Origin of the sequence: Flavobacterium sp. LAR06, assembly GCF_041946075.1 — a bacterium.
Taxonomy (GTDB): Bacteria; Bacteroidota; Bacteroidia; order Flavobacteriales; family Flavobacteriaceae; genus Flavobacterium.
Genome location: NZ_JAUTYT010000011.1, coordinates 57,672 through 173,014 on the forward strand (window position 1 = coordinate 57,672; position 115,343 = coordinate 173,014).

At 33.8% G+C, this 115,343-nt stretch carries 114 protein-coding genes and 2 tRNA genes (2 of these 116 cut by a window edge); 70 read left to right on the plus strand and 46 right to left on the minus strand.

Features of this window, described 5'->3' with window-relative positions:
* On the minus strand, nt 1-187 hold the start of the coding sequence (gene carB, locus Q7C23_RS16175) for a carbamoyl-phosphate synthase large subunit (RefSeq protein WP_072974444.1). The gene continues 2,669 nt to the left of window position 1, outside the view; 187 of the gene's 2,856 nt are visible here — the first part of the coding sequence; its start codon is at nt 185-187; its stop codon lies beyond the left edge, outside the window.
* A gap of 146 nt (nt 188-333) precedes the next feature.
* A complete protein-coding gene (rpmH, locus tag Q7C23_RS16180; RefSeq protein ID WP_008464848.1) occupies nt 334-495 on the minus strand; it encodes a 50S ribosomal protein L34 in 162 nt (53 codons plus the stop codon).
* Between the two features lie 166 nt (nt 496-661).
* On the opposite strand from rpmH, the gene Q7C23_RS16185 reads away from it, so the two are divergent.
* The gene (locus tag Q7C23_RS16185) at nt 662-1,177 is read left to right on the plus strand and encodes a hypothetical protein (protein ID WP_026984100.1); all 516 of its coding nucleotides are present in this window, start codon (nt 662-664) and stop codon (nt 1,175-1,177) included.
* A 202-nt stretch (nt 1,178-1,379) separates the two neighbouring features.
* Here the strand turns inward: Q7C23_RS16185 and Q7C23_RS16190 are convergent, their stop codons facing one another.
* Entirely contained in the window at nt 1,380-2,039 is a 660-nt protein-coding gene (locus tag Q7C23_RS16190) for an alpha/beta hydrolase (RefSeq protein WP_375033511.1), read from the minus strand.
* Between the two features lie 302 nt (nt 2,040-2,341).
* Between Q7C23_RS16190 and Q7C23_RS16195 the strand changes: the two genes are divergently transcribed.
* On the plus strand, nt 2,342-2,626 hold the full coding sequence (locus Q7C23_RS16195; RefSeq protein WP_074659696.1) for a GNAT family N-acetyltransferase: 285 nt from the start codon (nt 2,342-2,344) through the stop codon (nt 2,624-2,626).
* A 77-nt stretch (nt 2,627-2,703) separates the two neighbouring features.
* Here the strand turns inward: Q7C23_RS16195 and Q7C23_RS16200 are convergent, their stop codons facing one another.
* The 3 genes from Q7C23_RS16200 to Q7C23_RS16210 form a co-directional block, all read right to left on the minus strand.
* Entirely contained in the window at nt 2,704-4,338 is a 1,635-nt protein-coding gene (locus Q7C23_RS16200) for an ABC-F family ATP-binding cassette domain-containing protein (RefSeq protein ID WP_194658404.1), read from the minus strand.
* Between the two features lie 270 nt (nt 4,339-4,608).
* Nucleotides 4,609-5,784, minus strand: a complete 1,176-nt coding sequence (locus Q7C23_RS16205) for a GlmU family protein (protein ID WP_375033512.1) — start codon at nt 5,782-5,784, stop codon at nt 4,609-4,611.
* Nucleotides 5,785-6,043: 259 nt separating this feature from the next.
* Nucleotides 6,044-6,298, minus strand: a complete 255-nt coding sequence (locus tag Q7C23_RS16210) for a type B 50S ribosomal protein L31 (protein WP_029272307.1) — start codon at nt 6,296-6,298, stop codon at nt 6,044-6,046.
* 248 nt (nt 6,299-6,546) lie between these two features.
* Here Q7C23_RS16210 and Q7C23_RS16215 point away from each other — a divergent pair, with 248 nt between their 5' ends.
* From Q7C23_RS16215 to Q7C23_RS16235, 5 genes are all read left to right on the plus strand, one after another.
* Complete coding sequence (locus tag Q7C23_RS16215; RefSeq protein WP_375033513.1) at nt 6,547-7,077, plus strand: DUF4199 domain-containing protein; 531 nt, start codon at nt 6,547-6,549, stop codon at nt 7,075-7,077.
* A gap of 8 nt (nt 7,078-7,085) precedes the next feature.
* A complete protein-coding gene (locus Q7C23_RS16220) occupies nt 7,086-8,033 on the plus strand; it encodes a glycosyltransferase family 2 protein (protein ID WP_194658401.1) in 948 nt (315 codons plus the stop codon).
* A gap of 138 nt (nt 8,034-8,171) precedes the next feature.
* Nucleotides 8,172-9,899, plus strand: a complete 1,728-nt coding sequence (locus Q7C23_RS16225; protein WP_375033628.1) for a phospho-sugar mutase — start codon at nt 8,172-8,174, stop codon at nt 9,897-9,899.
* A gap of 302 nt (nt 9,900-10,201) precedes the next feature.
* Complete coding sequence (locus Q7C23_RS16230) at nt 10,202-12,031, plus strand: ABC transporter ATP-binding protein (RefSeq protein ID WP_375033514.1); 1,830 nt, start codon at nt 10,202-10,204, stop codon at nt 12,029-12,031.
* A gap of 119 nt (nt 12,032-12,150) precedes the next feature.
* On the plus strand, nt 12,151-12,852 hold the full coding sequence (locus Q7C23_RS16235) for a DUF2971 domain-containing protein (RefSeq protein ID WP_375033515.1): 702 nt from the start codon (nt 12,151-12,153) through the stop codon (nt 12,850-12,852).
* 189 nt (nt 12,853-13,041) lie between these two features.
* Here Q7C23_RS16235 and Q7C23_RS16240 read toward each other — a convergent pair whose 3' ends face one another.
* The 3 genes from Q7C23_RS16240 to Q7C23_RS16250 form a co-directional block, all read right to left on the minus strand.
* Nucleotides 13,042-13,764, minus strand: coding sequence for a hypothetical protein (locus Q7C23_RS16240; RefSeq protein ID WP_375033516.1), 723 nt, complete (start codon nt 13,762-13,764; stop codon nt 13,042-13,044).
* A gap of 154 nt (nt 13,765-13,918) precedes the next feature.
* A complete protein-coding gene (locus Q7C23_RS16245) occupies nt 13,919-16,378 on the minus strand; it encodes a TonB-dependent receptor (RefSeq protein ID WP_375033517.1) in 2,460 nt (819 codons plus the stop codon).
* An 11-nt stretch (nt 16,379-16,389) separates the two neighbouring features.
* Entirely contained in the window at nt 16,390-18,069 is a 1,680-nt protein-coding gene (locus Q7C23_RS16250; RefSeq protein WP_375033518.1) for a M23 family metallopeptidase, read from the minus strand.
* 180 nt (nt 18,070-18,249) lie between these two features.
* Between Q7C23_RS16250 and Q7C23_RS16255 the strand changes: the two genes are divergently transcribed.
* The 3 genes from Q7C23_RS16255 (at nt 18,250) to rny (ending at nt 20,611) form a co-directional block, all read left to right on the plus strand.
* Nucleotides 18,250-18,540 carry a hypothetical protein gene (locus Q7C23_RS16255; protein ID WP_072974471.1) on the plus strand — a complete coding sequence of 97 codons (291 nt, stop codon included), beginning with the start codon at nt 18,250-18,252 and terminating at the stop codon, nt 18,538-18,540.
* 5 nt (nt 18,541-18,545) lie between these two features.
* Complete coding sequence (locus tag Q7C23_RS16260) at nt 18,546-18,839, plus strand: cell division protein ZapA (protein ID WP_012022231.1); 294 nt, start codon at nt 18,546-18,548, stop codon at nt 18,837-18,839.
* Nucleotides 18,840-19,048: 209 nt separating this feature from the next.
* The gene (gene rny / locus Q7C23_RS16265; protein ID WP_375033519.1) at nt 19,049-20,611 is read left to right on the plus strand and encodes a ribonuclease Y; all 1,563 of its coding nucleotides are present in this window, start codon (nt 19,049-19,051) and stop codon (nt 20,609-20,611) included.
* Between the two features lie 76 nt (nt 20,612-20,687).
* Here rny and Q7C23_RS16270 read toward each other — a convergent pair whose 3' ends face one another.
* From Q7C23_RS16270 to Q7C23_RS16290, 5 genes are all read right to left on the minus strand, one after another.
* Nucleotides 20,688-22,208, minus strand: coding sequence for a PAS domain-containing sensor histidine kinase (locus Q7C23_RS16270; protein WP_375033520.1), 1,521 nt, complete (start codon nt 22,206-22,208; stop codon nt 20,688-20,690).
* A gap of 133 nt (nt 22,209-22,341) precedes the next feature.
* Nucleotides 22,342-23,238: a site-specific tyrosine recombinase XerD gene (xerD, locus tag Q7C23_RS16275; RefSeq protein WP_375033521.1), complete on the minus strand. Its 897-nt coding sequence runs from the start codon at nt 23,236-23,238 to the stop codon at nt 22,342-22,344.
* Between the two features lie 102 nt (nt 23,239-23,340).
* Nucleotides 23,341-23,925 carry a porin family protein gene (locus Q7C23_RS16280; RefSeq protein ID WP_375033522.1) on the minus strand — a complete coding sequence of 195 codons (585 nt, stop codon included), beginning with the start codon at nt 23,923-23,925 and terminating at the stop codon, nt 23,341-23,343.
* A gap of 170 nt (nt 23,926-24,095) precedes the next feature.
* Nucleotides 24,096-24,677 (minus strand): porin family protein, encoded by a 582-nt coding sequence (locus tag Q7C23_RS16285; protein WP_375033523.1) that lies wholly within the window; start codon nt 24,675-24,677, stop codon nt 24,096-24,098.
* A 191-nt stretch (nt 24,678-24,868) separates the two neighbouring features.
* Nucleotides 24,869-25,477 (minus strand): porin family protein, encoded by a 609-nt coding sequence (locus Q7C23_RS16290; RefSeq protein ID WP_375033524.1) that lies wholly within the window; start codon nt 25,475-25,477, stop codon nt 24,869-24,871.
* 509 nt (nt 25,478-25,986) lie between these two features.
* On the opposite strand from Q7C23_RS16290, the gene Q7C23_RS16295 reads away from it, so the two are divergent.
* The 3 genes from Q7C23_RS16295 to Q7C23_RS16305 all read left to right on the plus strand — a co-directional run bounded on the left by Q7C23_RS16295 (nt 25,987) and on the right by Q7C23_RS16305 (nt 29,736).
* Nucleotides 25,987-26,544 carry a porin family protein gene (locus tag Q7C23_RS16295; RefSeq protein WP_375033525.1) on the plus strand — a complete coding sequence of 186 codons (558 nt, stop codon included), beginning with the start codon at nt 25,987-25,989 and terminating at the stop codon, nt 26,542-26,544.
* 131 nt (nt 26,545-26,675) lie between these two features.
* On the plus strand, nt 26,676-27,089 hold the full coding sequence (gene aroQ, locus Q7C23_RS16300) for a type II 3-dehydroquinate dehydratase (RefSeq protein WP_375033526.1): 414 nt from the start codon (nt 26,676-26,678) through the stop codon (nt 27,087-27,089).
* Nucleotides 27,090-27,246: 157 nt separating this feature from the next.
* Nucleotides 27,247-29,736 carry a DUF5686 and carboxypeptidase regulatory-like domain-containing protein gene (locus Q7C23_RS16305; protein WP_375033527.1) on the plus strand — a complete coding sequence of 830 codons (2,490 nt, stop codon included), beginning with the start codon at nt 27,247-27,249 and terminating at the stop codon, nt 29,734-29,736.
* A gap of 288 nt (nt 29,737-30,024) precedes the next feature.
* Here Q7C23_RS16305 and Q7C23_RS16310 read toward each other — a convergent pair whose 3' ends face one another.
* From Q7C23_RS16310 to Q7C23_RS16325, 4 genes are all read right to left on the minus strand, one after another.
* Complete coding sequence (locus Q7C23_RS16310) at nt 30,025-30,900, minus strand: cation diffusion facilitator family transporter (RefSeq protein WP_375033528.1); 876 nt, start codon at nt 30,898-30,900, stop codon at nt 30,025-30,027.
* A gap of 86 nt (nt 30,901-30,986) precedes the next feature.
* The gene (gene murA, locus Q7C23_RS16315; protein ID WP_194658385.1) at nt 30,987-32,300 is read right to left on the minus strand and encodes a UDP-N-acetylglucosamine 1-carboxyvinyltransferase; all 1,314 of its coding nucleotides are present in this window, start codon (nt 32,298-32,300) and stop codon (nt 30,987-30,989) included.
* A gap of 91 nt (nt 32,301-32,391) precedes the next feature.
* Nucleotides 32,392-33,114, minus strand: coding sequence for a DUF4290 domain-containing protein (locus Q7C23_RS16320; RefSeq protein ID WP_074659573.1), 723 nt, complete (start codon nt 33,112-33,114; stop codon nt 32,392-32,394).
* Nucleotides 33,115-33,117: 3 nt separating this feature from the next.
* Nucleotides 33,118-33,414 carry a DUF493 family protein gene (locus Q7C23_RS16325; protein WP_042567278.1) on the minus strand — a complete coding sequence of 99 codons (297 nt, stop codon included), beginning with the start codon at nt 33,412-33,414 and terminating at the stop codon, nt 33,118-33,120.
* 289 nt (nt 33,415-33,703) lie between these two features.
* Here Q7C23_RS16325 and Q7C23_RS16330 point away from each other — a divergent pair, with 289 nt between their 5' ends.
* From Q7C23_RS16330 to Q7C23_RS16360, 7 genes are all read left to right on the plus strand, one after another.
* Nucleotides 33,704-34,618, plus strand: coding sequence for an alpha/beta hydrolase (locus tag Q7C23_RS16330; protein ID WP_375033529.1), 915 nt, complete (start codon nt 33,704-33,706; stop codon nt 34,616-34,618).
* 21 nt (nt 34,619-34,639) lie between these two features.
* Nucleotides 34,640-35,311, plus strand: coding sequence for a hypothetical protein (locus tag Q7C23_RS16335; RefSeq protein ID WP_375033530.1), 672 nt, complete (start codon nt 34,640-34,642; stop codon nt 35,309-35,311).
* Between the two features lie 302 nt (nt 35,312-35,613).
* Nucleotides 35,614-36,147: an AAA family ATPase gene (locus Q7C23_RS16340; RefSeq protein WP_375033531.1), complete on the plus strand. Its 534-nt coding sequence runs from the start codon at nt 35,614-35,616 to the stop codon at nt 36,145-36,147.
* A gap of 65 nt (nt 36,148-36,212) precedes the next feature.
* Entirely contained in the window at nt 36,213-38,108 is a 1,896-nt protein-coding gene (locus tag Q7C23_RS16345; RefSeq protein WP_375033532.1) for an ATP-dependent DNA helicase RecQ, read from the plus strand.
* Complete coding sequence (gene fmt, locus Q7C23_RS16350) at nt 38,108-39,055, plus strand: methionyl-tRNA formyltransferase (protein WP_375033533.1); 948 nt, start codon at nt 38,108-38,110, stop codon at nt 39,053-39,055. The genes Q7C23_RS16345 and fmt overlap by 1 nt, the downstream gene beginning before the upstream one ends.
* 180 nt (nt 39,056-39,235) lie before the next feature.
* Nucleotides 39,236-39,508, plus strand: coding sequence for an HU family DNA-binding protein (locus Q7C23_RS16355; protein ID WP_017498096.1), 273 nt, complete (start codon nt 39,236-39,238; stop codon nt 39,506-39,508).
* A 127-nt stretch (nt 39,509-39,635) separates the two neighbouring features.
* Nucleotides 39,636-40,196 carry a YqgE/AlgH family protein gene (locus Q7C23_RS16360; RefSeq protein ID WP_026984133.1) on the plus strand — a complete coding sequence of 187 codons (561 nt, stop codon included), beginning with the start codon at nt 39,636-39,638 and terminating at the stop codon, nt 40,194-40,196.
* On the opposite strand, the gene Q7C23_RS16365 is transcribed toward Q7C23_RS16360, so the two are convergent.
* Nucleotides 40,193-41,032, minus strand: coding sequence for an aminotransferase class IV (locus tag Q7C23_RS16365; protein WP_375033534.1), 840 nt, complete (start codon nt 41,030-41,032; stop codon nt 40,193-40,195). The two genes, Q7C23_RS16360 and Q7C23_RS16365, sit on opposite strands and share 4 nt — an antisense overlap.
* Nucleotides 41,033-41,087: 55 nt before the next feature.
* Entirely contained in the window at nt 41,088-41,480 is a 393-nt protein-coding gene (locus Q7C23_RS16370; RefSeq protein ID WP_026984135.1) for an START-like domain-containing protein, read from the minus strand.
* Between the two features lie 153 nt (nt 41,481-41,633).
* Here Q7C23_RS16370 and Q7C23_RS16375 point away from each other — a divergent pair.
* The 11 genes from Q7C23_RS16375 (at nt 41,634) to Q7C23_RS16425 (ending at nt 47,818) form a co-directional block, all read left to right on the plus strand.
* A tRNA-Met gene (locus tag Q7C23_RS16375) sits at nt 41,634-41,707 on the plus strand.
* 203 nt (nt 41,708-41,910) lie between these two features.
* Complete coding sequence (locus tag Q7C23_RS16380) at nt 41,911-42,168, plus strand: hypothetical protein (protein WP_375033535.1); 258 nt, start codon at nt 41,911-41,913, stop codon at nt 42,166-42,168.
* Nucleotides 42,169-42,253: 85 nt separating this feature from the next.
* Nucleotides 42,254-43,474: a DUF763 domain-containing protein gene (locus Q7C23_RS16385; RefSeq protein ID WP_375033536.1), complete on the plus strand. Its 1,221-nt coding sequence runs from the start codon at nt 42,254-42,256 to the stop codon at nt 43,472-43,474.
* 33 nt (nt 43,475-43,507) lie between these two features.
* Entirely contained in the window at nt 43,508-43,864 is a 357-nt protein-coding gene (locus tag Q7C23_RS16390) for a nuclear transport factor 2 family protein (RefSeq protein ID WP_375033537.1), read from the plus strand.
* A gap of 17 nt (nt 43,865-43,881) precedes the next feature.
* Complete coding sequence (gene map / locus Q7C23_RS16395) at nt 43,882-44,646, plus strand: type I methionyl aminopeptidase (protein ID WP_375033538.1); 765 nt, start codon at nt 43,882-43,884, stop codon at nt 44,644-44,646.
* 156 nt (nt 44,647-44,802) lie between these two features.
* On the plus strand, nt 44,803-45,294 hold the full coding sequence (locus Q7C23_RS16400; RefSeq protein WP_375033539.1) for a hypothetical protein: 492 nt from the start codon (nt 44,803-44,805) through the stop codon (nt 45,292-45,294).
* A 199-nt stretch (nt 45,295-45,493) separates the two neighbouring features.
* Nucleotides 45,494-46,057 carry a DUF6642 family protein gene (locus Q7C23_RS16405; protein WP_375033540.1) on the plus strand — a complete coding sequence of 188 codons (564 nt, stop codon included), beginning with the start codon at nt 45,494-45,496 and terminating at the stop codon, nt 46,055-46,057.
* Between the two features lie 2 nt (nt 46,058-46,059).
* Nucleotides 46,060-46,980, plus strand: a complete 921-nt coding sequence (locus Q7C23_RS16410) for a helix-turn-helix domain-containing protein (RefSeq protein WP_375033541.1) — start codon at nt 46,060-46,062, stop codon at nt 46,978-46,980.
* A 71-nt stretch (nt 46,981-47,051) separates the two neighbouring features.
* Nucleotides 47,052-47,252: a hypothetical protein gene (locus Q7C23_RS16415; RefSeq protein ID WP_375033542.1), complete on the plus strand. Its 201-nt coding sequence runs from the start codon at nt 47,052-47,054 to the stop codon at nt 47,250-47,252.
* Between the two features lie 39 nt (nt 47,253-47,291).
* Nucleotides 47,292-47,474 carry a pentapeptide repeat-containing protein gene (locus Q7C23_RS16420; protein WP_375033543.1) on the plus strand — a complete coding sequence of 61 codons (183 nt, stop codon included), beginning with the start codon at nt 47,292-47,294 and terminating at the stop codon, nt 47,472-47,474.
* The gene (locus Q7C23_RS16425; protein WP_375033544.1) at nt 47,474-47,818 is read left to right on the plus strand and encodes a pentapeptide repeat-containing protein; all 345 of its coding nucleotides are present in this window, start codon (nt 47,474-47,476) and stop codon (nt 47,816-47,818) included. Before Q7C23_RS16420 ends, Q7C23_RS16425 begins: the two co-directional genes overlap by 1 nt.
* An 80-nt stretch (nt 47,819-47,898) precedes the next feature.
* Here the strand turns inward: Q7C23_RS16425 and Q7C23_RS16430 are convergent, their stop codons facing one another.
* Entirely contained in the window at nt 47,899-49,065 is a 1,167-nt protein-coding gene (locus Q7C23_RS16430) for an MFS transporter (protein ID WP_375033545.1), read from the minus strand.
* 102 nt (nt 49,066-49,167) lie between these two features.
* Between Q7C23_RS16430 and Q7C23_RS16435 the strand changes: the two genes are divergently transcribed.
* The 7 genes from Q7C23_RS16435 (at nt 49,168) to Q7C23_RS16465 (ending at nt 56,985) form a co-directional block, all read left to right on the plus strand.
* Complete coding sequence (locus Q7C23_RS16435) at nt 49,168-50,001, plus strand: AraC family transcriptional regulator (RefSeq protein WP_375033546.1); 834 nt, start codon at nt 49,168-49,170, stop codon at nt 49,999-50,001.
* A 69-nt stretch (nt 50,002-50,070) separates the two neighbouring features.
* Nucleotides 50,071-50,454, plus strand: coding sequence for a hypothetical protein (locus tag Q7C23_RS16440; RefSeq protein ID WP_375033547.1), 384 nt, complete (start codon nt 50,071-50,073; stop codon nt 50,452-50,454).
* 132 nt (nt 50,455-50,586) lie between these two features.
* Nucleotides 50,587-51,114 carry a DUF3347 domain-containing protein gene (locus Q7C23_RS16445; RefSeq protein ID WP_375033548.1) on the plus strand — a complete coding sequence of 176 codons (528 nt, stop codon included), beginning with the start codon at nt 50,587-50,589 and terminating at the stop codon, nt 51,112-51,114.
* A 44-nt stretch (nt 51,115-51,158) separates the two neighbouring features.
* Complete coding sequence (locus Q7C23_RS16450; protein ID WP_375033549.1) at nt 51,159-51,677, plus strand: helix-turn-helix domain-containing protein; 519 nt, start codon at nt 51,159-51,161, stop codon at nt 51,675-51,677.
* 228 nt (nt 51,678-51,905) lie between these two features.
* Nucleotides 51,906-54,443, plus strand: a complete 2,538-nt coding sequence (locus Q7C23_RS16455) for a heavy metal translocating P-type ATPase (RefSeq protein ID WP_375033550.1) — start codon at nt 51,906-51,908, stop codon at nt 54,441-54,443.
* A gap of 9 nt (nt 54,444-54,452) precedes the next feature.
* Nucleotides 54,453-56,690: a multicopper oxidase family protein gene (locus tag Q7C23_RS16460; protein WP_375033551.1), complete on the plus strand. Its 2,238-nt coding sequence runs from the start codon at nt 54,453-54,455 to the stop codon at nt 56,688-56,690.
* A 133-nt stretch (nt 56,691-56,823) separates the two neighbouring features.
* Nucleotides 56,824-56,985 carry a hypothetical protein gene (locus Q7C23_RS16465; protein WP_375033552.1) on the plus strand — a complete coding sequence of 54 codons (162 nt, stop codon included), beginning with the start codon at nt 56,824-56,826 and terminating at the stop codon, nt 56,983-56,985.
* Between the two features lie 69 nt (nt 56,986-57,054).
* On the opposite strand, the gene Q7C23_RS16470 is transcribed toward Q7C23_RS16465, so the two are convergent.
* A complete protein-coding gene (locus Q7C23_RS16470) occupies nt 57,055-57,507 on the minus strand; it encodes a DUF4442 domain-containing protein (RefSeq protein ID WP_375033553.1) in 453 nt (150 codons plus the stop codon).
* A gap of 255 nt (nt 57,508-57,762) precedes the next feature.
* Between Q7C23_RS16470 and Q7C23_RS16475 the strand changes: the two genes are divergently transcribed.
* From Q7C23_RS16475 to Q7C23_RS16495, 5 genes are all read left to right on the plus strand, one after another.
* On the plus strand, nt 57,763-58,218 hold the full coding sequence (locus Q7C23_RS16475; RefSeq protein ID WP_375033554.1) for a DUF4870 domain-containing protein: 456 nt from the start codon (nt 57,763-57,765) through the stop codon (nt 58,216-58,218).
* Nucleotides 58,219-58,348: 130 nt separating this feature from the next.
* The gene (locus Q7C23_RS16480; protein WP_017498072.1) at nt 58,349-58,681 is read left to right on the plus strand and encodes a PadR family transcriptional regulator; all 333 of its coding nucleotides are present in this window, start codon (nt 58,349-58,351) and stop codon (nt 58,679-58,681) included.
* 2 nt (nt 58,682-58,683) lie between these two features.
* The gene (locus Q7C23_RS16485) at nt 58,684-60,414 is read left to right on the plus strand and encodes a PspC domain-containing protein (RefSeq protein ID WP_375033555.1); all 1,731 of its coding nucleotides are present in this window, start codon (nt 58,684-58,686) and stop codon (nt 60,412-60,414) included.
* Between the two features lie 4 nt (nt 60,415-60,418).
* Nucleotides 60,419-61,156 (plus strand): head GIN domain-containing protein, encoded by a 738-nt coding sequence (locus tag Q7C23_RS16490; protein ID WP_072974548.1) that lies wholly within the window; start codon nt 60,419-60,421, stop codon nt 61,154-61,156.
* Between the two features lie 86 nt (nt 61,157-61,242).
* Nucleotides 61,243-62,076, plus strand: a complete 834-nt coding sequence (locus Q7C23_RS16495; RefSeq protein WP_375033556.1) for a GIN domain-containing protein — start codon at nt 61,243-61,245, stop codon at nt 62,074-62,076.
* 137 nt (nt 62,077-62,213) lie between these two features.
* On the opposite strand, the gene trxB is transcribed toward Q7C23_RS16495, so the two are convergent.
* Nucleotides 62,214-63,161 carry a thioredoxin-disulfide reductase gene (gene trxB, locus Q7C23_RS16500; protein WP_375033557.1) on the minus strand — a complete coding sequence of 316 codons (948 nt, stop codon included), beginning with the start codon at nt 63,159-63,161 and terminating at the stop codon, nt 62,214-62,216.
* Nucleotides 63,162-63,337: 176 nt separating this feature from the next.
* Here trxB and Q7C23_RS16505 point away from each other — a divergent pair.
* Together Q7C23_RS16505 and Q7C23_RS16510 are read left to right on the plus strand one after the other, a co-directional pair.
* Nucleotides 63,338-63,412: transfer RNA gene (locus Q7C23_RS16505), tRNA-Pro, on the plus strand.
* Nucleotides 63,413-63,837: 425 nt separating this feature from the next.
* The gene (locus Q7C23_RS16510) at nt 63,838-64,227 is read left to right on the plus strand and encodes a septal ring lytic transglycosylase RlpA family protein (protein ID WP_375033558.1); all 390 of its coding nucleotides are present in this window, start codon (nt 63,838-63,840) and stop codon (nt 64,225-64,227) included.
* Nucleotides 64,228-64,428: 201 nt separating this feature from the next.
* On the opposite strand, the gene Q7C23_RS16515 is transcribed toward Q7C23_RS16510, so the two are convergent.
* From Q7C23_RS16515 to Q7C23_RS16530, 4 genes are read right to left on the minus strand one after another with little or no spacing between them, the layout of a single operon-like run.
* Nucleotides 64,429-65,136, minus strand: coding sequence for a hypothetical protein (locus Q7C23_RS16515; protein WP_375033559.1), 708 nt, complete (start codon nt 65,134-65,136; stop codon nt 64,429-64,431).
* The gene (locus Q7C23_RS16520) at nt 65,111-65,206 is read right to left on the minus strand and encodes a hypothetical protein (RefSeq protein WP_375033560.1); all 96 of its coding nucleotides are present in this window, start codon (nt 65,204-65,206) and stop codon (nt 65,111-65,113) included. The genes Q7C23_RS16515 and Q7C23_RS16520 overlap by 26 nt, the downstream gene beginning before the upstream one ends.
* Entirely contained in the window at nt 65,203-65,325 is a 123-nt protein-coding gene (locus Q7C23_RS16525; protein WP_375033561.1) for a hypothetical protein, read from the minus strand. The genes Q7C23_RS16520 and Q7C23_RS16525 overlap by 4 nt, the downstream gene beginning before the upstream one ends.
* Nucleotides 65,313-65,630: an alcohol dehydrogenase catalytic domain-containing protein gene (locus tag Q7C23_RS16530; RefSeq protein WP_375033562.1), complete on the minus strand. Its 318-nt coding sequence runs from the start codon at nt 65,628-65,630 to the stop codon at nt 65,313-65,315. The genes Q7C23_RS16525 and Q7C23_RS16530 overlap by 13 nt, the downstream gene beginning before the upstream one ends.
* A 389-nt stretch (nt 65,631-66,019) precedes the next feature.
* Here Q7C23_RS16530 and Q7C23_RS16535 point away from each other — a divergent pair, with 389 nt between their 5' ends.
* The 6 genes from Q7C23_RS16535 to Q7C23_RS16560 all read left to right on the plus strand — a co-directional run bounded on the left by Q7C23_RS16535 (nt 66,020) and on the right by Q7C23_RS16560 (nt 71,341).
* Nucleotides 66,020-66,787: a ParA family protein gene (locus Q7C23_RS16535; protein ID WP_026982801.1), complete on the plus strand. Its 768-nt coding sequence runs from the start codon at nt 66,020-66,022 to the stop codon at nt 66,785-66,787.
* 5 nt (nt 66,788-66,792) lie between these two features.
* A complete protein-coding gene (locus Q7C23_RS16540) occupies nt 66,793-67,701 on the plus strand; it encodes a ParB/RepB/Spo0J family partition protein (protein ID WP_026982802.1) in 909 nt (302 codons plus the stop codon).
* Nucleotides 67,701-68,270 (plus strand): DUF5683 domain-containing protein, encoded by a 570-nt coding sequence (locus Q7C23_RS16545; RefSeq protein ID WP_375033563.1) that lies wholly within the window; start codon nt 67,701-67,703, stop codon nt 68,268-68,270. Before Q7C23_RS16540 ends, Q7C23_RS16545 begins: the two co-directional genes overlap by 1 nt.
* 41 nt (nt 68,271-68,311) lie before the next feature.
* Nucleotides 68,312-69,013, plus strand: a complete 702-nt coding sequence (gene dapB / locus Q7C23_RS16550) for a 4-hydroxy-tetrahydrodipicolinate reductase (RefSeq protein WP_375033564.1) — start codon at nt 68,312-68,314, stop codon at nt 69,011-69,013.
* Nucleotides 69,014-69,079: 66 nt separating this feature from the next.
* Entirely contained in the window at nt 69,080-70,636 is a 1,557-nt protein-coding gene (gene lepB, locus Q7C23_RS16555; protein ID WP_375033565.1) for a signal peptidase I, read from the plus strand.
* A 90-nt stretch (nt 70,637-70,726) separates the two neighbouring features.
* Nucleotides 70,727-71,341 (plus strand): WbqC family protein, encoded by a 615-nt coding sequence (locus tag Q7C23_RS16560; RefSeq protein ID WP_375033566.1) that lies wholly within the window; start codon nt 70,727-70,729, stop codon nt 71,339-71,341.
* 72 nt (nt 71,342-71,413) lie between these two features.
* On the opposite strand, the gene Q7C23_RS16565 is transcribed toward Q7C23_RS16560, so the two are convergent.
* Nucleotides 71,414-72,622 (minus strand): glycoside hydrolase family 27 protein, encoded by a 1,209-nt coding sequence (locus Q7C23_RS16565; protein WP_375033567.1) that lies wholly within the window; start codon nt 72,620-72,622, stop codon nt 71,414-71,416.
* Between the two features lie 28 nt (nt 72,623-72,650).
* Complete coding sequence (locus Q7C23_RS16570; protein ID WP_375033568.1) at nt 72,651-73,940, minus strand: S28 family serine protease; 1,290 nt, start codon at nt 73,938-73,940, stop codon at nt 72,651-72,653.
* Nucleotides 73,941-74,185: 245 nt separating this feature from the next.
* Here Q7C23_RS16570 and Q7C23_RS16575 point away from each other — a divergent pair, with 245 nt between their 5' ends.
* The gene (locus Q7C23_RS16575) at nt 74,186-75,406 is read left to right on the plus strand and encodes a M24 family metallopeptidase (protein ID WP_375033569.1); all 1,221 of its coding nucleotides are present in this window, start codon (nt 74,186-74,188) and stop codon (nt 75,404-75,406) included.
* Between the two features lie 78 nt (nt 75,407-75,484).
* Here Q7C23_RS16575 and Q7C23_RS16580 read toward each other — a convergent pair whose 3' ends face one another.
* From Q7C23_RS16580 to Q7C23_RS16610, 7 genes are all read right to left on the minus strand, one after another.
* Entirely contained in the window at nt 75,485-79,330 is a 3,846-nt protein-coding gene (locus Q7C23_RS16580; protein ID WP_375033570.1) for a M43 family zinc metalloprotease, read from the minus strand.
* Between the two features lie 277 nt (nt 79,331-79,607).
* Complete coding sequence (locus Q7C23_RS16585) at nt 79,608-81,770, minus strand: DPP IV N-terminal domain-containing protein (protein ID WP_375033571.1); 2,163 nt, start codon at nt 81,768-81,770, stop codon at nt 79,608-79,610.
* Between the two features lie 3 nt (nt 81,771-81,773).
* Nucleotides 81,774-83,069 (minus strand): aminopeptidase P N-terminal domain-containing protein, encoded by a 1,296-nt coding sequence (locus Q7C23_RS16590; RefSeq protein WP_375033572.1) that lies wholly within the window; start codon nt 83,067-83,069, stop codon nt 81,774-81,776.
* 3 nt (nt 83,070-83,072) lie between these two features.
* Nucleotides 83,073-84,308: an NAD(P)/FAD-dependent oxidoreductase gene (locus Q7C23_RS16595; protein ID WP_375033573.1), complete on the minus strand. Its 1,236-nt coding sequence runs from the start codon at nt 84,306-84,308 to the stop codon at nt 83,073-83,075.
* Nucleotides 84,309-84,378: 70 nt separating this feature from the next.
* On the minus strand, nt 84,379-85,389 hold the full coding sequence (locus Q7C23_RS16600) for a 4-hydroxyproline epimerase (RefSeq protein WP_375033574.1): 1,011 nt from the start codon (nt 85,387-85,389) through the stop codon (nt 84,379-84,381).
* 2 nt (nt 85,390-85,391) lie between these two features.
* Entirely contained in the window at nt 85,392-86,975 is a 1,584-nt protein-coding gene (locus Q7C23_RS16605; RefSeq protein ID WP_375033575.1) for an aldehyde dehydrogenase (NADP(+)), read from the minus strand.
* A gap of 78 nt (nt 86,976-87,053) precedes the next feature.
* On the minus strand, nt 87,054-87,968 hold the full coding sequence (locus Q7C23_RS16610) for a dihydrodipicolinate synthase family protein (RefSeq protein ID WP_375033576.1): 915 nt from the start codon (nt 87,966-87,968) through the stop codon (nt 87,054-87,056).
* A gap of 178 nt (nt 87,969-88,146) precedes the next feature.
* Between Q7C23_RS16610 and Q7C23_RS16615 the strand changes: the two genes are divergently transcribed.
* A complete protein-coding gene (locus Q7C23_RS16615) occupies nt 88,147-88,992 on the plus strand; it encodes an AraC family transcriptional regulator (RefSeq protein ID WP_375033577.1) in 846 nt (281 codons plus the stop codon).
* A 113-nt stretch (nt 88,993-89,105) separates the two neighbouring features.
* Here Q7C23_RS16615 and Q7C23_RS16620 read toward each other — a convergent pair whose 3' ends face one another.
* From Q7C23_RS16620 to Q7C23_RS16650, 7 genes are all read right to left on the minus strand, one after another.
* A complete protein-coding gene (locus Q7C23_RS16620; RefSeq protein ID WP_375033578.1) occupies nt 89,106-90,152 on the minus strand; it encodes an endonuclease/exonuclease/phosphatase family protein in 1,047 nt (348 codons plus the stop codon).
* A gap of 18 nt (nt 90,153-90,170) precedes the next feature.
* Entirely contained in the window at nt 90,171-91,034 is an 864-nt protein-coding gene (locus tag Q7C23_RS16625; protein WP_375033579.1) for a rhomboid family intramembrane serine protease, read from the minus strand.
* 43 nt (nt 91,035-91,077) lie between these two features.
* Nucleotides 91,078-91,827, minus strand: a complete 750-nt coding sequence (locus Q7C23_RS16630; protein WP_375033580.1) for a rhomboid family intramembrane serine protease — start codon at nt 91,825-91,827, stop codon at nt 91,078-91,080.
* Entirely contained in the window at nt 91,824-93,737 is a 1,914-nt protein-coding gene (mutL, locus tag Q7C23_RS16635) for a DNA mismatch repair endonuclease MutL (protein ID WP_375033581.1), read from the minus strand. The genes Q7C23_RS16630 and mutL overlap by 4 nt, the downstream gene beginning before the upstream one ends.
* Before the next feature lie 171 nt (nt 93,738-93,908).
* Nucleotides 93,909-94,592, minus strand: a complete 684-nt coding sequence (locus Q7C23_RS16640) for a DUF6624 domain-containing protein (RefSeq protein ID WP_375033582.1) — start codon at nt 94,590-94,592, stop codon at nt 93,909-93,911.
* 139 nt (nt 94,593-94,731) lie between these two features.
* Nucleotides 94,732-95,304, minus strand: coding sequence for a 6,7-dimethyl-8-ribityllumazine synthase (gene ribH / locus Q7C23_RS16645; RefSeq protein WP_375033583.1), 573 nt, complete (start codon nt 95,302-95,304; stop codon nt 94,732-94,734).
* A gap of 82 nt (nt 95,305-95,386) precedes the next feature.
* Entirely contained in the window at nt 95,387-96,166 is a 780-nt protein-coding gene (locus tag Q7C23_RS16650) for a tol-pal system YbgF family protein (protein WP_375033584.1), read from the minus strand.
* Between the two features lie 242 nt (nt 96,167-96,408).
* On the opposite strand from Q7C23_RS16650, the gene recF reads away from it, so the two are divergent.
* The 5 genes from recF to hisC all read left to right on the plus strand — a co-directional run bounded on the left by recF (nt 96,409) and on the right by hisC (nt 101,428).
* Entirely contained in the window at nt 96,409-97,488 is a 1,080-nt protein-coding gene (gene recF, locus Q7C23_RS16655) for a DNA replication/repair protein RecF (protein WP_375033585.1), read from the plus strand.
* 143 nt (nt 97,489-97,631) lie between these two features.
* Nucleotides 97,632-98,330: a thioredoxin domain-containing protein gene (locus tag Q7C23_RS16660; RefSeq protein ID WP_375033586.1), complete on the plus strand. Its 699-nt coding sequence runs from the start codon at nt 97,632-97,634 to the stop codon at nt 98,328-98,330.
* Between the two features lie 9 nt (nt 98,331-98,339).
* Nucleotides 98,340-99,017 (plus strand): DUF2461 domain-containing protein, encoded by a 678-nt coding sequence (locus Q7C23_RS16665; RefSeq protein ID WP_375033587.1) that lies wholly within the window; start codon nt 98,340-98,342, stop codon nt 99,015-99,017.
* 93 nt (nt 99,018-99,110) lie between these two features.
* Nucleotides 99,111-100,172 (plus strand): glycosyltransferase, encoded by a 1,062-nt coding sequence (locus tag Q7C23_RS16670; protein ID WP_375033588.1) that lies wholly within the window; start codon nt 99,111-99,113, stop codon nt 100,170-100,172.
* Nucleotides 100,173-100,327: 155 nt separating this feature from the next.
* On the plus strand, nt 100,328-101,428 hold the full coding sequence (gene hisC, locus Q7C23_RS16675) for a histidinol-phosphate transaminase (protein WP_375033589.1): 1,101 nt from the start codon (nt 100,328-100,330) through the stop codon (nt 101,426-101,428).
* A gap of 9 nt (nt 101,429-101,437) precedes the next feature.
* On the opposite strand, the gene Q7C23_RS16680 is transcribed toward hisC, so the two are convergent.
* Nucleotides 101,438-102,256 (minus strand): hypothetical protein, encoded by an 819-nt coding sequence (locus Q7C23_RS16680; RefSeq protein WP_375033590.1) that lies wholly within the window; start codon nt 102,254-102,256, stop codon nt 101,438-101,440.
* A 241-nt stretch (nt 102,257-102,497) separates the two neighbouring features.
* Here Q7C23_RS16680 and murB point away from each other — a divergent pair, with 241 nt between their 5' ends.
* The 9 genes from murB to Q7C23_RS16725 all read left to right on the plus strand — a co-directional run bounded on the left by murB (nt 102,498) and on the right by Q7C23_RS16725 (nt 109,116).
* The gene (murB, locus tag Q7C23_RS16685; RefSeq protein WP_375033591.1) at nt 102,498-103,511 is read left to right on the plus strand and encodes a UDP-N-acetylmuramate dehydrogenase; all 1,014 of its coding nucleotides are present in this window, start codon (nt 102,498-102,500) and stop codon (nt 103,509-103,511) included.
* Nucleotides 103,512-103,535: 24 nt separating this feature from the next.
* Nucleotides 103,536-104,024 (plus strand): hypothetical protein, encoded by a 489-nt coding sequence (locus Q7C23_RS16690; RefSeq protein ID WP_375033592.1) that lies wholly within the window; start codon nt 103,536-103,538, stop codon nt 104,022-104,024.
* Nucleotides 104,025-104,045: 21 nt separating this feature from the next.
* Nucleotides 104,046-104,504 carry a GNAT family N-acetyltransferase gene (locus Q7C23_RS16695; RefSeq protein WP_375033593.1) on the plus strand — a complete coding sequence of 153 codons (459 nt, stop codon included), beginning with the start codon at nt 104,046-104,048 and terminating at the stop codon, nt 104,502-104,504.
* A 9-nt stretch (nt 104,505-104,513) separates the two neighbouring features.
* Complete coding sequence (locus Q7C23_RS16700; protein ID WP_375033594.1) at nt 104,514-105,128, plus strand: FMN-binding negative transcriptional regulator; 615 nt, start codon at nt 104,514-104,516, stop codon at nt 105,126-105,128.
* Between the two features lie 82 nt (nt 105,129-105,210).
* Nucleotides 105,211-106,317 (plus strand): glycosyltransferase, encoded by a 1,107-nt coding sequence (locus Q7C23_RS16705; protein ID WP_375033595.1) that lies wholly within the window; start codon nt 105,211-105,213, stop codon nt 106,315-106,317.
* Nucleotides 106,308-106,859, plus strand: coding sequence for an RNA polymerase sigma factor (locus tag Q7C23_RS16710; RefSeq protein ID WP_375033596.1), 552 nt, complete (start codon nt 106,308-106,310; stop codon nt 106,857-106,859). Before Q7C23_RS16705 ends, Q7C23_RS16710 begins: the two co-directional genes overlap by 10 nt.
* A 154-nt stretch (nt 106,860-107,013) precedes the next feature.
* Nucleotides 107,014-107,841 (plus strand): energy transducer TonB, encoded by an 828-nt coding sequence (locus Q7C23_RS16715; RefSeq protein ID WP_375033597.1) that lies wholly within the window; start codon nt 107,014-107,016, stop codon nt 107,839-107,841.
* Nucleotides 107,842-107,935: 94 nt separating this feature from the next.
* The gene (locus tag Q7C23_RS16720; protein ID WP_375033598.1) at nt 107,936-108,673 is read left to right on the plus strand and encodes a DUF4184 family protein; all 738 of its coding nucleotides are present in this window, start codon (nt 107,936-107,938) and stop codon (nt 108,671-108,673) included.
* Nucleotides 108,674-108,735: 62 nt separating this feature from the next.
* On the plus strand, nt 108,736-109,116 hold the full coding sequence (locus Q7C23_RS16725) for a PH domain-containing protein (protein WP_072974609.1): 381 nt from the start codon (nt 108,736-108,738) through the stop codon (nt 109,114-109,116).
* Nucleotides 109,117-109,179: 63 nt separating this feature from the next.
* Here Q7C23_RS16725 and Q7C23_RS16730 read toward each other — a convergent pair whose 3' ends face one another.
* Complete coding sequence (locus Q7C23_RS16730) at nt 109,180-110,049, minus strand: M48 family metalloprotease (protein ID WP_375033599.1); 870 nt, start codon at nt 110,047-110,049, stop codon at nt 109,180-109,182.
* Between the two features lie 329 nt (nt 110,050-110,378).
* Between Q7C23_RS16730 and lipA the strand changes: the two genes are divergently transcribed.
* The 3 genes from lipA (at nt 110,379) to Q7C23_RS16745 (ending at nt 114,521) form a co-directional block, all read left to right on the plus strand.
* Entirely contained in the window at nt 110,379-111,245 is an 867-nt protein-coding gene (gene lipA / locus Q7C23_RS16735; RefSeq protein ID WP_047774095.1) for a lipoyl synthase, read from the plus strand.
* 76 nt (nt 111,246-111,321) lie between these two features.
* Nucleotides 111,322-112,320, plus strand: a complete 999-nt coding sequence (gap, locus tag Q7C23_RS16740) for a type I glyceraldehyde-3-phosphate dehydrogenase (protein WP_194657139.1) — start codon at nt 111,322-111,324, stop codon at nt 112,318-112,320.
* Between the two features lie 26 nt (nt 112,321-112,346).
* Nucleotides 112,347-114,521 (plus strand): ATP-binding protein, encoded by a 2,175-nt coding sequence (locus Q7C23_RS16745; protein WP_375033600.1) that lies wholly within the window; start codon nt 112,347-112,349, stop codon nt 114,519-114,521.
* Nucleotides 114,522-114,545: 24 nt separating this feature from the next.
* Here the strand turns inward: Q7C23_RS16745 and lpxK are convergent, their stop codons facing one another.
* Nucleotides 114,546-115,343: the 3' portion of a tetraacyldisaccharide 4'-kinase gene (gene lpxK, locus Q7C23_RS16750; protein ID WP_375033601.1), read on the minus strand. 225 nt of this gene lie beyond the right edge of the window; the window shows 798 of its 1,023 coding nt (coding positions 226-1,023); its start codon lies off the right edge, out of view — the gene reads right to left on this strand; its stop codon occupies nt 114,546-114,548.

Genomic DNA, 115,343 nt, shown 5'->3' on the forward strand with positions numbered 1-115,343 from the left:
GATCGGCCATGGTTGGGTCGGTCATAATAGTCGCTGGATTTGAGTTTATCAAGATAACTTCAATTCCTTCTTCACGAATAGAACGTGCAGATTGAGATCCTGCATAATCGAATTCGCAAGCTTGACCAATAACAATAGGACCTGATCCTATTATTAAAACTGATTTTATTGATGTGTCTTTAGGCATTGTATTTGTATTGTGTAGTTATATAAAGTACTTTAAAAAACATTCGTAGTATATTCTAAACTAGAACGTTGCAGCTTTTTTACCGACAAGGTATAAAAAAAGGCGATACTAAAAAAGTAATCGCCTTATGTATGTTTATACAAACATTATTTTTTGTGTCTAGGTTCGCTAGAAACAGTTAATTTATGTCTTCCTTTTGCTCTTCTACGCGCCAGAACTTTTCTTCCATTCGCAGAAGCCATTCTGTCCATAAATCCGTGCTTATTTCTTCTTTTTCTTTTCGATGGTTGAAACGTTCTTTTGCTCATTGCTTTGTATCTTTAAAATGGTATCTAATATCTCTTTTCTGTTTTTGAATATCGTTATTCTAAAACCGAGTGCAAATATACAAAGACTTTTTTTTCTGGCAAGTACTTTAATAAAAATATTTTTAATTCATTTTACTATATTTGCAAGCACAAATATACATCTATTATGTTTAACAAAAATATTAAGCTTATTTTGGCCGGACTTCTTGTAGTTGCTGGCGTTTGGCAATTTACTGAGAGTAATATCGGGAATGGTATTTTCCTTATATTATTGACAGCAATTCCTATTTTTCTTTATTTCAAAAACGAATTTATCCTTTTAGCCTTCCTAAAATTAAGAAAACAAGATTTCGAAGGAGCTAAAAACTGGCTGGCATACATCAAAAATCCGGAATCGGCATTAGTTAGAAAACAACAAGGATATTTTAATTACCTACACGGAATCATGTTATCTCAGACTAATATCAATCAGGCAGAGAAACATTTCAAGAAAGCAATCGAACTTGGTTTATCTATGGATATGGATTTAGCTGTAGCTAAATTAAACCTTGCGGGAGTTGCAATGTCACGCAGAAGAAAGCTTGAAGCTACTAATTTATTGAATGAAGCTAAAAAATTAGACAAACAAGGCATGCTAAAAGAGCAAATCACAATGATGAAAGAGCAAATGAAGAAAATCTAAACTTCTTTAAATCACAATATTTAAAATCCCAAACTCCAATTTATGGTGTTTGGGATTTTTTTTTGATACACTTTTTGTCATTTCGACCGAAGGGAGAAATCACACACGTAACTCGACAAAGATTGGCGATTATTACTACGGAGCTTATAAAGCCATTCCAAGAAATCCAAGGATTGGAATTTGGAATTTTTAAAATTAGAATTTAATCCTCCAATATAATAGAAGGCAAATTCTGATTCAGCCATTTATATTTATTAAGAATCATAACATGCGTTCCTCCTTTTACAATAATGCAGCTCTTAATATATTTTATCGGAAAAACATCATCTTTATCTCCATGAATATGAACTACATTTTCATCACGCTGATCTCTGTCCCATAAAATAACATTTTCAACAGCCCATTGCAAATAATTAAGATCACGCATCGCCAGAAACTTCTCATACAACTTAATACGTTTATTGATTTTTTCTCCAAAAGAATATTTTGCAAGGTTTTCAATATTCAAAATCAACTTCATCGGAATCAGCTTATACGCCTTTGTAGTTTTTCCGATTTTCATTCTTCTTGGAAATTCCGTATTGCTTCTAACACTGGAAATAATGATAATTTTCCGAACCTGAATATGTTTCGCCATTTCCTGAACCAGAATTCCCCCAAAGGAAACTCCTATCAAAACTGGATTTTCATGTTTGATATTTTTGGTTATGCGCAGCGCATAATCAGATAACGATTCCTTAGGCTGCGGAATTTCCCACTCCAGCAAACACATTTCAAAAACAGCTTCGTCTAATTTAATTCTTTCAAAAATGCTTGAGCTAGCTGCTAAACCAGGCATAAAATATACAGGAATTTTACTCATTTGACAGAAAAGGAATTTTAATTACAGTTTTCAATTTCAAGTTAAATTTACTTTTTTTACTAATATGCACAGCAAATCTTACACCATAAATAGACATTAAAGCAAATAAAATTACAAAAGCACGCCCGTACCTGCACTTAAAAAAATAATTTCATATTGAAAATCAAATGATTACCTTTGCATGCCAAATTATTCGTATTCATTATTCTTCCACAGAATTTTGAACGATTTAAAACCCGAATCTATATTAACATTTTTAACCTACAAAAACATGTCAAATTATGGAACCTATTGAAACAATTATGGAAATCAAAGACAACACTTTTGCAAGACAATTTGAGACCATAACCCCTGAAGGACTAATTTCTGTTGAGTATTCGTTTCAGGAAAAGAAAATTTTCTTAACCAAGATCAACACTCCCGAAGGTTTTGAAAATCAAGAATTGATTAATGCATTACTAAAAAGTATCATGGAAATTGTGATCGAAAAAAAATTCAAACTAATGCCAATTCATCCAAAAATTGTACTTTTTATCAAGAAAAATCCAAAGTACAAAGAATTGCTTCCCCCTGGAATTAGAATTTAATTTCGTGATTTCTTTCTACAAAAAAAAAAGCACAAGAATCAACTTGTGCTTTTTTTGTTTTCATATAGATTGAAAAATTATTTTTCGATCTCTCTCATAGAATCCATTTTTTTATGCGCCAAGAAACCGGCAACATCTTCAAAATGTTCTTTCACTCTTTTATTTCCAAATTCAAAAACTTTAGTCGCCAGCCCGTCAAGAAAATCACGGTCATGAGAAACCAAGATTAATGTTCCGTCAAAATCACGCAACGCATCTTTAATAATATCCTTAGTCTTCATGTCTAAGTGATTCGAAGGCTCATCCAGAATTAATAAATTCACAGGCTCCAACAATAATTTAATCATTGCCAAACGCGTTTTCTCTCCACCAGAAAGCACTTTTACTTTCTTGGTAATATCATCACCCTGAAACATAAATGCTCCTAAAATATTTTTAATCTGAGTACGAATATCTCCAACAGCAATTGCATCAATAGTTTCAAAAATCGTAGCATTTTCATCCAACAATGAAGCCTGATTTTGGGCAAAATATCCAATTTGAGAATTATGACCAATATCTACACTTCCTTCATCGATACCAATTTCTTTCATGATCGCTTTGATCATAGTCGATTTTCCTTCACCATTCTTACCCACAAAAGCTACCTTTTGCCCTCTTTCAATAACAATATTAGCATCTTTAAAAACAACGTGATCTCCGTATGATTTAGACAAATCTTTTACCACAACTGGATATTGTCCTGAACGCGCTGCCGGCGGGAATTTCAATTTTAACGCAGAGTTATCCACTTCATCAACCTGAACAATAACTAACTTCTCCAACATCTTCACACGAGACTGAACCGCATCTGTTTTAGAGAATGTCCCTTTAAAACGATCAATAAAAGCTCTGTTATCAGCAATCATCTTTTGTTGCTCATCGTACGCTTTTTGTTGGTGGATACGACGGTCTTTTCTTAATTCTAAATAATGAGAATACTTCGCTTTATAATCATAAATTCTTCCCATTGTCACTTCAATAGTACGATTTGTAATATTATCTACAAATGCTCTATCGTGCGAAATTACCACAACAGCCTTAGCCTGATTTAATAAAAATTCTTCTAACCACTGAATACTTTCAATATCCATATGATTGGTTGGCTCATCCAGCAAAATCAAATCCGGTTTTTGCAAAAGGATTTTAGCCAATTCTATACGCATTCTCCATCCTCCTGAAAATTCAGAAGTCTGACGCGTAAAATCTTCACGTTCAAAACCTAAACCAACTAAAATTTTCTCAACTTCAGCTTCGTAATTTACTTCTTCGATCGCATAATATTTCTCACTTAAGTCAGAAACTCTTTCGATCAATTTCATGTATTCATCACTTTCATAATCAGTACGAACCGTTAATTGTTCGTTGATTTCATCGATTTCAGCTTTCATTTTAAAAATCTCACCAAAAGCTTTTGATGCTTCTTCCATTACAGTCGAACCATCTTTAGTCAACAAATGCTGAGGCAAATAAGCCACAACAGCATCTTTTGGAGTCGATATACTTCCAGTAGAAGGTTTGCTTTGACCAGCAATTATTTTTAGAAGTGTCGATTTTCCCGCACCATTTTTACCCATAAGGGCAATTTTATCATTTTCATTTATAGCAAAAGAAACATCGCTAAATAATGTAGTTCCACCAAACTGAACCGAAATATCGTTAACTGTAATCATTTAGATTTTTAGATTTTAGACTGCTTAGATTTTTAGACTTCTTAGCAAGTGTTTTTTTGAAGGTGCAAAGATAGATTTTAATTAGATAATGTACCAATTCTAAATGTGGCAATTTGTCAATTAGATAATTAGATAATTTCAAGAATTAGAAAATGTGACAATGAGATAATTAGATAATTCCCCAAATCCACAGCAAACAAAACCCGACAGGTTTTAAAACCTGTCGGGTTTGCTAAAATTATCTAATTTTCTAATTGACTAATTATCTAATTAATCTTTTCTCCATTTTTTCGTTTCTTCAAAAATATGTTCCAAGATTGCAGATTCTGTTTCATCAAATTCAATATTTCTACGTCCCATAACCAATTTAGCCGTTTCGAAAGCTTTTTTAGTTACATAAGTAGTAAAACCAGCTGCTCCACCCCATGAAAAACTCGGAACAAAATTGCGAGGAAAACCACTTCCGAAAATATTAGCACTCACTCCTACTACAGTTCCGGTATTAAACATTGTGTTGATTCCGCATTTACTATGATCTCCCATCATTAAACCACAAAACTGAAGTCCTGTTTTAGCAAAACCTTCTGTTTCATAGCTCCATAATTTCACTTCCTCATAGTTGTTTTTAAGGTTCGAATTATTACTATCCGCACCAATATTACACCATTCACCTAAAACAGAATCACCTAAAAATCCGTCATGTCCTTTATTTGAATTAGCAAAAAGAACTGAATTCTTTACTTCACCACCAATTCTTGACCCCGGACCAACAGTTGTTGCTCCATAAACCTTAGCATTCAGCTTTACCTGTGCATTTTCGCACAGAGCAAAAGGACCACGAATTACGGTTCCTTCCATAATTTCAGTATTCTTACCTATATATATAGGACCCGTTGAAGCATTAAGCGTTACAAACTCTAATTTTGCTCCTTCCTCAATAAATATATTTTCCGGAGCAATAACATTTACACTTTTTGGAATTGCCTGTGATTTTCTATCTTCTGTTAAGAAAGCAAAATCAGCACGAATGGCAGCATCATTTTTAGAAAAAATATCCCAGATGTGTTCAACTGTTAAACAATCATCATTATATTGGATAATTTCATACGAATCGAAATCAACTTCTTCCTGATTTTCCGTTGTAAAAAAAGCAATAACATCCTCTCCTTTAAAGATTGCCTGATTTTCTTTTAAATCAGAAACCATTTCAGCAAGCGTATCATTTGGTAAATACGCCGCATTTATCATCACATTTTCCTCCATTTCCACCATCGGAAATTTGACAGATAAATAATCTTCAGTAATAGTTGTTATGGTTGAGCCCAAACGCGCTTCCCATTTTTGACGAATCGTCATAATTCCGATTAAAATATCAGCCACTGGTCTTGTAAAAGTAAAAGGCAATAAAGCATTCCGGACTGGACCGTCAAAAAGAATATAATTCATAAATAAAAAAATTTGGTACTTGTTAAAATCTTGATTTGGTTATCGAGGTCAAAGTTACAAATATTTTATTTGTTCGATAAAGCATGCTGCTATACAAAAAGACAAATACAATTGTTTTTTTTCGCCACGAATTCACGAATTATTTAATACCTAAACATAAAAACTAATTCGTGAATTCGTGGCGAAAATTTATGTGGAATTTAAATGTATAAAAAAAGCCTTCCAAATTGGAAGGCTTTTATATGAATAAAAACAATTATTAGTTTTTAACGTGTTTTGCATATTTAGTTTTGAACTTGTCAATACGTCCTGCAGTATCGATAAGTTTAGATTTACCAGTATAAAAAGGGTGAGATGTTCTAGAAATCTCCATTTTTACAACTGGATACTCAACTCCGTCAACTTCAATTGTTTCTTTTGTATCTGCAGTAGATTTAGTGATAAAAACTTCGTCATTTGACATGTCTTTAAACGCAACTAATCTGTAATTTTCTGGGTGAATTCCTTTTTTCATCTTTTCTTTTATTTATTGTTTAGAGCATTTTTATTTTGAAGCTTTTCCATGGTTAGAAAAAGGTGTAAACAAAGACTACTCTTTTTTGTTTAAAAATTTAATTATTTTTGAGTGTGCAAATTTACAATTCTTTTTTAATAAACAAACATTTAGCTCGTTTTTTTTAGTAAAATTCAAAAAGCTTTTTTTATCCCCGATTATATTGGGAATTGCTATATTTGTGAATTAATTTTAAAACATATAGAAATATGATTAATGAAGTTATAAAAAAGAACGGGATTACTTACGGTGCAATGATTGGAATTGCATCTGCTTTAATAACTGCGACCATATATGCGGTTGATTTAAATTTATTCACAGCATGGTGGATGGGATTATTAGGAATCGCTATTAGTTTAACTATTTCTATCATTTTACTTTCAAAAACAAAGAAAGAATTAAATGGTGTTTTTAGCTTTAAAGAAGCTTTTACCACTTATTTTATTGCTGCAGTAATCGGAATTCTGATTTCGACTTTTTTTAATATTATTTTATTTAATGTTATTGATCCGGGTGCGAAAGACACTTTAAGCGAATTAATGATTAAATATACAGTTGGAATGATGCAAAAATTTGGAACTCCGGCATCAGCCATTAATGAAACTATTGCAAAAATGAAACTAAGCAATCCATATTCGACTTTAGAATTATTGAAAGGATCTGTTTTTGCAATTGTAATCACTGCCATTTTCGGATTAATTTTCGCAGCATTTTTCAAAAGCAAAACTACACAAGAATAAAAAAATAAATGAATTTATCTATACTTATACCGCTTCTAAACGAGGAGGAATCACTTCAAGAACTCTATTCGTGGATTATTAAAGTGATGCAATCTAACAATTACTCTTATGAAATCATTTTTGTAGATGATGGAAGTACGGATGATTCTTGGAATATTATTGAAAGTTTTTCAAACGAAAACCCGAACGTAAAAGGAGTTCGTTTCATGAAGAATTTTGGAAAATCGCAGGCTTTGCATGCTGGTTTCGCCAAAGCAAAAGGTGATGTCATTATTACCATGGATGCCGATTTGCAAGATAGTCCGGACGAAATTCCAGGATTATACGAAATGATTACCAAAGAAAAATTTGATTTGGTTTCAGGCTGGAAAAAGAAACGCTACGATTCTGTTGTGGCAAAAAATCTCCCTTCTAAATTGTTTAACTGGGCGGCCAGAAAAACTTCCGGAGTTGAATTGAATGATTTTAACTGTGGATTAAAAGCATACAAAAATACGGTTGTAAAAAACATCGAAGTATCTGGTGAAATGCACCGATACATCCCGGTTTTAGCAAAAAATGCCGGCTTTAATAAAATTGGCGAAAAAGTTGTAATTCACCAGGCCCGTAAATATGGCGAAACCAAATTTGGTATGGATCGTTTTATCAACGGTTTTCTGGATTTAATTACGATTTGGTTTTTATCAAGATTTGGAAAACGACCGATGCACTTATTTGGTTTATTAGGATCCATTATGTTTATGATTGGATTTTTATTAGCTTTATATCTAGGAATCGATAAATTATTCATTCATAAAACCAGCCGTTTAATTACAGAAAGACCACATTTTTATTTATCAATTACATCCATGATAATAGGAACGCAATTGTTTTTGGCAGGTTTTCTTGGTGAAATTATTTTACGCACTAAAAGCAACGAAGCGCGTTATAAAGTTGCCCGAGAGGTTAATTTTTAACGTAAACGCCTAGCCCTAATGGGAACGGCATCCTTTTATGACGGTCCCATCAGCTATCGGGAGCCGCAAAAGATATAGTGGACAGCAGGATCAGCTCCTGAAAATTATTATTATTTAAATATAAAAAAGATACGAATGATGAATATAGCACCTAATATATTGAATGCTGTAAACGAATGGCTGACTCCAACATTTGATAAAGAAACACAAGCGGCAGTTAAAGAATTAATGACAACGTCGCCTAAGGAACTTGAAGAGAGTTTCTACAAAAATCTTGAATTTGGAACGGGTGGAATGCGTGGTGTTATGGGCGTTGGAAACAACAGAATTAACAAATATACACTTGGAAAAAACACTCAGGGTTTGTCTGATTACTTACATGAAGTTTTTCCAAATCAGCCTTTAAAAGTTGTTATCGCTTATGATTGCCGTCATAATAGCAATACCTTGGCCAAAGTTGTAGCTGATGTTTTCTCTGCAAGCGGAATCCAGGTTTATTTATTCTCAGATTTACGACCAACTCCGGAATTATCTTTTGCACTTAAATATTTAGGCTGCCAATGCGGAATTGTTCTTACAGCTTCACATAATCCACCGGAATACAATGGATACAAGGTATATTGGGAAGATGGCGGACAAATTGTACCTCCGCAAGATACTGCTATTATTAATGTAATTGAAAATTTAGGTTACGACAAAATTAAGTTTGACGCAAACGAAAGCCTAATTAAATATATCGATACTGAAATTGATAAGGCTTTTGTGAAATCTTCTATTGAAAATGCCAGTTTTAATACTCCGGCTGAAGCAAAAGATAATTTACAGATTGTTTTTACTTCATTGCACGGAACTTCAATAAAATCTGTTCCTGACACATTATCTCAGGCAGGTTACAAAAATGTACATATTGTACCGGAACAAGCTATCCCAGATGGCGATTTCCCAACGGTAAAATCTCCTAACCCGGAAGAGCCAGAAGCTTTGACGATGGCTTTAGCATTAGCTGATAAGACAAATTCAGATATTGTTGTTGGTACTGATCCTGATTGTGATCGTCTTGGTGTTGCTGTTAGAAATAATGACGGCAAAATGATTTTATTGAACGGGAATCAGACGATGGTTTTAATGACTTCTTTCTTATTGAAACAATGGAAAAAAGCCGGAAAAATTAACGGGAAACAATTTGTTGGTTCTACTATTGTTTCGACTCCAATGATAATGGAATTAGCGACAAGTTATGGCGTAGAATGTAAAGTTGGCTTGACCGGTTTTAAATGGATTGCCAAAATGATTAAAGATTTCCCTGAACTTCAGTTTATTGGAGGTGGTGAAGAAAGCTTTGGTTTTATGGTTGGTGATGCTGTTAGAGATAAAGACGCTGTTGCTGCTACCCTATTGATTTGTGAAGTTGCTGCTCAGGCAAAAGCTGCCGGAAGCAGTGTTTATAAAGAACTTTTACAACTTTATGTTGAAAATGGTTTTTACAAAGAATATTTGGTTTCATTGACCAAAAAAGGAATGGAAGGATTGGAAGAAATTAATCAGATGATGATTGATTTACGCGAAAACCCTTTGAAAGAAATCAGTGGACAAAGAGTAATTATGGTGGAAGATTACCAATCATCAGTTGCTTTGAATTTATTGACTAATGAAGAATCTGTAATGGATATTCCGAAATCGAATGTATTGATTTATTATACAGAAGACGGTTCTAAAATATGTGCAAGACCAAGTGGTACTGAACCAAAAATCAAATTCTACATTAGTGTAAATGCCGAATTAGAATCAGTTCAGGATTTTGATGCCGCAGAAAAATTCTTAGATCAAAAGATAGAAAATATCATTGCAGGAATGCAATTGAAGTAATAATAATGAGTGACAAACTCTTTATAATCAAATTACAATTGCGCAGACACTGTCTGCACAATTAAGCATATCCAATATATAGAACTCTAATTTACATTTAGAAATAATGTAAATTGGAGTTTTTTTTATAAAAAAAAGCAAAAAGAAATTAAAAATAAACCAATTGGATTAATTTTGTGCAGTAAAAAATTTCCAGAACAAATAAAAGTATCAGCACCTTTAACCCAGTTACCAGAAAAAAATTATTGCTAGAAAAACTCGAAAGAGCCATTGCTATAGCAGAAAATAACATCAAAAAATAAATGAGTAATTTCAAAAAAATAGTTCCTTTTATATATCCGTATAAAAAATACGCATTCTTAAACATCTTTTTTAATGTTTTGTATGCACTTTTCAGTACACTTTCGTTTGTTGCTTTAATACCGATGCTTCAGGTATTATTTGACCAAAATAAAGAAAGAAAAATAAAGCCAGTCTATCAAGGAATTTTAAAACTCCAGCAATATGGTGAGGATTATTTAAGCTATTATATTACCACAACAAAAGGCAATCATGATCCTGGCTACATTTTATCTATAATGGTAGCGATTATAATTTCAATCTTCTTATTAAAAAACTTAGCAGATTACTTAGCCATGTTTTTTATTACTTTTTTGCGAAATGGCGTTTTAAAAGACATGCGAAATGCGATGTATAAAAAAACACTGGAACTTCCTTTGGCATTTTATTCCGAGAAAAGAAAAGGAGATGTTATTTCCAGAATATCTGCTGATGTAAACGAGGTTCAAAACTCATTTTTAGCCATATTGGAACTTATTGTAAAAGAACCTTTAACTATCGTCTTTACCATAACAACAATGCTAATTATTAGCACTAAACTAACATTGTTTGTTTTTATTTTTATTCCGGTATCAGGTTATATCATTTCCTTAATTGGAAAACAACTTAAAAAACAATCAACCAAAGCGCAGCAGGAACAAGGTACTTTTTTATCTACTATTGAAGAAACTATTGGCGGATTGAAAGTCGTAAAAGGATATAATTCTGAAAACTACTTTAATTCAGTTTTCCAAAATTCGACTGAACGTTTTTTTAATTTATCTAATAGCATTGGTAATCGCCAGAATTTAGCTTCTCCTGCGAGTGAGTTTATGGGAATTACCGTTATTGCTATCTTGTTATGGTATGGAGGGCAAATGGTCTTGATCGATAAAACGCTGAGCGGCCCTTCCTTTATTGCCTATATGGGATTAGCTTATAATATTCTAACACCTGCAAAAGCAATCTCTAAAGCTTCTTACGGCGTAAAAAGAGGAAACGCCGCTGCTGAACGTGTTCTTGAAATTTTAGATCAGGAAAATCCAATTGTTTCAAAACCTGATGCAATCGAAAAAACAACTTTTGACAGTAATATAAACATTCAGAATATTAATTTTAAGTATGAAAATGAAACGGTTCTAAAAGACTTTTCACTTGAAATTAAAAAAGGACAAACTGTTGCTTTAGTTGGACAATCCGGAAGTGGAAAAAGTACCATTGCAAACTTGCTTACCCGTTTTTATGATGTGAATGACGGAACGATTTCGATTGACGGAATCAACATCAAAGACATGAATTTGCAATCACTGCGTAGTTTAATGGGATTAGTTACACAAGACAGTATCCTATTTAATGATACAATCAAAGCTAACATTGCTTTAGGAAAATTAGACGCTACTGATGATGAAATTATTGAAGCTTTAAAAATTGCAAATGCTTTTGAATTTGTAAAAGACCTTCCTTTAGGAATTTACACTAATATTGGTGACAGCGGAAACAAACTTTCAGGAGGTCAGAAACAACGTTTATCTATTGCCAGAGCGGTATTGAAAAACCCTCCAATTATGATTTTGGATGAGGCAACTTCTGCACTGGATACGGAAAGCGAAAAATTTGTTCAGGTTGCTTTAGAGAATATGATGCAAAACAGAACTTCGATCGTAATTGCACACCGCCTTTCAACTATTCAAAAAGCAGATGTTATTGTCGTAATGCAAAAAGGAAAAATCGTTGAACAAGGAACTCACGACCAACTAATAGCGCATAATGGCACTTACAACAAATTGGTTACCATGCAATCTTTTGAATCTTAAAGATTAAAAGAACAGCTTATTCACAGAGACACAGATTAAGGAAATATTAAAACTATATTTAATTTCTTTAATCTGTGTTTAATTTTCTAACTTTATGTAGATTATTTAATTTTCTAAAAATGTATCTTAATAATCCAAACATAAAACTTCCTGACGACCCCGGTACTATTGTCTGGAAGTACCTTGACTTATCTAAATTTCTTGATTTATTACTTTCGAAAAAGTTATTCATGTCTCGTTCTGATAAATTCGAAGATCAGTATGAAGGTACTTTTAGCGAGCCTACTTTTGAAGAGATTAAGAAACTAGCCATTGATAATCCCGACTTTTTAAAATATTACAAAACACAGCGCGAACAAGTTGCCATTAGCAGCTGGCATATCAACGAATACGAATCGTTTGCCATGTGGCAAATATTTACACAAAACAGTGAAGGTTTAGCGATTCAGTCGACAATTGGAAGATTACAAAAAGCTGTAAAACCAGAAAATAATTTTGATCAGTATATTGGTGAGGTAAATTACATCGATTACAAAAAAGAATACATTCCGTTTGACGATTTGTTCTTTCCGTTTTTGTTTAAACGAAAAAGTTTTCAGTATGAGCGCGAAGTCCGCATTATTACCGATACTTCGAAAAGTAAGATTAAGCTAAACGATGGTATTAAAATCAATGTTGACATCAATCAATTGATTGAAAAGATATACATTCATCCAAAATCTGAAAATTGGTATAAAAAACTCGTTATTGAACTGGTAGAACGACTTGGATTTGGTTTTGAAATCGAAAAATCAGATTTGGAGAGCGATATTTTGATTTAGATTCTTTAAAGTTGCTAAGACTCTAAGGTTCTGAGTTTTTTTTGCCAGATTAAAATAATTAAAACAGATTCTTTTTTTTTTAGATTATTAAAAAATCAAAAGCCATTTGAAAATTTATATTTTCAAATGGCTTTTTTATATATAAAGATTTAAAACCTTAGTCCCTTAGTATCTGAGCATCTTAGAACCTCAGATAGGCTTATAATTTTTAACTTCCCATTTTTTAGACATCAAATCAATGTAGTTGTAATGCAACACATCGTTTTTATCGAATTGTCCATTTTGGTTAGTATCTTCAATAGTTCTAAAATAAATACGATTTTTAGATTCGATCAAATTCCAATCTACTAATTCCTGAAGATCCGGTGAAACTTTAGTAAAATTCTCTCCGCTGATATCACTCAAATACAATGTTTTAATATCACCTGTGTCTATTTTTCCATCTTTATTCGTGTCAGAGTCCGTTAAAGTGTAGACCATGATTTTATTTATAGTACGATCTGCAACGGTTTTCAAATAAGTAGCCGTTAAAATCAACACTGGTTTGTCTGATAGAGAGCGGATAGAATCTGAGTCTACTCTTTGAAATTTCAGGTTTTGTAAATAACCTGTAATTTCATATTCGCCTAAGTTTGAAATCGTAAAACTAACATCATTCACACTAGAAGAACCATAACGTGCTTTTGTTCCTTTTTCAAAAACTCTTAAATCTCCAACCGGATGAATTAAATAATTCGTTCCTTCCATCTGAATAGGCAAGTCAGCCACTTCTATCTGTGTAGAATCGGTTTTAGTTAACACTTTTGCCTTGTTTGAAGCATCATAAATCACTTTCGGCTTCTGAGCATCCTCTTTACAACTCACTACTGTTCCGATGATTACTAAGGCGATATATTTTAGATAGTTTTTCATTTATGCTAATTATATTGGAATATCAAATATAGTATTTTTGATTGTATTATTTATTGTTATTGAATTTTCTCAAAATGACAATACTATCTCATTTCTAAAACGCAAGAAACTCTTTTCTTATTGCTGAAGTTTATTTTTAACTTCACTTATTCCCCTACAGCCTCGCATTAATTTTCACATTAAAAACTCTCGAAGTCATATAATTTGGAATCGCATATTGATTTTTAGAATACACATCCCTAACCCATGTATTGGTAATTGCATTTTGATTATTGAAAAGGTTGAAAATTTCAAATCCAACCGATAATTCTTTGAAACCTTTCAGCCAATTTGCTTTAGCTATTTTAGTACTACCATCCACAAAAACTTTAGCAAAACCAACATCTGCCCTTCTGTAATCATTCAATCTGTTTTGATACAAATATGGATCTGAATATGCCGGCGCGCCGCCTGGCAGACCCGTATTGTAAACCAAATTCAGGTACAGTTTTACACTTGGAATATTTGGCATATAATCCTGAAATAACATGGCAAACTTTAAACGCTGATCCGTTGGTCTGGCGATATAACCTCTATTTTCGTAGTTTTCTTCTGTTTTCAAATAACCAAAACTCACCCATGATTCCGTTCCCGGCACAAATTCTCCATTCAGTCTAAAATCTAAACCTTGCGCATAGGCTTTTGCATTATTGTTTGCAATATATCGAATTCGGACATTATCTATAGAATATACATTTACATCAGAAAGTGATTTATAATATACTTCCGTTACCCATTTAAAAGGGCGATCCCACATCTTAAAATTATAATCATTACTCAAAACGATATGAACTGATTCTTGCGCTTTCACATTTGGATTCACAACTCCATTTACATCACGAAGTTCTCGATAAAAAGGGGGTTGATAATAAATTCCTCCCGAAAGTCTGAAAACCATATCCATGTCCCAATCCGGTTTTATAGCAAATTGCGCGCGTGGGCTAAAAACAGTCTGATTTTTACCTTCAACCGCCGCTCCGGAAACAGTCCAACTTTGAAATCGGGCTCCAACATGATACCAAATCTGATTTGAACCAATTGCGGTTTTTTGATTCCACTGTGCATAACCCGCAATTCTGTTTACCGTATTAAAATTTGTTGCACGAACATCCTGATAAGGCAAAAGTGGTCCAGTATACGGCTGATTAGGCTGATTATTTTTAGGCAAAATAACCAATGGTGGATTTATAGAAAAGCCTGCTGAATCAATCACTTCCCACTCTACCACTCTGTCGCGAATAGATTCTCTGGTATATTTTAAGCCAAATTCTAATTGGCTGTCATTTTTCCATTCTTTAAATCCTTTAATTTCAGCATTTGCAATTAAAGCATCTAAATCATTACGGGCATGATTCAGCTGAGAACCTATTCCACGTGCAAAATCAATTGTGTCAGGAGCTCCTTCCTCGGTAACATTCCCTAAACGATATTGTGCCAAAATATCAAAGTGTTCCTGTTCTTTTGTATGAAATAACGAACCTATCAACTTTAAAGTAAAATCCGGAGCAACTTTATAAGTAGTTTTCAGTGCTCCAAAATAAGTATCATATTGATCTTTTTCCTGCCCTTCATAATAGACATTCAGCTCCATTGGCTGGTCTATTGTTCCAAATCTCGTTTCGCGCGTTAAAGGCTGATATAAATATTTATTCTGAGAAATATTTCCTAAAAAACTCATTTGCCATTTTTTAGAAATCTCATAGGTAATATTGGTTTGAATATCAGCAAAAACAGGCGTGTAATTCGTTTCGGTATCCTGGCTATTTACCAGCAAGCTATTGTTACGATAACGAATTCCGGTTACTGCTGACCATTTTTTATTTTTAGAAACCAAATCAACCGCTGCACTTGCCCCAAGCAAACTGGCTTCAAAAGCAGCTCCAAACTGAGTTGGCTTTCGATAAGTAATATCTAAAACAGAGGATAATTTATCTCCAAATTTAGCCTCAAATCCGCCAGCTGAAAAATCTACATTCTGAACCAAATCAGTATTGGTAAAACTCAATCCTTCTTGCTGACCGGAACGAATTAAAAACGGACGATAAACTTCGACTTCATTTACGTAAACTAAATTTTCATCATAATTACCACCGCGAACTGCGTACTGTGTGCTCAATTCATTATTTGAATTTACACCGGGCAACGTTTTTAGAATATTTTCGATTCCGGCATTTGCTCCGGGAATCTTTTTGATCGTCGCAACATCTATTGTAGTGATTCCCTGAACACGTTTTTTATTTTTAGAAGATACAAACACCTCTCCCATTTGTTCCTCGGAATTATTCATTACGGGATTAAAAACGAAAACTTCATTCGGTTTTAAACTCACCGCAAGACTCATCATTTTTAAAGAAATATGAGTAAAAATCAGTGATACTTTTTTATTGGAAGGAACTTCAATTTCAAAAAAACCATTTGAATCTGATTGCGCAACATTTCCGTGAGCCGTAATATTAACATCTGGAACCGGACGATTTTCCTGATCTAAAATAATACCTTTTACTTGTGCATTCTGAGCAAATGAAACACAGCTGCATAAAAAAAGGAAAACAAATATTAACTTACGATGGCTCAAATGTTGTGGTTTTATTTTTGTTGACTTCTAAAAAAATGAGTTTCAAAGATAGCAGAATTACCCACATTATCAACCACTTCTATTTTTAAATCATTTGCTCCCTCAGCTAATAATGTATTATCAAATTTGTGCGTTATTTTTCTTGTTTTGTTATCGTATTCAAACAAAACCCAATCTCCGTTTAAATAACCGTTATAAGATTTAATTCCGGACACACTATCACTTATTGCAAACTGAATTGTTTTATCACTGACCGATTTACCTTCAATTGGTTTTGTGATTTTAATAACTGGCGCGATTGTATCGAGTACCAAACCAAATTGTCCCAAAGTTTTAGATTTAGCCGTAAAAACATCATTTTTTCTGGTTGTTGCATTATAGCTGCCACCTCTTCCGATAAAAACTTTATCTCGTAATGCTTCTGAATAGGTACTGTCTTTTATTGTAATTGTAAAATTAGAATGAACCGGAACCACATCATCATGAATATAAATTTTGTTATTCTTTACATCAAAATTCAGATTGAAATCATCATAAAAAGTGCCTGCCGGAAAAAATACCGACATATTATCCTTTTCAAAATTGTAATCTTTATTGAATTTTATAAAATATTTTGAAGTTTCAGGAACCTCGTTTATGATTGAAGTTGCTGCATCAAATTCAATTGGAACCGTAATGGCGCTTAAATTTCCAAAATAATCCGAAACTTCAATACGATATGTTGAAGCTAAATTCGGCTCGACCGGAATAATTCCACGAAGCGAATCGGTTTTTATAATACTTAGCGCAAAAGGTGTTTTCATGAAAAGCTTTTGAACACGCTGTCCTGTTTTTTTATATCTGGGATAATCAATCAAAGCATTTATATAACGCATTTCATCAAACGAATACGTATTAAACTTATAATTGTAATTTGGATCTCCGTTAACGAAAGTCGACACATTAAAAACGCCATTTCTATTTCCGGAAACATTATCGAAATCAACAGCATTGATTCCGAAACCAATTTTTCCATTAGCTTTTACTTTACTTGCGAGATAAGTTCCGTCTTTCTGAAGCGCAAGATTCAACAACAAGGGTTGTTTCGATTGATTCACCGTTGTGTTATCCATCGGATAAACGTACAAACTCGAAATGGTTGGTTTTTTAGTGTCATTTATATTTTTATCATATCCAAAGAACATTGGATTAATAACAAATTCCGATTTTGTATCTCTAATTTCAAAATGCAGGTGCGGTCCTTCAGAGGAGCCAGTATTACCCGAAAGTGCAATTAACTGTCCTTTTGCAACCGGTAATTCTCCCGGTTTTGGAAACATTTCAATTTCAAATGCTTTTTCTTTGTAGTGTGTTTTCTGAACATACTCCTGAATGGCTCCCAGTGTAGTTTGCAAATGTCCATATACAGAAGTATATCCATTTGGATGTGTGATATAAATACATTTTCCGTTACCAAAAGTCGAAATTTTGATTCTTGACACATACCCTTCTGCAACTGCACAAACATTCAAACCTTCCCTTTGATTGGTTTTTAAATCGAAACCGGCATGAAAATGGTTTGGTCGCAATTCCCCAAAATTCCCCGAAAGCTGCATCGGAATATCTAATGGCGGAACAAAATAATCTGTAGGATATTGCGTCTGCGCAAAAATAATTTGACAAAATAAAAGGGTAAGTACTGAAAATCTCATAAGGAACATTTTTGCTAAGATAAAAAAATAACAGGCGAAATCCGACGATAATTAAGACAAAAATACAATTGATTGAATTTCATTTATTTGTCTATTTTTAATGCAAAAAAATCGATAAAAAATTGCATTAATAAAAAGGAATACTAACTTTGTATGATTAAGTAATGAATAGGATTTATAATGAGTGTAATTGCAGAAATAATTGATACTCTTGAATATAAAGTCGAAAAGCTTTTTGAAAAATCAAAAGGCCTGGAGAATAACAATCAGGAATTACGATTACAATTAGCCAAAGCTGCGCAAATCATCCAGAAACAATCTGAAGAAATGGAGGCTTTGAAAAAGCAATATGATACACTTAAAATAGCCAATTCGTTGCTCGGCAGCGACAATAATAAGAGAGAGACAAAGCTTAAAATAAATTCATTAATTCGCGAAATTGATTACTGTATAGCGCAATTATCAGATTGAAAAACATGGACGGAAAGCTTAGAATTAAAATATCAATTGCAGACCGCGTTTACCCGTTAACGGTTGAACCCGCTCAGGAAGAAGGGCTTAGAAGTGCTTCTAAAAAAATTGATGCTATGATAAAGCAATTCGAAGAAAGTTACGCGGTTCGTGACAAACAAGATGTATTGGCTATGTGTGCATTACAATTTGCATCACAGGTTGAACAAAAACAAATTGACAACGCGATTGATGGCGAAGAAACCATCGAAAGAATTAAAAGATTAAATTCGCTATTAGATCAATATCTCGAAAATTAAACGTTCTTTACAGAAACTAAGATACTGCCTACATTAGTTCACAATTGGTAAACTCAACACTAACAAATTAAAGTGAGTGAATCATCGCTACTATAGTACGTCCCGATTTTATCGGGAAAACTTGAACAGTGAGTTAGCTCAAAACTTGTCTTTACGAGTTTATTCAAGCAATTAATGTAGGCTTTTTTTATATATAAATTTAAACAAACATGGACATCATAACGATCATTATTTCAGGTATAATAGGTATTGCAGCAGGTTTTGGAATAGCTAAGATTATCGAAAAAAGTAATATTTCTAATCTCATAAAAAACGCAAAAAAAGAAGCTTCTTCCATTTTAAAAGATGCTAATTTAGAAGCAGAAAATATCAAAAAAGATAAAATCCTTCAGGCAAAAGAACGTTTTATCGAATTAAAATCAGAACACGAACAAGTTATTTTGGCAAGGGACAAAAAAGTTGCTGAAGTAGAAAAAAGAGTTCGCGATAAAGAGTCTCAAATTTCAAATGAACTTTCTAAAGCTAAGAAAGTAAACGATGATTTTGAAGCTAAAACAGCAGAATACAACAATAAAATTGAAATTTTAGACAAAAAACAAGCGGAAGTTGACAAATTACACAAAAGCCAATTACAACAATTAGAAGTAATTTCAGGGCTTTCTGCTGAAGAAGCAAAAGAACAATTAGTTGAAGGTTTGAAAGCTGAAGCTAAGAGCAAAGCTATGTCTCATATTCAGGACACAATTGAAGAGGCAAAACTTACAGCGCAACAAGAAGCTAAAAAAATCATCATCAACACGATTCAAAGAGTTGGAACAGAAGAAGCAGTAGAGAATTGCGTTTCTGTATTTAACATTGAATCTGATGACGTAAAAGGTAGAATTATTGGTCGTGAAGGACGTAACATTAGAGCTCTTGAAGCTGCAACCGGAGTTGAAATCATTGTTGATGATACACCGGAAGCTATCATTCTTTCTTGTTTCGATCCTGTTCGTAGAGAAATTGCCCGTTTATCATTGCACAAATTAGTAACGGACGGACGTATCCACCCAGCCAGAATTGAAGAGGTTGTTGCTAAAACAGCCAAACAAATTGATGATGAAATTATTGAAGTTGGTAAACGTACTGTAATCGACTTAGGAATTCACGGATTACACCCTGAATTGATTAAAGTTGTGGGTAGAATGAAATACCGTTCTTCTTACGGACAAAACTTACTACAACACTCAAGAGAAGTTTCTAAACTTTGTGGTATCATGGCAGCCGAATTAGGCTTAAATGTAAAATTAGCTAAAAGAGCCGGTTTACTTCACGATATTGGTAAAGTGCCGGATACTGAAAGTGATTTACCACACGCTTTGCTAGGTATGCAATGGGCTGAGAAATATGGCGAAAAAGAAGAGGTTTGCAACGCGATTGGAGCTCACCACGATGAGATCGAAATGAAATCATTATTATCTCCGATTATTCAGGTTTGTGATGCTATTTCAGGAGCAAGACCAGGAGCAAGACGTCAGGTTTTAGATTCTTATATCCAACGTTTGAAAGATCTTGAAGAAGTAGCTTACGGATTTACAGGTGTGAAAAATGCTTACGCAATTCAGGCCGGTAGAGAACTTCGTGTAATTGTAGAAAGCGAAAAAGTTTCTGATGATAATGCAGCAAACTTATCTTTTGAGATTTCACAAAAAATCCAAACTGAAATGACTTACCCTGGTCAGGTTAAAGTAACAGTAATTAGAGAAACAAGAGCGGTTAATATCGCGAAGTAATCTCCATTCTTTATAAAAACAACAAAGGCTATCTTTCTCAAGATAGCCTTTGTTGTTTAATACCAATTTTCAACTCTTACAGATCGCTGAATACAATTTTAAAACTTGTCCCCACTCCTACTTCACTTTCAACTGAAATAGTTCCTTTCATGGCTTCTATTTGATTTCTGGTAATATACAAGCCAATTCCGCGCGCTTCTTCGTGCTTATGAAAGGTTTTATACATTCCGAATAAAAGATCGCCATGAACGGCTAAATCGATCCCTAAACCATTATCCGTAATTTTTAATGATTTTTGACCTTCAGGTTCAATCGCAAAATCAAAAACAACAATGGGATCGCGATCCGGATGAGCATATTTTATAGCATTTGTTGTAAAATTCAACAAAACACTTTCAAGATAAGCAGGATTAAAATTAATCGTTAAATAATTGGGCACATTATTAACGATCGTGACATTCTTCTGTTTATCATATCCTCTTATGGTAGTGATTGTTTTTTCAATGTACTCACACAGTTTTAACGGAACAACGGCAATATTAATATTACTTTGTGTTTTTACAATTTGCGTCAAATTCGAAATCGTATCATTCAAATCATTAGAAACTGTTCTTAAATGCACTAACATTTCACTCACAGTTTGTTTATCAACATCGGCGTCAATAAAGTCTAAAATTGATTTAATATTTCCGGCCTGCGTATTTAAGTTATGCGAAACGATATGCGAAAAATTCAACAAACGACTGTTCTGGTCACTGTATAATTTCATCGTTTTTATAATCTCTAACTCTTTTTCTTTCTGCAAAGAAACATCCGTATGCGTTCCTAACACACGCAAAGGTTTTCCATTTTCATCACGTTTAATCACCTTTCCACGATCGAGAATCCATTTGTAATTACCACTTGAAGTCATTACACGATGATAATTCTCGTAATAAGGTATTTTATTATCAAAGTGTTCCTGAATATCAGAATAATATTTTGGAAGATCATCCGGGTGTACAATTTTATCCCAACGTTCCGGATCATCAAAGATATCTATTGATTCTAATTCCAGAATTTTAAGCGACAATGAAGAATAAAAAACCCTATTAGTCACCATATCCCAATCCCAAATACCAACTGTCGAGGCATCAAGGGCAAATTGAAATCGTTCTTCGGAAATACGCAATTTTTCTTCCTTATCTTTAAGCTCGGTAATATCAGAAACATGCCCAAAAAAGCTTACGCTATCAGCAATAGACTTTTCTGTTTTTGAGGAGATTTTAAACCAGCGCAAACCTTTCTTTGGTAAAATAGCTCTGAATTCTATCTCCCAAGGTTTCACTTCCCTGCGTGCTTTCACCAAAGATTGAAAAAAAAGTTCTCTGTCAGCAGGGAAAATTCTGTCGTATACAAGAAGCTTAATATCATTTGTAAACTCCTTAGCCGAAATTTCAAAAATATCATCAGCCGATTTACTTACAAGTGGGAAAGTATAATTATTGTCTCTGTCTATTACAAACTGAAAAAGCAAATCGGGCATTTCAGCTAATAATTTTTTATAAAAATTATTAATCTCTAAGCAATCATCATTTTCATATAAATCAAAAACCATATAGTACCTTTTATGTAAATTGACTGATTAAAATCAAAAAAAATGCAGTTCGTCGATCTTATCTGCATTTAATAGAATTTATCATACAATATATTAATTTTTGAGATAAAAACAGGGTCTCTTGAAAAAAAAGTTATTTCCGTGGATGAAAAGAATACATTACTTCTTTTAAAAAACTTCTGTCCAAATGCACATAAATTTCAGTAGTTGTTATTGATTCATGACCAAGCATTAATTGAATTGATCTTAGATCGGCACCATTTTCCAGAAGATGCGTTGCAAAAGAATGACGAAGTGTATGGGGACTGATATTTTTTTTAAGACCGACTTTTACAGCTAAATCTTTTATTATAGTAAAAATCATTGCCCTTGTTAACTGATTTCCTCTTCTGTTCAAAAACAAGGTATCTTCACAACCTTTTTTAATAGTTAGATTGCCTCTAATTTCATTCTGATAAATTTGAATGTATTTTTGTGTCAATTTTCCAATTGGCACAAAACGTTCTTTATTTCCTTTTCCGGTAATTTTTACAAAACCTTCATCAAAAAATAAATCAGAAATTTTGAGAGAAACGAGTTCTGAAACCCGAAGTCCGCAACCGTATAAAGTTTCCAGCATAGCGCGGTTTCGTTCGCCTTCATTTGAGCTCAAATCGATTGCCGCTATAAGTGCATCAATTTCCTGAACTGCTAAAGTGTCCGGTAATTTACGGCCTGTTTTTGGAGTTTCTATTAATTCTAAAGGATTATCGTTTCTATAATCTTCAAAAACCAAATAATTGAAAAAGCTTTTTAATCCTGAAATAATACGCGCCTGAGAACGCGGGTTTAATTCCTTAGAAACCTGATATATAAACTGCTGAATCGTTTCATCCGTAATTTTTAATGGAGAAACCTCAATTTTATTCACTTCTAAAAAAAAACAAAGTCGTTCAATATCAAAACCATAATTTTCGATAGTATTTTTAGACAAACCTCTTTCGATTCGTAAATACGATTGATAATCTTTTATATATCTGTTCCAATTCATGATTACAAAGTAAACATTTTTAGACATAAAAATATCTCATACAAAGAGATAAAAAAAACCTTTCCCAAAGAAGAAAGCTTTTACAATCATTAAATATTCAATTTATAATTTATATCCCACAGCTAAAGAAAATACGTTGTTTTTAATTTTATAATTATCATCTGCAACATGAAAATCCACGGCATTTGACAAACCTAAGTTATAACGAAGATCTACAGAACAATCCTCCAGAAAATTATAGCCAATACCAAAAGCCAAACCAAAATCGATAGTTTTAACATGATCCGTAATATTTATACCATTTTCTTCAGCATGCATTAAAAAACCAATTTGCGGACCTGCCTGAACACTTAATTCCTGAATAACAAAATATTTAGCCAAAATAGGCAAATTCAAATAGGCCAATTTAATATCATTATCGTACGCTATACCATCCTTTATAAATTTATTTTTCACTCCGTGAGTTGAGTATAAAAGTTCAGGTTGAATACCAAATTTTTCATCTGTTTTAATTTCCGAAAAAATACCAGCCTGATACCCTATTAAAGTTTCATTTTCATGGAAATCACCAGAGCTATTTGGAAAATTAACACCTCCTTTAATCCCAAATCTACTCCCTGTTCTTTGAGCATTTGCAAGACTAAATACCATAAGTGCAAGAGAAGATAAAATAATTTTCTTCATCATAATTGATTTTTTTTTTGTGAGCTTAAATTAATCAATCAAATATAAAAATATACTTATTAAATTAAAAAATAATTTGTTATTATAAAAAACAAACTATAGACCAAAATGAAATAACCAATAAAAAAACCTTCCCGGATCAGGAAGGTTTTAAAAAAATATATTCTGTAAAATTAGAATTTATAAGCTAAATACAATGCCAGGTTACTATTTTTAGCACTGTCATAATAGTCGTCTGCATTATCGATATCATTATCAGACAGCGGAGAGATACCAATAGTATAACGAAGACCAGCTGAAAAATTATCAGTAAAATTATATCCAGCTCCAAGATTAAATCCAAGATCTACTGACCTAGTATAATCCTTAATATCTTCACCTTCCGCTTTAGCCGACAATAAAAGACCTAATTGTGGACCCGCTTCAACACTAAATTTATTTTCTATAAAATAGTATTTGGCTAATACCGGAATATTTAAATAATTAAGTTTAAAATCACCATCAGTTCCAAAAGGACCATCAAATTTAGTACCTTGAGCAGAGAACAAAAGCTCCGGTTGTATAAAAAACTTCTCTACAACATGAATTTCTGCCAAACCTCCAATATGAAAACCTACTAGAGATTTTGTGTTGTCTACATCTCCTCCAACTACAGTAGAAATATTAAGACCACCTTTTATTCCAAACCTTGTTTGTTGAGCATTTGCAAATCCAAACGCCATTACTGCAATCGCAACTAAAAAAAATCTTTTCATTTTTTATTTGATTTTGGGTTAAATTAATAGATCAAATATAGAAATATACTTCATAAAAAATAATTTGTTTTTTTACAATAATGTTATAATGATAAAAAAAATACCCTTCACGCAAAAAATGAAATAAAAACATGTAAATAAAAAAAACCTTCCAAAATTGGAAGGTTTTGATTATTTATTAATCTTATTAATTAGAATTTATATCCAACCGATAATGAGAAAACACTATTGTTCATTTTAAAATCATCCCCATCTTCTGTTTTAGCGATATTAGATAATCCTAAATTATATCTAACACCAGCAGAAAGGTTTTCTGTAAAATCATATCCAGCTCCGAAGTTTACACCAAAGTCAATTGATTCAAAAGAATCCTTTACATCTTCCTCTGCAGATAATGTAATTCCCTCATCAGTACCTTCACTTTTTGCTTTTGCACTTAATAAAAAACCAATTTGTGGTCCTGCTTCAAGGCTAAATTTCTCCGCTACATAAAATTTTGCCATTACTGGAATATTTAAATAGCTTAAATTTAATTTATTTTCTATATCAAAACCTTCACCAGATTCATCAAATTTAGCCCCTTGAGTTGAGTATAAAAGCTCTGGTTGTACAGAAAATTTATCTGACACCTTAATTTCTGCAAACCCACCTACGTGAAATCCAACTTTTAATGATGCATCCTCAGTGTCACCAGTTAAATTAGCAAAGTTAACACCCCCTTTTACTCCAAATTTCGTTTCTTGTGCATTTGAAAATGCGAAAGCCATTACTGCAGCAGCAGTCATAATAATTTTTTTCATTTTTATTTTTTGGTTATAATTAAACGGTCAAATATAAAATTATACTTATTAAAATATCATTTGCATTTTAACAAATAAAGCAGTAATTAGAGCCAAAATCTTACGAGACAAACAACACCTTAGAGACGTTAATAATACAAGAAAAGATTAAATAAAAACTTTTTTTGCACCGTGAAAAACATAAAAAATCTTACTTATTATTAATGAAAAAAAAGTTATTTTTCTTTATTTCATGTTTACAGACGTACTTTTAGAGCTAAAAATACAGCAGATAAATCTTAGTTAAAATAAAAATAAATGACATCTAATTCTTATTAAATAAAATTTTAACTAATTTCTAATACATAAGAATAACACTCTTAAAAAGAGCCAATTATCTAGTCATTTTAAAAAATTATCCGAATTTTATTAATTATTTAATGCAAAACACAAAACAATAAAATCATAATTCTGTAGTTTTGGTCTATATATAACATTAAAAAAAATACCAATTTTTTAAAAACAATTTTATGAAAAAAATACTTTTAGCAGCTGTACTGTTCATCGCAACATCAGCTACAATACAAGCCCAATTATTAAAACTTGGAGTAAAAGCAGGGGTTAACTTTGCAAACCAAACTGGAGATTTTCCAGATCAAATTGACAAAGAAGGTATAACTAGCTACCATGCTGGTTTAGTTGCTGAAATAAAATTATTAGAGAAATTTTCTATCCAACCAGAGCTTTTATACTCTACTACAGGTGCATCATATAAATTTAGTGATGTAAGTGAAGATGTTAAAAACGAACTAGGATATATAGCTATCCCGGTAATGGCTAAGTTTTATTTAAGTAAAACTTTTAGTCTGGAAGTTGGCCCACAAGCTTCTTTCTTAGTAAGTGAAAGAAATGATTTTGATGTAAAAAATGGTAAAACTTTTGAATTTGGCGTAAATGCGGGATTAGGAGTTAAACTTACTGAGAACTTCTTTTTACAAGGACGTTACGGTTTAGGATTAACAGAGGCGTCTGAAAATGCGGATATTAAAAACTCAGTATTTCAAATTTCAGCTGGATTCATGTTCTAAAAAGAATATCACATAGTTTTATAAAAACCGTTCTATTAATTGGAACGGTTTTTTTATTTTTACATGCTTGTGAAATGTATTCCGTGAAATGTCAAATGGAATTAATCACACTAATAAAATTTAAATTACTTATGAAAATTTGCATTATCAACGGACCCAATTTGAATCTTTTAGGAAAAAGAGAACCTGAAGTTTACGGAAGTCAAACTTTTGAAGATTATTTTGAAACGTTGAAACAAAAATTTCCAAACGTTGAACTTTCTTATTATCAAAGTAATATTGAAGGCGAGTTGATTGGAAAAATTCAGGAAGTTGGTTTTACATTTGATGGAATCATCTTGAATGCAGGCGCGTACACACATACTTCTATTGGTATTGGCGATGCGATGAAAGCCATTACAACACCTGTTATCGAAGTTCATATCTCGAATACGTATGCGCGCGAAAGCTTTAGACATCAATCCTATTTATCCGGAAATGCAAAAGGGGTTATTTTAGGCTTTGGATTAAAAAGTTACGAATTAGCGATTCAGTCCTTTTTGTAAATAAGTATCATTTTTGTAAGCGAATGTCATCCTGAGCGAAGTCGAAGGCTAATAGAAATGAGAGGGCTTCGACTCCGCTCAGCCTGACAAACAATTTAACAAATTATTAATAAGCTCGTTTTTAAGTTATTCTATTTTTGTGAGAGAAAAAACTTTCATGAGAAACTATACTTTACTTGCCTTTTTATTTTTTTCGATTTCTAACTTTGCCCAGATCAAAGGAACTATAACGGATGAAAAAGGAAATCCTTTGCCTTTTGTATCTGTTCTTGAAGAAAACACATATACGAGCACAACTTCAAACGAGCTTGGAAAATACCAACTGAACGTAAAGGAAGTTGGCAAAAACAAAATTACATTTCAGTATTTGGGTTTTAAAACTCAAAAATTAACTGTTTCTGCAGATTCAAAAACGGTTACCTTAAACATCATAATGCAGGAAGAAAGCTTTGCATTGAATGAAGTTGTCATTGATCCTAAAAACAATCCCGCGAATGCAATTATAAGAAGTGCAATTGCAAGCAAAAAAGACAATTCTGAAAAAACAGCACGTTATACCGCTGATTTTTATTCAAAGGGAATGTTTAAAATAAAAGATCTTCCAAAGAAGATCATGGGCTTGAAGGTAGATATTGGCGACGAAATGGCGTCAAATTTAGACTCAACCGGAACAGGAACTTTATATTTATCAGAAACAATCTCGAAGATTTCTTTTGAAAAACCCGGCAAACTAAAAGAGAAAATCATTGCTTCTAAAATCTCCGGAAACAATAAAGGCTACAGCTATAATACAGCTTCTTTATCAACTTATGATTTTTACGACAATACTTTAGACTTTGATATTAAACTTATCTCTCCTATTGCGGATAATGCGTTCAGTTATTACAAATACAAACTGGAAGGCACTTTCTTCGATGATAACAATCAGCAAATTAACAAGATTAAAGTAACTCCAAAACGGGATAAAGAACCGGTTTTTGAAGGCTACATTTATATTGTCGACGATAGTTTTGCGATTTATGCTATCGATTTAGATATTAAAGGTTACCGAATGAAAAATGAATTTACTGAAATTATGACCTTAAAACAGAGTTTTAGTTACAATTCGAAGAATAAAATCTGGTCTAAAAATGCACAGACACTTTCTTTCAATGCGGGTGCTTTCGGAGTTAAATTCTCTGGAAAATTCAATTATGTTTATTCCAATTATGAGTTTCCTGCTTCTTTTGAAAAGAAAACCTTTGGAAATGAAATTGTAGCCTTTGAAGCGAACGCCAATAAAAAAGACGACGCTTTTTGGAATGAAATCCGACCAATTCCTTTGACTCTTGAGGAAAGCAACGATTATACTAAAAAAGACAGTTTACAAACCATTAAAAAATCTCAAAAATATACAGATTCAGTCGATGCTAAAAACAACAAGTTTAAAGTATTTGACGTCATAATGGGTTATGAATACAAGAATACTTTTAAGAAACATTCTTTTGAATACAAAGGTCTGCTAAACCTTTCGTCTTTAAGTTTTAATACTGTACAAGGTTTTAATCTGGACTCTGGCTTCTCCTTTAGAAAATGGGATGAAGAAAAAGGAAAAAACACTTCTATAAATACTACTTTTAACTACGGTTTTTCAGATGAACGTCTTCGTGTTACCGGAGACTTTAGCCATCGATTCAACAATATTAATTACGCCACAATTTGGGCTTCCGGAGGAACAAAAACAGCTCAATTTAATGGTGCTGAACCTATAACTAAATTTGTCAATTCGATAAGCTCTTTATTCTTTAAAGACAATTATATGAAATTGTATAATTTAGAATTTGCCCAAATCAACTATGCTCAGGATGTTGCAAACGGAATTAATTTGAATGCTAAAGTGGCGTACGAGCAACGAAAACCTCTTTTTAACACCACAGATTATTCCTTCTTTAAGAAAGATGATATTTATTCCTCTAACAATCCCCTAGCTCCGGACGATTTCACAACTTCCGCTTTTGATCAGCATCACTTATTTAAAACATCTTTGACTGCGAGAATTAACTTCGGAAACAAATATATCTCAAGACCAGACGGAAGATATAATATTAAAGATGAAAAATATCCAACTGTATTTTTGATTTTTGAAAAAGCTTTTGCTGCCAGCGAGAAAAAATATGAATTTGAAAGACTTGGTGCGGCTGTTCAATACGACTTATCCTTAGGAAATAAAGGCCTTCTGGGAATGAATTTCAAAGCCGGAAAGTTCTTTAATGCAAAAAATATTTCTTTCATAGATTACAGACATTTCAACGGAAACCAAACACACATTGGAACAAGTGATCGCTATTTAAATGTTTTTAATATGATGCCATATTATGCCAATAGCACAAACGATAGTTATCTTGAAATACATTCAGAATATAACGATACCGGTTTTATTATGAATAAAATTCCGTTATTAAATCTTTTGAAATCTACAATGAATATTGGTTTTCATTCGCTGGCCATTCCGGACAGAAAACCTTATTCTGAATTCACAGTTGGTTTAGATAATTTGGGTTTCGGGAAATTTAAATTATTTAGAGTTGATTATGTTCATTCGTATCAAGGCGGTGTTCAGCAAAACGGTGTTGTTTTTGGATTGAAGATTTTGAATGTGCTGGACTAACATAGACTAAGGTTTCACGCAGATTTAGCAGATTTAGGCAGATCAAAAAGGATTTATTTTAAATATAAAAACGACATAAATCTCAAATTACTTGAGAGTGTGTTAGGGATGGGAGCGACATCCTTTTTGTTTTTTCTTTAAAAACATAAAGATATAGCGGACAGCCCGGCCAGAGGTAACGCCCAAAAAAAAATCCGCTTACTCTTTTTAAAAAGATTAAACGGATTTTTTTTACACTTCAAAGAAAACCTTAGCAACTTAGAACCTTAGTATCTTAGAATCTTTTCATCAGTGATAATCATCTGGTTCAATGTGAATCAGAACATTCCCTAATTGAGGAATTTCTTCTTTTAAGGTATCTTGCAGTTTATGTGAGAGTTCATGCCCTTCTTTTACTGAAATTTGTGCAGAGACAATCGCATGAAGATCAACATGATATTTCATACCAGCTTTACGGATAAAACATTTTTCGGTTCCTAAAATTCCGTCAACCGTTAAAGCTGTAATACGAATTTCTTCAACCAAATCATCATTAAGGTTTTCGTCCATGATCTCGCCAAGCGCAGGTCTAAAAATTTTATAGCTGTTGTATAAGATAAAAAAAGCAGCAAAAAGTGCCGCCCAATCATCTGCTGATTCGTAACCTTTTCCCATTATAAGCGCAACAGAAATTCCGATAAATGCCGCTACTGAAGTAATAGCATCACTTCGATGGTGCCAGGCATCCGCGGCAAGAGAAGAACTATTGGTTTCTTTGCTCCGTCTCATTACTAAACGAAACGAATATTCTTTCCAGATAATTATTGCTCCTAAAACATATAATGTCCACGATTTTGGTAAATCATGCGAAGTCTGAATATTAGAAATACTTTCGTACCCAATAATCGTTGCTGAAGTAATTAAAAAACCAACGACCAAAAAGGTAATTAATGGTTCTGCACGTCCATGTCCATAAGGATGATTTTCATCTGGCGGTTTATTTGAATACTTGATTCCAAATAAAACCAAAAAAGACGAAAATATATCTGCAGTTGATTCTATTGCATCTGCAATTAAGGCATATGAATTGCCAAAAAAACCTGCCAAACCTTTTATCAAGGCCAAGCAGGTGTTTCCAACTATACTAAATATAGTAGCTTTTACAGCTTTTTGTTCATCTGTCATTTAGACTATTTTTTTTCGCCACGAAGTCACGAATTATAAAAAATCTTAATCTTCCTTTAATTCGTGATTTCGTGGCAAATATTTTTTTACGCTCTCACGATTTTTGCTCCAATTGCTCTCAAACGCTCATCGATTCGCTCGTATCCACGGTCAATTTGTTCGATATTTTGAATTGTACTTGTTCCTTTTGCTGAAAGAGCCGCAATTAATAATGAGATTCCCGCACGAATATCAGGAGATGACATTGTTGTTGCTTTTAATTGAGATTCGAAATTATGTCCCATAACCACCGCTCTGTGTGGATCGCATAACATAATTTTAGCTCCCATATCGATTAATTTATCTACGAAGAACAAACGGCTTTCGAACATTTTTTGATGAATCAAAACATCACCTTTTGCTTGTGTAGCAACAACTAAAACAATGCTTAGTAAGTCAGGAGTAAACCCTGGCCATGGTGCATCGGCAATCGTTAAAATAGAACCGTCGATATCTGTTTTCACTTCATACCCATCTTTGTGAGCTGGAATATAAATATCGTCATTACGTTTTTCAATTGTAATACCTAATTTTCTGAATGTATTCGGAATCAAACCTAAGTTTTCCCAGCTTACATTTTTAATTGTGATTTCACTTTTTGTCATCGCTGCAAGTCCAATCCAAGAACCAATCTCGATCATATCAGGAAGAATTCTGTGCTCACATCCTCCAAGGCTTTCAACACCTTCGATAGTCAATAAGTTTGAACCAACTCCTGTGATTTTAGCTCCCATCGAATTCAGCATTTTGCATAATTGCTGTAAGTAAGGCTCACACGCAGCGTTGTAAACAGTAGTTTGTCCTTTAGCTAGAACAGCAGCCATTACAATGTTTGCAGTTCCGGTTACAGAGGCTTCATCAAGTAACATATCTGTTCCTTTCAAACCTTCTGCCGGAGATTCTACACCGTAAAAGTGATCTTCTCTGTTATATCTGAATTTTGCTCCAAGGTTAATAAAACCTTCAAAGTGTGTATCTAATCTACGACGACCAATTTTATCTCCACCCGGTTTTGGAATATATCCTTTTCCGAAACGAGCCAAAAGTGGTCCAACAATCATAATAGAACCACGAAGCGCTCCACCTTCTTTTTTGAAAGCTTCTGTTTCTAAATATCCAACATTAACCTCATCGGCCTGAAACGTAATCGAACCCGGTTCATTGCGTTGAATTTTCACTCCTAAATTACCCAACAAAGTGATTAATTTATTGATGTCAATAATATCGGGAATATTATTAATTCTTACTTTATCCCCCGTTAGAAGCACGGCGCATAAAATTTGTAATGCCTCATTTTTTGCTCCTTGCGGAGTGATTTCTCCTTTTAAAGGAATTCCTCCTTCGATTTTAAAAATTCCCATAGATCTTGTTTAGGTTCTAAGGTTCTGAGATTCTGAGGTTCTAAACTAAAAGTCTTAGCTTCTTAGCTCCTTAGCATCTTAGCACCTTTTTTTATTTCTGATTATTGTTTTTCTGAAAAGGTTTTGGTTTCCCAGGTCCTTTATTGTTTTTGTTGCTTTGGATTTTTGGTTGACCAGGAGGCGTAATTTTGTTTGACATACGTTTATTCGTACGCAATAAATCAGTTGTGTTTAAAAGCTCTTCTGTACTTTGCAACAAATTGATTTTTCCTCCGGACAATTCAAATAAATGCTCAAAAATCACATCATCTTTTACTGTGTCTTTGTTCCAGCTTAAATATGACTTTTTCATGTGATTAGCGATCACTAATACCAATGCATTTTTCATTTCGCCTTCCTCCCATTTATTGGCAACATCAATCATATATTTGATATTGTTACCATAAAATCTGTATTTCGGAAAGTTTTGCGGGTATTGTAAAACATCTGGTTTTAACTGCAATACATCGCGAGACGGGATTGGGTATGGCGATTCTACATCTAATTTAAAATCAGACATAATAAAAAGCTGATCCCATAATTTATGTTGAAAATCGGGCACATCACGCAAATGCGGATTCAAGCTCCCCATTACCTGAATGATGTATTTCGCTGCTTTATTGCGCGTTTCTGCATCTTCAATAATAGTAGCCTGATCAATCAGTTTTTGCAAATGACGACCGTATTCAGGAATAAGTAAACGTTGCCTTTCAGAATTGTATTCTAAATTAAAAACAACATCATTTGCGACTTCTTTTTTATATTTTTCGACCATAAGTTATAATGAAACTATACCTTCTATTGTAGATACTTCTTTGTATTTGCCAATCACATCGTCAGAGCTGTTCATCGTAACGTCTACAGAAACACTGGTAAATTTACCTGTTTTAGATTTTGTTGTTTTGATAACCGCGCCCATACTGTCAAAAGCTTTTTCAACTCGCTCAACATTATCGGCTACTGAAGGCACAATGAATTTGTACAAGTATTCAGCAGGCCAGGTATTTGCGTTATCCAATTCTACCTTTAATCTTTCGTAAAATTCGGCGGTGTTTTTTTCTTTATCGTTCTCCATTCGTAATTAAAAATAAACGCAAATATACGGTTTTGATTTCAGATTTCAGATTTTAGATTTTAGATTTTTTAGGATGCAAAAGCAGATGTTTTTTTGCCACAAATTTCACGAACTTACGCAAACTAAAATAACTCAAAAAAACTTAAATTTTAATGATCGTTTAGAGTGGATTAGTAAATTAAAAATTCGAGGGAATTCGTGAAATTCGCGGCAAACCTTTATATTTGAAAAACTTTGCGACTCTGCTCCCGATAGCCATCGGGATTGCGAGATTCTAAACCACAACGCCATGAAAAAAATCCTTTTACTTTTTATCGCACTCACAATCAACTCGATGAAAGCTCAGGAAATCAAAACAATGACTTATTTCCAGAACGACACTATCAAACTGGATTTGGATTTGTATTTGCCTGAGAAAAAATCAAATGAGAAAATTCCGTTAGTGATTTTTGCTTTTGGTGGAGGATTTTCTGGCGGAGAACGTACCAGCGAGAAAGAATTTGGGATGTTTATGGCGAAAAACGGTTATGCGGTTGCCAGCATTTCGTACAGTTTATATATGAAAGGAAAAGATTTTGGATGTAAAGGAACTTTGACCGAAAAAATAAAAGCAATCCAAATTGGCGTGAGCGATATGTGGCAGGCGACTTCGTTTTTGATTGAAAATGCCAATAAATACAATCTTGATACTTCAAAAATATTTATTTCCGGAATTAGTGCGGGTGCCGAAATTGGTTTTCACGCTTCATTTTGGGATTATAAACTCATGAATCTATATAAAAGCAATTTACCCGAAAACTTTAAATATGCCGGTTTTATTGGAGGTTCCGGAGCCATTCAGGATATCAATTTAATTACAAAAGAAAAAGCGATGCCGATGTTGTTGGCACATGGAAATAATGACCAAACTGTTCCGTATGCTGCCGGTTCGCATCGCTCCTGCCCAACAAATGCTTCGGGCTGGTTAATTCTTTTTGGATCTTATGCCGTTTATAACCATATGATTGATCTACACAAAGATATTGAACTGATTACATTTTGTGGTGGCGGTCATGAATTCTCAGGCTACCTTTTTCATGACGGCAAACAATATGTTTTAGATTTTGTGAATGATGTTTTGAAAGGAAATAAATTTGAATCGCATTTGATTGTTCCTTCAAAGAAAAAGGGTGCTGATTCTGAGAAATATTTGTTTTGTGAGTAAATTTTTATTTTCAATATGGATTTGACTCGATTAGATATTCAGAAATTAATAAAAGTCAAAAAAGCTGACACTTTTTGGAATCATTTTGTTTATGCCTTCGCTACTAATTATAAAGTAAATGGAGAAGTTAAAAAGAATATTATTAAGATTTGGCAAAAAAGAACGTTACGAGGAATATATTATCCTGTTTTTACTTTTGAATTTGATAATCAAAATCAACTAGTAAAAATAACCGACAAATTAAATTCTTATGGTAAAGTCATACAATCAATCTTCCCGTTTGTTTTCTTCTTACCACTTATTTACACAGGTTTAACTGATTTTGAGCTAAAACGCTTCTTTATTTGTGGAGTAATAATCCTCGTTTTATTTTTGGCAATTTCACTACTTAACAACAAAATTTACCAATATGAGAAAAAAGAACATTTAGAAGAATTTCGTAAAACACTAAATATTAAAGAAGAAGAAAAGGCCCCTGAAAAAGAATGGAGTATGAAAATGATTTTAACTAGATTATTTATTTACCCAATTTGTTTTGCATTTATATTACTTACTATTTTTTTAATTATCCCAGAGGGTGGATTCTTCATATCAATTCCAATATTAGGAATTGTTGGAGCCTATTTATATTCTGATTTAAAACTTATCTTCAAACACAAAAAAACGGAAAATAATTCAAATCGAATAATTTGATTTTTATTCCTACATGCCTTAAACTGGACTAAAGTCAAGCCCTACAATATTTTTTGAATCTACGATTCTTCTATGTTTTAGTTCCGGAGGAACATTTTATTTTGTAGAGCTGGACTTTAGTCCAGTTTCTTAATATTTTGTCGAACCATAATCTTTATTGCAAGATTCACCATAAAAATGGATTTAAAGTAATCCAAAAATTTGGACACATACCTCCAAAATTGCGAAATCATTCGCTTCAGACAAAATAATCTTTTTAAATACCAATAAGTTTAGGTAAATTTGCGCTTTATTTTAAGAAAGTGCAAAAAGAAATCATAGTTCTCATTGGTGGCCCGGGAACGGGAAAATCTACTCTGATCAACGAATTGGTAGCTCGTGGCTACTGCTGTTACCCTGAAATTTCAAGACAAGTTACGCTCGAAGCGCAACAACGCGGGATAGAACAATTGTTCCTGGAACAGCCTCTGTTGTTTAGCGAAATGTTATTGGAAGGCAGAATTAAACAATTCGAAAACGCCCTTGACGAACCTGAAAATGTAGTTTTTATAGATCGCGGAATTCCGGATGTTGTAGCTTATATGGATTATATAGGTGATGAATATCCTGAACATTTTACTAAAGCCTGCGAAGATTTTAAATATTCCAAAACATTTATTTTACCGCCTTGGGAAGAAATTTACGAAAGCGACACCGAGCGTTACGAAAATTTCGGACAGGCCTTAACGATCCAAAAGCACCTTGTTGAAACCTATAAAAAATATGGTTACGACTTAATTGAAGTGCCTAAAGATACGGTGGAGAACAGAATTCTTTATATCTTAGATAAAATTTAGGCATTTGGTTAAAGTTGCAAAACTAGAAACTGATTTCTAAATTTTTTAACTTTAAAACAAGACCAATGCCCGAAGCGCAAGAAATTCTTTTAAAATACTGGAAACACAACAGTTTTAGACCGTTGCAAAAGGAGATTATTGACTCGGTTTTGGATGGTCAGGATACTTTTGCCCTTTTACCAACCGGCGGAGGAAAATCGATTTGTTTTCAGGTTCCGGCAATGATGCAGGAAGGCATTTGTTTAGTGGTTTCGCCCTTGATTGCTTTAATGAAAGATCAGGTGGCGAATTTGCAAAAACGAGATATTAAAGCGATTGCACTTACGGGCGGAATTCATACCGAAGAAATCATTGATCTTCTTGACAATTGCCAATACGGAAATTACAAGTTTTTATATCTTTCGCCTGAGCGTTTACAGTCTGACTGGATTTTGGAGCGCATTAAAAATCTTCCTATCAATTTAATTGCAATTGATGAAGCGCATTGTGTTTCGCAATGGGGACATGATTTCCGTCCGGCTTATTTGAGAATTTCGGAGCTTAAAAAATATTTCCCTAAGATTCCGTTTTTGGCTTTGACCGCTACGGCGACTCCAAGAGTTATTGAAGACATTAAAACCGAATTAGGTTTGAAAGATCCTGTACTTTTTCAGCAATCTTTTGAAAGAAAAAATATTGCATACATGGTTTTTGAAATCGAAGACAAATTGTATCGCACCGAACAAATTTTAAAGAAAAACCCACAGCCTTCTATTATATATGTACGAAATAGGAAATCGTGCCTGAATATGTCAACGCAATTACAATCGTTAGGATTCAAAGCGACGTATTATCACGGTGGGCTTTCGGCAAAAGAAAAAGACAAAAACATGCAATTGTGGATGTCGGAACAAGCGCAGGTTATTGTAGCGACCAATGCATTTGGAATGGGAATCGACAAAGACAATGTAAAAACGGTTATTCATACTCAGTTACCAGAAAATCTGGAAAACTATTATCAGGAATCCGGGAGAGCAGGACGAAATGGAGAAAAAGCATTTTCAGTTTTACTTTTTAATAATGCAGATGCGAATCACACAGAACAGCAATTTTTAAGCGTTTTGCCAGACAAGAAGTTTTTAAAAACCATGTATGTGAAGCTTTGCAATTATTTTCAGATTGCATATGGCGAAGGTTTAGATGATTCTTTCTCTTTTAAACTGAATCACTTTTGTAACAAATACGACTTCCCTACTCTAAAAACTTATAATGCATTACAATTTCTGAATCAACAGGGAATTATTACCATGTCTCAGGAATTTTCGGAGAAGATTACGATGCAGTTTTTAATTGAATCAAAAGAAGTGATTCGATATATGAGCTTAAATCCGAATGACGAAGAAATCATTCTGGCAATTTTGAGAACGTATCCTGGCGTTTACGAAATGAAGACACCATTTAATCTTTCTTTGATTGCCAAAAAATCACATCATACAGAAGAACAAGTTTCGGCCGTTTTAGAAAAACTGAAGGAAAAAGAAATTATCGAATACAAATCGAAAAATAACGACGCGACTATCTTATTTAATGAGGTTCGTGAAGACGACCTTACGATAAATCGGGTTTCGAAATATCTGGAAAAACAGAATAAACTAAAAGAAGAACAACTTTTATCAGTTCTTCATTATATAAAGGAAAACAAAATCTGCAAAAATCGATTGATTCTGGATTATTTTGGAGAAGAAACAACTGAGAATTGTGGTGTCTGCTCCTATTGTATTACTCAAAAAGGAAAAATTACGGAAGCCGATTCAATTGCTGATAAAATTCTGCATTTATTAAAATCAGCTGCTTTAACTTCCAGAGAAATTCAGGCTCAAATAAAACTGGATGCAAACGATATTGTTTCAGTGCTTCAGGAGCTATTAGAAAACAATCATATTACCATTTTAGCGAATAATAAATACACTTTAAAATCATAATGGAAAAATTAAAAATTATATTCATGGGAACTCCCGAATTTGCTGTCGGCATTTTGGATACCATTATTAAAAACAATTACGATGTTGTTGGCGTTATCACAGCTGCAGACAAACCAGCAGGGCGCGGACAAAAAATAAAATATTCGGCAGTGAAAGAATACGCACTGGCGAACAACCTTACCTTATTACAACCAACGAATTTAAAAGACGAAACTTTTCTAGCAGAGTTAAAAGCATTGAATGCCAATTTACAAATTGTAGTTGCTTTTAGAATGTTACCAAAAGTAGTTTGGGAAATGCCAAGTTTAGGAACCTTTAATCTTCATGCTTCCTTATTACCAAATTATCGTGGCGCCGCACCAATTAACTGGGCGATTATTAATGGAGAAACCAAAACTGGGGTTACAACTTTCTTTATTGATGATAAAATTGATACCGGAGCCATGATTTTAAATTCGGAAATCGCAATCGAACCGGAAGAAAGTGCAGGACAATTACACGACCGATTGATGTTATTAGGAAGCGAGACTGTTATAGATACTTTGAAAGTGATTGAAAACGGAGACGCAACCACTACAATTCAGGAAGATAATGCAGAAATTAAAACGGCGTATAAATTAAATAAGGAAAACTGTAAAATCGACTGGACTAAATCTGGTGATGAAATCAATAATCTGATTCGTGGTTTAAGTCCGTATCCTGCTGCATGGTGTTTTTTGAAAGATAAAGAAGACGAGCAAACGATAAAAATATATGAAGCAAAATTGCTATTAGAGACACATTCTTACGAAGCTGGAAGTTTAATTTGCAGCAAAAAAGAAATCAAAGTTGCAGTTCAAAATGGCTTTTTACAGCTATTAAGTCTGCAATTACCTGGAAAAAAGAGAATGCAGGTAGCAGAATTGCTAAATGGGATAACTTTTTCTGATACTGCAAAGTTGTATTAACGTCAGTAAAACAGGGGTTTCTACCTGTTTTTGATCGACAAACAGCTGGCTTTATGAACAAAAAAACTAAGTTATTAACAATTTTTGCTAAATTTAAAGAAAACACTTGCAAGGAACGGATTTCCTACTAAATTTGTGTATTAACAATTTTTTTTAACCAACAATTAATAACTAATTATTATGAACAAATCAGAATTAATCGATGCTATCGCTGCTGATGCAGGAATTACAAAAGCTGCGGCAAAATTAGCTTTAGAATCATTTTTAGGAAACGTAGGAGCTACTTTGAAAAAAGGTGGAAGAGTTTCATTAGTAGGTTTTGGATCATGGTCAGTATCTGCTAGAGCTGCTAGAGATGGTAGAAACCCACAAACAGGAAAAACTATTCAAATCGCTGCTAAGAATGTTGTAAAATTCAAAGCTGGAGCTGAATTAGAAGGTGCAGTGAACTAAGTACTAAAGTTCTCTAAACTTATAATATAATCAAAACCCTCTCATGGAGGGTTTTTTTGTGCGGTTTAACGATTTTATTTGGGTTTTTAGAAATTTTATGATTAAATTTAATAAAAATTGTAGCCGTATGATTTCAGAAAAATTAAAAAAAGGACACCTGCTTATTGCCGAACCTTCTATAATTGGAGATTTATCTTTTAATAGATCGGTAATTTTATTAGCAGACCATAACAAAGAAGGATCAATAGGTTTTATCATTAATAAACCATTAAAATATACTATTAATGATCTGATACCTGAAATTGACGCCACTTTCAAGATATATAACGGAGGTCCTGTAGAGCAAGACAACCTTTATTTCATTCACAATATTCCAGAGTTAATCCCGAATAGTGTCGAGATTTCTAATGGAATTTATTGGGGAGGTGATTTCGAATCGACCAAAGACTTAATAAACGACGGATCTATTAGTAAAAATAATATTCGTTTTTTCTTAGGATATACCGGTTGGGATGAAAATCAGCTCGAGAGTGAAATGCAAGGAAACTCCTGGATCATTACTGATAATAGTTATAAAAACAAAATTATCGGCAAGTCTACCACGCATTTCTGGAAAGAGCAAATTATTGAGCTTGGCGGCGATTATCTTATTTGGTCAAATGCACCAGAGAATCCGTATCTGAATTAATTTTCAGCAATAGATTCATTGAGCTTCTGCACTAATAAATGCGCCAAATCACTTGTAAACTCCTTTTTTCGATATTTGGTTATCGGTTGTATCCCTGTGATTACATTGGTCAGAAATAATTCGTCAGCTTTTTGAAGATCAAATGGCGAAATTATTTCTTCCAACACTTCTATGCCATCCAGTTTCTTAGCTAAGGCTAAAATTTGTTTACGCATTATTCCGTTCAAACATCCTTCAGAAATTGGAGGCGTAATTAGTTTTTTATCTATCAGCATAAATAAATTACCCTGTAAGCCTTCGACCACGTTTTTGGTATCGTTTACTAAAAGGCAATTTGCCAGACCATTTTCATGTGCAAAAATACTTCCCGTCACGTTTATCATTTTATTCGTCGTTTTAATCGACGATAACAATTGTTTGGTCACATAGAAATCTTTGTACAAATCAACTTCGTATTCAGCTGTATTTAAGCCATATGAAGTATTTTCAAGTGGCGTTGTATGAATTAAATAGGAGACTTCATTCGTTTTTGGCAAATACAATCCGCCATCGTTTCTAAAAACGGTTATTCGCGCTCGGGCCGAAGCAGAAATTTCATTTTCCTGAACTAGTTTTAAAACCTCTTCTTCAAAAAATTCCATTGTAAAGTTCATTGGAATTTCCATTCTAACCACGCGCATGGAAGCCATTAATCTAAAGTAATGATCTTCAAGAAACAAAATTCTGTTATTTACTATTTTTAGTGTTTCAAAAACACCATCACCATACAAAAAAGCGCGATTTTGAGTTAATATATTCTCGTCTTGCGCTACTATGTTTCCGTTAAAATTGATCATAAAAAAAGCCCTGAATTTTGTTCAGGGCAAATATAAGGTATAAAATAGACTTTTACTAAACAGATCCTATAAGATGTTTCAGGTCTGAGATCTGATTCTCCCACAATTGTTTAGCTTCTCCTACTTCTTCTTTTTCGGCAAAATCGACCACCATTAATGATACATCTTTAGTTAATTCATCAACTAAAATATGCAATTCAAAAAAGTATTCCGTATCCTTACTGCTTTCATCGACCCATTTAAACTTTACTTTCTCGCCGGTCTTTTTAGACGCTAAACGTGCTTTTTCCTGAGAGTCGTTCCAGATAAAAGTAAAAAATTCACCCCTTGAATTTACGTTGTCGGCAAACCATTCTGACAAACCTGAAGGCGTTGATATGTATTGATATAATAATTGCGGCGAAGAATTTATAGGAAACTCGATTTCGTAACGTATTTTTGGATCCATGTGCTACTTTTAATTTTTTCGAAATATAAGAATATATGTCCAAAAACAATGCATTTTTAAAAATATTTTTTTTTCTTCATTTTATTCTTGGAAGCTTTAATAATATTTATATCTTTGCACCCGCAATGAGGAACACGGTTCACTTGCAATCTTGGCGAGGTAGCTCAGTTGGTTAGAGCGCAGGATTCATAACCCTGAGGTCACGGGTTCAACTCCCGTCCTCGCTACAAAAAACAAAACCCTAATCATCAATTGATTAGGGTTTTTTTATTAGAATTAATTTCTTACTATATAAAAAATTACAGTAAATAATTAAGCTATAACTCTAAATAATTAAATATCTTTAATACTTTTTAGTGGCATGTTAGAAAAATTAGCATTCCCTAATTTTTATATTAGAAAAAAATCTAAAAGTTAACACGTTATAAATATGGACATAGTTAAGTTTAAAATCACATCAAAAACTATAAAAGTAGAAGTACGTAATTCTAATAATTATGTTTTTAATTTTAATACTGCTTTAGACATTGCAAAAGAAGACAAAGATGTTTTATTAAAATTATACAATGCATTGGATATTCTTTTTAAGAAAGAAACTCCAACTGAGGTAAAAAACTACATTTCGCCCAACCAAACTAATATATTAGATCAGATTTCGGCTGTTGACAATTTAGGACAGGAGAAATAAAATGTTCTGATCTGGAACAACTTTTCGGCCTTCCCAGCATTTAAACGTATTTTAGTTATTTTTGCATAAATACAAATTCCACTAGATGAAGCGTTCAGGAACGGCAGACCTCCCATTACATTATGGCCATGTTCCATTATGGCTGGCGGAACGAATGTCTAAACTTGGTTTTGCCATTGTAGAAACGATTGCCCTTGAATTTTCTACTTCAGAAGTTGTAAGCAAACTAAGTAATCCTTTTTGGTTTCAAAGTTTTGGGGCCGTGATGGGAATGGATTGGCATTCTTCAGGAATTACAACCTCAGTACTTGGGGCTTTAAAAAAATCTGTCAATCCACATTCAAAAGAACTCGGAATCTACATCTGCGGAGGCAAAGGCAAACATTCTATGTTAACACCACAGGAACTTTTATTTGTTGGTGAGAAAACAGGCCTTGACGGTCATAATCTTGCGAATTACAGCAGACTTACAGCCAAAGTAGATAATACTGCTATTCAGGATGGATTTCAATTGTACCAGCATAATTTTATTGTGAACAACAAAGGACAATGGGCCGTTATTCAGCAAGGAATGAATCCTAATTCTCAAACTGCAAGAAGATATCATTGGCACTCGCAAGATTTAAAATCTTTTATAAATGAGCCCCACACCTTTATTTATGGCGAAAATCAAGGCTCAATATTAAATCTTACTGCTCACGCAGCCACAAAATCCAGAGAAGGCATTTTAGAATTATCTAAGGAATCTCCAACAAAAATCATGAAAGAAATGCAACATCTTTCCATGCCCGCACATCATGATGTGAGAATGGAAGATGTGAATCTGAAAAGATTGGGAGCAATGCTTTGGACCACTCACGAAAACAAGCCGGAAGATTTTAAAGAACTATTACTTTTAAAGGGGATGGGGCCAAGAGCTTTACAATCACTAGCATTAGTTAGCGAAATTATATACGGAACCCCTACCCGATTTGAAGATCCTGCTCGTTTTTCATTTGCTCATGGCGGAAAAGACGGCCATCCGTTTCCTGTTCCGGTAAAAATTTATGATGAAACTATTGACACTTTACAAAGAGCTATTAATCGTGCTAAAATTGGTAATAATGATAAAAGAGAGGCTATTCGAAAATTATCTGAAATCTCAAGAAAAGCGGAAGAAAGTTTTAGTCCAAATTCCAATTTTGACGCTCTGATTCAAAGAGAAAGAGACGAATCGTACAAATATGGCGGGAAAACCGTTTTTGCAGATGCTAAGCCTCCTAAAAGCAAACCAGTAAATCCGAATAATCAATTGGAATTATTTTAAGTTGATTCCGATTTTAAATTTAAAAACACAATCATGAGCTTCGAAAACACAATCAAAAAAGCTTACACAGCTTTTAACGAAAGAACCATTGACAATGCACTTTCAACAATGCAACCAGATGTACAATGGTCGAAAGCATGGGAAGGAGGTTACATTTCCGGACACGATGAAATTAAGCAGTATTGGACCAGACAATGGACAGAGATTAACCCAAATGTTGAACCAGTGGGTTTCAATGAAAGAGAGAATGGAAGCTTAGAAGTTAAGGTTCATCAAAATGTAAAAGACTTGCAAGGCAATCCAATGTTTGACGGATTAGTAAAACATATTTATACTTTTCAGGATGGATTAATAAAAACAATGGATATTGAGCTGATTGAAAATAATTAATTAGAAAAATAAAAAACATGTCAATAAAACAAGAATCAGAATTAACTGGAATGAAAAAAGCCAGTGAAGCCGTTGCTTATACTTTAAAAGCAATGAGAGAATTTGCTAAACCTGGCATGACAACAAAAGAGTTAGACGAATTTGGCGCAAAAATCCTTACTGATTTAGGCGCAAAATCAGCACCTTATTTAACTTATGGTTTTCCAGGATGGACTTGTATCAGCGTAAATAATGAATTTTGTCATGGGATTCCATCTGATAAGAGAATACTAAAAGAAGGAGATTTAATTAACATTGATGTTTCTGCAGAATTGGATGGTTTTTGGTCAGATAATGGAGGCTCATTTGTTATAGGTGAAGATAAAAACGGACACCAAAAACTAGTTGATGCTTCAAAAGATATTTTACAAAAAGCCATAAATAACATAAAAGGTGGAGTGAAAATTTCTGAAATAGGATATCTTATAGAGACAGAAGCAAAAAAAAGAGGTTACAAAGTAATAAAAAATTTAGGTGGTCATGGAATTGGCAGAAGTCTGCACGAACAACCAGACGAATTACTAAATTATAAAAATCGCTTTGACCAAAGACGTTTTAAGAAAAACTCGGTTGTGGCGATTGAAACTTTCATATCCACAACTTCATCTCAGGCAGTAGAACTTAAGGACGGCTGGACAATGGTTGGCAACAAAGGTGGTTTTATGGCACAGCACGAACATACAATTGTGGTTACTGAGGGCAAACCGATCATATTAACTGAAAGGAATGGAATTTGGAATTAAAAAAGCGTTTCTAAACATTATATATAAATTCTTTTAAAAGAAAAACACACATATCACTAACAATCAATAACTTAAGTCCAAAAAAGCAATAAATATTTTTCTTCGGCATGCTTTTTGTTTTTCGTATCTTTAATAATAATTTAAAAAATTGAAATCATGAAATCATTAAAATATTTATTTCTAGGATTGTCTCTTTTGGCAATTAATTTTTCAAACGCTCAGGTTAATGTAAACGTTAACATAGGTACACCGCCACTATGGGGACCAGTTGGTTATAATGACGCACGTTATTATTACTTGCCAGATCTTCAAACCTATTATGATGTAAGCACATCCAATTATATCTACATCAATAATGGAAAGTGGATAAGAGCGAGAACACTTCCGTCTGTTTACAGAAATTATGACCTTTACAACGAGTATAAAGTGGTATTAACAGATTACAGAGGAAATTCTCCTTATGATAATTTTAAAAACCATAAAGTAAAATATGCCAAAGGTTACAAAGGAAAACCTCAAAAAACAATTGGTCAAAAACCGGGTAACGGAAATAATAAACAAGGACACGATAACGGAAACCATGGAAACGGAAACAGCAAAGGAAACAATGGTAAAGGAAACAACGGTAAAGGAAACGGAAAACATTAAAACTAAGAGGCTTTAAACAGCCTCTTTTTTTATTGCTTAATTTATTCTAAATTCTATATTCTTCAAAAAGACAAGATTGCAAAAAGCACGTTAAAATCCATATCTAATAGTAGTTTTTCGACATAAAAAAATACTTTTGTCAAAACGAAAACAAAGAGCGTCTTTTCACCACTTACCCTGAACCTGAAAGTGTACTGTTATGGATCATGATAAATTTATTTTCTGTCTGGAAGGCGTTCCTGATGTAGATACTTATTTAGAGACTCAAGTGGTTAAAAACTTAGAAGAAATAGCTATTGATCAAGGAATTACAAGCATTTACAAAACCTGTGATACCATTGAAGGCCTCGAAGAAAGTCTAAATGTATTGCTATATGAAGATCATAATTTTAAAGATTATGAAATAATCTATTTGGTAATGCCGGGTGAGCCTAATAACATCTGTCTTCATGATTATTACTATAGTCTGGAAGAAATAGCAGAGCTTTTTGAAGGCAAGATGAAAGGAAAAGTAATTCATTTTGCTAATAAAAAAATATTAGACCTCAACGAAGAAGAAGCGCAATATTTTCTAGATATAACCGGAGCCCGAGCCATCTCAGGTTACGGATCAACTTATAATAAAATAGCCAGCAGCAGTACTATCGATAAAGCTTTCTTTAGCCTGTATCAGGACAATGACAATCTTACTGAAGTTGTTGAAGAATTGTACCAAAAACATTATGCGCTTTGCCAATTGCTTGATTTTAGGCTTTATTATTAAGGATGAAAAAACAGGCAAACGAAAAAATAAAAACCTACGAACCAAAAGGATTTCGTGAACGATTTCTTGGCGAAGAAAATCCGATACATTTGCTATTCAAATCCAATTCAGATCATTTTTTTTGTTTGAAAATCGAAGAAATGATGGGATTACAATTTCCAGTTCCACCATCTAAACACAGTTGTCACACGATCATTTTCATAACTTCGGGCATCCATAGTATCAAAATTGGTTTTGAAGAGTACAAAACCTATTCCAACGGAATTATAGTCGTTCCTGCAGGCCAGATTTTTTCGGTAGAACATTTAAACAATAAACATGTTGGTTTTGTCTGTCAATTTCATCCTGATGTTTTAATCGGAAAATATGGAGGAAGCGAAATGATTAATGAGTTTGACTTTCTGAAGATTGGCGGTAATCCAAAAATTCCGGTTTCAGAAACAGACTTTCCTTTTATCCTCAATTTATTCAATCGTCTCCAACATGAATATGTCGCGAGTCAAAAAGTCAATTTAGAAATCGTTCAATCGTATTTGATGGCTTTATTCTGTGAAATGAATAAAAACAACATCAAAACAACCAAAAATAATAGTGCTGCCGCGACACTTTCATCAAAATTCAAAGCACTTATTTATGATCATATTAAAATAAATCATCAGGTAAATTATTATGCGTCGCTTTTAAATGTAAGTCCTAATCATTTAAACAAATCCATTAAAGCTGCTACAGGCAAGTCAGCAACCAATTGGATTGATGAAACCATAATGCTTGAAGCAAAATATTTACTCTACCAAACTACTTTTTCTGTCAGCGAAATTGCTATGCAGGTAGGCCATGAAGATCAGTCTTACTTCAGCAGATTCTTTAAAAAACACGAGGGCATTACTCCCATTCAGTACCGAAAAATGATTGATAAGTCCTAATTATTGATTGCGGAATCCTATCAACTCTTCAAGCATTTTATGAAATTTGCCTAATAAAAAAAAGCAGATTTATGATTCATGTTTTTAAAACTTCAGTTGACACAAAATCGAAATTAGAATTCGCAACAGCATTACTTACCGAATTACTACCTCATGCCAAATGGAATTTTGATCTTGAGGATTGTGATAATATTTTACGAATTGATAGTGAAACGGAAGTTTCTGAAGTAGTATTACAAAACAACATTTTTGATTGTATCGAATTAGAATAAAATTCGATACAATCTTTTCTCAAAACTTACCTATCCACTATGGAAACTGCCCTACATCAAAATAAAACTTTTGACACTATTGATTATTCAGAACAAAAACTATCAGATAATGAATTTGTAAATTGTGAATTCATCAACTGTAATTTCTCCAAAAACGACTTTAGTTCTATTGATTTCTTAGATTGCACTTTTAAAAACTGCAATTTATCAGTTGCAAATTGATGGGATTAGATTTCAGTGCAAGCAATAGCTTTTTGTTTTCAATGCGTTTTCAGGATTGTCTCTTAGATTATTCTACCTTCATTTATAAAAAATTAAAGAAAACCAGTTTTATCGATTGCTCACTAAAGGATGTTGATTTTTCAAATACAGATTTGTCTCTCGCTATTTTTAAAAATTGTGATTTGACAAATGCTACTTTCGTAGAATGTATTCTGGAAAAAACTGATTTCCATTCTTCCAGAAATTATACTTTTGATCCTTCTGAAAATAAAATCAAAAGAACAAAAGTTTCGCACGCTGCACTTGCCGGATTATTGGAGAAGTTTGATTTGGATATCGAGTAAGATTCTCGCAGACTTCTATTATAAAAAAAGCCCTTAAACTGCAATTCGTTTAAGGGCTTTTTACAATAAACAACCTATTATTAAGCAGACTGCAATTGTAAATTACTTTTATGTTTTTGCATTAAAATCAAGGTTATAACCATTCCGATAGTTGCCATCACAACACCAATAAGATTTGGCGAGGCATAACTATAACCCGCCGCTAAAGGCAATCCGCCTAAAAAGGCACCTAAAGCATTCCCTATATTAAAACTTCCCTGAAGTGCCGCCGAGGCAATCATCTCAGCATCTTTGGCCGTTTTAATCATCAGCATTTGAATGGGTGCAATTACAGAAAACGAAATTGCTCCGGTTAAAAATGTCAGAAATAAAGAAATGTATTGATTGAAAGAGAAAAAGTAAACCATAACCAGATCGGCCACCATTACAAATAACAATGCCAGTACAGTTGGTGCCGGCGAATATTTATCAGCCAATTTCCCTCCAAGAAAATTCCCAACTACCATTCCGAATCCGGCTAGTATTAAGATATAAGAAACATCTTCAGGAGAAAACTTAGAAACATTTATTAATAAAGGAGCGATATAACTAATCCAGGCAAATAGACCTCCAAAACCTATTGCTGTGATTCCGATAATTAACCAGGCTTCTGTTTTCTTAAAAAATAACAATTGTGTTTTCATATTCACATTCCCGCTTTTCTCCAAATTTGGCATCCATAAAGAAATAAACAAAAAGGTCAGCATTCCCACAATCGCAATTAACACAAAAGTATAACGCCATATAAAATGGTGTCCTATATAAGTACCAATTGGAACCCCAATTAAATTTGCCAGTGTTAAACCGGCAAACATTATTGAAATTGCCTGCGCCTCTTTTCCCTTATCGGCCAAACGGCTCGCTACTACCGCTCCTACCCCAAAAAAGGCACCATGCGGCAATCCGGAAAGAAATCGTGAAGCAAACAGAAAATTATAAGTTGGAGCAATGATCGAAAGAGCATTGAAAACAGTTAACATCAGAGCTAATATTAAAAGCATTTTTTTTGGTGGAAAGTTTCTCCCGATGATTACTAATAAAGGCGCACCTATAACAACACCTAACGCGTAAGCCGAAATTAGATATCCGGCAACAGGAATCGAAACTTTCATATCTGAAGCAATATCAGGAAGCAAACCCATCATTACAAATTCGGTTATCCCAATAGTTAAGCCTCCTAAAGACAAGGCAATAAGACTTTTTTTCATTTGTTTTTATAAGAAAGGAATAGATTTTCTATGACGCAAATTTACACCAGGAATGCAAGAAATAAATTGTACATTTGCGATATAAACTTGTAAATTTAAGTTATGGCGAAATTAAATCAATTCAAAACACTCATGATAGATGAGTTTGAAGATGAGAAATTTCATCTTCCACTGCATTCTCACACCTACTATGAAATCATTTATATTAAAAAAGGGAGTGGAGTTCATCACTTAAACAACAATTTATTGCCTTATAAAACAGGCGATTTATTTGTGATTTCACCAGAAGACGAGCATTATTTTGACATTAAAAAAAGTACTCGTTTCTTTTATATTAAATTCACCGACAGTTATTTTAATTCGAAACAAAACCTTACATGCGATGAATTCTTAATTCACACTCCTGAAAGTTTCATGCGAAACAAGACATTAAAAGAAACTGTACTTAAATTAGATGATCCTTGTAAAACAATATTAAAAAATACGATCGAAAATATTGCTGCTTATAATTGTCATACAGATGTTTCAAATTCGCCAATTGTATTTTATCAGATTCTTTCTATTTTTGGATTAATAAAAGAAACAATGCGCGGTCAGAATCTTGTTGTAAGAGGTAATTCTATTGATAACGAGCAAATAACATCTTATATTCATCAGAATATTTACAATCCAAAATTAGTTCAGATAAAGGTTATTGCAAATCATTTTAATATTGCAGAAACCTATTTTAGCGCTTATTTTAAAAGAACTTTTACGATTAGTTATCGCGATTATATTCATAATTTAAGAACAACATTAATCGAAAAACGATTTCACAACAATCAATTGGCGATTAAACAAATCGCACATGAATTTGGTTTTACTGATGAAAGCCATTTATCAAATTATTTCAAAAAAAGAAAAAACATGAAACCTACAGATTATAAAAAACTGTAGTTAGCGAAATCTTAAATAATCTTGGCACTTGAAAAAAAAACTTAAATTTGTATCACTAACATAATTTCTTTGGCAAAAAAAGTACACATATTATTTCTCGTTTTAACCTTTGGTTTCTTTTTGATACCAACTGCGGGTTTTGCATGTGGAAAATCGTCTGAAAAAATTTCCTGCGAAAGAAAAACGTCAATAAAAATAAATTCAGATTCTTGTCAAAAAGAGTGCTGCAAAAAAGAGCATTCTTCAAAAAAAGACCAACATGGCTGCAATGGAAAATGTGATCATACGGGTTGCACAACTTCCGCATTGCAATTCAGTTTGATTTCAGAAAACGAATTTGATTTCAATACTAATACTTATAATTTCTCTCTCGAGAAACCTATTTTATATTACACTGAAACCCCTGTTTCAGATGGATTTACTTCTATTTGGTCGCCGCCAAAAATAAAATAATTGTATTTCATTTAGCCATAAGTGGGTTAAAATTTAACCGCAAAGTGTGCTAAGATTTACGCAAGGCACGCAAAGAAAAATTCAACAATAATTGGAATTTAAAATTCCTTAAATAATAATAATAATAATAAAATGAAAAAGTCAATAGCAACTATAGTATCAGTAATTACATTATTTACTGCAAATATCATTCAGGCAAAATCAATAAAAACTGAAACAACATCAATTGAAATTGTAGATTCAAGTCAATTGCAACCAGTTTATGATGCATATTTCAATGTAAAAGATGCGCTTATTAAAAGTGACAGCAAATTAACTTCGGCGAAAGCCAAAGATCTCTTAACAGCAATTTCCGCTGTAAAAATGGACAAACTTAAAAGTGACGAGCATACTGCCTGGATGAAAGTCATAAAAAAACTGACTGCTGATGCAAAAAGCATCTCGGCAACTACAGATCTTAAAAAACAACGTGAAACTTTCAAATCACTTTCAAAAAACACTTACGATCTTATTAAGGTTTCAAAATCGGCACAAGTTGTTTACAAACAATATTGCCCAATGGCAGATGCCGATTGGTTAAGCAAAGAAAAAGCAGTTAAGAATCCGTACTACGGTTCTTCAATGTTAACTTGCGGAAACGTGGTAGAAACTATCAAATAAATATGAAGCTCTACATCAAAAACATGGTGTGTAGTAGATGTAAAATGGTTGTGAAGTCTGAGTTTGAGAAACTCGGACTTCAGACTATTTCTGTTGAATTGGGCGAAGTCGAACTAAAAGACACCATATCCGAAGATCAAAAAAAAGAGCTTTTAATTCAATTACACGCTTTAGGTTTCGACTTAATTGATGATAAAAAAAGTAAAACTATTGAAAAAATAAAGAATCTTATTATTGATTTGGTTCATCATAAAAACAATGAACTTAAAATCAATTTATCCGATTATCTAGCACAAAACCTTAGTCAGGATTATAATACGTTAAGCAATTTATTTTCAGAAGTCGAAAACACAACAATCGAAAAATATTTCATAAGTCAAAAAATAGAAAAAGTAAAAGAGCTTTTGATTTACAATGAACTTTCATTAAGCGAAATAGCCGACATTTTAAATTATAGCAATGTAGCACATTTGAGTAATCAGTTTAAGAAGATTACAGGCTTCACTCCTACTTATTTCAAACAATTGAAGGATAAAAAACGCATTCAGATAGAGAATTTGTAATTTTTCTTAACCGCAAAGATCACAAAGATCTAGGCAAAGATCGCAAAGCTATTTAGACAAAGCTTTGCGAACTTTGTGTTTTTATAAAGCTAGCAATATCAAAAAACCTTTGCGCTCTTTGCGGTTAAATATTTTTTTGTAAATCTTACAAATCATTCACAAAATTATACAAACCGAAGTAATCGTTACTTCGGAAATTTGCATTGTAATACTTTAAAAGATAAAACAATGACACATCAATATATAATTTCAGGAATGTCGTGTGATGGATGTCGCACCAAAGTCGAGAAAACTTTAAATACCATTGAAGGAATTCAGGCTGAAGTAACATTAAACCCTCCATTGGCAACCATTACAATGGAAAAACATGTGGCAACTGAAAAATTTCAGGAAGTTTTATCTGAAGTTGGGAAATACACTATCGAGATGGATTCTCCTAAAAACCATAACGAAACAGCCATTAAATCGTGTTGTTCAGGGCATAAAAAAGAGAATCATACTGATCATCATAAAAAAGAATCTGCTATAGCACATAATCACCATGCAACCGGCGTTTTTTATTGCCCAATGCATTGTGAAGGCGACAAAACCTATGACAAACCTGGAGATTGCCCAGTGTGCGGAATGGATCTGGTTCCTCAGGTTGCAATCAATACGACAAAATTTACGTGCCCAATGCATACGGAAATCATTTCAAACGAACCCGGTGATTGTCCGATCTGTGGAATGGATTTAGTTCCGATGCAGGCTTCTAATTCTGAAGAAAACAAAACCTATACTGACTTACTAAAGAAAATGAAGATCGCCGTATTGTTTACGCTTCCCATTTTTATCATTTCAATGTCAGAAATGGTTCCCAATAATCCTCTCTATACTATAATGTCTATTGAAGAATGGAATTGGGTTCAGTTTTTATTTTCAATTCCGGTTATTTTTTACGCAGGCTGGATGTTTTTTATTCGCGCCTGGAAATCGATTGTGACCTGGAACCTGAATATGTTCACCTTAATAGGAATAGGAACAGGCGTTGCTTTCTTATTTAGTATTGCCGGAATGTTTTTTCCGGATATTTTTCCAGCGGAATTTAAATCACATCATGGAACCATTCATCTCTATTTTGAAGCTGCAACTGTTATTATAACGTTGGTTTTATTAGGACAATTGCTAGAAGCCAAAGCACACGGACAAACCAATGGAGCCATAAAAGCATTATTAAAATTGGCGCCAACAGAAGCGACTTTGGTTGAGAATGGAAATGACAAAGTAATTTCGATTCACAATATCAAAAAAGGAGATTTATTACGTGTAAAACCTGGAGAAAAAATTCCCGTTGACGGAAAAATAACTAGTGGTGAAAGCAGCATTGACGAAGCCATGATTACTGGTGAGCCTATTCCGGTTGATAAAAAAACAGGTGACAATGTTATTTCTGGAACTATCAACGGAACCAGATCGTTTGTTATGATTGCCGAAAAAGTAGGATCAGAAACTTTACTTTCTCAAATTATACAAATGGTAAATGATGCCAGCCGTTCGAGAGCTCCAATTCAAAAACTAGCAGATCGTGTAGCCAAATATTTTGTTCCGACAGTAGTTCTTATTTCCATTGTAACCTTTATTTTCTGGGCAAAATTTGGTCCTGAACCCGCTTATATTTACGGATTAATTAATGCTATTGCCGTTTTAATTATTGCTTGTCCCTGTGCCTTAGGACTTGCAACTCCAATGTCGGTTATGGTTGGAGTTGGCAAAGGAGCACAATTTGGCATCCTCATTAAAAATGCAGAGGCCTTAGAAAACATGAGTAAAATTGATGTTCTGATCACTGATAAAACCGGAACAATTACCGAAGGAAAACCATCTGTCGAAAAAATCTACGCCATCCATAATGATGAGGATACTTTACTGCAAAATATTGCTTCACTAAATCAGCATAGCGAACATCCTTTGGCGCAAGCCGTTGTTAACTTCGCTAAAGCTAAAAATCAAAGTTTAATTGAAGTTCCCGATTTCGAAGCCGTTGCCGGAAAAGGCGTTATAGGAACTGTAAATAATTCGAAAGTAGCTTTAGGAAATAAAAAACTTATGCTTCAGATTGGCGCTTCAATTTCTGAACCTATCGAAAACAAGGTTGTTGCAGAACAAAATTTAGGAAAAACGGTTTCTTATATCGCAGTGGACAAAGTTATTTTGGGTTATGTAACGATTACTGACGCAATAAAAGAAAATAGTGCAAACGCAATCAAAGATTTAATTGATCAGGGTGTTGAAGTGATTATGATGACAGGTGACAATGGCAATACTGCAAAAGCGGTTGCAGATCATTTACATTTAAGTTCGTTCAAAGCTGATTGTTTGCCGGAAGATAAGTTAAAAGAAATTCAGCGTTTACAGGCAGAAGGCAAAATTGTTGCTATGGCGGGCGACGGAATTAACGATGCTCCAGCTTTAGCGCAAGCGAATATTGGAATCGCCATGGGAACCGGAACTGATGTTGCCATTGAAAGTGCTAAAATAACATTGGTAAAAGGAGACTTAAACGGAATTGTAAAAGCAAAAAAACTAAGTTATTCCGTAATGCAGAACATCAAACAGAATCTATTTTTCGCTTTTATATACAATGTTTTAGGCGTTCCTATTGCGGCCGGGATTTTATATCCGGTATTTGGAATTTTGCTTTCGCCGATGCTAGCAGCCCTGGCAATGAGTCTGAGCTCCGTTTCAGTTATTGTAAATGCTTTGCGATTACGAAATCTAAACCTTTAAAAAAGCAACATGAAATTACATACTATAATACTTTTCTTCCTGATTGCTTTTAGTACAAAGGCTCAAAAAATCGTTCGTTACGATTTATACGTTCGCGACACTATTGTCAATTTCTCCGGAAAAGAAAAACGGGCTCTAACTGTTAATGGGCAAATTCCGATGCCGACTTTGACATTTACAGAAGGCGATGTTGCCGAAATTTATGTTCACAACGAACTGGATAAAGAAGATACCGCATTACATTGGCACGGATTATTTCTTCCTAATAAAGAAGATGGAGTTCCCTATTTAACGCAAATGCCAATTAAACCCGGAACTATCCATAAATATAGTTTCCCTATTATTCAGAATGGGACGTATTGGTATCATAGCCATTCCGGATTGCAGGAGCAAATAGGTTTGTACGGCCTTTTTATCATCAACAAAAAGAAAGACGATACTACTTTTAGAAAAGGAATTGATGATTTGCCAACAGTTCCCGTCATCTTAAGCGAATGGACCGATCTAAAACCGGAAAATGTTCAGCGAATGCTGCACAATGCCAACGATTGGTTTGCCATAAAAAAAGGAACAACACAAAGTTATGCCGAAGCCATTAAACACGGACAGTTCTCAACAAAAGTGACCAACGAATGGAAACGCATGAATGCTATGGATGTTAGTGATGTTTATTATGAGAAGTTTTTAATTAACGGCAAAAATGAAGATCAGCTTTCGCAGTTCAAAGCTGGCGATAAAGTCCGATTGCGAATTGCAAACGGTGGAGCTTCCAGTTATTTTTGGCTGACTTATGGAGGGGGAAAGATAACAGTTGTGGCCAGTGACGGAAACGATGTTGAGCCTGTAGAAGTCGACCGATTGATTATTGCGGTTTCTGAAACCTATGATGTTGTTGTTACAATTCCTAAAGATAAAAAATCCTTTGCCTTTTTGGCTACAGCCGAAGACAGAACCGGATCAGCTTCTTTGTTTCTAGGAGACGGAGCTAAACAGCCTGTTGCTCATCTTCCCAAATTAAAATATTTTGAAGGGATGAAAATGATGAACGACATGATGAAGATGAATGGAGAAATGAATGATATGGGTATGAATATGTCTTTGAATAAAATGGATATGAATGCTGTTATGTATCCGGAGATTTCAGGGGAGGATGAACCATCTAAAACAGAAGATCATTCTCAGCATAATATGGAAGGCATGAATATGTCAAACGATACAACAGAAGTTGCCGAGATTACGACTCTTAATTACGGAATGCTAAAATCTCCAACAATAACAACACTTCCAAAAGATGCTCCAGTAAAAGAATTGCGATTTGAATTGTCTGGAAATATGAATCGATATGTTTGGAGTATGGACAATAAGGTAATTTCTGAAACCGATAAAATCTTAATTAAAAAAGGTGAAAACGTTCGGATTGTACTATATAATGGTTCAATGATGCGCCACCCAATGCATTTGCACGGGCACGATTTCAGAATTTTGAATGAACATGGCGAATATTCTCCACTTAAAAACGTGATCGATATTATGCCGATGGAAACCGATACCATCGAATTTCAGGCAAATGCAGATGGAGATTGGTTTTTTCATTGTCATATTTTGTATCATATGATGGCGGGAATGGGAAGAATTTTTAGTTATGAAAATTCAGCACCAAATCCGTTAATTCACCATCCGGAAATGGCGTACAAAATGCTAAAAATGGACGATCGTATGTTTCACTTTATGGCTGAAAATGATTTTGCTACAAACGGAAATGACGGAGAAGCCATGTACAGCAACACACGCTGGAGCATTGGAACCGAATGGCGTTTGGGTTATAATGATAAACACGGTTATGAAGCCGAAACCCATATTGGCCGATACATTGGAAAAATGCAATGGCTAATGCCTTTTATAGGTTTCGACTGGCGCTATCGAAAAATGGGAATGGATAAACAGGAACAAAACCTTTTCGGGCAAACCAATACCAAAGACAATCGTGCTGTTTTTAGCGCAGGACTTGAATATACTTTGCCAATGTTGGTAAAAGCTCAAGTTGAAGTTTATACGGATGGAAATGTGAGAGTTCAGTTTGAACGAAAAGATATTCCGCTCGCAAGACGTTTGCGAATGAACCTAATGTGGAATACCGATAAGGAATATATGGCCGGTTTAAAATATGTAGCGGGAAGAAACTTCGGAATCACAACGCATTATGATAGTGATATGGGAATTGGTTTTGGAGTAAACCTAAACTATTAGCGCTCTGTCTTCTATTTGCATTTCAATGACATATTATTATAAAAACATTAACAAATTGTAAGAATCAACTCTAAGAAATGTTGCTATATTTGATGTGCCAAAAGCAATTTTCTAACACAATAATTTATATCAAATGACAAAAGTAATTACCTTCTTAACCGCTGCTGCATTTTCAATTGGGGTGGCTGCACAAGAAACAAAACCGGTTCAAAAAGAAAAAGCGAAAAAAGAATCTTGTTGCAAAAAAACTTCAACAGATAAAAAGGACAAAAAATCTTGTTGCGTTAAAAAATAAATGAAATTCTATTTCAATAAAAAAGACCTCAATTGCTTGAGGTCTTTTTTTATATTCTATTAAAGCTAATTATTTCAAACGTACACTCCATTCAAAATCCATTTCAGAAACCTGAACTCCTTCTTCATTTGTTCCAATCGATTTCATCCAGAAGGTTTGTCCTTCTCCAGTTTCTATAGTTCTTTTAATGGCATCGGTAATTAAATGACCGTCATTACAAACGAAAGTTATTCTTCCAGTCGCCTTCTTAGTAAAGTTTCCTTTATTGTTTGCTACCAACATAGAGATTTTTCTTCCGCTTTCCTGGATTAGAGAAATGACCAAAGCCCCGGTTGTCAATTCGGCCGCCATAGCCTGAACCGCAAAATACATAGAGTTAAAAGGATTTTGATTAATCCACCTGTGTTTAACACTTACTACGCATCTGTCTTTATCAATTGCTTTGACACGCACACCACAAAAGTATGCAGATGGTAATTTGAATAATACAAATTTATTGAGTTTGGAAACTGAAACTGCCATGAGATTTATTTTTTTATGTAAAAATACAAAAAAACTATGCGCGCACAATAAATTGAGATTACTTTCCTAAAATAGCAACAAAATCAATACTTCCGAATGATTTTCAATGCTTTAAAAGTGCATTTAAAATTTCAACTTTGTTAAAATTTTGTTAATATTTGGTACTATGCAAAACAAGATACTGTCTTTTAGCCATATATTTGTATAAGAAATTACTATATACTTTTAATCATGGAAACATCAACACCACTAATCATGGAAAAGACATCAGAAAAGAACACTGCAACGTTCACACACTTAAGTACTTTAACACAGTATTTCATTCCGTTTGGAAATTATATTTTTCCAATTTTGATCTGGACGAGTTACAAAGACAAATCAGAATTTGTAAATCACCACGGAAAACAAACCTTAAACTTTCAATTGAGTTTATTGCTTTACACTTTGGTTCTGGCTCTAATTGCCATTCCGGTTTTTGTAACTGTTTTTCTTCAAAATATCCCAATGGAAGCTTTTTTTAACGACGATAATTTTGTAATCAGAAATTTTGATTTTCAAGGCAATATTGGGTTACTTACTATAGGTGGAACAGCGGTTGTACTTTTTGGCTTATTAAAAGTTGTTGAATTCTTTTTAGTGATTTATGCTTCAATAAAAACCTCAAACGGAGAATATTACAAATATCCGTTAACGATTCCTTTTATAAAGTAATCCTAAAAAAGGTTAAAAGTTATAAGTTATTACGAAATAATTCTAACAGAATAAATTCGAAATCAATCATCAATCAATCATCATCAATCAAAAAACGAATTGTTCAATCTAAAAAAAACAAAATGAAATTATGAACATTGAAAACACAAAAGCACAGATGCGCAAAGGTGTTCTTGAGTTTTGCATCTTATCTGTATTGAAAGAAAAAGACGCATACACATCAGAAATATTAGACACTTTAAAAAACGCAAAATTACTAGTTGTTGAGGGAACAGTTTATCCACTTTTAACTAGGCTGAAAAACGACGGTTTGCTAAATTATCGCTGGGAAGAATCGACCTCAGGGCCGCCACGAAAATATTATGGATTAACCGAAATAGGACAAACTTTTTTAAACGAACTTAGCGGCACCTGGACAGAATTATCTGACGCCGTAAAACTAATCACCAATCAAAATCAATAGTCATGAACAAAACAGTAAATATTAACTTAGGAGGTATGTTTTTTCACATCGATGAAGATGCATACTTAAAATTAACCCGCTATTTTGACGCAATAAAACGATCACTTAACAGCTCATCTGGACAAGACGAAATTATTAAAGATATCGAAATGCGTGTTTCTGAATTATTAACAGAAAAACAAAAAAGCGAGAAACATGTTGTTGGACTGAAAGACGTTGACGAAGTGATTGCCGTTATGGGACAACCTGAAGATTACATCATTGAAGATGAAGAAAAATCAAATCAGTCTTTTAACGATTACGGAACAAGAAAGCATAAAAAATTATACCGTGACAAAGAGAAAGGTATGATTGGCGGTGTTGCAACAGGTTTAGGACATTATTTTGGAATTGACGCTGTTTGGATCAAAATCATATTCTTAGTATTTGTTTTTGCAGGTTTTGGAACTGGAATTTTAGCTTATTTCGTTCTTTGGATCGTAACTCCTGAAGCAGTTACAACTTCTGAGAAATTAGAAATGACAGGTGAACCAGTAACTATTTCAAACATCGAAAAAAAAGTTCGCGAAGAAATAGAATCATTATCTGATAAATTTAAAAGTGCAGATTATGACAAAATGGGAAACCAGGTAAAGTCGGGAGCTGAGAGAATAAGTAGTTCATTTGGAGACTTTGTCATTACGGTTTTTAAAATCTTCGCAAAATTTTTAGGCGTAGTTTTAATCATGTCAGGAATATCAGTTTTGATCATGTTATTGATTGGAGTGTTTACCTTAGGAACTAACATTTTTATTGATTTTCCTTGGCAAAACTTCGTTGAAGCAGGAAACTTTACAGAATATCCTATTTGGTCATTTGGTTTATTAATGTTCTTTGCGGTTGGAATTCCGTTCTTCTTTTTGACACTTTTAGGTTTCAAATTGTTATCGCCAAACTTAAAGTCTATTGGTAATATTACAAAATACACTTTATTGGCAATTTGGATTATCGCTGTTGCAATTGCTATCAGCATTGGAATCAAACAAGCAACTGAAATTTCTTATGACGGAAAAACGGTAGAGAAAAAAGCGCTTAACATCAATGCAAAAGATACTCTTTATGTAAAATTCAGATACAATGATTATTTTGCTAAGGACCTTAACAATTATCACAGAGAGTTTGAGTTTGTACAGGATTCTGTAAACAATCAGCTAATCTATTCAAATGATGTTCGCTTACATGTTTTGCACACTGACGAAGCAAATCCTTACTTACAGATAGAAAAAAGTGCAAGAGGAAATTCTTTTTCAAATGCTAAAAAAAGAGCTGAAAAAATTGATTATAAAATTCAGATCAACGGAAATCATTTAGTTTTGGATAATTATTTTCTGACAGATGTAAAAAATAAATTTAGAGGTCAGGAAGTTGATGTATATTTGTACTTGCCGGAAGGCCAATTGTTTAAACCAGATGCTTCTATACAAGATTATGATGACTCTGAAGATGATTTTTTCAACTTACACTTTAGCGGAAACTACAATTATAAAGTAGAAGGTTCTAAAATTAAATGTTTGAATTGTCCTGCAGACGAAGATGATCAGGAAGATGTAGATTATGACGAAGACAACACTATTGACAATGATACTGTAAAAGAAGTTTCAATTAAAATTAATGGAAAAGAAGTTCTAAACGGAAAAAAAACTAACGGAAAGTTAACCACTGATAAAAACGGAGTTATAATCAAAATAAACTAAAGCCATGATAAAAATAATCATTCATATTACGAAATTCATTATTGCCACTGTTACTGCATTATTGTTCGCTTCATGTAATTTTACCAACATGAAATCTATAGAAGGAAGTGGAAATGTTACGACTGAAAAACGAATTGTTCAGGGAGATTTTAAAAATGTATCAGTAAGCAATGCTATTGATGTTGTAATCGAACAATCAGATAAAACAGAAATTATTGTTGAAGCTGATGACAATTTGCAGAAAGAAATTAAAACGACTGTTGAAAATGGAACTCTGGTAATTAGCTGTGAATTTACTTCTTTCCACAATGTTACTAAGAAAAAAGTAATAGTAAAAATGCCTGTTATAGATGCATTAGAAGCTTCAAGCGCTTCTACTATAACGAGTACAAATGTTATTCATTCTACTAATATAAAATTAGATGCTTCAAGTGCTGCGACAATGAATGTTAATATAGAATCTGATGAAATCTCTTTGGATACAGACAGTGCGGGTTCTATTACAATTGAAGGAAAAGCATTAAAAGTAAAATCTTCAGCATCGAGCGCTGCAAATATAGAGGCTGAAAAATTATTAGCCAATGAGATTGAAGCGGATGCCGATAGCGGAGCAAGCATAAACATTAGCCCAATAGTGAGTTTGAAAGCCAATGCCAATAGTGGAGGAAGCATTAATTACAAAGGATCTCCTAAATCAATTGAAAAAACTTCTAATTCAGGCGGAAGTATCAATCAGGGATAAACCTTATTTTACTGTTAAATATAAAAGAAATCATTCATCAAAAGTGGATGATTTTTTTATATTTGTCAAAATCAAATCTAGAATTAATGAAAAAAAGTACAGCCCTACTCCTATTATTATTAGTCACTACATTAACTTTTGCCCAAAAAAGAGAAAAAATAAAAGGAACTAAAATCGTAACTACTTCTATAAAAGAAACAGGAAATTTTGATGCCCTTGAAGTCGATGATAATATTGAAGTTTATCTGGAACGCGGGGAAAAAAACGAAATTAAAATTGAAGCCGATGATAATTTACATGATATTATCGGAATGGATTTAAGAGAGAAAACACTTCGTTTGTATACTTCAAAAGAAAGTACCATTTTCAAAAAACTTACAGTACATGTAACTTATACGAATACTTTTAATAAAGTTATTACAAAAAACGAAGCCGTTGTTTATGCAATTCAGGAACTTCAATTGGATGATATTACTTTTAATAGTTTCGATTTTTCAAAACTATTTCTGAATGTAAATGCTAAAAAATTCAGTTTAATTGCTGATGACAAGTCGAGATCAGAAATAAACTTAAAAGCAGATGAAGCTTCTCTTCAACTGAGTAAAACTTCTGCCATAAAATCATTAGTGACAGCAACTAAATTCAAATGTGATTTATATCAAAAAGCCACTGCTACCCTTGAAGGAATCGCTGAAAAAGCAACGATACGTTTAGATAACAACTCGACTTTCACCGGAATTAAATTCACTTTGAAAGATGCCGATATTACTGCAGAAGGATCTTCAAAAGGAAGTATTTTAGCTGAAACAACCCTAACATTAGCAGCAGGAAACCAGACAGAAGTTTCGCTTTTTGGAAGCCCTGCTATCACACTAACCCGTTTCTCTGAAGAAGCAAAATTGATTAAAAAGATAAAATAAAAGTTTCAAGTTTCAAGTTGTTGGAACCTAAAAAAATGAAAAGTCCCAATCAATAGATTGGGACTTTTTTTATAAGCTTCAGACTCATGTTTCGAATAACTTGAAACTTGAAACAAAGAAAACCTGAAACTAAAAGTTTACTCTTTAGAAGCTAAATATCTCTCTGCATCAAGAGCGGCCATACAACCTGTTCCTGCAGCAGTAATTGCCTGACGGTAAACATGGTCTGCAGCATCTCCAGCTACAAAAACACCATCAACATTTGTTTTAGATGTTCCCGGAGTATTGATGATATAACCCGTTTCATCAAGTGTAATATAATCTTTAAAGATATCTGTGTTTGGTTTGTGACCAATTGCTACGAAAAATCCTGTTGCTGGAATTTCGATAACTTCACCAGTAGTTTTGTTTAAGGCTTTAATAGCATGAACAACATTACTGTCTCCTAAAACTTCAATCGTATCGTGGTTCATTAAAATTTCGATATTTTCGGTTTTACGAACGCGTTCTTCCATGATTTTTGAAGCTCTGAATTTTTCGCTTCTTACTAACATCGTTACTTTTTTACAAAGTTTAGATAAGTAATGTGCTTCTTCACAAGCAGAATCTCCTGCTCCAACAATTACAACTTCCTGATTGCGGTAGAAAAATCCGTCGCAAACAGCACAGGCAGAAACTCCTCCACCCATATTTAAATAGTGTTGTTCTGAAGGCAATCCTAAATATTTAGCAGTAGCACCTGTTGAAATAATAACCGTTTCACAATGTAATTCTATAGTATCGTTAATCCAAACTTTATGAATATCTCCTGAAAAATCAACTTTAGTAGCCCAACCATCGCGAATATCAGCACCAAAACGTTTTGCTTGTTCCTGCAACTGAATCATCATTTCTGGTCCCGTTACTCCATCAACATAACCCGGAAAGTTCTCTACTTCATTTGTTGTAGTCAATTGACCACCTGGCTGCATTCCCTGATATAATATTGGATTCATATTTGCTCTGGCAGCGTAAATTGCAGCAGTATAACCCGCTGGACCAGAACCTATAATAAGGCATTTAATTTTTTCTATTGTATCTGACATAATATGTGTAGTTTTTTGTGATGCAAATGTAAACTTTATTATAAAAAGTTACCACCAAATTAAATCCTAAATAACTATCTCAAAATAAGTTTTATTTATTTTGAGATTTTCCTTTTGTAAACAGAATTTATTACTATATTTGCATCCGCTTACGGGCAGTACAACAAATACATCTTCGGGGTGTAGCGTAGCCCGGTTATCGCGCCTGCTTTGGGAGCAGGAGGCCGCAGGTTCGAATCCTGCCACCCCGACAAAAGTCTTTTCATCTTTTTGAAAAGACTTTTTTTTGCTTTAAACTTTTTTGAAATTAATATATAGGATCAATACGAAAAGCTGTGGATAAAAAAAATACCACCGAGAACACAGAGTTTTTTAAGTATTCTAAGTTTAGTAAAAACACAAAGTTCACAAAGCTTTGCGGGCTTAGATTGTGTAAACATAACTTAAATCTTATTGCACTCTGCGAATCCCGATAGCTATCGGGATTGTGTTCTCTGCGTTAAAAAATAATAAAGAGTATAAAATTTTCAATACTTCCCCACCCCATCTAACTGTGATTAAAGATCATAGCCTCTTCATTGAAATCGGAAAATAAATTCATATGATAAATATTAGCCAATCTATTTGGTTGTTTTTTCAAATAAGCTTTTTTTTGTAACCCCTAGAAAATCTATAGATGAAAAAAATAACACTCTACATTATTTTAATTATTTCCACATTCGCCTTTGCGCAGAAGAATTCAGAAAAAAATAATGATAAATACATCTTATATAAAACTCACGCACACGCTTCTTATTACAACAATAAATTTAACGGAAAAAGAACAGCGAGTGGCAGAAAATTCAACAACAACAAATTAACTGCCGCTCATAAAAAATTTCCCTTTGGGACAAAACTAAGAATTACAAACGAACGAAATAATAAATCTGTTATTGTAGAGGTTATTGACAGAGGTCCTTTTAGCAAAAAAAGAGAAATTGATCTTACCAAAAAAGCTTTTATGAAAATCGCCTCAAACAAAGGAAGTGGCTCAATGAAAGTGAAAATTGAAATTTTGGAAAATTAAAAAACTTATTTAACCCGAAATTGAATTTTTAATTAAACTATTCTTTATTCTTTTTTGCTTTAATCTAAATTGCACAGAAACAGAACAGTCATAACTTCCCGATTGAGATTGGAAAGAAAGCAGGTTAGAATCTGCCAGCCTAACAAAAAGCCAAACATTTCTGTTCGGCTTTTTGTTTAAAGAATAAACTATTTTATCGATTTAACCATTGTAAAATAAGTCACTTTCCATTTTGGAGAGTTCGCCATATTCCAATCTTAAAGCTTCTAAAATATTATACGCATAATACTTGGTCATTACATCTGAACCTGCCAAACGTTGTGACCAATTTTGCCCGTTGTCAGTTACTTTTGTCAATGTTTTTTTGGTAACATAATTAGTAAGTTCGTTAAAATAATTTTCCCAAAGTACCCAGGCATTGCTTAACCCAATACGTTCTAAAAACGGACCATAATCTACTTCTTGCATAGCATCTCTTGAAAACTGCAAAATATTCTGTGTATAATTTCTGGGGGTAATAGCATCTTCCTGAGTTCCAAATCTGTTTACGTGTCCAGACACCAACGCATCAAACTTGTAATCAAGAATTAAATCGTGAACCTCGATCCAACCTCTAATATTTTCAGAGGCATCACAATGTTTAAAAGCACTCCAACCCGGGCTAATAATATCAATCGCAACTAATACTTTATGCTTTTTTGAATGGATAAAAATATTTCCTTCGCAATGATTCTGACCTTTGTAAATCAAATCCAGCTTTACGCCGTTTACTTCCAATGTTTCGTTGGTTTCAAATGTTAGATTTGGTACCGGCAAACGGCCTTTAAACCAGCGCTCGATTATTTCTCTGGTTTTGACATGGGCTACATAAGTTATTTTATCTTCAAAAAAAATGTGCCGCCCCAACATGATCAGTATGCCAATGGCTGTAAATAAAATGGGGCACAGGCTCATCGGTTACGTCTCTTATGGCGCTCATCGGTTTTTTTCTAAAAGCTGCGGTGCATCAATTACTACAACACCATTTGCGGTCGTAATAAACATACAATCATAAACACCATTAGAAACATAATAGGCACCATCATTCATTTCTTCCAAATAATAACCTTTCTCCAAGCGATTAGGATCGTAAAGATTCCCCAGTTGATTGGGTGGAATAGGTAAATAATCTCCGCATCTCCGATTTGCGCTACAATTCCCGCGCCTTCATGTCCTAATACAATTGGCAAAGGAACGGAGTAATGCTGATTCCGAATGTGTACATCTGTTTGACAAATACCGGTGGCAACCACTTTTACCAAAACTTCGTTTGGTCTTGGCTCAACCTTTAAGTTGAGTTCCTCAATTTTAAAGGGTGCTCCTTTATAATTGATTACTGCTGAGTTTATACTGATAGTTTTCATACTCTAAATAAAAAATATTGAGAGTATAAAGTTACCCGTTAAAAAAAGCAGACCACTTGATGTATGGTAAGTAATCCGTTTATTTGTTTTTTTTTAAAATAGCGACTAACGCTTTCGGAAGCCATTCTTTAATAAGAAGCAATCATTTGTGGCAGAACTCTTAAATTGATTTTGTCGCTTTTTTTCTTTATTAAAAATATTCCGCTCTATTTCCAACTTTAAAAGAAAAACAGATTGAACTAATATTGGTTATCGCTTAAATAAAAAACAAAAAAATCATTGAAACACGCACAAAACAAAGGCTTGCCAAAGTTTAGCAAATGTTAACAAAATAGATTTTCAAAAACCATAAATAATTGTATTTTTACGGTTCAAAATTCAGAAAATAAATGGGCAAAATCATTGCGATTGCTAATCAAAAAGGAGGCGTTGGAAAGACTACTACATCTGTAAATCTTGCGGCCTCATTAGGTGTTTTAGAAAAGAAAGTATTATTGATTGATGCTGATCCTCAAGCAAATGCCACTTCTGGCCTAGGGATTGATGTTGAATCAGTAGAAATTGGTACCTACCAAATACTTGAACATAGCCACACCCCAAAAGAAACCATCGTCAAATGTTCAGCTCCAAATGTTGATGTGATCCCTGCTCATATTGACCTTGTAGCCATCGAAATCGAGCTGGTTGACAAAGAAAACAGAGAATACATGCTTAAAAAAGCATTAGAAAGTGTTAAAGACGAATATGATTTTATTATTATTGACTGCGCACCTTCTTTAGGTTTATTAACCCTGAATGCTTTAACAGCTGCCGATTCAGTAGTTATTCCGATTCAATGTGAATATTTTGCACTTGAAGGATTAGGGAAATTATTGAACACTATTAAAAGTATTCAAAAAATACACAACCCGGATCTTGATATTGAAGGATTACTACTTACAATGTATGATTCAAGATTACGTTTATCTAATCAGGTGGTTGAAGAAGTTCAAAAACATTTTAACGATATGGTTTTTGATACCGTTATTCAGCGAAATGTAAAATTGAGTGAGGCTCCAAGTTTTGGCGAAAGCATCATTAATTATGACGCAACAAGTAAAGGAGCAGTTAATTACATCAATTTGGCTCAGGAAATTATAAAGAAAAACAGTAAATAGTTTTTATGACAAAAGCAATTAAAAAACAAGCCTTAGGAAGAGGATTATCAGCATTATTAAAAGATCCGGAAAACGACATTACATCAGTAGAAGACAAAAATGCTGACAAAGTTGTTGGAAATATTATAGAGCTTGAAATAAGTGCTATCGAAATAAATCCGTTTCAGCCTAGAAGCAATTTTAATGAAGAATCTTTACGCGAATTAGCCACTTCTATCAAGGAACTTGGCGTGATTCAACCTATTACTGTTCGAAAATTAGAATTCAATAAATACCAGTTAATCTCTGGAGAGCGTCGTTTACGTGCGTCAACTTTAGTTGGTTTAACACATGTACCGGCTTACATCCGTATTGCGAATGACAATGAGTCATTAGTTATGGCCTTGGTTGAAAACATTCAGCGTCATGACTTAGATCCGATTGAGATTGCACTATCCTACCAACGTTTGATTGATGAAATTCAGTTAACTCAGGAACAAATGAGCGAACGCGTTGGAAAAAAACGTTCTACAATTGCCAATTATTTACGCCTTTTAAAATTAGACCCTATTATCCAAACTGGTATTCGCGATGGTTTTATCAGTATGGGACACGGTAGAGCTATTATCAATATTGAAGATTTAGATGTTCAGACGGATATCTATCAAAAAATAGTAAGTCAAAATTTATCTGTTCGTGAAACAGAAGCTTTGGTAAAAAATTATCACGAAGGTGTAAAACCAAAGCCAGAAGGAGAAACAAAAGCAAAAGCAGAGTCATCCTTCCTTGTTAAAGAAACGCAAAAAAACACTTTCAACGATTATTTTGGTGCGAAAGTTGATATAAAAGTCGCTGGCAATGGAAAAGGAAAAATTACAATTCCTTTTAATTCTCAAGCCGACTTTGACAGAATTATAAAATTAATAAACGGATAGTGAATAAAATTGTCCCCATAAGTCTATTGTTCTTTCTTATAGGAACCGTTTCTCTTTTTGCCCAGGCAAAAAAAGACACGGTTTTGGTTGTTAAAGACACTACTAAGTACCCAGAAATAGACCCGCTTACCCCAGCAAAAGCCGCCTTCTACTCAGCCATTTTACCCGGTTTAGGTCAGGCATACAATAAAAAATACTGGAAAATTCCCTTAGTTTATGGAGCTATTGGTACCAGTTTATATTTTTACATAGACAACAACAAAAAATACCACGAATATCGAGACGAATACAAACGAAGACTCGAAGGTTACGGCCCCGGAACTGGCGGGAAGTACGATTTCCTGGATGACAGCCGACTTATTGCCGGTCAAAAATTCTATCAACGAAACAGAGATTTATCAGCCTTATTTGTCGTTGGTTTTTATGTTTTGAACATTATCGATGCCAATGTTGACGCTGCTTTAATACAGTTTAACGTAAACGAAAGATTATCAGTACGTCCGGAAATCTATCCGGCTGATGTAACTTTTAAACCAAACGTTGGACTAACTTTTAATTACCACTTTTAAATAGTTCTTTTCACTATTTAAAATTCAAAAAAATACATAAAATGAAAATTGCACTTTTAGGATACGGAAAAATGGGTAAAGTAATTGAACGAATTGCTTTAGAAAGAGGTCATGAAATTGTTTTGAAGAAAGATGAAACGAATACTTTTGACGGACTTTCAACTGCCGATGTCGCAATTGACTTCAGCGTTCCTACTGCTGCCGTTGATAATATCTCAAATTGTTTCCATGCCAATGTACCTGTAGTATCAGGAACAACTGGCTGGTTAGAACATTTTGATGAAATGGTTGCGCTTTGCAACGAAAAACAAGGAGGCTTTATTTCGAGTTCTAACTTTAGCTTAGGAGTGAATATTTTCTTCGAACTGAACGAATATTTAGCTAAAATTATGTCACAATTTGATTCGTATAAAGTGACAATGGAAGAAATTCACCACACTCAAAAATTAGATGCTCCAAGCGGAACTGCAATTTCATTAGCCAAAGGTGTTATTGAAAATAGCAATTACACAAAATGGACTTTAGACGAGGCTAAGACAAACGAAATTCATATTGAAGCAAAAAGAATTGGCGATGTTCCGGGAACACATACCGTAACTTACGATTCAATTGTAGATAGCATTGAATTAAAACATACTGCTCATAACCGGGAAGGTTTTGCTTTAGGAGCCGTAATTGCTGCAGAATGGTTAGCTGGCAAAAAGGGAATCTATAACATGAAAGATGTTTTAAACTTAAAATAAATAAATTTAAAGAGTAAGGTTAATTCAACAAATCAACCTTAAACTTGAAACTTTAAACAAAATATTATGACACTATATCTTTGGTTTGTTTTTTTCTTAGCTGTTCAAATCATCCATTTTCTGGGAACCTGGAAATTGTATCAGGCTGCTGGCCGAAAAACCTGGGAAGCTGCTATTCCTTTATACAATTCAATAGTTTTAATGAAAATCATTGGTCGACCAACCTGGTGGACAATATTGTTGTTCATTCCGATTATCAACCTGATTATGTTTCCGGTTATCTGGGTAGAGACTTTAAGAACATTTGGTAAAAAATCAACATTAGATACTTTTCTGGGAATCTTTTCTCTTGGCTTTTACATTTACTATGTAAACTATACTCAAAAATTAGAATACAACGCCAACAGATCGTTAACTCCTGAAAACAAAACTGCTGATACTGTAAGCTCACTTCTTTTTGCTATAATAGTAGCAACACTGGTACATACTTATGTAGTACAGCCTTATACGATTCCAACTTCTTCATTAGAAAAATCTTTACTAGTAGGAGACTTTTTATTTGTAAGTAAACTAAACTACGGACCCAGAATACCGATGACGACTGTTGCATTACCAATGGTACATGACTCGATCCCTTTAACAAAAAAGAAATCGTATCTAAGCTGGCCACAGTTGCCTTATTTCAGACTACCGGCTTTCGAGAAGATAAAACGAACTGATATTGTTGTTTTTAACTGGCCGGTTGATACCGTGCGTTATTTTCACGAACCAACAGGAAGACCGGGTGTTATAAAACCAATTGATAAAAGATCTAACTATGTTAAGAGATGTGTTGGTATTCCTGGAGATAGTTTATCTATAAAGAACGGTTACGTATACATCAACGGGAAAAAATTAGTTTTACCTGAAAGAGCAAAACCACAATATTCTTATTCCATAGCTTTTGACGGAAAAACACCCGTTGATTTAGAATCTTTAATTAAAGAATTACACATAACAGATGGAGGGTATTTCAAAAATGAAGAAAAAAAAGATACTCTTATTTTAGGCGCTCTTACCGACTCAAGTGCAGAACGTTTCAGAAACACTCCTGGAATTACATCTGTTACAAGAATGATAGACACAATAGATGACAATAGAATCTTTCCGCATATCAATAAATGGAGTCAAGATAATTTTGGACCAATTTACATCCCTGAAGCAGGAAAAACAGTTGCGCTGACAAATGAGTCTTTACCTTTCTACAAAGAAATTATCACCAATTACGAGCACAACACCTTGCAAATAGACGGCGCTCATTTTATAATAAACGGAAAACAAACGAATACGTATACCTTCAAGCAAAACTACTATTGGATGATGGGAGACAATCGCCATAATTCTGAAGATAGCCGTTATTGGGGATATGTTCCGGAAGATCATATTGTAGGGAAACCAGTATTTATCTGGTTGAGCTGGGATACTAACGGCAAAGGAATTAACAAAGTTCGTTGGGACAGAGTTTTCACCACAGTTGATGGTGAAGGGCAACCACAATCTTACTTCAAATATTTCTTAATGGTACTTGCTGCTTATTTTGTTGGGGAATATTTCTGGAGAAAAAGAAAAGAAAATAAAGCATAAATAAAATAAAGTTTTTTTGTTTCAAGTTTCAGGTTTCACGTTCTGGTGCGAACCTGAAACCTGAAACTTGAAACCTGAAACTAAAACAAAATGAATTCGTTATTACTTCCTACTTATTTTCCATCGATTAGCCACTTTGCAGTTATGGCTCAATCTGAAAATATTACTTTTGAAATGGAAGATAATTTTCAAAAACAAACGAACCGAAACCGTACCTATATCTATAGTCCAAACGGCATTCAGTTATTGAACATTCCTGTTAAACATTCTAAAACAGCACATCAAAAAACAAAAGATGTTTTGATTGAAAATGAATTTGACTGGCAAAAACAACATTTCAAATCTTTAGAAGCAGGCTACAGAAGTTCGCCTTTTTTTGAATTTTTTGAAGATGATATTCTACCTGTTTTCGAAAAGAAACATACTTTTTTGATGGATTTAAACATGGAAGTTCTGGACATTGTTACCAAATGTTTGAGAATGAAACTGGAATTCGGCAAAACAACAGAATATTTCATGGAGACAGAAAATATCTCTGATTTCAGGTATTTGGCAAATGGTAAAAAAGACCCCAATTCTTTCGAAAAATATCCACAGGTATTTGATGATAAGCATGGTTTTATAAACAACATAAGTGTTTTGGATTTACTTTTTAATGAAGGCAAATTCGCTATGGATTATTTAAAAAACCAAAAGATACTTTAGCCAATCTTACTGAAAGTCTAAAGCATCTTTTTTCAACTTAACTAATTTAACCCGATTCTTTTTTTTAATCAATTAAGATTTACTTAGTCTGTACATTAAAACACCATGTGGTTCTAATGTTGCTTTGAGTTCTTTGTCTGTTGTTCCTGCATTTTTTTTGCTCCAAACATCAAAAAGGGTATACGAAACTGTTTTGTCCAGCGAATATTTATAGATCTCATCCACAATATTTTCTTTACTCCAGTCAAAAGAAATCGCCTTTTGTTCTGTTTTTCTATTGATAAAGCAAATGGCCCATTCTCCATTTTTAAGCGGTTTACACCAAACCTGCAAGCCATCTTTATCCAAATATCTAAACCCCTGAATCCCTAACGAATCCTGATCTACTGCCAGTACATCCTTATTAGTCAATATTTCAAGCGTTTGCTTACTCATTTTTCTGATATCGTTACCGGCCATAAGCGGCGCTGCCATAATACTCCATAGCGAAAAATGAGCTTTGTCTTCATTATAAGTCATACCATTACCCACTTCTAACATATCAGGATCATTCCAATGACCCGGTCCCGAATATTTACGAAGATTAGACTGTAAGTCGGCAATATGCATTACGCTTAGCGAATTCCACGTTCCTTCATCGTGAACTGAATCAAAAATTTGATAAATATCTTCCGTTGTACGCCACATTTGACCAATTCCTTCTCCCCATTCCCATGGTTTATTCACACCCCATTCACATATACTAAAGACGATTGGTTTTCCTGTTTTCTTCAAGGCATTGCTCATGGTTTGATACGCTTCTTTTGCATTGATTCCTGTAGTAAAACACCAGTCATATTTCAAAAAATCAATATCCCATGCAGCATAATTTCTTGCATCCTGATACTCATATCCACGAGTTCCCGGGTATTTTTGACAGGTCATTGTTCCAGCACAATTATACATACCAAATTTCAATCCTTTAGAATGTACATAATCAGCAACAAACTTCATTCCGCGTGGAAATTTTTGCGGATCCGGAACCAGGTTTCCCTGTTTATCTCTTTCCATAGCCATCCATCCATCATCAAGAACCAGATAAATATAACCCGCATCTTTCATTCCGGATGACACTAAAATATCTGCTGTCTCCATTACCATTTTCTCACTAATATCCGTATGAAAAGTATTCCAACTGTTCCAACCCATAGGTGGCGTCAATAATAAATTCTCTTTATTCTGCGCCTGAAGTGTCATACAAAAAACACTTATACCAGCTGCTATCCAATTATTAATTTTCATAAACTTCATTTTTTTATTTTAATTTTAGTTAGTTCTTTTTTTCAGCCAACCATCTGGAAAGTGTTTCCATGATAAGCGCTTTATCCTTTTCAGGAAAATCTTTTACCCTTGTTCTATGACTTCCTGTTGGGAGAGCCATTTTCAGAGCATCCAGTTTTGGATCTGGTGTTGGTGCACAAGAAAACCATGTATCGTAACCACCATAGATGTACAAAATTTTATCTCCTTTGTTTTCTACATACTTGCGAACTTCTTTGATGTATTTAGGATTGTATTTTATCACAAGTCCCTTTGGTGCAAATCGATCATTGGAAGTACTTTTTACTATTTGCAACAGATCTGCAACCGGAGAAAGATCAAAACCGTAATATCCTAATTCATTTAAATGCTGATAATAAGATGGCAGATCATTAAAATAGGTTTTATCATTGTACGTCCTCAGACCAACTATAACATTCAAATAATCAAACAATTCTTTTGGAGAACCTGTCACTGGCGGAACTTCACTACAATGCCCACCCCACTGCCAAAAAGAAAAAGGAAATTCTAAAACAGCATATTCCAGAGCTTCAGTATACGGAACTTCTGTAAAACTCATTTTATTTGCTGTTGCATATTGCTGAAACTCTTGTAAAACTGCTTCTCTATTTTTCAAAACGGTTCTTTGAAATGCCGTAATCTTATCTCTACAATCTTTAGAGCCAATAGTTCTTGTATGGTTTATTGTTCGTGGATCTTCGGTCGAATCGATTAAAGGAGCAACATAAGGCATGGCTACATCTACATCATTTGGATATTTTGATTTATATATCAGCGCTGTTTCGCCTCCTTTGCTTATTCCTGTTGATATCCATTTACCGCTATATAATTGCTTCAATTTCGTTACAATATCATGGTAATCTGCAATAGCCTGATCGTTCGTTAGATATTCCCACGGAAGTGGTTCCGGTCTTGATTTTCCGTAAAAGCGATATTCAACTGCAATTTGATTTGCGTTTACTAGTTTACTCACCTCACTTTTAATATTATTCGTACTATAACCATGTGTTTCAATAACCATTGGTTTACTAAAATCCAGATGAGACAAATACATATAATGTTTAAAAGTTCCGTTTTGAGGATTTTTATGATCTAGAGGTTCGTTTAAAATCAACTGATAGGATTCTGAATAACCTTCTAAGTTTTCTATGGCAGTAATTTCAGCATTGGGAAACAATTCCGTTAGCTTTTGAAGTAAAATTGATGCGGTCTGCGCTGAACCATAATAAGGGCTCAAGACGATGACCGCTAAAAGTAGTAAGCGTTGTATTCTTTTCATTTTTAAGGTTTAATTGAATTTTTAAAAATACAGGCATTACAATTCTCCATCCGATACTATATTATCTGTAAATTATCCTATTTTACCTAGTTTGAGCTAAAATATCACTATGACAAAATATTGACTTAATTTTATTCCAAAACCAAAGAATTCATGATAAATCCTGAAATCTTTAATACATTTAATCCACTGTTAAGATTAACTACTCACTGAAAGAAATATAATAAACTTAAAAAAACAAAAAGATGACAATTGGAGTTGGCGGATCTACCGCAAAAGCAGAACTGGAAAAAATACAAAATATGACACTGAATGTAAAAGCCATTCAGCCAGAAGAATACCAAATTCGTATTCAGAAGGCAGTGTCAATTATGAAAGCAACAGGTGTTAAATCTTTATACCTTAATGCCGGAACTAATTTATATTATTTTACAGGAACCAAATGGAGTGCTTCTGAAAGAATGGTTGGTGCGCTATTATCTGAAGATGGCAGCCTGGAATATATTGTTCCGAAATTTGAAGAGGGAACTTTTAAAAAATTCATGCAAATAGAAGGCAAAATTAATTGCTGGGAAGAACATGAATCTCCGTCTGTTTTATTTGGAAAAATATTGCACAGCAAAAACATCAATGCAGGTAAAATTGCTTTGGATGAATCTGCAGCTTATTTTTTAATTGATGCCATAACCAAAGCCAATTCAAATTATGATTTTGAAAATGCTCAACCGATTACTACCGGATGCCGTATTCAGAAATCAGAGAATGAAATTGCCATAATTCAACAGGCAAAAGAAATCACGATGGCGGTTCAAAGAGCGGCCGCACGTATTTTATATCCGGGAATAAAAGCTGAAACAGTCGTTGACTTTATTAATCAGGCGCATATTAAGGCGGGAATTTCTTCTGGTTCTTATTTTTGCATCGTGCTATTTGCCGATGACTCCCAATATCCACATGGTGTAACTACTCCACAGGATTTAAAGGAAAATGATGTCGTATTAATTGACACAGGCTGTCGCTTAGAAGGATATTTGTCTGATATTACCAGAACTTATGTGTATGGAACACCAACGGAAGCTCATATAAAAATTTGGAATTTAGAGAAAGCCGCTCAAAAAGCAGCTTTTGATGCAGCACAATTAGGAGCAACTTGCGGTTCTGTAGATGACGCAGCCAGAAAAGTAATTGCAGAAGGTGGATTGAGCCCTGATTATGAACTTCCGGGATTACCTCATCGTGTTGGTCATGGAACTGGGTTAGACATTCATGAACATCCTTATTTGGTAAGAGGCAGTGCTACTGTTTTGCAAGAAGGAATGGTGGTAAGTAATGAGCCAATGCTTTGCATTCCTGGACAATTTGGAATTCGTCATGAAGATCATTTTTACATGACAGCAAACGGGCCAAAATGGTTTACTACGCCAATGCACAGCATTGATAATCCGTTTGGGATTGATGTAGCGTAAATTTTGCTTTATTTTTAAGTCAATAAAAAAAGGGAAACGACGTATCGTTTCCCTTTTTTAATAGTAACCAAATTATAATTATTTAACCAATAACTTTTTACTTTCAGTGAAGCTTCCATCAGTAGCAACTACTATATAAAATCCCTTTCTTAATCTATGAACCGGATAAGAAGTTACATTTTCTAAAACATCAACAACAATTCCTGTACTATCATAAATGGTTATTTTTATGCCAGATGTACTCAGATTAGAAAAATTGAAATTCACAATATCTGAAGCAGGATTTGGATACATTGAAAATGATTTCGTAAAATCTCTCTGATCAGCACCGGCGCTTCCATTTTGTAAATCAATAGTCAAAGGAGCACTCCAATCACTTATTTCAGTAGCATTTTTTGCCCTTACTCTAAACTGATATACTGTTTGCGCTCCTTGTTTCGGAATCCATAAATAATAAGTTGTTGAAGTTCCAAAAGTTGTCCAGCCAGTTGCTGCATTATTCAATTGCACTTCATAACTTGTTGCATTTGAAACGGTACCCCATGAAGCATAAAATCCTGTTGCATAAACTCCTGCATTCCCAATATTAGCTGGAGTTGCCAATGTTACCGGATTTGGTGGTGTCACCGTTCCTGAAACTACTGTATAATCTTCCACTTCTCCGTCAACAATATTTCCGCAGGCAGATGGATTTGAATAGTATTTCATTACCACACGCATTCTTGTTGATCCCGTAAAAGCAAGAGGAGTAAAACTTCCTGTAGCTGTTCCGTTAGAAGAAATTCCATCAATAACTTTTTCTGACGCATCAAAAACATTGTTTTTGTTATAATCAATCCAGATTCCCCAGTATTCCAAATAGGCATCACCTGAAAAACCAGGTGTCAGACTTACATTCGTAACCGTGTTTGGTGCTACTGTGATCACTTTAGAAGTATAATCAGCATAACCGGCTGCATCTTTTCCTGAAGCATTGTTGAAACTTCCAATAGTTACTGAGTTAATGTACTCGTATTTATTATCAGACTGTGTTGTACAATAAGATGAATTTGCTGCGATTGTTGCAGAAGCTTCATTAGAATAAGCAGAATAAGTTGCTGCTGCTTTTGCACGAACTTTGTACTTATAAGTATTGCCAGCTGTCAAACCAGTGTTTGTATAAGTTAACGCTGTACTTGGCAAAGTTACGATCTCAGCAAAAACATTATCAGCACCTGCTCTTTCAATTACAATGTTTGTAGCATTTGTAGCATTGTTTACCCATGTCAATTGCACTTCTAAGTTTGTATTATTAGCAGTTGCTGTTAAACTTGTTGGAGCCAAAACTGTTGTAGCAGTTTGCGTTCCAGCCAAAATTGATTCGTTAGGTTTTGTATGATAAGCGAAATCTAAAACGGTATAACCAACCCCTCCTGCTTCTACTTTTACATGCATCCAGCCATAACAAGTACGTCCTCTGCTTTTGTATTCAAATCCAACATATCCTGTTTTATTATCCCAGGTTGTATAAGTTGCTGTTCTCAAATCTAACTGGTCTGGATAAGCACCCGGAGTTACAAAGTTACTTGATGCACCAATTGCTGTACCTTCGTTAATCAAAGTGATATTTCTGGTTCCGGCCTGGCCAACTAATCGTTTACCATACGTCTCCATTTTTAAAGCTGCAGCTGCATATTGCCACACTCCATACTCCGTATTATCTCCAATTGACAAATCAAAATACTGCCATGTTTGTGCAGCCGAAGCAACATAATCAGGATTGTTTACATAAACTACTCCGTAAGGCGCTTCAAATTTCAGATTGATTGTTTTTGAAGCACTATCCAATGTCGCAATTCCACCTGTAATGGCAGCATCTTTAAAAGTGATTACCACAGCAGCATCGTTTGTTGGAGTATGTGCTGTTGCTTTACCAGTAAAAGAAACCACTACTTTATTGTTTCCCTGAAGCGTCAATACAGTTGTCAATCCAGAAGGAGTTCCTGCTACTGTAAAATCAGTTCCTGCAGTCAAAGTTCCTGAGTTTTTCGTAAATGTTCCATTGTTAGTCGATAATGAAATCGTACTGGTTGTTGCAAAACCACCATCATTTGCATCTGCTTCGTACAAAGTACTATCAGATAATACTACAGCTGTTTTCGCTGTCATTCCGGTATAAATTGGTGTATTTGGCTGTGTATTATAGGCATATTCAGAAATTGTAAAGGCATCACCGTTTGCTGCAACATCAACTTTAAACCATCCATAACATGTTTGTCCGTCAATTTGGTATTCAAAACCTACATAACCCGATTTCCCTTCCCAGGCTGTATAACTTGCCGCTCTCAAATCTAACTGATTAGGATAGGCTCCTGGAGCAGTCATATTGCTCGCTGGACCCACTGCTACATTTTGTCCTAATAACGAAATATTTCTTGTACCACTTTCGCAAACTAACTTTTTGCCATATGTTTCTATTTTTAAAGCATTTGCCACATGACGCCATCCTCCAAATGAAGTATCATCTCCTTTTGCTATTTCAAAAGCTTTCCATGTTAAAGCTGAAGAGATACTTACGTTTGGTATATCAACAAAAAATATCCCGTACGGATCTGTAAATTTCAAATTGAAAAATATAGCTGTACACGATAAACCTGTAGTTCCTCCAGTGAAAGCTGCTGGTAAAAAGGTAATTCCGGCCGTTGCATTTTGAGCAGTAGCATGATTAGTCGCTTTTCCTGAAAGTGTTACGGTTACTTGTCCATTTGAATTAACCGTTACTACTGGTGTAATTCCTGCCGGAAAAGTGTGCGTAAAATGAGTTCCGGCTGTCATTGTTCCGGAGCTAAGTGCAAATGTTTTGCTTCCGCCAATTATTACTACCGATGCAGAATCAAATGCACCATCATTTACAAGAGTTTCCTTAAAAGTGGTCGCATTCGCAACTAAACTACTTTCTATTGAGTTTACACCAGTATCAATTAAATTTTGAGGTTGCCACAACGTAATTCTGGCAGGATGTTGTAAAGCGGCTAACATTCTGTCGATCTGACCTTGCGTATACATTTTGTAACAACCCTGCGCTCCGTTATAACCCATATAGTTTTCAAAATTTACCTTATCTCCCGCACAATTTGTTCCGGGTGTGCAGGCAAGTGTGTGTAAAGCATCTTCTGCTGGAGTGTCATCAACTTCATCTGTTCCTGAACAGCCACCCTCAAAAGTGTGAATTAGGTTCATAAAATGACCAAACTCATGTGTTAATGTTGCTGAAAATTCTTTGCTATAAGAGTTATCATAAAGATATGCTCCATTAAATACAACACGGGCTGTGTTATTGGCCGTCATATCCGAATTTGGATACCAGGCAACTCCCGAATTATTTAAAACGCCTTCGTTATACAAGTCATTCTGAATGTACACATTCATGTATTTTGTATTATCCCATGCATCTGCAGCAATTTGATCATCATAACCACCTCCATTTCCATAACCATTTTTAGCAGGATGAAAAACGACACCTGTTGTACATCCTCCGTTAGGATCTTTTTTGGCTAGTTTAAATTGGACTTTCAAAGTTCCTCTTCTTGCCTGAAAAAAAGGTTCTACTGTTTGATAATCTGCATTTAATCCATTGAAATCATCATTTAATTGAGCCAAATGATTTACAATCTTTTCATAAGTAATGGTTTTGCCACTTTGAACATCACCATAAATATGAAAAACCACGGGAATTGTGTAAGTAACCGCAGCTTCTTTTGAAGTCTTGCTTTTACGTTGCAATGCAAACTTTTTTGTAAAAGCATCAAATTCTTTTTTTTCCTTAAGTGAATTCGGGTTGGATCGATACACTTTAGCGTTTTCTTCTGTCGTCCGGCAAGGAAGGCCTTGCGCGCTCATTTTTACTATCGTAAAAAGTAGCAGGATAAGTAGTTTTACTCTCATGTTTGTTTGTTTTTTTGTTAACATCAAAATTATCACGAAAGACCTTACTTTACTGATACTATGTTACTTAAAAACAATACATAATTAACAGCTTTTTAACCTTAAAAAAACATACTATTAAAAAATAAACCTCATTATATGATAATCTATAATAAAAAACAAAAAAAAAACCTAAACATATAAAATATCAACTTAGATAATGTCCAAGAAAACAAAAAAAGGGGGAGAATTTCTTTATCCAGAAATTCTCCCCCTTAATTCTTACTTTAGAGTATTTTTATTTTGCCCCCGGAGGCGCTTTTTCTTCAATAAATTTTATAAAAGTATTGATCAAATGTTCTCTCGTACCTTCACCCTCGTAGATGCTATGAGAACGATTTGGGTAAATCATTAAATTAAACATTCTGTCGTATTTAACTAACTCATTAATCAAAACTTCGGCATTTTTATAGTGCACATTATCATCACCTGTTCCGTGAATGTAAAGCAGATTTCCTTTTAAATTCTTAGCATGGGTTAATGGTGAAGCCTGAATATAAGCTGCTTCATTCTCAGAAGGCAATCCCATATAGCGTTCCGTATAGATATTATCATAAAAATGCTGATCTGTAACGGCAGAAATGGCCACTCCGGTTTTGTATATTTCCGGATATTGAAACATCAGATTCAAAGTCACAGCGCCACCACCACTCCATCCGTGTACAGCAACTCTGTCATTATCAATAAAATTCCATTTCAAAATTTCTTTTGCAGCCATTGCCTGATCACGCGTATTGATAATTCCGATATTTTTATAAATAGATTTTCTCCATTTTGTTCCTTTAAGCGAAGGAGTCCCTCTGTTATCCAATGCAATTCCGATGTATCCTTTTGGAATTAACAAATCAATAAACCCATTAAAATAAGGCATATCATTCGCTACAGTAGCCATTGGCTCTCCATAAACATAAAAGAACAATGGGTATTTTTTTGATGGGTCAAAATTTAATGGTTTTGCCATTATCCCATCCATTTCAACACCATCTACTGTAGTCACTTTAAACTTTTCTAAAGAAAAATCACGCTGTGGAGCTGTAAAAACATCTGCTTCTTTTGGTACTATTTTTTTGTGTTCAGATAGCGAAACTAAACGTGTATTGAAAATACGATTGATATTAGAATTGGTGTGTTTAGCATATGATCCGTCGGTAGAGAACTCATATTCGTTAGTTCCTTCAAACGCTTCAGGGGTTAGTCTTTTTGTTTTTTTCGAATTCAAATTCGTTTCATACAAATAACGTTGGGTCGCATCAGTTGGACTTGCGATATAATAGATTGATTTTGTTTTATCATTATAGGCTTTAAAATAAGCATCAAACTTTCCGGTTGTAATTAGCTCTTTCTTTTTTCCATCACGGCTAATTTTATAAACATGCATCCAGCCATCAGCATCAGAACTCCATAAAAAAGCTTTTCCGTTATCTACAAATTGACATGGAAAACCATCATAAACTCCCGAAGAAATATCGAAAACATCAATCCATTCCGGCGATTTTTCCTGATAAACCAAATTTGCTTTTCCTGATTGTGCATTGCAATTGTAAATAGAGGCCTGATTTTGATTTCTATTCAACTGAACCACCATTACTTCATTTGCAGCAACCCATTCCATACGAACCAAATAATTATTATCAGGTTCACCCGGAATGTCTAACCAATTTGTTTTTACAGAAGCAACATCAATAATTCCGATTTTTACAGCTGAAGGTCTTTCTCCTGCTTTAGGATATTCAACAGGAACAACAAACGGATACAAAGCATCTGTATTGTTGATCATTAAATGAAACTTTGTATCTGTTGCATCTACGCGCCAAAAAGCAATACTTTTTCCGTCAGGGCTCCAGCGAAATCCGTCTCTTGCAGCCAATTCTTCCTCATAAACCCAGTCAAAAGTTCCATTAATAACTTTGTCCGTTCCATCCGTAGTTAATGGCGTTATTTTCCCTGAAGTTAGGTTTTCCAGATAAATATTATGTTTTGAAACGTAAGCAACATTTTCGTTATCATTGGAGAATTTAGCAAACATCAACGAAGATTCTTCTAAGTTTGTTCCCAATTTCTTTCCCTTCCCTGTAGTCAAATCAAAGAACCAATAATCTCCCTTAGTCTTAGCTCGCCACACGGTTTTTGAATTGGTATAAACCAATACTTTTGTCTTATTTTGATTCCAAACCAAATCTTCTACTTCTCCTTTAAAACCTGCATCTTTTAGTTGTTTTGCAGTTAAAACAGTAATGTTCTGATTTAATTTATCTACATCATAAACCAAAATATTCTCGTCTGAATTCACCCAGAACGAATGCGAATTTGGCAGCCATTTTAATTCATTAATGTCAATGTCTTTTTGTGCAAAAATACTTGTGCAAATAAAAAGAAGTAATAAAAAGCGGTTTTTAATCATGGTTTATTTGTTGTTTAATAAGTGTTCAATATCTTTAATTTCAATTGGCATTTCTTCAGATAAATTGATATTTCCATCCTCTGTCAATAAATAATCATTTTCCAGGCGGCATCCAATTCCTTCTTCCCGAATATAAATCCCGGGTTCGCAGGTTAAGACCATTCCTTTTTCAAATGCTCTAGAATACAACCCAACATCATGAACATCAAGTCCTAAATGATGCGCCGTTCCATGCATGAAATATTTTTTATACGCTGGAATTTCAGGATCCTGATTTGCGATTTCCTCAGGGCTAATTAATCGCAATTTAATCAATTCCGCTTCAATTAGTTTTACCATTTGCAATTCGTAATCTTTTGACAGAATTCCTGGTTTCAAAAACTTAGATCCTTCCTTTAAACAATGTAAAACCGATTCATAAACTTCTTTCTGACGAGCTGAAAATTTTCCGTTTACCGGAATACACCGTGTGGTATCTGAATTATAATTGGCATAACAAACACCAAAATCTACCAAAATCATTTCGCCTTCTTTACAAACCGAATCATTGGTGTTATAATGAAGTGCGCAGGCGTTTTTACCAGAAGCTATAATAGGTTTGAAAGCATGACGATTTCCTCCATTCTTTATATATTGATAAGCTAATTCTGCTTCTAGTTCATATTCTTTTACATCCGGTTTTACGGCTGTTAATAACGATTTGAATCCTTTTACACTAATTGAAATCGATTTTCTAATCAAGTCGATTTCTTCATCCGATTTTATCGGACGCAGTTCTCTCGTAATTTTAGCAACGCGCTCGTATTTATGCAACGGATATTTTTGCTTACACCACTGAATCATACGATCCTGACGTGTATTCATTTCACTTGTCACTCTTTTAATATGTTCGTTGTGTCCTAAATAGATTTTATCTGCTTCAAACGCAAAAAACTGTATTGTTTTTTCAAATTCGTGAATCCATTTTACGGTTTTAATTCCGGAAATAGCCGAAACTTTTTCTTTGGTCAAAAAATCGCCATCCCAAATTAAAGTTTGTTCACTAACTTCTTTTACAAATAAAATGGCTCGATTTTCCTCTTTAAAAGCATCCGGATAAAGTACTAAAATAGTTTCATCCTGTTCAATTCCGCACAAATAAAACAAATCGTTGTTTTGTGCAAATCCCATTACATCATCAGCATTATTGGGCATCACATCATTAGATGTAAGAATTGCCAAACTATTGTTTTGCATCTTTTCAACAAACCGTTTTCGGTTATTTTCGAATAAAGAAACTGGAATCGAATCGTATCTCATATTTTATAATTGGAACATTTTAGTATCTACAGAAGTTGTTTTGCCTGAAATAATTTCTGTAATTATTCTTCCTGTCGCCGGCGCAAGACTTAAACCCATCATGGCGTGCCCTGTAGCGAAAGTTAAATTTACGATTTTTTTTGACCGATTGATTATTGGCATTCCTGAAGGTGTACAAGGTCTGAATCCAAACCACGTATCTTGCGTTTCGGGCATTCCAACTTCCATTTCCGGATAAAATTCATTGATACTATTCACAATTCCCTGCAATCTGTTTTTATTTATTTGAGTATCTCCCGTATGTGTAATTTCCATTGTACCTCCAAAACGAATATCAGTATTCATTGGCGTTACCGCTACTTTTCCTTCACACAAAATAGAAGGAATTGAAGGTTTGTGGTTTTTATCTTTTAAAGTAAAACTATATCCTTTTCCTGGTAAAATTGAAACTGAAATTCCAAGTTTCTTTGCCAATGAAGGACTCCATGAACCAGCAGCCAACACTACTTCATCAGTCGCAAATGTACCCTTGCTTGTTACAATTTTTGTAATTTTATTTTGGTCAAAGACAAAATCCTGCACTGTGGCACCCGAATGAATCTCAACATTCAATTGTGCCAGCTCCTGCTTGATAAATTGCATAAATTTCTGCGGATATAAATGAGCATCGCCTGTATAATGAATTCCGCCTAAAACATTTGTTTTAGTACCTTTCTCTAATTTCGCAACTGCTTCTGCTGAAAGATAATCCACTTTCAGTCCTAACTTCTCTGCTTCTCTTCCCTCAAGAAACATTTCGTGCCCAACTTTTTCTGTTTTATACAACATCAAAAGTCCTTTTTCTTCGTAGAAAAAAGAATTATTTTCCTTGGCAAAATCCTGATACAATTCTTTACTCAACAAGGATAAATCACGAAGTGCGGGCATCGCTTTTTCGACATGTTTTTCGTTAGCATGTTTGTAAAACTGAAGCCCCCATTTAATCAAATCAGCATTTAATCTTGGTTTTACATAAAACGGACTTTTACTATCAAACATCCATTTCATTCCCTGTGCAATCATGCCGGGTTGTGCCAACGGAATGATGTGCGACGGAACAATCATCCCCGCGTTTCCGTACGAACAACCGTCATCCATCGCCGACTGATCAAAAATGGTTACCTCAAAACCATCTTTAGCAAGATAATATGCTGAACACAGACCAATTATACCTCCACCAATTATACTTACTTTTTTCATTTTTGCAGAATTAAAAAATTCATTGAAGAAGTATTATACTCCTTCAATGAACTGAAATTTTTATTAGTTTTTAAATCACCTGAAAACCATGCGCATACGGATCATCTGACTCGTCGATCATGATGGTATTGTAGCCGTACACTTTTGCCCAGCCCTGAATGCTTGGTACAATTGCCGGAATTTCTCCAATACTTGTTTCCTCAACAACTCGTCCAATAAACTTGCTTCCGATATAACTTTCGTGAATAAAATCTTCACCCATTTTAAGTTTTCCTTTAGCATGCAATTGCGCTATTCTTGCTGAAGTTCCAGTACCACATGGCGAACGATCGATCGCTTTATCCCCGTAAAAAACAGCATTTCTTCCAGATGAAGTCGGATCAAGAGGTTCGCCTGTCCACAACATATGACTCACATCACGAATGGTATCATTTTGCGGATGAATAAAATAATCCGGATATTTTGCGTTGATTCGTTTACGGACTTCCTGGCTAAACTGAATAATTTTGCTGGCTGTAAAATCCTGAATTCCCGAAAAATTCTCTTGCGGATCTACGATCGCGTAATAATTTCCGCCGTAAGCAACATCAAAAGTAATTTCTCCCAGTTCAGGACAATCAATTGTCAAACCTTCAGCAGCCAGATACGATTTTACATTCGTCAAACGTACCCAATCTACTTTACTTCCGGTTTGTTGGTATTCAATATTAACCAAACCGGCCGGCGCTTCCATTTTTATTTTCCCAGGTACTTTTGGGGTAATCAAACCTTCTTCAATTGCGATAGTGATGGTTCCAATTGTTCCGTGGCCACACATTGGCAAACATCCCGACGTTTCGATAAATAAAATTCCGAAATCATTGTCCGGATTACTTGGCGGATACAAAATACTTCCGCTCATCATGTCATGACCACGAGGTTCAAACATTAACCCTTTACGGATCCAATCAAATTCTTTTAAAAAATGCTGACGTTTTTCACTCATATTGGCTCCGTCCAAATTAGGCCCGCCACCAGCTACAACTCTTACGGGATTTCCGCAAGTGTGTGCATCTACACAAAAAAAAGTTTTCTTTGACATTGTTATACCTTAGATTTTGTTTGAATATTATTTAACGTTCTTAAAATTTGCAATGGATTTTCATCTTGTAATTCCGCCGGTAACAAGTCATTTGGCCAATTTTGATAACTAAAGGGTCGCACCCAACGGTAAACAGCATGAATTCCAACTGCAGTAAATCTGGAATCAGAAGAAGCAGGATAAGGGCCTCCGTGAATCATAGAAGGGCAAACTTCAACTCCGGTAGGAACGCCATTAAAAATCAAACGCCCTACTCTGTTTTGCATTCCATCAATTAGTTCATTATATTCTTTTAATTCGTTTGCTTCTCCAATGATTGTACCTGTTAACTGCCCGTCTAATTGGCTGACAATTCTTAGTAACTGTTCTTCATCATCGCATTGTACAAGAATAGAAACGGGTCCAAAAACCTCATGACTTAAAGTTTTATTCTCTAAAAAAGTTTTACCATCAACGGTCAAAACCTTCTGTACTCCGTAATTAGGAGCTGCCTCGCCTTTATATTCCGCAATTTTAGAAACTCCATTTTGGGCCATCATGGTTGCTGAACCTTCTTCAAAACTATCTTTCATTGAAGGATGTAACATACAAAATGGCGATATCTTTTCAATTGCTTCTGCTAATTCTGATGAAAACTGATTTAACTCTGCTCCCTTTATCCCAATTAATAAACCCGGATTGGTACAAAACTGACCGGCACCAAGAGTAATTGATCCTGCATATGCAGTGGCCCATTTTTGACTATTTGTTTTAAGTGCTTCTGGCAAAAAAACTACCGGGTTTATGCTTCCCATTTCGGCAAAAACCGGAATAGGCTCAGGGCGCTGTGAAGCAAGATCAAACAAGGCTCTTCCGGCACGAATACTACCGGTAAAACCAACTGCTTTAACCAACGGATGTTTAACTAAACTCGCGCCAAGCGTTGTTCCGCCACCAACAAGATTAGAGAAAACACCTTCTGGCATATTTGTTTTTTGTGCTGCCTTAATAATTGCCGAAGCAACCATTTCACCAGTACCAACATGCATCGAGTGACTTTTTACAATTACAGGACAGCCTGCAGCTAAGGCTGAAGCAGTATCTCCGCCAGCAGTTGAAAATGCAAATGGAAAATTACTGGATCCAAAAACGACAACAGGACCTAGCGGAACCAATATTTTTCGCAAATCTTCTTTTGGAGCCGGAAGTCTGTCTGGTAATGCTGTATCAATTGTAGCCTGAACCCAGCTTCCCTCAGCAAGCATTTGGGCAAACGCACGTAACTGACCAACCATTCTGCCGCGTTCTCCTTCTGCTCTTCCCATCGGGAATCCGGATTCGCTACAATACTGAACCAACAAATTATCTCCTAAAGCTAAAACTTCATCAGCAATAGCGTTTAAAAAAACAGCTTTTTCAAGACCGGAACAATTTTTATAGGTTCCAAATGCCCGATTAGCTAACGTAACAGCTTCTTCAATTTCTTCCTGAGTAGCTTCTGTAAAAACCCAGGGATTTTCCTTATCTAACTGCGGATTAAATGTTTTAAATGTTTTTTCTCCTGCAGCTTTAAGTGAACTTCCCACATAATTTTTTCCTGTAATCATACTATTTTTTGTTTTTGAATGAATACTTTACATTTCTTAAAAGAAGAAATTTGCAAAATCAATTCTATTCGTTGACTACTATAAATTTTTATAATCAGGTAATGTTGGTCTTGATTCTAAAGCTTTTGCAATAATAGCTAAAACCTTTTCTCTTTCAGAACCACGCAGTGGTAATCTTGGCGCACGAACATTTTCTGTTCCAATACCAGTTGCTACTTCTGCAAGCTTAATGTTTTGAACCAAAAATGAATTAATATCTAATTCTAATAAAGGTAAGAACCATCTGTATATTTTTAGCGCTTCATCAATTTGCCCCGCTTTTGCCAATTTATAAATTGCTACTGTCTCTCTTGGAAAAGCATCAACCAAACCTGAAACCCATCCGTGAGATCCCATTAATAAACTTTCTAAAGCCAAAGTATCAACTCCTGATAAAATTTTTAAGCGATCCCCAAAACGATTGATCATTCTTGTTACATTCGATATATCTCTTGTTGATTCTTTTACGGCCTGAATATTATCAAATTTTAAAATTTCTTCAAACATATCAAGCGTAACTTCGATTTTATAATCCACAGGATTATTGTAAACCATTATAGGTAGTGATGTATTTTTTGCTACTTCAGAGAAATAAGTTACGGTTTCAAAATCAGAAGCATTATAACGCATTGGAGGCAGCATCATTAGACCTTTTGCTCCATCTTGTTCTGCTTTATTGGCTGCTAAAATTGCTCCGCGAGTAGTTTGTTCCGCAATATTCATTATTACAGGCACCTGATTGTTAACCATACTAACAGTGCTTGTTACTAATTCTCTTTTTTCTTCTTCCAGAAGTGTACTGGCTTCTCCCAAAGTACCGCCAAGAATGATTCCTTCAACCCCGGCTTCTAGTTGTGCTTTTAAATTTACTTCAAACATTCTGAAGTCTAATTTATCATCTGCAGTAAATTTTGTCGTTACTGCCGGCATTACGCCTTTCCATTGAATACTCATAATATCGATTTTAATTGGAATCAAAATTATTTATATTGAACAAAGCAGGAGGCTGATAAATTACCTCAAACAGATACTATATTACCCTATATATCCAATTTAAGCAAAAAACAAACTAATATATTGCTATTTTTTTGAGTAAATAAAATATATTTGATCTAACTAACCTGAACCAACCATGAAAGTTTTTCCATTTAAAATTCCAAAATCGGGAGAAGATCCCCTTATATATCAAGAAGATAGAGAGATTGTTTTTTACGACAAGCTCCATCAACACGAAGAAATTCAAATCAGTTTTATCGAAAAAGGGGAAGGCGCTGTTTTTGCCGGTGATACTATCTCCCATTATCGTGAAGGCGATATATTGGTTATTGGTAGTAATTTACCCCATGTCTTCAGGAGTGAAGTACATGAAAATGAGCCTTCGATAATGCTTACCTTATTTTTTACAACAAACTCATTTGGAAAAGATTTTTTCTCTCTCACTACTTTTAAAAATATCCATCCTTTTCTAGAAAGCAGCAAAAATGGCTTCATCATTCATAACGCACCAAAAAAAATTACCAAGTCATTTAAAAAATTAAAAAAAGCAGATAATTACGAGCGCTTTCTTTTGTTTTTAGGAATTATAAAATGGCTGTCAAATAATGATAAAGAACTCTTATCTAATCATTTATATGATAAAAAAATCACTGATAATGAAGGAAAAAGAATGCAGACCGTTTTTGAACACGTTATGACTAACTTTCAGAAAAACATCAATTTAGATGAGATTGCCTCTATTGCCAATATGACTAAAAATGCGTTTTGCCGGTATTTTAAAGTCCGGACGAACAAGTCTTTTTTTCAGTTTTTAATTGAAGTGAGAATTGAACATGCTTCAAAATTATTGGCAAACAATAGCGAACTCTCTGTTCTGGAAATTGCAGAATTATGCGGTTTTAATAATATTTCCAATTTCAATAGGAAGTTTAAAGAATTAAAACAAAAATCTCCATTACAATACAGAAAGTTAAACTTGTAAAGCTTCATTTAACCTCAAAGAGCGCAAAGATTTACGCAAAGTTCGCAAAGCTTAATCTATAGCTTTGCGAACTTTGCGGTTTTTATTCTTTGCGCTATTTGAGGTTAAATAAATTATTCCATTGAAAGCCTGGTCATAATTGGATAATGATCCGAGTTTTCGAAATCAGAAAAACTTTCAAATTGTTTGACTTTCATTTTACTGTCTGCAAAAATATAATCTATTCGCGCAGGGTAATAACGGAATTTATAAGTTGCACCAAAACCGCCGCCAGCTTCTTCAAAAGTATCTTTTAGTTTTCCTTTTATATTTCGATATACATAGGAGAACGGACTGTTATTCATATCCCCACAAATAATGATCGGATTTTTACATTGCTTAATATTCTCTTTAAATATTTCGGCCTGTTCTTGCTGCTGTCTAAATCCTTTACTTATTCTGGTATAAATTAATTGCGATTTTTGCTGATTTACATTATCAATATCATTAGAGATTTTATCGACGTCCGGTGAAATTTTGATAGACTGCAAGTGCATATTATAAACACGAATAATATCTTTTCCTCGCTTGATATCCGCATAGATCACATTGTTATCTGAATTTGGAAAGATGATATTCCCTTCATACAAGATTGGGAATTTAGAAAAAATAGCCTGACCTGTTTTTATCTGATTTCCATCAATAAAAATATAACGGTGCGGGTACACTTTTAAATCCAGATGAGCAGAATTCGAATATTCCTGAATGCACAAAATATCCGGGTCTTTTTCGTCAATAAAAGTTTTAATGTTTTCTGGAATATCATCGCGATCCAGCCATTTAAAAACATTAAATAAACGCACATTATAACTCATTACGGAAAAGTCTTTTTCGTCTTTAACGTATTCTTTTGCTGAAAATTTGTAAAACTTACTGATGAATGTAATTCCGGTCAGCAAAACTAAACCAGACAGAATGAGGCGCTTTTTAAACTGAATAGCCCAGTAAATAAAGAAGAATGCGTTCAGCACAAAAAAAGCAGGCATAAACAGCGTAAGCACCGATAAAAGCGGAAAGCTCTTAGGTGCTAGAAAGGGTAAAATATAGACGCTAAATGTAAGCACAGTTAACACTATATTCAAAAAGAACATTATCTTATTAAACCACGAAAGGTTTTTCATATTTTGTTGCTAAAAGGATTATTTTCCAGCTTTAAATAAAAACTCTTTTTCTTCTTTTGTCAGACAATCATAGCCGGACTGGCTAATCTTATCTAAAATTTCATCAATTTGCTGCTGCGTTTTGTCTTTCGTAACAATTCTTGATGTCACTTTTTCTGTAGGTTTTTGATAATTTTTATGAACTTTTTTGAATGGGGTCGAAGGGGATTTTTTAAATAGATTTGCGAAGAAATCAAGTGTTCTGGAAATAATGATACTCAAATCAGATCCGTTCTGAAGTAACTTGATGTAAATAAATCCAAATAAAGCGCCGGCTAAATGCGAAATATGGCCTCCCATATTTTCCAAACGAAGCTGCATTAAATCCAAAATTAAAATTACAGCTGTAATGTGCCACAATTTTACATTTCCGATTAATAACAAACGAACATTCATTAACGGCTGATAGGTCGTTGCTGCCACTAAAATAGCCATAATTGCAGCAGAAGCGCCAACTATGGATGCAGAATAGCCTAAAAAGTAATAACTTAATACAAAAACAATTCCTGCGAAAATAGCACTTAAGATATACAGTCCTAAATATTGTTTTTGTGTAAAAAAGGTTAGAAACAACTGGCTCGCAAAATTCAAAACCATCATATTAAACAACAGATGTAAAAATGACGAATGAAAAAAGGCATAGGTTAAAAGTGTCCAGGGTCTGAATAAAAAACTATTTGGATCTGAAGATAAAGCCAGCCAATTCGGATAAGCAAAACCGCCACCCGAATATTGATAAAAAAACACCAATGAAATCAGGAAACAAGCAATATTCCAGTAAATAACACGCAGTGCGACTCCTCCTATTTTATATTGTAGTTTTAAATCATCTAAAATATTCATAAAGTTTCCCTTGTTTTTTAGTTTCCGATATTAAAGTTAAAAATTAATTCCAACGATTACTATTAAACTGATTTTTTTTCCAGTACCACATAATTAAAAACCCAGTTAAGGCACCTCCGATATGTGCAAAATGGGCTATTCCTGTACCTCCACTTCCAAATAAAGAACTTCCTCTAAATCCTAAAAACAAATCTATTGCTAAAATTCCCGGAACAAAATATTTGGCTTTAACTGGAATTGGAATAAACATAATACCCAATTCAGCATTAGGAAACATAAAAGCAAAAGCGGTCAGCAAACCATAAATAGCCCCAGAAGCCCCAACAACTGTTCCCATATAAGCATCAGTAAAAGCACTAAATTGCGAAACAGAAACTACATCCTGCCATCTTGTATCTATTTTTCCTTCACTTAAAAGTTTTAAAATTTCATCTTTCTGAAAACCATTAGCTATTAAAGCGCTTAAAGTATCCTGAAAAGAATAATAATTTACCACTGTATGTAATAGTGCTGAACCCAGACCACAGGAAATATAAAAAAACAAGAATTTTTTACCACCCCAAAAATGTTCAAGAGCAGAACCAAAAGAAACCATTGCAAACATATTGAAAGCAATATGCATAATCCCACCATGCATGAACATATGCGTAATAGGCTGCCAACCTCCAAAATGAGGGTTTTCAGGAAAAAACATTGCCAAATATTCATAAGAAACCGGCACAAGCTGCGAACCAATAAAAAAGATAATATTGATTATTAATAGTTGTTTTACAACTGGAGTCATGTTCATCATACGGCAAACTTTTTATCTATATCTTCAACACGCATTGTGATGAAAGTAGGTTTTTGAAAAGGTGAAATATTGGGATCTTTGCAGGCAAACAAACCGTTTACCAAATTATCTTGTTCTTTTTCGGTTAAATAAGATCCTGTTTTAACCGCTAAACTTTTAGCCATCGATTTTGCTATTGTATCGTTCTGACTATAGCTACTCGCCGGAATTCCGTCTTGTAAATCACTTAATAATTGCTCGATTACTAAGGAAACTTCACTTTCTGTAATATTTACAGGAATTCCTGAAATTACAATATGATCAGTCTGTACTTCATCAAAAACAAAACCTGTTGTTTCTAATGAAGGTTTCAATTCTTCAATTAATGTCATCTCATCTGAAGAATAAAACAAATTCAAAGGAAATAACAGTTGCTGACTCGAAGCCTGATTTACCGTCATATTCAGTAAAAATTGTTCGTATAAAATACGCTGGTGTGCACGTTGCTGATCAACGATAACCATCCCGGATTTTATAGGCGAAACAATATATTTTTTATGAATTTGATATGTTTTCTGACTTGCTGTTTCTACCTCATCATCATTAAACAAGGACGAAGTTACTTCTTCATTTTCAAAAGTAAAAGGTGAACTTTCTATACTTTCGGTATCCAAACCTACATATAAACTTTCCCAACTCGTAGTTGGTTCTACTCTTTTCGAATATCCGGAATAAGATGAACCTGAAGACGAAGAAGACGAACCTGAACTGTAACCAGATCCCGAAGAACCCGATTTTGTATAATGCTGATTGGTCTTATCATCCGTAAACGGATTAAAAGTACCGTCAACCTGAATCGTTGGAGTTTCGGCCTCTAAATCTTTATAATGGTAAGGTGTATCTAAATTGGCATCACGATCAAAGTCGAGAACCGGAGCCACATTAAACTGTCCTAAACTATGTTTTATTGAAGCTCTTAAAATAGCATATAATGCTTGTTCATCATCAAACTTAATTTCTGTTTTAGTCGGATGAATGTTGATATCGATAGTATTTGGCGGAACTTGCAGATACAAGAAATAACTTGGCTGAGAGCCATCTTTTAAAAGTCCGTCGTAAGCTGCCATCACCGCATGATGCAGATAACCGCTTTTGATGAAACGATCGTTTACGAAAAAGAATTGTTCTCCTCTATTTTTCTTAGCGAATTCAGGTTTACAAACAAACCCTTGAACGTTTATAATTTCTGTATCTTCATTAACCGGAACTAATTTCTCATTGGTTTTCCCAGAGAAAATTCCAACAACACGCTGGCGATAACCAGCAGCAGGCAAATTGTACATTTCGCTGCCATTATGATAAAACGTAAAATGAATATTTGGATGTGCCAAAGCTACACGCTGAAATTCATCCATAACATGACGAAATTCAACCGTATCTGATTTTAAGAAGTTGCGACGGGCCGGAATATTAAAAAACAGATTTTTAACTGCAAATGAAGTTCCTTTTGGTAAAACTGCTACCTCCTGGGAAACGAATTTACTGCCTTCAATTACGATATGAGTTCCTAGTTCCTCTTGATCTTGTTTGGTTTTCATTTCCATATGGGCAATCGCCGCAATGGATGCCAAAGCCTCACCGCGGAAACCTTTAGTGCACAAAGAAAATAAATCTTCAGCCTGACGTATTTTTGAAGTGGCGTGACGTTCGAAGCACAAACGTGCGTCGGTCACACTCATTCCTTTACCATTATCGATAACCTGTACTAATGATTTCCCAGCATCTTTAATGATTAATTTAATGTCGGTTGCATCAGCATCAACAGCATTTTCTAAAAGCTCTTTTACTACTGAAGCTGGTCTTTGAACCACTTCTCCAGCAGCAATTTGATTAGCAACGTGATCAGGAAGTAATTGAATTATACTCGACATTTAAAATTTTAGATTGTAGATTAAAGATTTGAGATTTTTGATTTGAAATCTAAATCAAGGTGTACAAATTTAATGAATTTCTGTTGGCTTTTTAAACTTAAGCTCTCATAAAAAAAACAAAAACCACAATCCTCTATAAAACAGAAAGATTGCATACAACTACCCCTCTATTTAATTAATTTTTGCTATTTCATCTAAGGTGTAAACTTTATATTCTATCCCCATTCTTTTAGCATTCTCTTCGACAGTACTTGTAAAGCCAGCTTTTTTTCGAAGTTCATTAACTTTTTCAGGATTTTCTATTGGAGATATGTAATTAAAAAATTCCTTTTTTCCTGTTTCCTTATTTGTTACTTGTTTCCCCTGCCCCTGCGTTCCGTAAATTTGCTCCTTTCCTTGTTGTGTCAAATAACGATCTTGCATCATAGCATATTTTGTAAATGGAATTTCTCCTTTTTTGGCTGCTTCTTCAATCATAGGTAAATAATTGGCAATTTTAGAACTGTGCTGGATAACAAACCATGCAGATTCATTCGTTGGTTCTCCTACTAAGCTTTTTCCCGGATAACCATAAACTGCAATAATTTTTTCAATTTTAATTAAATTAATCGAATCTTGCTTATTTATTGCTGACCAAATATTTTTTCTAAACGAAGGATCATTTTCGCGACCAACCTCTTTTAATATCTCCTTTTTACGATCTTCGGAAGTTTCGGAATCAACAAATTCCCTAAGGATTTGATCTGACTTCATAATTGAATCTAATTCAATTTTCAAGTCCTTATTAATACCATTCTGAGAATACCCTACACAGGAAAGAAAAATAAAACCAATAAGAAATAATTGTTTTTTCATAGAAATTTAATTTACAGATTATTTCAAATGTAATATATTTCCTAACCAACTTATCCTTAACAAATTCCCAAAAAAAGCATAAAAAAACCTATACTATTTTACAAAGTATAGGTTTTAGTATTTTTAAAACAATTGTGTTTTATTCGTTCTCGATTTTTATTGGCGTTTCTTCGATCTGAAGCGCACCTGAAGTCAATAAAGGCTGGTTAAAAGGATGGGACATTGAAGCCTGCTGACGAATATACGCCATCTTAATTGCTGCAATTGCCGCTTCGGTTCCTTTGTTTCCGTGAACTCCCCCGCTTCTATCGATTGATTGCTGCATGTTATTATCTGTCAAAACACAAAAAATAACCGGAATATCAGTTTGAACATTCAAATCTTTAATTCCTTGTGTAACACCTTCGCATACAAAATCAAAATGTTTTGTTTCTCCCTGAATTACACATCCAATTACAATAACGGCATCTACGTTTTGTGTTTGCAACATTTTCTTTGCACCATAAATCAACTCAAAACTCCCTGGAACATTCCAACGAATAATTTGTTGTGTAGGTACATCACAATCAACTAAGGCGTCAAAAGCGCCATTATAAAGTCCTTCCGTAATGGTTTCGTTCCATTCAGAAACAACAATCCCAAATCGAAAGTCTTTCGCATTTGGGATTGTGTTTTTATCGTATTCTGATAAATTTTTATTTTCGGTAGCCATCTGTACTATTTTAGATTTTTGATTTCAGAATTTTAGATTCTTAATTACAAATCTACAATCTTAAATCTAAAGTCTAAAATTTTTATTGTGCTAATCCAATCAATACATCAACAGAAGCTGCTTCTGGAGTTGCATCGAAGTTTTCTTTAATATCAGTTAAATATTTCAAAGCGTCCTCTTTTTGACCTAAAGCCAAAGCAGTTTTACCAGCTTTTAATAAGAAACGAGGCGTTGTAAAATCATTTTTATTAGACTCAGCAGCTTTCACGTAATACTCTAAAGCCTCTTTTTGTTGATTTTTTTGAGAATAAGCATCTCCGATAGCACCTTTTGCCAAAGCACTTAAAATCAAATCTTCAGATTTAAAGTTACCTAGGTATTTAATAGCGTCATCAAATTTACCTGTATTCAAATATGCCATACCAGCATAATAATTTGCTAAGTTTCCAGCATCAGTTCCAGAATACTCATCAGCAATTTTCACGAATCCGAATTTACCTTCAGAACCATTCAAAGCTAATTTGTATAATGAATCACTTGCAACACCATCAGTCGCTTTTTGGAAGTTTTGTTGAGCAACAAACATTTCGTTTGCAGCCTCATCTTGCTTAGGAGCTTCGATAAATTTTTGGTAAGCCAAATATCCAATAGTAGCAACCGCAATACCAGCAACTAAACCAATAATGATTTTTTGATTTTTAGCAACCCAATCCTCAGTTCTTGAAGCAGTTTCATCTAATTTAGAAAAAACACCAGCTGTTGTGCTGTCTTTTTCGTCAATGATTACCTGTGTTTCTTCAGTTACTTCTTTAACTTCCTTTTCTTTTGGTGCTTTATATCCTCTTTTATTGTAAGTAGCCATTTAAAATTAATTTAGTGAACGGCAAAAATAAAATTTTTATTGAAACTGAGGTAAAAAAAATCAATTTTATCACTATTTTAAAAAAAATATTTTTCTGAATGCTAAGTCCTTTCTTCTCAGCACTAAAATAATTCATCTTGAAACACGCCAAAAGCCTTTTATATCAATAATTTTCGATAATTTGCACCCTCAAATTTTTGCTGTTCTAAAACATCAGATTTTACCCTAGAGTTTCTTAAAAAATGCATTTAAACAAAATTTCTTTATTCAATTATAAAAATTTCTCTGAAGTCAGTTTCGATTTTGACCTCAAGATCAATTGTTTTGTCGGCAAAAACGGAATTGGCAAGACTAATGTGCTTGATGCAATCTATCATTTGGCTTATGGAAAAAGTTATTTTAATCCGTTAGCGGTTCAAAATATCAAGCACGGAGAAGAGTTCTTTGTTATTGATGCTGAAATAGTGAAAAATGACAGAACAGAACAAATTGTCTGCAGTTTAAAAAAGGGACAGAAGAAAGTTTTAAAAAGAAACGGCAAAGCTTACGACAAATTCTCAGATCATATCGGATTTATTCCACTTGTAATTATTTCACCTGCAGATCGCGATTTAATTGTGGAAGGAAGTGAGACACGTCGTAAATTTATGGACAGCGTGATTTCGCAATTAAACTCCACTTACCTGCATCAGCTTATTCAATATCAAAAGGTAATCGTGCAGAGAAATGCGCTTTTAAAGTATTTCGCCCTGAATCATACTTTTGATAATGATACCTTATCTATATATAATGAGCAGTTAAATAGTTTTGGACAATCTATTTTCGAAAAGCGAAAAGATTTTCTGGAACAATTTATACCTATATTTAATGTACATCATCAGGCCATCACAGGGTCTGAAGAAACCGTGCAATTGGTTTATGAAAGTCATCTCTATGAAAAAGACTTATTAACTCTTTTACAGGAAAACATCAATAAGGACCGGGCACTTCATTATACAAGTGTCGGAATCCATAAAGACGATTTATCTTTTGAAATCGATTCTTATCCTATAAAAAAATTCGGATCTCAAGGTCAGCAAAAATCTTTTTTGATTGCTTTGAAACTGGCTCAATTTGAATTTTTGAAGAAACAAAGCGGGGTAAAACCACTTTTACTTTTTGATGATATTTTTGATAAACTAGATGAAACCCGTGTTTCAAAAATCATCGAAATGGTAAATAGTGAAACTTTCGGGCAACTTTTTATTTCAGACACACATCCGGAACGTACCGAAGCAATTGTAAAATCAACGCATCAGAGTTATAAGATATTCAATTTATAAATTTTGATTCAGGTTTCAGGTTTAAAGCGTGACGTTGAAAACTTAAACAAAACCTCGTACTAAATTGATTTTACCATTCTGTTATGAAATCAAAAATGAAAAATCATTACTTTAGCAATACTTTATTTTTTAAATTCAACGTCATGAAATTCCCCAAAATTATATTGCTTATAGTTTCAATTCTATTATTTTCCTGCAACGATCAAAAAATAAAACCTTTTGAATCGATTGCTCCAAAAGAATTTGCAGATAAAATCAAAACAACTGAAAATCCTCAAATTTTAGACGTTAGAACTCCCGAAGAATTTGGATCGGAACATATTGATAATGCTGTAAACGTAAACTGGAACAGCGATGATTTTACAGCTAAAACCGAATCTTATGACAAATCAAAACCTGTTTTTGTCTATTGCTTAAGCGGAGGAAGAAGTAAAAAAGCAGCTGCAAAACTTCAGGAACTTGGTTTTACTACTATTTATGAGTTAGACGGTGGCTTCTTAAACTGGAGCGAAGCAGGATTATCGAATCCATCAACGGCTCAGGTTGGAATGACGATGAATGATTTCAATGATTTATTAAATACGGACAAAAAAGTTTTAGTTGATTTTTATGCCGAATGGTGTGGGCCTTGCAAACAAATGGAACCGTACCTTTTGAAAATGCAAAAAGAAATGGCAGATAAAGTTGTTATCATCCGAATTGATGTAGATAAAAACAAATCTTTGGCAGAAACAATGAAAATCACTCAGCTTCCCACTATTTTAATCTACGAAAACAAAGGCGTACGAAAGAAGCTAATAGGTTTAACAACAGAAGAAGATTTAAAAAAACAACTGCAATAAAAAACTAATATGCTAACGAAAGAATCATTGCAATTTTTAGACGATTTAAAAAAGAACAACAATAGAGATTGGTTTCAGGACAATAAAAAACGATACGAGATCTTCAAGAAAGATTATCATCAATTGGTGAGTGATTTTTTGGATGTAATGAAACCGCTCGATCCTTCTTTGGAATTATTGGAAGTTAAAAACTGTACTTTCCGAATTAATCGTGACATTCGATTCTCTAAAGATAAATCACCTTATAAAGCACATTTAGGTGTTTGGATGTCTGCCGGGGCTAAAGGCGCTAATCGTTCGGGATATTATGTTCATATTGAAAAAGGCGCCAGTTTTATTGCCGGCGGATTTTATTCACCAGAAGCTGAAGACTTGAAAAAAGTACGTAAAGAAATTGCTTTTTTTCATGAGGATTTAGAAGCTATTTTGGCTGATAAAAACTTTAAAAAGGAATTTGGAAGTTTAGATATAAACGAAACTAATTCACTTAAAAGCATGCCACGTGGTTATGAAAAAGACCATCCGGCGATTGCATTTTTAAAACTGAAAAGCTTTATGGCAACTCAAAAATATGATATTGCCGAAGTGACTCAAAAAGATTTCGTTGCCAAAATGAGCAGGAAATTAATCGCATTAAAACCATTAAATGAGTTCATCAATCGTGCTTTAGACACAGATGAGTTTTAATATTAATAAAGTTTTGCCACGAATTTCACTAATTTCCACTAATTAAATTCGTGCCATTCGTGAAATTCGTGGCAAAAAAATTAAGTTTGCCGAATGAAAAAAAGGAAAATACTTTTTCTGGGAGAATCGTATCGTGCGGACGCTATCACGTGGATGAAAGGTTTGAAGGAATTTGGCGATTTTGAAATCTGCACTTGGGAACTTCAAACACCAAATACTTCAAAACTGAATCGATTTAAACGTATTTTAGAATATGCGCGCTCTCCTCTTTCTATTCGAAAAACAATCCGACGCGAAAAACCGGACATGATTATTGCAGAGAGAACGACCAGTTATGGTTTTCTTGCAGCGATTTCAGGTCTGCATCCGATTGCAATTGCACAGCAAGGCCGAACTGATTTATGGCCTGACGGTTCTATTTTATTACCACTAAAAAAAATCATTCAGAAACATGCTTTCAAAAAAGCCGATTTGATTCACGCCTGGGGACCTGTTATGACCATTTCAATGAAAGCAATTGGCGTTGACATGAGTAAAGTTTTGGTGATCCCAAAAGGAATTGATTTGACGCTTTTCACTCCTTCTATTAATAATTCAAATAAAATTGAAGCAATTGTAACGCGATCTTTACAGCCAGAATATCGGCATGATTCTATTTTGAAATCTTTTGCTCTTTTAAATCAAAAAGGAATAGATTTCACTTTGACCATTGTGGGAGACGGAACCAGATTGCAATTCTTAAAAGATTTAGCCTGGGAATTACAAATCGAAAACAAAGTAATTTTTACAGGTAGAATTCCGAATACGGAACTTCCGAAATTATTACAGGAATCGAATATTTATATCAGTATGCCCATTACCGAAGGTGTTTCTGCCTCGTTGTTTGAGGCTATGGCTTGCAGTTGTTATCCGGTAGTTTCAGATATTCCGGGGAATCAAAGCTGGATCAAACATCGTGAAAACGGGCAATTGATTGAAATTGACAATATCGAAATGCTGGCTGAAGAATTAATTTGGTCTTTTGAAAATGTTGAATCTCGAAATAATGCTATTTTAGAGAATCGAAAATTTGTAAAGGAGAATGCGAATTATGATATTAATATGAAGGTTATTTCAGATAAATATCATGAGTTGCTGAATTTGCGTAAAACTTAACTGCAATGTTTGCAAAGGGTTTACGCAAAGTTTAGCGTCCATGGCGTAATTCACTGCGTTCCTTGCGGTTAAATCAGCACAGAGTTAATCGTAACTTTTCTTCAATCTCAACGACATACCATAAAAGGAATTGTTTAATTTAATCTAAAACAGAGATGAATAATAGACGAAATTGGCTAAAACAAATAAGTTTAGGCACGATAGCATTAGGATTTTATAACGTTGAAGCATTTGCAAAACCTGTTGAAGAAGCTATTTTACCTGATTTAGACAATTCTCCTACAACACTTCGATCAAATGAAAATCCGTATGGTCCTTCTCCGTTGGCCCGTGTCGCAATGGCAAAAAGCGTCAATAGCAGTAATCGATATGGTTGGGATCTTTCTTCGGAATTAATTACACAGATTGCCAAAAAGAATACTGTTACAGACAATAATATTCTGTTAGGAGCTGGTTCAACAGAAATTTTAGATTTAGTACTTCAATTTACCGCATTAAAAAAAGGTAATTTCATTTTGGCAGAAACCACTTTCGACTACTGGACAGCTCCTTTTGAAAAACTAGGACTTAAGAAAATTACTATTCCCTTAACCAAAGAAAAAAAGCATGACTTATCAGCTATGGTGAAAGCTATCGATTCAGACACTAAAATGGTTTATATCTGTAATCCTAACAATCCAACGGGAACGATATGTAGCAGACAAGAATTGGAATCCTTTATAAAAGAAGCAACAAAAAAAGCAATAGTGTTTGTTGATGAGGCTTATATCGATTTTACAAAAGAACAATCATTAAGTGATTTGGTTGTCGAAAATAAAAATTTGATTATCACTAAGACTTTTTCAAAAATGTACGGTTTGGCCGGCGCCCGAGTTGGGTATGCTATTGCACATGCTACTACTATTGAAGAACTTGATACTGTGAGATCATCACAGAATATGGCAGTCAGCGTTGTGTCGGCAGCGGCAGCTATAGCCTCTTTAAATGATGAAAAATTTATTCAACAAGTATATACATCAAATGAAGAAGTAAAAAAATATACGATAGACCAGCTAACTCTTCTTAACTTAACCTGCATTCCATCCTATTCTAATTTTATTTATTTTTCTTTAGACAATTATAAAAAAGATTACTTCAAACAATTGAAAGATCATAATATCATGGGAACTAAAATCTATGAGGAAAACGGAAAATGGACCAGAATTACGATAGGAACGATGAAAGAAATGCAACGGTTTATTGCGGCTATAAAATAATCAAATCCCTTAACAACCAACATAACTAAAAACGCCCATTGGTTTAATAATTTTTCCTTTTTCAGCCGTTTTAGAAAAATATAATGTGGGTCTTGAAAGGTTGTAATGACACGATGTATCTATAATTAAATCTAATTTAGAATCTCCGTCAATATCGCCAGCAAAAATGATTTTGATCATTTGATCATCAAAACTTTTTTGTGCAACTAAAAGATCTGTGATTTCTTTTCCGTTAACTTTTGATGTCAAATACAATTTGTAATTCGAGACTTCAATCCAATCAGAGCCTTTTTTATCTCCGGTTGCAGACAAAACATATTCTATCCCTTCAAAAGAAAATTTAAAATTATCTCCAGGATAAATACTCTCCGGCAACCTTATACTTGATATGTCTCTATTATTTAAATAAGCAAGTTTTTCAATTAAAACTACACAAGTATCTTTTGTGGCAACGCTAATATTCCATCCTGTTTGTTCATCTTCGCTTTCATCAATTATAGCATCATGCGCGTGTTTGATCGTTACTTTAGTTTCGGCAAGAGTATAGTTATCCTTAATTTTAAAAAGTCCAAACCAAATTTTCCTATCCAAATTGGGATCAACTTCATCATTATGAAATGTTTCAGGCTCAAGAATCTTGACTTTCAAAGTACTGTCGACAGGAAAAGAGAAATTATCTATTTTAGAATTTATTAAATTGACTTCGGATTTGTCTGTGGCTTTTTTAATCGCAATCTTTTTAATTACATTTTCTTCTTTAGATTTTATACAGCTTAAGAATTGGGAAATTACAAGAAACAAAAACAATATTCGATAAGTTATTTTCATCTTTAAAAGATTGATATATTTAAATCAAACATACGAAAGATAAAATCTAATATCAAAACCAACCTTAAAATTAAGTTACAATATTAAAAAGTCTTTATTATGAAAATTCATAAATACTTCTTCATCTGAATTAAAATTTTAATTTGATATTTATTTAAAACCCAATTCAAATAAATTATAATCCTTACTTTTGAGCTCAGAATTATCCCGATGCTTCGGGATCCAAAAAAGCCTTTTATTTATGGAAATCCAACCCAATTTTTCTTTAAAAAACTACAATACTTTCGGCATTGAAGCCAAAGCCAAACAATTTGTCGCAGTACATTCGGTTACTGAGTTGAAAACTATTTTAGAAGTTCACAAAAGCGAGAAAAAATTTATTTTAGGTGGTGGAAGCAATATGCTTTTAACAAAAGACATTGACGCTTTGGTGATTCATATAGATTTAAAAGGCAAAGAAATCATTAAAGAAGACGAAGATTTTGTCTGGGTTGAAAGTCAGGCCGGCGAAACCTGGCACGATTTCGTTTTATGGACAATTGACCATAATTTTGGAGGTTTAGAAAACATGTCTCTAATTCCTGGGAATGTCGGTACAACTCCAGTTCAAAATATTGGTGCTTACGGAACTGAAATCAAAGATACTTTTATTTCGTGTGAAGCCATCAATATCGAATCTCAGGAAATCAAAACCTTCACCAATACTGAATGTAATTTTGGATACAGAGAAAGCATTTTTAAAAATGAAGTTAAAGATCAATTTATCATTACGTCGGTAATTTATAAATTAACCAAACGCAATCATAAAATCAATACTTCTTACGGAGATATTACAGCTGAATTGGCTAAAAACAATGTTGCTTCTCCAACTTTAAAAGATGTAAGCAACGCAGTAATCGCGATCAGACAAAGCAAATTACCTGATCCTAAAGAATTAGGAAATAGTGGAAGCTTCTTCAAAAATCCAATTTTACTGAAATCAGATTTCGAAAAAATCCATCAGAAATTTCCGGAAATGAAATATTATGACATTTCTGAGACTGAAGTTAAAGTCCCGGCGGGTTGGTTAATTGAACAAGCTGGTTTTAAAGGAAAACGTTTTGGAAATGCCGGAGTACATAAAAATCAGGCTTTGGTTTTAGTAAATTATGGAAATGCAACCGGTCAGGAAATATTAGCAGTTTCAAAAGATGTTCAAAAAACTGTTTTTGAAACTTTCGGAATTCATATTGAAGCTGAAGTAAACGTAATTTAAGAATTTTATAATTTATTTTTCTAAATGAAAGAACTTAACTTCAGAGTAATTCTACTTCAATTACTTGGAATGATTTTCCTGATTCATGGTACACTTCAACTGCGATTTTATACTGTGGCTGAAGAGTTTATTTGTGCCACAACTCACAATAATAAATCGGAATGCTGGAATAGATTATTCCCTTCAAAAGAAGCTTTTTTTGACTTTTGGCCAAGTATTTATATCTGGATATTCTTAGGCCTTATAGCCGGAATTATTCTGGTTTCTTTCTTGAACTGGAAACATAAATTTTCATCACTAAATACAATTTTGGTCGCAATTGTAATGTATATTATTCTAAGACTTAAATTTTTTAGAAGAGGTGTGTTTTCCCGTTTGTTTGATTTTTTCGTATCTGCATTTTCTGATGATTTTGTAATACAATTTATCATTGGAGGAATTACTTTTACCTTACTGGGGCTTTTGATTTTATGGTTCAGTGTAAAACCAAATTTATTTGCTCTGAAAAACTAAACAACATCAAATTAAAAATCAATGTCAGAACAAATTTCCATAATTGTAACCAATCCAAATGACGAAAAAGTTCTGGCAATCATAGAAGAATTGTCGGCAAATCTTTATCTTCGTTTTGGAAGCGATGGAAAAAATTCTTTTAGCGATTGGGAATACAATAATTCAAAATATGTTTTTGCTGTTGCCAAAATTGACAATAAAATTGTTGGATGCGGTGCGATTAGACCAATCTCTGAAAACATTGGAGAAGTAAAACGAATGTATTCTAAATATCCCGGAAAGAAAATCGGCCAAACCGTTTTGGCATTTTTAGAAAATAAAGCTAAAAAAATTGGTTATACTGATTTGATTTTAGAAACACGAGTGAAAAATCAAGAAGCTACTCAGTTTTACAAAAAACAGGATTATAACGTAATTCCGAATTACGGAAAATATACCGATCGACCGGAAGCCATTTGCTTTGGAAAATCTTTAAAATAAACTCATAAAATGTATACACCTGAAATATACAAAGACGAAGATCCGGAATCAATCAAAGCTTTTTTGAAAGAAAACAGTTTTGGAATCCTCATCAATCAGACTAACGGAAAATTATGCGCTACTCATATTCCGATAGAACTTGAAGTAAATGCTGACGGAAAAGAGGTACTGCAGGGGCATATTTCAAAACTGAATCCACAAGCAGAAGGTTTTACTGAAAACAATCACGTTTTAGCTGTGTTTACAGGTCCACATAGTTATATTTCTCCTTCCTGGTACGATCACGAAAATGTACCAACATGGAATTATATAGCCGTACATGTTTATGGAAGAATTAAAATTGTCGATGAAGAAAGTACAATAGAACAATTAAAAAAACTGGTTGACAAATACGAAGCTAGTTCAGAGAATCCGATTAGAGTTGAGAATTTATCAACAAAAACAATGCGTGAAGCCAGGGGCATATTTGGTTTCGAAATAGAAATCGATGAGATTCAGGCCACCAAAAAACTCTCTCAAAATCGCGATGATCACAATTATAAAAACATAATATCGGAATTAGAAAAAACCGAAAACCCTCAGGCTATTGCTGTTGCAAAAGAAATGGCGAAATACCGAAAGTAAATTGGATTTAACCATTGAAAATTACGAATTCATAAGTACATTTGCACGCGCAAGATTCAGAAATTAAAAGACATTAAAACAGATGCTTATAACTTTATTTTACTTCTTTATTGCTATTGTTTTTATTCAAATTTTCTACTTCTTAGGAATTTTTGGAAAGTTTGCTTTCAGTAAACCACAAGAAATTACACAAAAAAAACTTCCTGTTTCTGTAATTGTCTGTGCTAAAAATGAAGAAGAAAATGTAAAAAAGTTCATTCCGTTATTAGCAGAACAAGATTACCCTGATTTTGAAATTGTATTAATTGACGATGCGTCAAGTGACGAAACCTTAGAAGTTTTTGAAGAATTTGAAAGCCTATATCCAAATATTCGTTTGGTAAAAGTGCAAAATAATGAAGCTTTCTGGGGTAATAAAAAATACGCTTTAACTTTAGGAATCAAAGCTTCTAAAAAAGAATACCTTTTATTTACTGATGCCGATTGTTATCCAACTTCAAAAGAATGGATAACATCAATGACCTCACAATTTACCATGAATAAAACTATTGTTTTAGGATATGGCGGTTATGAAAAAATTGAGCGTTCTTTATTAAATAAAATTATCCGTTTTGAAACTGTTTTAACAGCTGTACAATATTTTTCATGGGCTAAAATTGGAGCTCCATATATGGGAGTTGGGAGAAATTTAGCTTACAAAAAAGAAGAATTCTTTAATGTTAACGGTTTTATAGATCATATTCAGGTTCGCTCAGGCGATGATGATTTATTTATTAATCAGGCTGCGAATAAAAGCAACACTACCATTTCGTACAATCCGGAAAGTTTTACTTATTCAAAACCAAAAGAATCATATAAAGAATGGTTCACGCAAAAAAGAAGACATGTTTCTACTGCAGAATACTATAAGTTTTTTGATAAAATGCAGTTGGGTCTTTTTTATACCTCACAATTATTATTCTTTTTATTAGTTATACTTTTATTGGCTTTCCAGTTTCAATGGATTGCTGTATTGGCAATATTGGCAACTCGCTACACAGTTGCGTGGACTGTAATGGGATTTTCTGCTGGAAAATTAAAAGAAAATGATCTTAAAATATGGTTTCCGGTTGTAGAGATAGTGCTTATATTCACACAAATTAATATCTTTATAACTAATCTCTTTTCAAAACCTGTACATTGGAAATAAATTCTAAAATAGAAAAAGCAAAAAAAGGCGACCAGATTGCCTTTACTTTTTTATTAGATTTTTATTGGAATGAAGTGTACGGCTTCATGCTAAAACGTACTGAAAACGAAACTATTGCTGAAGATATAACAATCGAAACCTTCTCAAAAGCTTTCGACAAAATTGCTACTTACAACGCAGAGTTTCAATTCAACACCTGGCTAATTGCAATCGCAAAAAATGTCTATATTGATTTATTGCGCAAAAAGAAAACCAATCTTTTTATCGAAATTACAGATTCTGAAGATCAACAGGCATATAACATCGCCGACCCTACTCCATCTGCTGAAGATGCATTAATTAAAGAGCAAAATTTATCCCGATTGCTTTTATGCATCAAAGAATTAAAACCCCATTATCAGGAAGTCATTCAATTACGTTATTTTCAGGAAATGACCTATCAGGAAATTGCACTTAAAATTGATGAACCATTAAGCAACGTAAAAGTAAAGCTGCTTCGTGCTAAAAAATTATTAGCAGAAATAATTGAACGTAATAGATAATTTATTATCTTTAGATAAAGAATAAAATATTATCTTATTTTTTCTTAAAACAATCAATTATTCACATACTAAAACAACAACACCTACATTGTTGCTAAAACCAAAAACCTATCGCTTATGATTTAATGTTACTTAACCTTAAAATCCATTAATCATGTCTAAATCAAACATCTACGAAACCACTTGGACCGACCTTGTTTTCGAAAACAAAAACAAAGAGTACGGCGCGTATCAATTACGCCAGGAGAATTCAAAAACCACAGTAACAGCGCTATTTATGGGACTGCTATTTTTAGCAGGTATTGGAAGCGTATCGATGTTGATTAATAAACTTAAAGGGCAACCTGATCCGATAGAAACCGCACCAACCTTTACCGATCCAATGACGCCGGTTACAATTGATCCTTATGTTAAACCAGCAACGCCTGAACCAATTGCACCTCCACAACAAAGTGCACCAGCTGCTCCAGCAACCGATCTGTCTCAATTATCAAATCCGGTTATTGTGACTCCTGATCAGGCTGTAGACAACATTGCAACTAATGAGGAAAACACGGCAGTTGTTGACAATACTTCAGCGGGAACTGGTACTGTAGTAAATGCTCTGCCATCAACTGGTAGTAGTGGTAATGGTACAGAAATGGCACCACCAACTAATGATCCTGTAAATTCTGCTGTATTAGACAAAATGCCCGAATTCCCTGGAGGAATGGCGAAGTTTTATAGCTATGTTGGAAACAACTTCCAGAGACCGGAATTAGATGTTGAAAGAACATTAAAAGTATATGTTTCTTTTGTAATTGAAAGAGACGGTTCAATTACTGATATAAAGGTACTAAATGACCCTGGTTATGGCTTAGGAAAAGAAGCTATTAGAGTTTTGAAATCTATAAAAGCAAAATGGACTCCTGGAATACTTAACGGAAAAACAGTAAGAACAGCATATAATCTTCCAATAACAATAAAAACGGAAGTAGATTAAAAAAAAGAAAAGCAGAATTTAGGTTCTGCTTTTTTTTGTTCCATCATAAAACACTAATTTTAACTCTGTAGAAAACCTTACTTATTTGTAATTAATGCCTTTTACCTTTTCGCATCCCGCAATTATTCTTCCTCTTAAATATTTTCCAAGAAAATGGTTTTCGTTAACCGGTCTTGTAATTGGCAGTCTAACTCCAGATTTCGAATATTTCATCAGAATGAAAGTTCAAAGTACTTATAGTCATACTCTCGACGGGATATTTTGGTTTGATTTACCGCTAGGGATTTTATTAACATTCATTTTTCATAATATAGTTCGTAATAGTTTATATCTAAACTTACCTAGCTTTTTTAAATCTAGACTGTTACTATTTACCGAATTTAAGTGGAATACTTATTTTAAAGAAAACTATACTACTGTTCTAGTTTCTTTAATAATCGGAATAACTTCTCACCTTTTTTGGGATGCCTTTACACACAATCATGGTTATTTTGTAAACAAAATCCCTACACTCACTAACACTGCAACGATTCTTAAAAACGAAATCCCGCTTTGGAAAATAGCACAACATTTGAGTTCGTTAATTGGAGTATTTGCTATAGCTATAGCAGTATTAAGGCTTCCAAAAAAATTAAACTCTAAAACTTCAGTTAGCAAGAAATATTGGGTTACTATTCTCATCTTACTAATTCTAATTCTAGTTTCGAGATTTTCAATATCTTTTAACATAAAAGCTTTTGGTAACATAATTGTCTCCATAATATCCGCATTTCTGATTTCTTTAATTTCAACTCCATTACTAATTAAATCAAAAGTCGATTCAAAATTTTAACAAAATCACTTACTTTTACATTCATAAAAGAAAAGCATTTTATTAAAATTAAAAACTAAAAAATGGGAATATTTTCAGCACTTCTTGGAAATGCAGGTTCTGTAAGTCAGGAAGATTTACTAAAAAACTACGGACAGCTTTTAACTGATAATGAATCCATCGAAATGGGATTCAAATTAATCCGTGACACTTTTATCTTCACTAATAAAAGATTAATCTTAGTGGACGTACAAGGAATCACAGGAAGCAAAACAGAATATAAATCGATCGCTTACAAAAGCATTACCCGCTTTAGTGTAGAAACAGCGGGAACTTTTGATTTAGAAGCCGAATTAAAAATTTGGGTATCAAGCGAAGTGCAGCCAAGTATTGTAAAACAATTTACTAAATCTGTAAATGTTTATGATGTACAAAAAGTACTAGCTCACCATGTTTTAGGTTAATCATAAAATTAAAAAACCCGACAAATTTCAAAAATTTATCGGGTTTCTTTTTTCTAAAGGAAATTACTTTTTCTTTTTAGTTGTCGCTTTCTTTTTAGTTGTCGCTTTCTTAGTCGGAGCCGGAACGGTATTTACAATTTTTTGCTGTACATACGGCTTATACAAACCATCTTTTTCTGCTCTTTTTTTAGCATCTTCAGCTCTTTGTTTTGAATCTGGGTGTGAGCTCATCATTTTATCAATAAATGAGGCTTCTGCTCCTTCACTCATTTTGGATAAAATTCTAAAAGCAGATTCTTCTGCATTTACGTCATAACCATTCTTTTTCATGAAATTATACGCAAACAAATCAGCTTCTGCTTCTTGTTTACGGCTAAATTTACTATCAATAATAGCACTTCCTATTTTCCCTAACTGACTATCTGTAACAGTAGCCACAGTTGTTGATTGTGAAGCAGCTGCATCCATTAAAGCTTCTTTTTTATAAGCCGCTTTTATAGCATCTTGTGAATCATGGTTCGCCACGTGCCCAATTTCATGACCAATTACAGCAAGTAACTCATTATCATCCATGATATCCATTAATCCTGAATAAACACGAACACTACCATCTGCAGTTGCAAACGCATTTACTTCTTTTAATTTATATACTTTATAATTTAATGTATAGCCTTCACCAGCAGTATATTTTCCAAAAACTTTATTCAATCTTAAAGTGTATCCATCTGTGGGCCCGGCAATTTCATTTTCGGTATCCAATTTATCTACCGCCGCTTTAGACAATGCCGCAGCATCGGCATTGCTAAATGTAAAACCGGTAACACCTTTTTGAACAGCACCAATCGCTTTGTCTCCAAAGTTAATTTGCGCATTGACCTTAGTAAAACCAAAAGCGGCAAATAAAACTCCTAATACAATAAATTTCTTTTTCATACTTCTTATTATTTCAATTTAACAACAAATGTAGTACAGTAATATTCCTTTTTAGACTTCTTTTAAGTCCATTTTTTAACAAATAAAGATATAAATTTTAAATGAGTAAAAGTCAAAGGAATAGCATATTTAGCCTTTCTCTTCTAATAAACAACCAAAAACAACACCTTTTGGACATATGTTACTTCCAAAAAACAATATTTTAACAATTTGATAAAATAATCACCAAAACAGTTTTGCAAAATTGTAACAATACAATTTCAAATTAAACTATAAACAAATCATCAAATAAACTACAATGCTTATCTTTGTACTTTGAATTTTGATATATGGAAACAGTCATTGAAAACATACCAACTGGAAAACCTAAATGGTTAAAGGTTAAACTTCCAATTGGACAAAAATATACTGAACTTCGTGGTTTAGTTGATAAATACAGCTTAAACACTATCTGCACGTCAGGAAGTTGCCCAAATATGGGAGAATGCTGGGGCGAAGGAACAGCCACTTTTATGATCTTAGGAAATGTTTGTACACGTTCTTGCGGTTTCTGCGGTGTAAAAACCGGAAGACCAGAAACGGTTGATTGGGACGAGCCTGAAAAAGTAGCACGTTCTATAAAAATAATGAACATCAAACATGCCGTTATAACAAGTGTTGACAGAGACGACCTAAAAGATGGCGGATCAATTATCTGGATTGAAACTGTGAAAGCAATTCGCAGAATGAATCCAAATACTACACTTGAAACTTTAATTCCGGATTTTCAGGGAATCGAAAGAAACATTGACCGCATTGTAGAGGCAAATCCAGAAGTAGTTTCGCACAATGTCGAAACCGTTCGTCGCCTGACACGTGAGGTTCGTATCCAGGCAAAATACGATCGTAGTCTTGAAGTTTTACGTTACTTAAAAGAAAAAGGAATCAACAGAACTAAATCGGGTATTATGCTGGGACTTGGTGAAACTGAAGAAGAAGTTTTTCAAACCATGACCGATTTGCGTAATGCAAATGTTGATGTTGTAACTATTGGTCAATACCTACAACCTAGTAAAAAACACTTACCTGTAAAAGAATTCATAACCCCGGATCAATTTGCTAAATATGAAAAATTTGGTCTTGAATTAGGTTTCCGTCACGTAGAAAGCGGGCCTTTGGTTCGTTCTTCCTATAAAGCACAAAAACATATTTTATAAAAATAGTTTAATCGTTTATTTGTTTAATAGCAAAACCTATTAAACAAATAAACGATTTACTGAATAAACAATGCATTTGAAAACTAGAATTGCTATTAATGGTTTTGGAAGAATTGGCAGAAATTTGTTTCGCCTTCTTATAAACCACCCAGAAATTGAAGTAGTTGCAATTAATGATATTGCTGATAACAAAACTATGTCGCATTTGATAAAATACGACAGTATTCATGGAGTTCTACCTTTTAAAGTAAGTCACGACGAAGAAGGTATCATTGTTGACGGAAAACATTTTGTCTTTTTTCATGAAAAAAGCATTTCAAATTTAGACTGGAAAAGCCATTCTATTGATTTTGTAATAGAATCAACAGGAAAATATAAAACGCACGAAGAATTAAATGCACATATTGAAGCTGGAGCAAAAAGAGTAATTCTTTCGGCCCCATCAGAAGTTGATACAATAAAAACAGTCGTTTTAGGAGTAAATGATAGTATTTTAGACGGAAATGAGCTAATCGTTTCGAATGCAAGTTGTACGACAAACAATGCTGCTCCGATGATAAAAATCATTGATGAATTATGCGGAATCGAGCAAGCATACATTACAACGATACATTCGTACACAACCGACCAAAGTCTTCATGACCAGCCACATAAGGATTTACGCAGGGCGAGAGGCGCTAGTCAGTCAATTGTTCCAACAACTACAGGTGCAGCTAAGGCATTAACAAAAATTTTTCCTAAATTGCATCAAAAAATAGGAGGTTGTGGTATTCGTGTTCCCGTTCCTGATGGTTCATTGACCGATATCACGTTTAATGTAAAACGTGCTGTCACTATAGAAGAGATTAATAAAGCATTTGAAGAAGCTTCAAAAACGCATTTAAAAGGAATATTAGATTACACAGAAGATCCAATTGTTTCTGTCGATGTAATTGGCAATACACATTCGTGTTTGTTCGATGCGCAACTTACTTCCGTTATTGACAAAATGGTAAAAGTTGTGGGTTGGTACGATAACGAAATTGGTTATTCATCAAGATTAATAGATTTGATTTTACTGATAAGGAAAACATAAGATTCATTGTAAAAGCATTGCCATACATGAAATACCATCTTCTTATTCTTGTTTGTTTTTTAAATTCATTTTTGTATTCTCAAACTCAAAAGAAGAATACAGATAGCATTTCCTATTATAATAAATTAGCAAACTCAAATCTTGATAAGAAAAAGTACAATCAGGCTGTCTTTTATACCAAAAAATCAATCGATTTCTGTCAGACAAGTGGTCAGGGTGAAAATTTAGCCAATCAAACTTTTAAGCTGGGAAAAATTTTCTACAATCAGCAAAATTATGATGAAGCCTTAAAAAACTTTCACAAGAGTGTTTCATTATTTGACAAAGTCAAACCAACATGTACCAAAATTTTAGCTTTGCATTACATTGGTGCCAGTAACACTGCAAAAGGAAATTATGATGTTGCGAATGTTTACTATCAAAAAGCAGATAGTTTACTTAAACAATTAAAACTTGTTGACCATGCTGAAATTTTAGATTATCAAAAAGCAATGGCCTTAAAAGCCAGCAAAAATCTACCTCTTGCGGCAAAAACTTTCCATCAAATAGTAAAGAAACCGGACAATCCAAAGATCCTTAAAACCAAAACAGATTCTTATTATCAGCTTGGCTTGATTGAAACTCAACTTAAGAGAAACGATTCGGCACTTGTACACTTCGAGAATGCTTTAGATTATAGTATCAAAAACAATAATTTATCTCAAAAATCACAGATCATTTTAGCCATAAGCAGATACTATAAAAAACAAAGAAACTTTGATCTTGCTTACTCTTACCTTGACGAACATTACCAAATTGAGAACTATATTCTCAAGTTAAAAAATGCAAAACTAGATTTGAATGAGTATGAAAAGTTCAAAAAAACACAGTCTATAAACAACACACTTAAACGTGAAAGTGAAGAAAAAATACAGTTAAAAACCTATCGATATTCAAAATTGGTTAGCATTCTGGCTATTGCTTTGATTTCGATTTTATCGCTTTTAAGTCTGGCTTTATACAAAAACAACATTATTCGAAATCAGAATAATCTACTTTTAAGAGAAAAAAACAAAGAGCTTATTCTTGCTAAAAATAAAGCTGAAAAAGCATCAAAAGCCAGATCTGAATTTCTATCTACTGTAAGTCACGAACTGCGGACGCCGCTGAATGCAATTAATGGAATAACGCATTTACTACTCGAAGACAATCCGAAAAAAAATCAGCTAAAGTATTTAGAATCCTTAAAATTTTCAGGAAATTACCTTACTACCTTTATCAATGAAATTCTTGAAATCAATAAAATTGACTCTACTAAAGTAGAGATCGAAAACATAAGCTTTAATTTAAAAGAACTTTTATTTAATATTCAAAGCTCCTTAAAAGAACTGGCAACCGCCAACAAAAACTACTTCAATCTCGAAATAGACGAAACTATTCCGGACAATTTAATTGGAGATCCTACTAAGTTATCTCAAATCATTTTAAACTTAATCAATAATGCCCTTAAGTTCACTCAAAATGGAAATGTCAATGTAATTGCAAAATTATATGCCATTGAGGACGAAACTGCAACCGTTTATTTTGAAATTGTTGATACCGGAATTGGTATTCCAGAAGATAAATTACAAACGGTATTTGAAAGCTTCTCACAAGGCTCTATCGAAGTAAATCGAAAATATGGTGGAACCGGTTTAGGTCTTACCATCGTAAAAAAATTGATTGAACTTTTAGGAGGCGAGATAAAACTAAAAAGTGAAGTTGGAAAAGGATCTACCTTTACATTTAAATTAGATTTTAGTATTAATAAAGAACCTTTAGAAGTGGCTAAAGAAGCAAAACCATATAACGACAAACAATTAAAACACAAATCAATTTTATTGATTGAGGATAACAAAATCAATCAAATGATTACCAGAAAAATGCTGGAAAACAAAGCTATACTCTGCGAAATCCTGGATAATGGCGAAGAAGCTGTAGAACTTTTAAAAGTGAAACGTTTCGACATGGTTTTAATGGATGTGCATTTACCAGGCATTAACGGAACAACTGCGACAAAACTTATCAGGGAATTTGATAAAAACACTCCAATTATTGCTTTAACTGCTATTTCGCTTGATGAAAATCGAGAGATGCTTTTATCTTTTGGAATGAATGATGTTATTACTAAACCTTTTGTTCCGGACGAATTCTATACTATAATTGCTAAGTTTTTTGATTAAGCAAGTTTCTAAGATACCAAGTCGCTAAGATTCTGAGTTTTTTTTCACATACTCCAAAACCGTCGCGTCAAAGTTTTGATGCTGATTGATAAAAGTACTTTTTATAGGAAGATAGTACAATTTTGAAACCAATTTAGAATCCTTTAGACGAACATAATCTTTCTCTGTAGTAATGATTTTTTTGTCGTTTCCTTTGTTTTGAATTTCATCAAGATCAGAATCCGAAAAATGATGATGATCCGGATAAGTAAGGCATTCATCATTTTCATTCTTTAAATAATCAAAAAAAGGCTTTGGTTTTGCTATTCCGGCTAAAAGTATTTTGGCTTCTGATTTAATATCCTTTACTGCAACTGTCGCCTCTTTACTATAAATCGCATCATCATACTCTATAAAAGTAAAGTAGATTTGCTGTAAACAATTTAAGTTCAATTTCAATCTAATTTCTTCTTGCTTTTGATCCGATAAATCTTTTGGACATTTTGTTACCACTACAATATTGGCACGATTAGCCCCGCTTCTACTTTCGCGCAAATTTCCGGTTGGTAACATAAAATCATCAGCATATAAATCTCCGTAAGAAGTTAGCAGAATATAAAATCCGGCTTTTACTTTTCGGTGTTGATAGGCATCATCCAACAGAATTACATCCGGTTTATTTTTTTGAGAAAGTAATTGCGTTATTCCGTTTGTTCGATTTGCATCAACAGCAACCTGAATATTGGGGAATTTTTGATAAAACTGAAAAGGTTCATCACCAAGAATTTCAGCATTTGAAGTTCCATCAGCCAAAACAAAACCTTCCGATTTACGCTTGTAACC

Bases quoted from the DNA above. Each gene is read 5' to 3' on its own strand.
- rpmH (WP_008464848.1), bottom strand. From the start codon at position 495: ATGAGCAAAAGAACGTTTCAACCATCGAAAAGAAAAAGAAGAAATAAG.
- Q7C23_RS16185 (WP_026984100.1), top strand. From the start codon at position 662: ATGTTTAACAAAAATATTAAGCTTATTTTGGCCGGACTTCTTGTAGTT.
- Q7C23_RS16190 (WP_375033511.1), bottom strand. From the start codon at position 2,039: ATGAGTAAAATTCCTGTATATTTTATGCCTGGTTTAGCAGCTAGCTCA.
- Q7C23_RS16195 (WP_074659696.1), top strand. From the start codon at position 2,342: ATGGAAATCAAAGACAACACTTTTGCAAGACAATTTGAGACCATAACC.
- Q7C23_RS16200 (WP_194658404.1), bottom strand. From the start codon at position 4,338: ATGATTACAGTTAACGATATTTCGGTTCAGTTTGGTGGAACTACATTA.
- Q7C23_RS16205 (WP_375033512.1), bottom strand. From the start codon at position 5,784: ATGAATTATATTCTTTTTGACGGTCCAGTCCGGAATGCTTTATTGCCT.
- Q7C23_RS16210 (WP_029272307.1), bottom strand. From the start codon at position 6,298: ATGAAAAAAGGAATTCACCCAGAAAATTACAGATTAGTTGCGTTTAAA.
- Q7C23_RS16215 (WP_375033513.1), top strand. From the start codon at position 6,547: ATGATTAATGAAGTTATAAAAAAGAACGGGATTACTTACGGTGCAATG.
- Q7C23_RS16220 (WP_194658401.1), top strand. From the start codon at position 7,086: ATGAATTTATCTATACTTATACCGCTTCTAAACGAGGAGGAATCACTT.
- Q7C23_RS16225 (WP_375033628.1), top strand. From the start codon at position 8,172: ATGAATATAGCACCTAATATATTGAATGCTGTAAACGAATGGCTGACT.
- Q7C23_RS16230 (WP_375033514.1), top strand. From the start codon at position 10,202: ATGAGTAATTTCAAAAAAATAGTTCCTTTTATATATCCGTATAAAAAA.
- Q7C23_RS16235 (WP_375033515.1), top strand. From the start codon at position 12,151: ATGTATCTTAATAATCCAAACATAAAACTTCCTGACGACCCCGGTACT.
- Q7C23_RS16240 (WP_375033516.1), bottom strand. From the start codon at position 13,764: ATGAAAAACTATCTAAAATATATCGCCTTAGTAATCATCGGAACAGTA.
- Q7C23_RS16250 (WP_375033518.1), bottom strand. From the start codon at position 18,069: ATGAGATTTTCAGTACTTACCCTTTTATTTTGTCAAATTATTTTTGCG.
- Q7C23_RS16255 (WP_072974471.1), top strand. From the start codon at position 18,250: ATGAGTGTAATTGCAGAAATAATTGATACTCTTGAATATAAAGTCGAA.
- Q7C23_RS16260 (WP_012022231.1), top strand. From the start codon at position 18,546: ATGGACGGAAAGCTTAGAATTAAAATATCAATTGCAGACCGCGTTTAC.
- rny (WP_375033519.1), top strand. From the start codon at position 19,049: ATGGACATCATAACGATCATTATTTCAGGTATAATAGGTATTGCAGCA.
- Q7C23_RS16270 (WP_375033520.1), bottom strand. From the start codon at position 22,208: ATGGTTTTTGATTTATATGAAAATGATGATTGCTTAGAGATTAATAAT.
- xerD (WP_375033521.1), bottom strand. From the start codon at position 23,238: ATGAATTGGAACAGATATATAAAAGATTATCAATCGTATTTACGAATC.
- Q7C23_RS16280 (WP_375033522.1), bottom strand. From the start codon at position 23,925: ATGATGAAGAAAATTATTTTATCTTCTCTTGCACTTATGGTATTTAGT.
- Q7C23_RS16285 (WP_375033523.1), bottom strand. From the start codon at position 24,677: ATGAAAAGATTTTTTTTAGTTGCGATTGCAGTAATGGCGTTTGGATTT.
- Q7C23_RS16290 (WP_375033524.1), bottom strand. From the start codon at position 25,477: ATGAAAAAAATTATTATGACTGCTGCTGCAGTAATGGCTTTCGCATTT.
- Q7C23_RS16295 (WP_375033525.1), top strand. From the start codon at position 25,987: ATGAAAAAAATACTTTTAGCAGCTGTACTGTTCATCGCAACATCAGCT.
- aroQ (WP_375033526.1), top strand. From the start codon at position 26,676: ATGAAAATTTGCATTATCAACGGACCCAATTTGAATCTTTTAGGAAAA.
- Q7C23_RS16305 (WP_375033527.1), top strand. From the start codon at position 27,247: ATGAGAAACTATACTTTACTTGCCTTTTTATTTTTTTCGATTTCTAAC.
- Q7C23_RS16310 (WP_375033528.1), bottom strand. From the start codon at position 30,900: ATGACAGATGAACAAAAAGCTGTAAAAGCTACTATATTTAGTATAGTT.
- murA (WP_194658385.1), bottom strand. From the start codon at position 32,300: ATGGGAATTTTTAAAATCGAAGGAGGAATTCCTTTAAAAGGAGAAATC.
- Q7C23_RS16320 (WP_074659573.1), bottom strand. From the start codon at position 33,114: ATGGTCGAAAAATATAAAAAAGAAGTCGCAAATGATGTTGTTTTTAAT.
- Q7C23_RS16325 (WP_042567278.1), bottom strand. From the start codon at position 33,414: ATGGAGAACGATAAAGAAAAAAACACCGCCGAATTTTACGAAAGATTA.
- Q7C23_RS16330 (WP_375033529.1), top strand. From the start codon at position 33,704: ATGAAAAAAATCCTTTTACTTTTTATCGCACTCACAATCAACTCGATG.
- Q7C23_RS16345 (WP_375033532.1), top strand. From the start codon at position 36,213: ATGCCCGAAGCGCAAGAAATTCTTTTAAAATACTGGAAACACAACAGT.
- fmt (WP_375033533.1), top strand. From the start codon at position 38,108: ATGGAAAAATTAAAAATTATATTCATGGGAACTCCCGAATTTGCTGTC.
- Q7C23_RS16355 (WP_017498096.1), top strand. From the start codon at position 39,236: ATGAACAAATCAGAATTAATCGATGCTATCGCTGCTGATGCAGGAATT.
- Q7C23_RS16360 (WP_026984133.1), top strand. From the start codon at position 39,636: ATGATTTCAGAAAAATTAAAAAAAGGACACCTGCTTATTGCCGAACCT.
- Q7C23_RS16365 (WP_375033534.1), bottom strand. From the start codon at position 41,032: ATGATCAATTTTAACGGAAACATAGTAGCGCAAGACGAGAATATATTA.
- Q7C23_RS16370 (WP_026984135.1), bottom strand. From the start codon at position 41,480: ATGGATCCAAAAATACGTTACGAAATCGAGTTTCCTATAAATTCTTCG.
- Q7C23_RS16380 (WP_375033535.1), top strand. From the start codon at position 41,911: ATGGACATAGTTAAGTTTAAAATCACATCAAAAACTATAAAAGTAGAA.
- Q7C23_RS16385 (WP_375033536.1), top strand. From the start codon at position 42,254: ATGAAGCGTTCAGGAACGGCAGACCTCCCATTACATTATGGCCATGTT.
- Q7C23_RS16390 (WP_375033537.1), top strand. From the start codon at position 43,508: ATGAGCTTCGAAAACACAATCAAAAAAGCTTACACAGCTTTTAACGAA.
- map (WP_375033538.1), top strand. From the start codon at position 43,882: ATGTCAATAAAACAAGAATCAGAATTAACTGGAATGAAAAAAGCCAGT.
- Q7C23_RS16400 (WP_375033539.1), top strand. From the start codon at position 44,803: ATGAAATCATTAAAATATTTATTTCTAGGATTGTCTCTTTTGGCAATT.
- Q7C23_RS16405 (WP_375033540.1), top strand. From the start codon at position 45,494: ATGGATCATGATAAATTTATTTTCTGTCTGGAAGGCGTTCCTGATGTA.
- Q7C23_RS16410 (WP_375033541.1), top strand. From the start codon at position 46,060: ATGAAAAAACAGGCAAACGAAAAAATAAAAACCTACGAACCAAAAGGA.
- Q7C23_RS16415 (WP_375033542.1), top strand. From the start codon at position 47,052: ATGATTCATGTTTTTAAAACTTCAGTTGACACAAAATCGAAATTAGAA.
- Q7C23_RS16420 (WP_375033543.1), top strand. From the start codon at position 47,292: ATGGAAACTGCCCTACATCAAAATAAAACTTTTGACACTATTGATTAT.
- Q7C23_RS16425 (WP_375033544.1), top strand. From the start codon at position 47,474: ATGGGATTAGATTTCAGTGCAAGCAATAGCTTTTTGTTTTCAATGCGT.
- Q7C23_RS16430 (WP_375033545.1), bottom strand. From the start codon at position 49,065: ATGAAAAAAAGTCTTATTGCCTTGTCTTTAGGAGGCTTAACTATTGGG.
- Q7C23_RS16435 (WP_375033546.1), top strand. From the start codon at position 49,168: ATGGCGAAATTAAATCAATTCAAAACACTCATGATAGATGAGTTTGAA.
- Q7C23_RS16445 (WP_375033548.1), top strand. From the start codon at position 50,587: ATGAAAAAGTCAATAGCAACTATAGTATCAGTAATTACATTATTTACT.
- Q7C23_RS16450 (WP_375033549.1), top strand. From the start codon at position 51,159: ATGGTTGTGAAGTCTGAGTTTGAGAAACTCGGACTTCAGACTATTTCT.
- Q7C23_RS16455 (WP_375033550.1), top strand. From the start codon at position 51,906: ATGACACATCAATATATAATTTCAGGAATGTCGTGTGATGGATGTCGC.
- Q7C23_RS16460 (WP_375033551.1), top strand. From the start codon at position 54,453: ATGAAATTACATACTATAATACTTTTCTTCCTGATTGCTTTTAGTACA.
- Q7C23_RS16465 (WP_375033552.1), top strand. From the start codon at position 56,824: ATGACAAAAGTAATTACCTTCTTAACCGCTGCTGCATTTTCAATTGGG.
- Q7C23_RS16470 (WP_375033553.1), bottom strand. From the start codon at position 57,507: ATGGCAGTTTCAGTTTCCAAACTCAATAAATTTGTATTATTCAAATTA.
- Q7C23_RS16475 (WP_375033554.1), top strand. From the start codon at position 57,763: ATGGAAAAGACATCAGAAAAGAACACTGCAACGTTCACACACTTAAGT.
- Q7C23_RS16480 (WP_017498072.1), top strand. From the start codon at position 58,349: ATGAACATTGAAAACACAAAAGCACAGATGCGCAAAGGTGTTCTTGAG.
- Q7C23_RS16485 (WP_375033555.1), top strand. From the start codon at position 58,684: ATGAACAAAACAGTAAATATTAACTTAGGAGGTATGTTTTTTCACATC.
- Q7C23_RS16490 (WP_072974548.1), top strand. From the start codon at position 60,419: ATGATAAAAATAATCATTCATATTACGAAATTCATTATTGCCACTGTT.
- Q7C23_RS16495 (WP_375033556.1), top strand. From the start codon at position 61,243: ATGAAAAAAAGTACAGCCCTACTCCTATTATTATTAGTCACTACATTA.
- trxB (WP_375033557.1), bottom strand. From the start codon at position 63,161: ATGTCAGATACAATAGAAAAAATTAAATGCCTTATTATAGGTTCTGGT.
- Q7C23_RS16510 (WP_375033558.1), top strand. From the start codon at position 63,838: ATGAAAAAAATAACACTCTACATTATTTTAATTATTTCCACATTCGCC.
- Q7C23_RS16515 (WP_375033559.1), bottom strand. From the start codon at position 65,136: ATGTTGGGGCGGCACATTTTTTTTGAAGATAAAATAACTTATGTAGCC.
- Q7C23_RS16520 (WP_375033560.1), bottom strand. From the start codon at position 65,206: ATGAGCGCCATAAGAGACGTAACCGATGAGCCTGTGCCCCATTTTATT.
- Q7C23_RS16530 (WP_375033562.1), bottom strand. From the start codon at position 65,630: ATGAAAACTATCAGTATAAACTCAGCAGTAATCAATTATAAAGGAGCA.
- Q7C23_RS16535 (WP_026982801.1), top strand. From the start codon at position 66,020: ATGGGCAAAATCATTGCGATTGCTAATCAAAAAGGAGGCGTTGGAAAG.
- Q7C23_RS16540 (WP_026982802.1), top strand. From the start codon at position 66,793: ATGACAAAAGCAATTAAAAAACAAGCCTTAGGAAGAGGATTATCAGCA.
- dapB (WP_375033564.1), top strand. From the start codon at position 68,312: ATGAAAATTGCACTTTTAGGATACGGAAAAATGGGTAAAGTAATTGAA.
- lepB (WP_375033565.1), top strand. From the start codon at position 69,080: ATGACACTATATCTTTGGTTTGTTTTTTTCTTAGCTGTTCAAATCATC.
- Q7C23_RS16560 (WP_375033566.1), top strand. From the start codon at position 70,727: ATGAATTCGTTATTACTTCCTACTTATTTTCCATCGATTAGCCACTTT.
- Q7C23_RS16565 (WP_375033567.1), bottom strand. From the start codon at position 72,622: ATGAAAATTAATAATTGGATAGCAGCTGGTATAAGTGTTTTTTGTATG.
- Q7C23_RS16570 (WP_375033568.1), bottom strand. From the start codon at position 73,940: ATGAAAAGAATACAACGCTTACTACTTTTAGCGGTCATCGTCTTGAGC.
- Q7C23_RS16575 (WP_375033569.1), top strand. From the start codon at position 74,186: ATGACAATTGGAGTTGGCGGATCTACCGCAAAAGCAGAACTGGAAAAA.
- Q7C23_RS16580 (WP_375033570.1), bottom strand. From the start codon at position 79,330: ATGAGAGTAAAACTACTTATCCTGCTACTTTTTACGATAGTAAAAATG.
- Q7C23_RS16585 (WP_375033571.1), bottom strand. From the start codon at position 81,770: ATGATTAAAAACCGCTTTTTATTACTTCTTTTTATTTGCACAAGTATT.
- Q7C23_RS16590 (WP_375033572.1), bottom strand. From the start codon at position 83,069: ATGAGATACGATTCGATTCCAGTTTCTTTATTCGAAAATAACCGAAAA.
- Q7C23_RS16595 (WP_375033573.1), bottom strand. From the start codon at position 84,308: ATGAAAAAAGTAAGTATAATTGGTGGAGGTATAATTGGTCTGTGTTCA.
- Q7C23_RS16600 (WP_375033574.1), bottom strand. From the start codon at position 85,389: ATGTCAAAGAAAACTTTTTTTTGTGTAGATGCACACACTTGCGGAAAT.
- Q7C23_RS16605 (WP_375033575.1), bottom strand. From the start codon at position 86,975: ATGATTACAGGAAAAAATTATGTGGGAAGTTCACTTAAAGCTGCAGGA.
- Q7C23_RS16610 (WP_375033576.1), bottom strand. From the start codon at position 87,968: ATGAGTATTCAATGGAAAGGCGTAATGCCGGCAGTAACGACAAAATTT.
- Q7C23_RS16615 (WP_375033577.1), top strand. From the start codon at position 88,147: ATGAAAGTTTTTCCATTTAAAATTCCAAAATCGGGAGAAGATCCCCTT.
- Q7C23_RS16620 (WP_375033578.1), bottom strand. From the start codon at position 90,152: ATGAAAAACCTTTCGTGGTTTAATAAGATAATGTTCTTTTTGAATATA.
- Q7C23_RS16625 (WP_375033579.1), bottom strand. From the start codon at position 91,034: ATGAATATTTTAGATGATTTAAAACTACAATATAAAATAGGAGGAGTC.
- Q7C23_RS16630 (WP_375033580.1), bottom strand. From the start codon at position 91,827: ATGATGAACATGACTCCAGTTGTAAAACAACTATTAATAATCAATATT.
- mutL (WP_375033581.1), bottom strand. From the start codon at position 93,737: ATGTCGAGTATAATTCAATTACTTCCTGATCACGTTGCTAATCAAATT.
- Q7C23_RS16640 (WP_375033582.1), bottom strand. From the start codon at position 94,592: ATGAAAAAACAATTATTTCTTATTGGTTTTATTTTTCTTTCCTGTGTA.
- ribH (WP_375033583.1), bottom strand. From the start codon at position 95,304: ATGGCTACCGAAAATAAAAATTTATCAGAATACGATAAAAACACAATC.
- Q7C23_RS16650 (WP_375033584.1), bottom strand. From the start codon at position 96,166: ATGGCTACTTACAATAAAAGAGGATATAAAGCACCAAAAGAAAAGGAA.
- recF (WP_375033585.1), top strand. From the start codon at position 96,409: ATGCATTTAAACAAAATTTCTTTATTCAATTATAAAAATTTCTCTGAA.
- Q7C23_RS16660 (WP_375033586.1), top strand. From the start codon at position 97,632: ATGAAATTCCCCAAAATTATATTGCTTATAGTTTCAATTCTATTATTT.
- Q7C23_RS16665 (WP_375033587.1), top strand. From the start codon at position 98,340: ATGCTAACGAAAGAATCATTGCAATTTTTAGACGATTTAAAAAAGAAC.
- Q7C23_RS16670 (WP_375033588.1), top strand. From the start codon at position 99,111: ATGAAAAAAAGGAAAATACTTTTTCTGGGAGAATCGTATCGTGCGGAC.
- hisC (WP_375033589.1), top strand. From the start codon at position 100,328: ATGAATAATAGACGAAATTGGCTAAAACAAATAAGTTTAGGCACGATA.
- Q7C23_RS16680 (WP_375033590.1), bottom strand. From the start codon at position 102,256: ATGAAAATAACTTATCGAATATTGTTTTTGTTTCTTGTAATTTCCCAA.
- murB (WP_375033591.1), top strand. From the start codon at position 102,498: ATGGAAATCCAACCCAATTTTTCTTTAAAAAACTACAATACTTTCGGC.
- Q7C23_RS16690 (WP_375033592.1), top strand. From the start codon at position 103,536: ATGAAAGAACTTAACTTCAGAGTAATTCTACTTCAATTACTTGGAATG.
- Q7C23_RS16695 (WP_375033593.1), top strand. From the start codon at position 104,046: ATGTCAGAACAAATTTCCATAATTGTAACCAATCCAAATGACGAAAAA.
- Q7C23_RS16700 (WP_375033594.1), top strand. From the start codon at position 104,514: ATGTATACACCTGAAATATACAAAGACGAAGATCCGGAATCAATCAAA.
- Q7C23_RS16705 (WP_375033595.1), top strand. From the start codon at position 105,211: ATGCTTATAACTTTATTTTACTTCTTTATTGCTATTGTTTTTATTCAA.
- Q7C23_RS16715 (WP_375033597.1), top strand. From the start codon at position 107,014: ATGTCTAAATCAAACATCTACGAAACCACTTGGACCGACCTTGTTTTC.
- Q7C23_RS16720 (WP_375033598.1), top strand. From the start codon at position 107,936: ATGCCTTTTACCTTTTCGCATCCCGCAATTATTCTTCCTCTTAAATAT.
- Q7C23_RS16725 (WP_072974609.1), top strand. From the start codon at position 108,736: ATGGGAATATTTTCAGCACTTCTTGGAAATGCAGGTTCTGTAAGTCAG.
- Q7C23_RS16730 (WP_375033599.1), bottom strand. From the start codon at position 110,049: ATGAAAAAGAAATTTATTGTATTAGGAGTTTTATTTGCCGCTTTTGGT.
- lipA (WP_047774095.1), top strand. From the start codon at position 110,379: ATGGAAACAGTCATTGAAAACATACCAACTGGAAAACCTAAATGGTTA.
- Q7C23_RS16745 (WP_375033600.1), top strand. From the start codon at position 112,347: ATGAAATACCATCTTCTTATTCTTGTTTGTTTTTTAAATTCATTTTTG.